The following is a 111,833-nucleotide window of genomic DNA, read 5'->3' on the forward strand; positions in this document are numbered from 1 at the left end:
GCGTGATCGTCCGCTGCATCCTCGCGGCGTCGACGCTGGCGGGCGGCAAGGAAACGGCCCGGAAGGTCATGGCCGCCGTCGCCGCGCATCGCGAGGAATTCGAATTCACGCATCATGCCGGCGGACCCAACATGGACGTCACGCCGAACCAGATCATCGAGCGGCTGGAAGGCTATAGCGGCGTCGCGCTTCAGGAGGCGTTCGCCCTCCACACGCTCGACCGCGAGATCAAGTGGCACTGCAAATATGCCCGCCAGAACGGCATCCATGTCTCGCCGACCTTCATGATCGACGGACTGATCCAGCCCGACCTGAGCAGCGGCGACGAGGTATCGGCCTGGGTGTCGCGCCTGGTACCCGGCTGATCCGCAATCCCGACCCCGGCGTCGCCGGGGTCGGTTTTGAATGGGCTAGAGAACGTCCAGCGAGAGCTCGTCGGAGAGCGCCTCTTCCTTCTGTTCGTCGGTCAGCGTGATCTCTTCGGAGACGCCGGCCTCGTCCTTCACCTCGAAGGTGTCGGGCAGTTCGTCGTTCAGCGACCAGTAGGCGAGCATGGCCGCCTCGGTCCGGTTGCTGGCGATCACGTCCACGGTGATCGTCACCTGGAAATGGTCGCCTTCGAAATCCTCGAACTCCGGGTCGAGTTCGGCTTCGGTCTTATCGGACATCGTTCTTCTCCGCAGATTTCCGGTCAAGGTGGCCCTACTTGCGCGCTGCCTCACAGCCGGTCAAGCCGCAACGCGGCCGCCCGGCTCGATGCGTGGAGATCGTGAGGCACCGGGCTATCGGCCTTTGCAGTCCGCCCGACCTCCGTGCTTCACTGGCAAGGATTCGAAACTCCATAGCAGGAACCACCGTCGTGACCCGTGTCGATCATAGCCCCTACCATACGGCGCTCGAGGAACTTGGCACCGTATTCAGTCGATTGGATGACGGGAAGGTCGATGAACTGATCGATGCCATCGCCAAGGCGAAGAGCACGGTCGTGTTCGGCGGGGGCCGCGAGCGCCTGCAGATCATGGGCTTTGCGATGCGCCTCTACCATATGGGCGTGCCGGTCGCGGTGGAAGGCGACATGACCACGCCGCCGGTCGGCCCCGGCGACCTGTTCCTGGTCACGGTCGGGCCCGGAGAAATCTCCACCGCCCTGGCGCTGATCGGCGTCGCGCGCAGCGCCGGCGCGACCGTCGCGGTGATCACGGCACAGCCGGGCGGCAAGGCGCCCGCCATGGCCGACCTGGTCCTGCACCTGCCGGCTCAGACCATGGCCGACGACCAGGGCGAAGCCCGCAGTTCGATCCTGCCGATGGGCTCGCTGTATGAAGGCGCGCTGTTCGTGCTTTTCGAGGTCATGATCCTGAAGCTGCGCGAGCGCCTGCAGACGACGCCAGAAGCGATGCGGGCACGGCACACCAATCTGGAATAGATCTCCAGACCAGCGATGCCAGCCTTCCGCCTCGACGGCCGAGGGAGGCTGGCATCCCCCAGGACGCGTCCATTCCGCCTAACGAGCCCTCGCCCATGCGGGGCCGGCGCATGTCCGCCGCGCGCTTCCCAAGGCAGCCGGACGCTTTCTCCCTTCTCCCTTCTCCCTTCCCCAATCCACGATCCGGCATGCCTCGACCCGCGGGCGGGACGCTCCCGGCCGCGATGCATCGCGCCAGGCATTCCAGCCGGGCTGCGCGATTTGATCATCCATGCCCTTTCGTTTTGCGCAGGATGCGCATAAATTGACGATGGTGAGCCAATCCCCGGCGCAACACCTGCCCCGTTCTGCGTGAATCGCGCAATGGAGGTCTCGACCTTGCCGCTTTCGACCAAGCCGAATATCCCCCCTTTCCGGGTGCAATCCTTTCGATGACGCGCTGGCTGATCCTCGCCGATGACCTGACGGGCGCGGCCGACAGCGCCATTCCCTTCGCCAGGCGGGGACTTGCCAGCGTGGTCAGTTGGGGCATGACGGCCCCCGGCGCGCCGCGAACGGCCATCGTCTCCTACAATACCGACAGCCGGGGATTGACCGCCGAAGCCGCCGCGAAACGGCAGCATCATGCGCTCGCGACCTTCTCCGAGCCCGGGCGCGACGTCTTCAAGAAGATCGATTCGACCCTGCGGGGCCAGCCGGCCGCCGAGATCGCCGCCACCATGGCCCATATGAAGGGGCGGTTCGGCACGGCTTTCGGCCTGCTGGCGCCAGCCTTCCCGGCGACGGGCCGCACGACGCGCCACGGCCGCGTCCTCGTCAACGGTCAGCCGCTCGAACAGGCCGAAGTCTGGCAGCGCGACCACAGCTACGCCAACGCCGATCTCGCAGATGTTCTTGCCTCGGCCGGCATGGCGGCAGAGGTCGTGCCGCTTTCGACCATCCGCGCGAGCGAGAGCGAACTGCGCGCCGCCTTTGCGTTCCTCGCCGGCCAAGGCGACGTCGTGGCGATCTGCGATGCCGAGACCGAGGACGACCTGCGCCGGATCGCGGCGGCGGGCCTGCCGCTGGCGCCGGGCGCTTTCCTGATCGGCAGCGCCGGCCTCGCTTCGGCCGTGGCGGCGCTCGCGCCATCGACTCCCGCCTCCACGCCCCGCTTCGCGGCCCAGGCGCAGGGCTTCCTCATGGTCGTCGGTTCGCTGGCGGCGGCGTCGCGCCGGGGCGCCGCCAAGCTCGTCGCCAGCGGACAGGTCGTGCATGTGCCGATCTCGCCCGAGACCCTGCTGAGCGATGCTGCCGAAAGCGCCGCGATCGGCCAGGCGGTCGCAGCCCGGCTCGATGCCGGCCAGGATGTGCTGATCGAGATCCAGATGGGTGACCGGCCGGAAATGGCGCTGGGGCCCAGGCTCGCCGAGAGCCTGGCCGACGCGCTCGCGCCCGCCGCCGCCCGCATGGGGGCCTTCGCGGCGACCGGCGGCGAGACCGCGGCGGCGCTGCTCTCCCGCTTCGGAGCCCTGGGCATCCGCCTGATCGACGAGATCGAGCCCGGCGTCGCCCTCGGCCAGGCTCTCGGCGCGCTCTCCTGTCCCGTGGTCACGAAGGCCGGCGCCTTTGGCGACGACGACAGCCTCGGCCGCATCGCCCAACGCCTTCGCGATATCCGCACCCAAGGAAATCCAGCATGACGCCGACCCAGAGTTCACTGCCCACCATCGCCATCACCATGGGGGATCCCTCCGGCGTCGGGCCCGAGATCATCATGAAGGCGCTCGCGCACGATTCGACCCGCCAGCTCTGCAACGCGCTGGTGATCGGCGATGCAGAGCGCCTGCGCCTCGCGGGCCGCCTGGCAGGGGTCGACCTGGAGGTCGCCTCCCTCGACGATCCGGCGGAGGCGGATTTTGCCGCGCCGGCCGTGCAATGCATCGACCTCAAGCTCGTGCCGGCGGATCTCCCCTTCGGCAAGGTCTCGCCGGTTGCCGGCGAGGCCGCCTTCCGCTTCATCGAGAAGGCGGTCCAGATTGCCAGCGCCGGCCTAGCCCAGGCGATCTGCACCGCGCCCCTCAGCAAGGAGGCGCTCCATGCGGCCGGGCACAAATATCCCGGGCATACCGAGTTGCTCGCGGAACTGACCGGCACGCCGGAAGTGTCGATGATGCTGGTCTCGCCCAAGCTGCGCGTGATCCATGTGACGACCCATATCGGGCTGATCGACGCGATCGCGAAGATCGAGCCGGGCCTCGTCGAGCGGGTCATCGCCCGGGGCCATGACGTGCTGACAAAGGCCGGCATCGCCAACCCGAAGATCGGCGTCTGCGCCATCAACCCGCATGCGGGGGAAAACGGGCTGTTCGGCCGCGGCGAGGAGGCCGAGAAGATCACCCCCGCGGTCGAGGCCTGCCGGGCGAAGGGATGGGACGTCCGCGGCCCGCTGCCGGCCGACACCCTGTTCTTCCTCGCCGGGCGCGGCGACTATGACATGGTGGTGGCGATGTATCACGATCAGGGCCATGGCCCGATCAAGGTTCTGGGGCTGGAATCCGGAGTCAACATCACGGTCGGCCTTCCCGTCATCCGCACTTCCGTCGATCACGGCACGGCGTTCGACATCGCCGGCACCGGCGCCGCCGACGAGCGCAGCCTGATCGAAGCGTTGCGTCAGGCTGTGGGACTCGCGCCCCGCCCCGCCGCCGTTTAGCCGACCACCCCTCAGGAAAAGCACGCCCATGCGCAGCACCGAACGCCGCTCGCGCCTTCTCGAAGCCTTGCAGCTTGGCGAAGTCGATGTCGAGGAACTGGCGCGCCGCTTCGCCGTGTCGGAATCGACCGTGCGGCGCGATCTGCAGCGCCTTGCCGCGGACAATGCCGTCCGCCGCACCTATGGCGGCGCCATCCTGCTCGGCCGCGGCCGGGAAACGACGCTTGGCGAAAGACTGGACGAGCGCGGCGCGGAGAAGCGGGCCATCGCGCAGGCGGCGCTCGCGTCGATCGGGGACGGCGACACCCTGCTCCTCGATGCCGGGTCGACGGTCCTCGCGCTCGGGCCGCTGCTGACCGGGCGGCGGCTGCGCATCATCACCAACAACCTGGCCCTGCCGCCCTTGCTGGTCGGCGAGCCCGACATCGAGGTGATCGTGCTGGGCGGCACGCTGCGCGCCAGCAGCATGGGCACCGGCGGCCCGCTTGCGATGGAGACACTGCGGCGGCTTACCGCCGACAAGGCGTTTCTGAGCGCGGACAGCATCGTCGCCGGACGGGGCCTGTGCGAGGCGCATCTCGACCAGGTGGCGCTCAAGAGCCTGATGATGGAACAGGCGCGGGAAACCATCATCCTCGCCGACGCGACGAAGCTGGGCCGGGCGGACCAATCGGCCTGGGCGCCGCTGCCCGCGCACTGGCGCCTGATCACCGACGCGACCGCCACCGACCGCCAACTCGCCGCGATGACCGCCGCCGGCGCGGCCGTAACCATCGCCGGTTAAAAGACAGGCGCCACGTCGTCACCGGCCGGGCCGACCCGCCACAGGCTGAAGCGGCGGTCGAGCGATCCGGCACCGCTGTAAATGTGGGATTTATCCCACATTCCTCTGGAAACACGCTTCGAAGTACGGCTGGGACCGTCCCGATATTGCGTGCATCCAGCGGCGCTTGCTATCGCTGCCCGCAGAATGACGTTTGGTAAGCTGGCGAAGCCGGAGATGAGGTACGAGAGTGGTTGAGGCGACCTATCTGACTGTTGCAGTTCCGAACTGCGTCGCCGACGATTTCGGCGGCGAAATCGTGGCGCTCAACCTGGACACGGGCTTCTATTTCAGCCTGCGCGACCTCGCCGCCGCCGTCTGGCGCGATCTGGCAGCCGGACATTCCGTCGAATCCGTTCTCGGGCCACTCGGCGCACAGGCGCCACACTTGGCGGAGGATGCCACCCGGCTGATCGACCGGATCCAGTCCGAGGGCCTGATGCAACCGGCCGTCGCAGTCGTCCTGGCGGAAGGCGATCCTTCGGTCGCCACTTTCATCGCCGGCGGCATGACGTCGCTGGTCATTGATTCCTATGACGATCTTCGGGATCTGGTGATGACCGACCCGATTCACGAAGTGGTCGAGGAAGTGGGCTGGCCAGTTCGTCGGGAGGACGCCTGATCCATGCCGGCGGGCGTTGTGGCAGGCGCCGCCTCGAGGGTCGACAATGGGAGTCTGGGTGCCTTCTTCGACCGCTTGTTCGAGCGGCTCGACACGACTCCGGATGATCGGTTGCATGTGGCTGACCTGAGTCTGGGCGGCGCCAGCTTCAAGCTGCGCTGCAGCAACCGCGAGGTTCTCAAACAGTATAGCGATCGCCTCGCGCCATCGGGCGCCGCCACCGCGCCGGGCGGCCGGATCGATATCATTGCAGCCGCCGACATGGGATGGACCGCCGGCCAGTGGGCCGAACCCGACTGGAAGATGCATCACTACGATGAATCCGCGGCCCTCGGCGGCTATCTGGCGACCTATCCCTATTTCGACAGGCAATGGATTGTCCGCCAACGGCGGTCCGGCAACGCCGCCTATTTCCTCGACCGCATGGAGGATCTCCTGCCGTGGGACAGCGGCGCTCCCGTGCGGGTTCCCCTGAACTGGGCGCTTCACACGGCGAAGCGCCGCATGGTCCACGCTGGCAGCCTCGGCGTCGACGGCCATGGCGTGCTGATCGCCGGCCCCGGCGGGGCGGGAAAATCGGGAACGACCCTGGCAGGCCTGGCGGGCGGCCTGCAAACCGTGGGCGACGACTATGTGCTGCTCGATCAGCACGAACATCCGACGGTGTCGCCGCTCTATCGCTTGCTGAAACAGGATGCCGCCGGAATCGCTCGCATTCCAGGCCTGGGGGATCGGCTTGGCGCACTCACGCCGAACTGGCAGGGCAAGTTTGAGTTCGATCCCGACATCGCTTTCCCCGGATGCGTCGCCGGGCCACTGCGGCTCGGCGCGATCCTGCTCCCGGCGGTGGCCATGCAGGCCCGATCGACATTGGAGCGGGTGCCGCGCGCCGAAGCCGTCCGCTATCTCGTGGACGCCCTGTTCGGCGAATTCCAGTCCCGATCGGCCGAGGATCTCCTGTTCCTGACCGGGCTGTCGATGCGGTTGCCCATCTATCGGATGCGGCTTTCGGCCGACCCGGCCGAGATCGCGGCGACCGTGCGCACCGTGATCGGAGACCATTCGTCATGACGCTCGTCAGCATCGTCGTGCCCGCCTACGACGCGGAACCCTTCATCGGCGAAGCCCTCGACAGCCTCGCGGCGCAGACCTACCGCGAATTCGAGATCCTTGTCGTCGATGACGGCTCGCGCGACCGGACGGCTCGGCTGGTCACGGAAGAGGCTGAACGGGATTCCCGCATCCGCCTTCTTTCGATCCCGCATTCCGGCGTGGCGGCAGCCCGCAATGCAGGCGTCCGCGCAGCACGCGGCTCCCTGGTGTCGTTTCTGGACGCCGACGATCTTTGGCGGCCCGACAGGCTTGAGCGGCACGTGTCGCTTCTCGGGCGCGAGCCGGCGACCGATCTGATCGTCGGGGAGGTCCTTGTCTTCGAGGCGCTCAGCCCCACCTTCGAACCCGTGCTGGGGTCTGACCACGTCCAGCTCCGCAGCGTCAATCTCGGGGCCGCGACGATCCGCTCGACCGTCTTCGACGCGGTGGGTGTGTTCGACGAAACCATGCGCTTTTCGGAGGATCTCGATTTCCTGCTGCGGGTCCACGAAGCGGGGATGAGCCTTGCTGTGGAAAGCGAGGTGGCACTCCTCTATCGGCGACACGACGCGAACATGACAAATGATGCCGATGCCAACCGCCGTTACATCCTGCGGGCGCTGCACCACTCCCTGGCACGTCGGCGCGATCGAAACTCTCGGCCGCCGGCGATGGCATTCCCGCTACAGACGCGCTTTGACGAACTCACCATGTCGCCAGCGGATGTCGGCAACGCCATCGCGAGCAGAAGGAGGAGCGGATGAACGCACCTCCCGCGCTTTCGGTCATCATCCCCGCGTTCAACGGCATGGCCCTCATCGAGGCAGCGATCGTTTCAGTGCTGGCTCAAGGCGAGGTGAGCAGCGAAATACTCATCATCGACGATGGCTCGCAGGACGAGACTGCCTCCTGTGTCGAGCGCATGGCCCGGAACGACGATCGAATCCGACTATTTCGTGAAATGCATGGTGGCGTCGCTGCGGCACGCAACCGGGGCCTGGCGCGAGCCCGGGCGCCGTTCGTTACCTTCCTGGATCAAGACGATATCAAGCCCGCGGGCGGGCTTACGAGGCATGTCGAGATCCTGACGGGGAATCCGAACCTTGGAGCGGTCGTCGGAGAGAGCGTCATGTTCGATCAGATCAGCGAAAGAGGCGACGTCACATTGGGACGCCACCAGCGCATGCTCGCGACGTTGCTTGGTGCAGGAACCTTTCGACGAGACTTGTTTGCCGACCTCGGCGATTTTGCCTGTGATCTCGAAATGGGCAGCGACTACGACTTTTACCTGCGCATGATCGAGGCGGACATCCCCATTGCCGTCGACGAGGAGGTGGCACTGCTCCACCGGCGACACAGCGGCAATGCCAGCAGCGACCGTCGCACGTTGAGCCGTGAACTCCTGCTCGTCTTTCACCGATCGGTTCAAAGACGCCGGAGGAACGGATATTCGGCCGCGCTGCGGCATCCGCTGCTCGACGCCATGCGAGCCCAGTGGCCAGGAGGGTAGCATGACGATCGATCGTCCCACGGTCAGCATCGTGATGCCCGCCTTCAACCGCGCGGACTATATCGCCGAGGCGCTCCAGTCGCTGCAGGCCGAGCCCGGCATCGACGCGGAGATCCTCGTCGTCGACGACGGCTCCACCGATGGGTGCGACGCGATCGTGGCGTCGATCGCGGCAGCCGACCCGCGCGTCCGGCTGATCCGGCAGGATCATCGCGGCGTTTCCGCGGCGCGCAATACGGGCCTGCGCGCCGCGACAGGCCACTTCCTCACCTTCCTCGACTCCGACGACATCAGCGCGCCCGGAAGGATCCTCAGGCAGGTGACAAAGCTCGCGGCGCGGCCGGACCTCGTCGCGGTGATCGGGCAACGGATCTATTTCAACGCGATGAACCGGGACTTCGAGCCCGAAGCAGGTTCGCTCTGGCAAAGGACCCTCGATATCTGCCTGGCGAGCGCCGTCTTCCGACGCTCGACCTTCGACGTGTTCGGCGGCTTCGACGAGGCGCTCACCTATGGCGAGGATATCGATTTCTATTTCCGGCTGTTCGAGGCCGATTGCCGTTTCCTGATCGAAATCGATACGGCGATCTACTACCGCCGCCATGCCGGCAACATGACCAACGACCGGGACGCCATGCACCGGGCCTGCCTTCGGGCCTACCACAACTCCATGCTGCGCCGCCGGGCGACCGGCCGGACACGCCGGCTGGACCTCTTCTTTTTCCGGCAGTTCGACCAGGAAACGGAATTTGGCGGCGAGCCGGATACGGCACCGCAATCCTCCCCCCTCAATGCCTAGCCGAGAGGACAGGCCGCCATGTCGAGCCGCTATACGGTGATTATTCCGGCCTTTAACGCGACCAGGACGCTCGCCGATGCCATCGCCTCGCTGCGCGGCCAGACTGTTCCGCCGGCGCGTGTTCTTCTGGTCGATGACGGTTCGACGGATGGCACGGGCGATCACGCGCGGGAGCTCGGGATCGACGTCATCCGGCAGGACAATCGGGGTCCCGGCGCCGCCTGCAATCTCGCTCTGCAGACGGTCGACACGCCGATCACCGCCTATCTCGACGCCGACGATCTCTGGCTGCCGAAAAAAGCCGCATGGCAGCTGGCGAGCCTAGACGAAGCGACCGATGTCGACGCGGTGTTCGGCCATCTCCGCATCTTCTTTCATGGCCGTCCCGTCGACCCCGCCGCCAGGACCCAGGAAGGCTGGGGCCGCACGACGATGATGATCCGGACCGACTGCGCCCGTCGGATCGGGCCGATCTACGATCCGCTCGAGGGTGGCCGGGGCGATATGATCGACTGGATTGCCCGGGGGCGCGAAATGGGTCTTCGTTTCCAGATGTCCCCCTCGGTCGTCGCGCTCCGCCGCGTGATTGCTGGCAGCATGAGCTATGGCCGCGACGAACGGGATGTCGGCTATCTGGAGATCGCGCGACGCGCCCTGACCCGCCGGCGCGCCGCCCTCGCCGCCAGCACGGGATCCGGCTCATGAGCTGGCGACGCGAACGCAGTTGGCCGGACGGTCTCGTGCACCTGCTGCTCCAGGCGGCGCTCGGTCCGGATGCCCAGGCCAGGGCGGCCTGGCAGGCTTGGAAGGCGCAACGGAACTTTGACGACGTCACATGGCCGGAGATGCGCCTGTTGGCGCCGCTCTCGCTTCGCCTGCCGCAACTCGATCCGGACACGCCGCTGCGGCCGCGGATCGACGGGCTGACGAAACAGCTCTGGACCAAGACCCAGCTCGGCCTGCGCGAGACGGCGACCGCCTTCGACCGGCTGAGCGCGGACGGCATACCGTTCCTCGTCTTCAAGGGCGGAGCGCAATATGCCGAGGGGCTCGCCGTGACGACGCGCCGGATCATGGGCGATGTCGACATTCTGGTGCGGCCGGCGGACACGGGGCGGGCGCTCGATTCGCTCGCTGCGGACCACTGGACGGCGACGAATGGGGAATCGTTCGAATATCTGCGCCAGCTGGCTAATGTCCGCCTCAGCGGCAATTTCAAGAAGGGCGAGCACGGCGAGATCGACCTGCACAATTCGCCGTTTCACTTCGCTCGGATCCAACCCGCCCTCGACGACGCGCTATGGGACATGGCCCGCGGCGCGAAGCTGGCGTTGCGCCCTATCCTGGTTCCGTCGCCGACCGACGCCACACTGCTTCTCCTTGCCCATTCCGCCACGAGTAACAGCGGCGACTGGGCAATCGATCTTGCCACCCGGATCGAGCGGCAGGCGATCGACTGGGACCGGCTGGCGTCGATGGCGCATCAGCGCGGCCTCGTGCCCGCCTGTCTCGCCGGCCTGCGCTATGTGCGACAGGAACTGGCGCTCGCCGTGCCGGACCACGCTCTCGACGTTATGGCGAGGGCGTCCGTGCCGCTTGGAGAACGGCTGAAATACTGGTCGAATGTACGCGACCGCAGCGACCGCAATCTGGCGGAGAAGGCCGGCAACCGGCTCGCCGACCGGCTGCTTCGGCATCAGGGCTTCTCGCTCATCGTGAAGGATCGCCGCGCCATCACCGTGACGCGGCCGCGCATTCCGCTGCGCTGGCTGCTTGGTCTCTCCAAGCCGGTCGAGAGCTTGCCGCCGGGACGCGAGCTGCTGCACACGATCACGCTGCGCCAGCCGCGCAGGAGCCTGATCCTGAAGATCGCGCTCGACGCCCCGCCGCTGTCGCGACGGCTGTTCTTCGATATCAGCTGCAATGGCGTCGCCATCGCCCGGCTTCGAAGCCGGGCGGGGGGGCGGGGCGCGGGACTAACGGTGTCGCGCACCTTCCATCTGCCGCTGCCCAATGGCGTGGTGGGAGACCTGTCGGTATCCGTCTGCGCGCGACCCGTCCGATTCATCCCGCCAAACGCGACCGAAGCGGAACAGGCCGCCCTCGGCCCGACCCCGTTCTCTCTCGCAGGGGTCTGGACCGCATAGGGGACCGACAGAGGCCGGGCGCTACTTGACCGTGATGGCCAGGCCGCTCAAATCGGCATTGACCTGCAAGCCGACCTGCTTGCCCGAAAGCTCGAGCCGGGCGCCCTTCTCATTGGTCATGACGATGACCTGCGCGCCCCGGCCGATCGCGCCGCCGCCGCCGGCCGCGCCATAGACACCGGTCACGTCGCTCGCCCGGCGGATGTTGCGGACCGTGCCGCGGAAATTGGTCTTGGACGCGCCGAAGGCGATGCCGCCGGAAAGGCCGGCGATGGAGATCGGATAGCGACGGCCGTGGAAGGTCAGCGTGCCATCGCCGCCCGAGCCGCCGACGAAGAAGGCCGCCTTGTAGACGGAGAAGCGGATCGTGCCGCTGTCGGCATGCGCGGCGCTGGAAAGGCTGACAGCGCCGGCCGCGATGGCGGCAACCGCGACGGCGCGAATTCTGGACGAAATCATCATGATCAAGTTTCCTCAAGGGTTGCCGCTTGCCCGGCGGCCGGGCACGTCAGCCTCGTCTCCGAATGACAGAGGAACCCTCTCGTGCCCCATTGGTTCCACCTGCGCGCCGAATTCCGCTGCAGGACGGGCGGAACGGCAGGGCCTGCCCGAACCGCTTCGCGCCGAGGCGGGGGACACGCGTCCGCTTGTCACCCCCGCCCGTGCCTGTCGCGGCGAGCCGTCAGGCGCCGGGTACGGCGTGTCTCGGCGCCGCGCCGTCGTGCCCGGCACGCTCGGCACGCCCGAGGCGCGGCCAGCGGCCGTTCAGGATGAGCGTGGCGGCGAGGCCGATCACGAGCCCCCAGAACGCCCCGCCAATGCCCAGCAGCTGGATGTTGGCGGCGGCGGCGAGGAAGGTGATCAGCGCCGCCTCTCGCGAGCCCGGATCCGCCATCGCCCCGGCAAGGCTGCCGCCGATGGTGCCGAGCAGCGCGAGGCCGGCAAGCGTGGTGATGAAGGTCGCGGGGAAAGCCATGAAGACGGCGGCCAGCGTCACGCCGAACACGCCGACCAGCCCGTAGAAACACCCGGCCGCGATGCCGGCGATCCAGCGCTTCGACGGATCTTCATGCGCGTCCTTTCCCGTGGCGATCGCCGCCGTGATGGCGGCGATGTTGAAGGCATGCGATCCGAACGGGGCCATGAGGAGCGAGCCGAGGCCGGTCAAGGCGACGATCGGATTGGCGCTGGTCTTGAAGCCGTCGTTCCGCAGCACCAGCATTCCCGGCATGTATTGGCCGGTCAGCGTGATCACGAACAGCGGCAGCGCTACCGAAAGCAGGGCGTTCAGCGAAAACTGCGGCATGGTGAAGACCGGGGCCGCGAACTCCAGCTTCAGGCCCGTGAGATCGACCCGGTCCTGAACCAGCAGGAAGGCCAGCCCGATCACCAGGATGCCGACCACGGCGTAACGGGCGGCGAAGCGCTTCAACGCGACATAGGCGACGATCAGCAGCCCGACCAGCAGCGGATCGACGCTCGCCCCGCCAAAGGCGCCGATGCCAAAGGGCAGCAGGATGCCGGCGAGCAGGCCCGAGGCAATGCCCGGCGGGATGAGCCGGATGACCTTCTCGAAACAGCCGGACATGCCAAGCACCACGAAGGCCGCCGCCGAGATCATGTAGGCGCCGACCGCCTCCGCATAGGGCGTCGTCGCCAGCGCGGTAACGAGAAACGCCGCCGCCGGGGTGGACCAGGCGGTGATGATCGGCTCGCGGTAGCGCCAGCTCAGGAACAGCCCCGTCAGGCCAACGCCGATCGAGACCGACCAGACCCAGGACGCGGTGAGGCCGGGATCGAGGCCCGCGACCTTCGCCGCCTGGAAGACGAGAATGAAGGTGCCGCCATAATTGACGAGGACGGAGATCAGGCCCGCGATCACGGGATGCGCGAGATCGCGGGGGCGAATGGAAGCAGGATGAGATGGCATGGTCGTCAGGGAACTCCGGAAAGACTCGGCCGCACGGACGGCGAGCCGGGTTGACAACTAGCCGGTAAATGGACTGATCTTTCCCGCCAATTTTTCCAATGGATCCAGACCATTTGTTCAAGCATTCGCAACTGGAATCGGTGAAGGCATGGATGGCCCTGCCCGCCCATGCGGCCATGCCGCTTCATGCGCGGATCCAGCGGGCGATCCGGCAGCTGATCGTCGATGGCGCGCTCGGACCCGGCAAGCCCCTGCCCGCCTCCCGTGCCCTCGCCACGTCGCTCGGCGTATCGCGCGACACGATCGAAGCCGCCTATGGCCAGCTTCACGCGGAAGGCTTCATCGACCGGCGCGTGGGCAGCGGCAGTTTCGTCGCCGAGATGACGGCGTTCACGCCCGGTCGCCGGCAGACGCCGCCGGATACGCAGGTTCGCAACCTGCCACCGAAGCTCAGCCGGCGCGGCGCCGCCATGTTCGGTGGCGGCGGCGTTCGGGAGAGGCTGGCACCCCGGCCCTTCGCGCCGGGCGTGCCGGAAACCCGCACCTTCCCGCTGCCGCTCTGGGAGCGCCTGGAACGGCAGGTGCGAAAGGAAGTTGGCGCGCAAGCCCTGCTTCACGGCGATCCGCAGGGCGTGGAGCCGCTTCGCCGCGCCATCGCCGACTATGTGAACCTGGAACGGGGCGCGCGCGCCACGGCGGATCGCGTGCTGGTCCTCACCAGTTCGCAGCAGGCCCTGTCGCTCTGCGCCAACATGCTGCTCGATCCCGGCGACCGCATCTTCATCGAGGATCCCGCCTATTACGGGGCGCGGCGCGCCTTCGACGCGGCGGGACTGGACTGCATTCCGGTCCCCGTCGACGGCAATGGCCTCATGGTCGAGACGATCCTGGCGGAGCCGCGCCGGGCCCGGGCGGTCTTTCTCACGCCCTCGCACCAGTTTCCGACCGGCGCGACCCTGGCGCTGGAACGTCGCCTCGCCCTGATCGAATGGGCCGCCCGGCATCAGGCCTGGATCATCGAGGACGACTACGACAGCGAATTCCACTACGCCGGCAAACCGACCGCCTGCGTGCAGGGCCTCGATGCGCATGACCGGACGCTTTACATCGGCACCTTCACCAAATCTCTCTTTCCCGGCGTGCGGATCGGCTATCTCGTCCTGCCGACGCCGCTCGTCATGCCGATGACGGTCGCGCGCACCTTGCAGGACGGTCACACGGCGCCGATGGCGCAGTGGACGCTGGCCCGGTTCATGGAGGGCGGGCATTTCGGCGCGCATGTTCGGAGCATGCGCGCCGTGTATGCGGACCGTCTCGACGTGCTGGCCGGTCTGGTGCGCCGGCATCTTTCGGATTTTGTCGAGCCGCGCATTCCCGCCGGCGGGCTGCAGATGCCGTGCCGGCTGACCGCCGACCTGCCGGAGCGCACCGCGATCGACGCCGCCCAGCATGCCGGCGTCGATCTGCTCGGCTTGTCGGCGCTGCACGCCGAGGGCCGCGGCGAGGCCGGCTTCCTGATGGGCTTCGCCGCTTACACGCCCTACGAGATCGAGCTTGCCGTCCGGAAGCTGGCGACGGCGCTTCGGACCCTGAAGGTCCCCTAGCCGCGCCGCTCAATCCATCGGAAAGGACCGCTCGGCATCCGGACCGAACTGGACCCGCCGCGCCGGATGACACCAGGCGCCCTGCCATGTCGAGGCCGGCCCATCGATGCGCGCTGGATTCACCCTCTGCGGGCCCCGAGCCCGATCCAACGATCCAGCGCCAGCGGACCGCCGCCATAGACGACGAGCGTCAGCGCCATCGCCGCCCAGGGCAGATGGAAATTGGCCCAGCCCTCCGGCACGGTCAGCTGGATCACCGCCGTCATCAGCAGGATGCCAAGCGCCGCGAAACGCGTGCCAAGGCCGAGCCCCAGCAGGATCGGCAACACGATCTCGCCGATGCCGGATAGCGTCGCCATCAGGATCGGCGCCGGATAGGGATACTGATTCCCCAGGATGTGCAGGCTGAATTCCTGCGTGAACAGATAGCGCGCTCCATTCGACAGCGTCAGGAAGCCATCCCATTTCGTCAGCCCCGACTTGAAGAACGGCACCGCCAGCGCGAAACGAAGCGCCAGCAGCGGCAGTGCCTCCGGAATGGCGGCGAGAGCCGCCTCGACGCGCTGCACGATGCGCCAGAGCGAGCGCCCGCGATCGGTCGGCGCCTGATCGATGCCGGTCATGCCGGATCTCCTTGCAAGGGGCTGTCGGCAAAGGCGCCGAGAGAGGCCAGGCCCAGGAGCGCGTGGCCGAAATCAAAGTCGGGGTGCCGCGCGAAGGCGGTCGCAGCCGCCTCCCCGAGCGTTTCGCCCCGCAATACCGAATCGGCGAAGACACCGTCGGCCGGCGGTACGACATGCACGCGAACGTCGAAGGTCGGCCGGGTCACCAGCACGCTCTCGGAAGCCGCCACAATCACAGAGCCGACGACCTCAGCCTGATGCGCCTGCCAGATCGTGCCGATGGCGAAGTCCGAGCGCGCCAGGGCGACCGCCGGGTGGAGCAAAAGCCGAATCCCGGCAAGCCGTTCCGGCGCAATCGCCAGAAGGCGTTCCACCGGAAGCGGCGTGGCGTCGGCGGCGTGATAGGCGCGGGTCCAGTTGGCCTCGAGCCGGGCCGTGTCGGCGAGATAGGGCAGAGCCGCGGCCGGCGCGAAGCCGGCGACAAAATCCGGGAACGTGTCGCCATAGGCAAAGATCAGCGGCGATCGTGGCAGCGACACCGTGAGGAAGGCGCGCGCCATGCCGTTGAAGAATTCGTCGCCGACCAGTCGCCGCACCACCGGAAAGCGCTCGCCAAGCGCCCGCGACAGGCTGGCGACGACATTGTTGCGATAGACGGAAAAGCGGGTGGCGTCGGGCTCGCCCCGGGCGCAGGTCACGCCGGCGGGAAGCGGCAGGGACGGATCGAGCAAGGCGGCGGCAAAGGCGCTCTGGTCCATGATCACGCCCGCCTTGCGAGGCGCGCATCGCGCCAGGACTTGGCCGAGTCCAGCACGGCTTCGGCGCGCGCGGCTTCGGCCAGCAGCACCGGGAAGGCGGGCACGTCATTATCCCACTCGATCAGGGTCGGCAGCGGACCGGCGCGATCGATGGTGTGGCGGTAGAGCGCCGAGACGTCGTCGCTGACCGGGGAACCATGCGCGTCGATCAGCAGCCGGTCGCCGGCGCCGTCCATCGTCTCGTCATAGCCGGCAAGATGGATCTCGCCGACGCGCTCGACCGGAAAGCGGTCGATATAGGCAAACGGATCGGCGCGATGGTTGACGGCCGAGACCATGACATTGTTGACGTCGAGCAACAGACCACAGCCCGTCCGGGCCGCGACGCGCTCCAGAAAGTCGATCTCGTGGATCGTGCTGTCCTCGAACAGGATGTAGGTCGACGGGTTCTCCAAGAGCATCTGCCGGCCGACCGCCTGCTGCACCTGATCGACATTATCGGCGACCCGCCGCAGCGTCGACTCGGTGTAGGGCAGCGGCAGCAGGTCGTTGAGGAAGCCGCTTTCATGCGTCGACCAGGCGAGATGCTCGGAGAAGGACCGCGGCCGGTAGCGGTCGATCAGGGCGCGCAGCCGCGCCAGATGGGCCGTGTCGAGCGGCCGCTCGGCGCCGATCGAAAGGCCGACGCCGTGAAGCGACAGCGGATAGCGGGCCACGATCTCGCCGAGCGCCCGATGGGGCGCGCCGCCATCGCCCATGTAATTCTCGGCATGAACCTCGAAGAAGCCGACATCCGGCTCGGTATCCAGGATCTCGCCGACGTGCTCGGGCTTGAGGCCGAGCCCGGCGCGGGCGGGAAGCAGGGAGGTGGAGGGTGTGATGGCGTTCATGAGGTGGACCCTGGCTTTCGAAGCGACGGAGCCCGGCGCAGCGGGCCCCGTCGCATTGGCGGCGGGAAAAGCGACGTCGCGGCCTCCAGCGAGACCCGCGTCGCGGCTTACATGGGCTTGAGCATGCCCATGTGGCCGTTCACCTCCATCGAGGTGCAGGTGCCGGCCGGAACGGCCTTCCAGGCATTGGCCTGATAGTCCATGGTCGAGGTGCCGGCGCAGGTGGTGCCGGCGCCGGCGGCGCAATCGTTCTGACCCTTCAGGGCGATGCCGTAGCACTTCTCCATGCCGACCATCTTTTCGGCCGGAAGCGGGGCGGCATAGGCAGTGGTCGCGAAAGCCGAGACGAGCGATCCGGCAAGGGCGAGGGCAAGGGTCTGGCGGTTCATGGCGTTCTCCTGTGAAGGTTGGGAGGAGCGCTTTCTGCGCCCCATAGCGTCGACTTCGGGAGGCGAGCATGGTTCGTTACAGCGACTGTCGAACACGGTTTCGTGATGGCGCTTGCCGCCGGTTCCGGGATATTTCGCCAGCGTCGTAACAATTGGCGGACACGGCCGAAGAAGAGGGATGACAGGCTTGACGAGGACGGACGACGCCGAACTCGCGCGGCTTTTCAGGGCGGCCATGGCTGGCGATGAAAGCGCCTATGCCGTCTTTCTCGAACGCGTCGCCCGGCACGTGCGCGGCTTTTGCCGCCGGCGCATCGTTCATGGCGGCGTCGAACCGGAAGATATCGTGCAGGAAACGCTGCTGGCGATCCACCTGAAGCGTCACACCTGGCGTCAGGACGAAGCGGTGATGCCGTGGGTCTATGCCATCGCCCGCTTCAAGCTGATTGATGCGTTCCGCCGGCGCGGCCGTCACGTCGAGGTCGATATCGACGATTTCGCCGAGACGTTGGCCGAGCCGGAGAAGGAGGCGTCGATGACGCGCGACATCGACCGCGCGCTGGGCGGGCTGGCGACCGTGCAGCGCAATGTCGTCGCCTCGATCTCGGTCGAGGGGGCGACGATCGGCGAAACGGCGCATGCGCTGGGCATGACGGAAAGCGCCGTGCGCGTGGCGTTGCATCGCGGCCTGAAGGCGATCGCCCGCCGCTTTGTGCAGGATTGAACGGAACGGACATGAACACCCACGATCTCATCAAGGCGATTGCCCGCGACGCCGCCGCGCCCCGGCCTTCGCTCGGCCTGTTGCTGTTGGGCGCCTGCGGGCTGGCCAGCGTGATCGCCGCGATCGTCTTTTCCACGCTGCTCGGCCCGCGTCCCGATTTCGCGCAGGCCGCGCATACGTCCCGCTTCCTGCTCAAATTCGTCATAACCGCCACGCTCGCCGTGACGGCGCTGTTCCAGGTCGCCGAACTGGCGCGCCCCGTTTCGCGGTCCAGCCATCGCGTCGCGCTGCTCGCCATCGCGCCTGCGATCCTGCTCGCCGCGCTGCTGATGGAGATCGCCACCATTCCGGCCGCCGAATGGGGAGCGCGGCTTGTCGGCACCAACAGCCTGATCTGCCTGACGATGATCCCCCTGATCGGGATGGGACCGCTCGCCGTTTTCCTGGCTGCGCTGCGCTATGGCGCACCGACGCGGCCGGGCCTGGCCGGCGCGGCCTGCGGCCTGCTCGCCGGCGGGCTGGCGGCCACCTTCTATGCCGCCCACTGCTTCGACGATTCGCCGTTTTTCGTGGCCACCTGGTATTCGCTGGCGATCGCCATCCTGACCCTGGCGGGCGCCGCGGCCGGCCGCTTCATCCTGCGCTGGTAGCCGGCCCGGCACTGGACGCGCGACGCCGGAGGCCCAGCCGTCGCGGTCGAAGCGACCCGGTCGAGATGCCGACATCCGCCGAACCCGGCCCCCTCTTCCGGCGCGGCGCCGCGCCGCCACCGCAAAGCCGCCAGCCTCCGGAATTGAGAATATCGGGCCAGTTCTGCCGCCATTCCCCAGCAGATTCAGACGCAGCCGACGTTTATCGAAGGCACATTCTGGCAATATTCGCGTCTACCGTGCTAGCCTAAAACGGAATCAGGAGGGGAACATGTGCAATAATTGCTACGAAGTATCCATGAAGCGCCGCGATATCCTCGGCGGCGGCATCGCTCTCGCAGGTTTGGCGCTATTCGGAAACACGTTACTTTCCGGCAAGGCGGAGGCCCAGTCGGTGCGGGCCGCGGAGACGCCCGACGAAGCGTTGAAGCTTCTGACCGAAGGCAACGAGCGCTACGTTTCGAACACCACGCGCGAGCGCGACTTCAGCGTCAACCGGGCCAATACCGCCGCCGGGCAAGCCCCGTTCGCCTCCGTCCTGGGGTGCGCGGACTCGCGCGTCGCCCCCGAACTCGCCTTCGATCAACGGCCGGGCGATCTCTTTGTCGTCCGCGTCGCTGGCAACTTCGTCACGGATGAGGGATTGGGCAGCCTGGAGTTCGGTTCCGCCGTGCTCGGATCCAAGCTCATCCTGGTGCTCGGCCATACCCGGTGCGGCGCGGTCACCGCCACGATCGAGGCGCTGCAAAAGGGCAACCAGCTTCCCGGGCATATTGCCGGCCTCGTGACCGCCATGAAGCCGGGCATCGAGGCCGCGGTCAGCAAGGGAGGCGACGACCTGGTCGCCGCGGCGACGATCGCGAATGTCCGCTACAATGTCAGCCGGCTGGAGAAGGCAAGTCCGATCCTGACGAATCTGATCGCGAAGAAGCAGCTGCGAATTGTCGGCGGGGTATATGACCTGGCCACCGGCAAGGTCGCGCTCGTCTAGACGCCTCGGGCGTTCCGTTCTCGAGGTTGGGAACGGGACGCCCTCGGATCCGATATCCGAAGGCGCCCCTTGCTCGCGGCAACGCGCCGCGCAGGCCCATCGCCCCATCCGTCCTCGCGCCTCCAGTGCCCACGGCACATTCCGGGGGAGCGCAAAGTCGTGTGGGCTGGCGGCAACGCTATTCTGGCCAGCGATCGTCCGGGCGCCAGAAGCCGAGCTTCGGGGTATTCCAGGCATCGGTCGGCAGGAACAGCGTGTCCTCGGTGCGCAGGTTCTCGCGGATGGCATCCAGATTGATGTCGACGCCAAGTCCCGGCTTCTCCGGCACCCTCACATAGCCATCCGCCATGTAGTCGGGATCGATGCCGGTCACGAGGCCATGCCAGAACGGCAGATCGAGACCGTGATGCTCGCAGGCGACGAGGGCGAGGGGCTGGTCGAGATCTTCCCGAACCGGGGCGTCCGTGTCCGGGCGCTGGATCGCGAGCGGCTGATCCATTCGCATGAGATCGGCGAGGCGCTGGACGCGCTGGACTGGCCCCGCATCGACGCCGCGAACTATGCCTTCCACCGCTTCATCAACATGCATGGCGGCAATGTCGAAGCGGCCGAGATCATCATCCCTCGCTACTACGGCCTCAGTGAGAGCCTTCTCTATAAGCGCGGGCGAACCCAGGCCTATGCCGATGGGTCAGGGCCGAGCATCATGCGCTGCTCGACGCCTTTCGCGATCGCGATCCTTCCCGCGCCCGGGAGATCAGCGGCATGCACGTTCGTGCGACCCTGCAGGATGTGCTGGACGCCTTCGAGGCGACGCAGGCCAAGCCGAGCCCAGGACCGGCCGGCCGATAGGGGGCGGCAGAAGACGGATCGGAGGGCGCTTCCTGCAGCAGGGGATTTCCGGGGACGAGGCGGCGCACCGCGCCGCCCTCCCCGTCCATGACTATCCTTGCCGGTGTCCCGGGCCGCCCAAGGCGCCTCGCCCCCCCGACGCAGGGCCGCGCTATGCGTCTTCCTTCACCCTGAAGTCCGCATTGGCCCGCATCAGTTCCCTGGCGATGCGCGTGATGTCAGCGACGATCGCGGGATCCGAGGCGGACTCGAAGAAGGGGCCGATCGGGCCGGTATCGGCGATGCCGGCCAGGCGGATCGCATCATGCACGACGGGAATGGCGGAATAGGCAGCGCGGGCGGCATCGAAATCCACGAAGACCTGACTGAGGCTGTCGACCGCGGCGCGGTCTCCGCGCTTCACCGCTTCCAGCAGAGCCTGCGAGATATGCGGCGCCAGCAGGCCCGTGCCGGAGGTGTAGCCCTGGATGCCGAACTTCGAGCTTTCGACGATGGTCAGTTCGCCGGCGCCGTCGATCAGTCGGTCGGCCGAGCCGACCAGGTCCAGCAGCGCGGTCAGATGCGGCGACTGGCCGGTTTCGTCCGGGACGATGCCATATTCGACGCCGCAGAGCGCACCATCCTTCAGCAGCGCGGCGACGTCCTGCGGCGTCAGGTAGTCGAGCGCCTTGAAGAACACCATCAGCGGCTTGCCATAGGCATCGGCCAGCTTGCGGATGCCGGTCGCCACGCCCTTCGGCTGCACCAGCCAGAACGGTAGCAGGATCGCGGTCGGGAAATCGCGCTCGCGCAGCATCGCGACCTGGTCGATCGCCTTGCCAAAGTCGCCGCCGATCGCCGGCACCATCCATGCGTCCTCGGACGGCGCCACGGCCTCGATCAGGTCGAGCACCGCGCCATATTCGCTGAGCTTCGCGTTGAACAGGTTGGCGATGCCGCCATACATGAACGAACGGACGCCGGCGGAGGCGAGCCAGTCGACGATCTTGCGGCTCTCGCCGGGATTGATGCCGCCATCCGGATCCCGGGCGATGGGCGGCAGGGCGATGATCGAGGCAACGAGATCGTCGGGCGTGACGGGGGTGGTCTTCATGGCAAACTCCGGGAACGATCGGTGAGGAAGGTCAGGCGCGAAGGACGGCTGGCCGGGGGTGGATGCGGGTGGACATCGGCCACGGCAAGGCGAGCCCCATCGCGCCGCGCATGGCGCGACGGTCTTTGCATGGGGCGCATGCGGCCTGGCTAGTTGGCGTAGGCTTTCAGGACGATGCGTTCGACCAGCCCGATCAACGCGTAGAGAAGAATGGAAAAGGCGGTCGTCAGCGCGACGCGCGCCCAGAGGCCCTCATAGTCCGAGACGGCGGCAGTGGTGACGATCGCATAGCCGAGCCCCTTGCCCGTCGCGAGCCACGCCGCCAGCAGGGCGCCCGTGATGGCGAGCGGCGCGGCGGTGCGCAGCGAGGTGAACAGCGCCGGCAAGGCGCTCGGGATCTGCACGGTCATCAGCGTCCTGAGGCGCGAGGCGCCGAACACCTTCATCAGGTCGCGCGAGCGGGCCGGCGTCTGGGCCAGCGCCAATGTCATGTTCACCAGCGTCGGGAAGAAGGTGACGATCGCGCCGATCATGACGACGGCCAGCATGTTGCGGCCGAACACCAGGGTCACCAGCGGCGCCATGGCGACGAGCGGGATCGAGCGCAGCGCGATCGCCACGCCCATGAAGGCGCGCTCGACCCCGCCCCAGAGATTGAAGGCGACCGCGACCAGGACGGCGGCCACGGTGCCGACGACAAGCCCGGCGGCGCTGTCGCGGATCGTGATGACGGCCTCGCGCATCAACTGCGCGCGGTTCTGCGCGCCCATCAGCGGGTCGACGAGATAGTTCCAGACCTCCACCGGGCCCTTGCCGAAGAAGGGCGGCACGGAAAAGCCGCGCAATATCGCCCACCAGACGAAGAGCACGAGCCCTAGCGAACCGACCGCCGAGGCGATCGCCATCGCCCAGTCGCCCTGGCCGCCGGCCTTCGCATGCAGGCCGCCGCCGATGTCGGTGGAGACTTCCCGCGCCCAGGGCGTCATCAGGCGGGCGACCAGGCTGGTCGCCGCATAGGCGATGGCCGCCAGCACGCTGGCGACGACGGCGATCGCCCAGGTCCGGGGAATCTCCATCGCCTGCTGCGAATTGACCAGCATCAGCCCCAATCCGGTTTCCGTGCCGCCCATATATTCGCCGACGATCGCGCCGAGGATGGCGGCCGGCGCCGCGATGCGCAGCGCGGCGAAGAGGTGCGGCAGGGCCGAGATCAGCCGGACCTTGAACAGCTTGTGCCAGGTGCCGCCGCCAAAGCCGTGCACCAGGTCCAGCATGGTGCGGTCGACATAGCGAAGGCCCGTCACCGTGCCGATCAGCGTTGTGAAGAAAACCGACAGCGCCGCCAGCACCACCTTTGGCGTATCGCCGGAAAACAGGATCATCATCAGCGGCCCGATCGCGACGATCGGCAGGCAATAGGAGACGATGCCGAGCTGCAGGATCGGCCGTTCGAGAAACGGAATGGCGACGGCGACAAGCGCGAGGAGGATCGCGAGACTGTTGCCCCACAGCCAGCCGCGAAACGCCGCCGAGACCGTGTAGGAGGCCGCATCCGCATAGAAGGCGAAGCCGTCGGAGTGCATCTGCCGTGCGATCTGCAGCGGAGACGGGATCGTGCCATTGCCCGACGATACGAAGAGCACCGCGAACTGCCAGAGAAGCACGAGCGCCGCGAGGCCCGCGGTCGCATACAGGATTGCGGACCAGTTGAGGTCGCGCAGCCGGTCGAGGGGCCGAGCCAGGGTCGCCGCGGTCATGAGGTCGGCTCCATGTCGTCGACCTTGGCGCCGAACAGCAATTCGCTGAACCCGTCGCAGAGCCGGTGGAATTCCGGCGTGCGCATCATCTCCGGCGTGCGCGGACGCGGCAGGTCGATCGCCAGCGTCTCGACGATGCGTCCGGGGCGCGCGGTCATGACCGCTACCGTATCGGACAGGAAAACGGCCTCCGAAATCGAATGCGTCACCAGCACGGTGGTCGTGCGGCGCTCCATCCAGATCCGCTGCAGGCCGAGATTGAGCCGCTGGCGCATCATGTCGTCGAGCGCGCCGAACGGCTCGTCCAGCAGCAGCGCCTTCGGCTGGTTGACCAGCGCGCGGGCAATGGCAACGCGCTGGCGCATGCCGCCGGAAAGCTGCGCCGGCCTCGCCTTCTCGAAGCCCTGGAGGCCGACCAGCGCGATCAGGTCGCGGACTACCGCGTCCTGCCCCGTCATGCCGCTGATCTCTAGTGGCAGGCGGATATTGTCCTCGACCGAACGCCAGGCGAGCAGCGAGGCGTCCTGGAACGCGATGCCGATCTCGTGGTTGGCGCGCGATACGCCCGGCGACTTGCCGTGAATCAGCGCGCTGCCATTCGTGGGCACTTCGAGATCCGCCAGGATCCGCAGGATCGTCGACTTGCCGCAGCCCGACGGCCCGAGCAGGGATACGAAGGACCCGGCCGGGGTCCGCAGGTCCGCGTCATGCAGGGCCGTCACCACCCGCCCCTGCAACGAAAAGCTCTTGGAGAGCCCATAGAGCACGATGCCGCTGGCATCCCCGTTTGGACGCGTCGACGGGTTCGCCCTTGGTTTCGTCTCGAACGTCACGTTGGACTGCTCCATCGGATAGATCCCGTTTCGGCCGGCGGGTGGCGCGGCGCAGGATGCAGGCCGCGCCATGCCAGAACGCGCCATGCCAGAATCAGGCCGGCGCCTTGGCGCGGAGCGCGTTCAGGTAGTCGAGATATTTGGTATCGACGCCCTCGAGCATGTTTTCGAGATCGCCGCCGCCGGCGCTCGTCCAGTGCTCCGGGCCGCGGCCGAGCTCGACACCGCGACGGGTGTGATAGTCGACCATGAAATCCTGGATCTCGAACTGGCGCTCGCCGCGCGACGTCACCTCGATCGCCCATTGCGCCAGCTGCGGCGCGGTGCGGTCCTTCTTGTTGGTGACGATGATCCGAACCGCCTGGACGGCATAGATCCAGCGCTCGGTGCGATCGGAATAGCGCTGCCGCTGGGCGTTGAGCGCCTCGATGATGGCCGGCGCCGTCACCAGGCCGAAGCCGACTTCCTCCGTGGCGATGATCTCGATCCGCCGCCAGAGCAGTTCTTCCGTCTCAAGCCCGCTCTGGTGCAGTTCGAACGCGGCCAGGATCGCTTCTTCGAGCCAGCCGCGACGGACCGACTTCTGGAAGACGGACCGGACCTCGTCGACCGGATAGCCGTTGATCGTCTTGGTGCGGGACCAGACATCCGCGCTCTGGTAGTTCTGGGTCATGCTGGATTTCCTGTCGAACGAAAGCCGTCCGTCCCAGGCATGGGAAGCCTGGGGCGTCGGGAATACGGACCGCCGGTCCGCGGCTACGATGGCCTGGGTCGCCGGGCGGCCCGGCAGGCGCGTGAGCCGCCCGGCGAAACCGGCTCAGAGCGTGGTCTTGCCCTGGAAGGCCTCTTCGAGGATCTCGTTGGTGAAGAGGTCCTTCCTGGCGACGATGCCGGCCGTTGCCAGCGTGGCGATGGTCTCGTCGACCGACTTGTCGGTCATCCAGAACAGGCCGTGCTTCTCCGTGTCGGCGGTGACCATCAGCTCGTTGGTCGCGGCGGCGGATTTCTCCTGCGCCGCCCTGTCGAGGCCGTTGCCCTTGCCATAGACATCGACGGTCAGCTGCGCCGACAGCGCCGGGTTCTTGACCGCTTCCTGCCAGCCGCGGATCGCGCCGCGCATGAAGGCCACGACCTGGGCGCGCTTCGCCTTGTCCTTCAAAGTCTCCTCGGTGACGAGATAGTTGCAGTTGAACATCGGGTAGCCGTAATCGGCCATCAGCAGGTAGCTGACGTCCTGGCCCTTCTGGCGCAGCTGCACGACGTCGTCGTTGGAGAAGCCGAAGAAGGCATCGAGTTCCCCGGAGACCAGCGGCGTGAAGTCATGCTGGGCGGGAACGGTGTTGACGCTGGCGGGATCGATGCCGTTGATCTTCAGGAAGGCGTTCCAGACGACCTGGTTGTTGGCCTGGATGCCGACCGTCTTGCCGAGCAGATCCTTGGGGGCCTTGAGCCCGGTCTTGGTCAGCGAGATGATCGAGGACGGCGACTTCTGGTAATTGGTGCCGATGATCTTGAGCGGCGCGCCCTTGGCGACCGCATTGGCCGTGTTGTCGGTGCTGTTCTGCCCGACCAGCGCCTTCCCGGAGATGACGATCGGCTCCGCCGAGACGCTCGGACCGCCCGCCAGGAGATCGACCGCGATGCCCTCCTGCTCGAAATACTTGTTCGCGTCGGCGATGTACTCGCCGGCAAACTGGAAGTTTTTCACCCAGCCAAGCTGGTAGGCGATCTTGCCAAGCTTCGGCGTGTCGGCCAGGGCGCGGGAGGTAACCAGGGCCGGAGCCGCGAGGGCGGCGGCGCTAACCTTGATGAAGGTCCGTCTATCCATATCGATGGGCTCCGAAAGACATTTCTGGGTGTGGCGAGGCGTATTCCAGGCTCGAGAGCGGGAGATCCATCGCCGGAAGCAACCATTTCCGATCCGGCTATGAACATCGCGTTACATAGAGACTGTCACGGCGTTATAATTTGTACAATCGAGGGCGGTGCTGAAATGGTCGCCATGGGGGACGCGGAAAACACCAGCGAAAACAACGTGCCCCGAGGCACTGCCTAGCAGGATAAGGATGGCCTGATCATTCCCGCGTCAGTCCGCGCGCCCATGCGCACGCGCCGATGCCACGCGAAGCCCGCTGGACCGTACGTCCCGGGCAGCCGCGCGCGACTGCCCTGGGCCGGCCATGGCACGCGACATTGGTTCGGTGGCAGAGGAAGAGACACGCGGCTCGCGGGATCCGCTGGCGGACCTACGGGCCGGGGCGTTCGAGCCAGGGCAGCTCGAGCGCCGTATATTGCTCGGCAAGCTCGACGGCCCGCTTGGTGCGGTGGGCGACGGCGGCGACCAGCGCCTCGATCAGCGTGATCGCGCTGGCGTTCGACATCGAGCCGAACTGGCGCTCGGCGCGGCAGAACAGGTTGATGTCGGCAAGCGGCGCAAGCGGCGAATGATGACTGTCCGTGATGGCAAGCACCCTGGTGCCGCGGGCGCGGGCGAGGCTGGCGAGCTGGATCACGTCGCGGATGTAGTTGGGAAAGGCGATGGCGATCGCCAGATCGTCCCGGCCCAGCTCGGTGAACTGTCGCGCGACGCCGATGGCGCCGCCATAATTGGCGATCGAGGTCACGTTGCGGCGCAGGCGCTGCAGCTCGTTGCTCAGGATGGCCGCGCAGCTGGCGCCATTGTCGAGGCCGAAGACGATGATGTTGCGGGCGTTGAGGACCGCATCGACCGCCTGGTTGGCGCGCTCGTCGCTGAGCGCGTCCATCGTGTTCTGCACATTGGCGATATCCTCGTTCATCGAGGCCTTGAACACATCGAGGCTGGTCGAGCTGCGCGATACCTGGACCTGCAGCCGCTTGACCGGATCGAAGGCCGGTTCGAAGCTCCGGATCAGCTCGGTGCGGAATTCGGCATAGCCGGAATAGCCTATCGCCCGCGCGAAGCGATTGGCCGAGGCGACGGAAACGTCGAGATCCTTCACCGCCTCATGGATGCTGATCCGCGCGACCTTCACCGGTTCCGCGAGCACGAAATCGGCGAATTTCTGCAGGGCCCCCGTCATATGCGGGTATTTGGAGTGGATCCGCTCCGCGATTGAAATCAAGTTGGCTCCATCGCCGCCCCGGCGCTGTCCTCCACTGTGGCGACCACCGTGGATTCGGTGCGGGGGAAAAGCCCCGAACCGTTATTCCGTAACCGCTGCCTGGCCAGAATCCAAGCGGCACGGTTCCAACCGCCCCGCCTTGCTTCTACTGTAGTCAATCGCTACAGCCATTCGGGGGATGGAGTGTGGCAATGAAGCCCTCGACGCTGCTGGAAGTCGCTCAACGCGCCGGTGTATCGACGGCGACCGTGGCCCGGGTGCTGAAAGCCAAGGGCTATGTCTCGGAGGTCGCCCGCAGCCGGGTCGAGGCCGCCATCAAGGCGACCGGATACCGGCCCAACGCGGTCGCGCGGGGACTTCGCCAGCAGCGCAGCTTCACGGTCGGGCACATGCTGACCGCGATCACCGCCAATCCCTTCTTCGTCAATGTCGCGCATTGGGCCGAAGAAGAAGCGCTGGTCGAGGGCTACAAGACCTTCCTGTTCAACCACAATGGCAGCGCCGAACGCGAACGCCTCGGCGTCGAGCGCTTCATCGAACGTCGCGTCGATGCGGTGCTGTTCACCAACGCGATCGATCGCCACAATGTGCAGTTGCTGACGGAAGCTGCGATCCCCGTGATCCAGCTGGAGCGGGCGGCTACGGTCGAAGCGCCTTCGATCCGTGTCGACAACCTGACCGGCTCGCTGCAAGCGATCGCCCATCTCGTCCAGTTGGGTCACCGACGCATCGCCTTCATCGGCGGCGATCCCGAGCTGATCAACCGCGGCGACCGGCATTTCGCCAGCGTCGAGGACGAGCGCCTTGCCGGCTACCACGAGGGCCTGCGGCAGGCCGGGATCCCCATCGACGAAAACCTGATCCGGCTCGGGCGCTATTACCATGTCGAAGATGGCGGTTCCGGAATCGAAGGCTATCGTCATGTGAAGGCCCTGCTGGAGCTTCCCGAACGCCCGACGGCGATCTTCGCCACCTGCGATATCCTCGCGGCCGGCGCCCTGCAGGGGATCTATGAAGAAGGCCTCCGCGTGCCTGAGGACCTGTCGATCATCGGTTTCGATGACACGCTGGCGGCGAACCTGGCGCCGCAACTGACGACCGTCGCCCAGCCCATGGAAGATCTCGGCCGGCTCGGCTTTCGCGCTGCACTCGACGCGATCGAGGGCCGGAGCGTCGACATGTCAACGGTTTTGCCGACGCGGCTGGTCGTGCGCCGGTCGACCGCTACCGCACCGCATCCAAAGTCCTGACCGAACGGCGATTGACAATACCCGCGCCAATGCTATCGATTACGCAATGTGTCATCGATAACACATGCGGCAGAGTGTCAAACGCATGCCGGCAATCCCGCGCAAGACGGGGCCAATAAACGAGACTCTGAGGAAACGCCGCCGGCCGCCGCACCAAACACGGCAGAGCCATGATCAGGGAGGGTTACCATGCGCATCACCGCACTATTGGCAGCGACCACCATCGCCGCCGGCTTCTTCACCGCCCCCGCTTCGGCGGAGACGACCGTCACTTTCTGGCAGTTCTCGACCCGCGACGCCGACATCGCCGCCTGGAACGGCGCCATCGCATCTTTCGAGAAGGCCAACCCCGACATCAAGATCAACATGGAGATCGTGCCGTGGTCCGAGCAGCAGCAGCGGCTGGTCAGCGCGCTCTCGGCCGGCGGCCTGCCGGATGTCTCCATGCTCGGCAACAACGTGGTCGCGCAGTTCCAGTCGGCCGGCGCACTCGCCCCGCTCGACGAATACTTTGCCGCCTATGACAAGGAACATGGCACCGATGTCGCCGCCGACGTCTGGCCCGGCGACAAGGGCTACTACAACCTCGCCGGCAAGTGGTGGGCGTCTCCGGTCAATGTCGAGACGCGCGCGCTCTACTACCGCAAGGACCTGTTCAAGGATGCCGGCCTCGATCCGGAGAAGCCGCCGCAGACATGGGCGGATTTCGCGGCCGACGCGACCAAGCTGACCAGGGACGGCACCTACGGCGCGGCGCTCTCGATGAGCCTCGACTATTTCACCGTGCAGAATTTCATGAGCGCCTATCTGGGCTATGGCGCGCGCATGATCGGCGAAGACGGCAAATGCGGCTTCGACACGCCGGAGTTCAAGTCGGCGCTCGATACCTATGTCAGCGTCTACAAGAACAAGGCGACCCATCCCGACGCGCCGAGCATGAGCGGCGACACGTTCCGCAAGGGCTTCCGCGATGGCAAGTTCGCCATGATCCTGTCGGATGCGGGCCTCTACAAGGACCTGCAGAACGACAAGGCCCCCTTCCTCGACCAGGTGGGCATCGCCATGGTGCCGGCAGGCCCGAAGAACCGCTCCGGCTTCCTGGGGGGCTGGCCGCTGGTGCTCTGGGACGCGTCGGAGAACAAGGAAGCCGCCGCCAAGTGGATCCTCTATGCGACCCATGGCGACGCCCTGAAGACGCTCGCGACCGAGGGCGGGTTCATTCCCGGCAGCGTCTCGCTGGCGAAGGGCGAGCCGTGGACGAATTTCCCCTATCCGCTCTTCGTCGAGCAACTGCAGGACGCCCGCGCCTATCAGTATCCGAGCGAGGCGATCCCGCAGATGGGACAGCTTGAGGTCGACACGATCCAGAAGGCGGTGCAGGCCGTCGCCCTCGGGCAGCAGACGACCGACGAGGCGACGGCGCAGCTCTGCACGACGATCAACGAAGTCCTGGCCCGCTAGGCCTTCGAACAGAGCATGGCCATGGCATCGCGCCAGGAAACCGTCACCGGGGCCAGGGCGGCGTCTCGCCCTCCTGGCCGCTCCCTCCTGCCGGATCGCTGGCTGCCCTATGGCATGATCGGTCCGGCCGTCTTCGTGGCCTTTGCCATTGCCATCGTTCCGCTCTGCTACGCTTTCTGGCTGTCGCTGCAGGACTGGTACATGCTGCGGCAGCCCCTTCCCAAATGGGGCGGCCTGATCAACTACCGCGCGCTGCTGCAGGATACCCAGCTCTGGGCATCCTTCGGGCGGACCTGGATCTGGACGCTCGGCACCGTCTTCGTTGAACTTCTGCTCGCCATGCCGATCGCGCTTCTGCTTAACCGGGAAACCGGCATCGCCCGCACGGCCTCTGCGCTGATCCTGCTCCCCTGGGTGACGCCCTTCATCGTGCTCGGCTTCGGCTGGCGCTTCCTGCTCGACAGCGATGTCGGCCCGATCCATTCCTTCCTGCACCTGCTCGGCATTGCCGGCGACAGCTCCGTCCTCAACGATCCCGTCCTGGCCTTTGCGACGATCATCTTCATCTCCGGCTGGAAGGGAACACCCTTCCTGGTAATCGCGCTTCTCGCGGCGCTGAAGTCCATTCCCGACGAGCTCTACGAGGCGGCCGAAGTGGACGGCGCGGGCGCCTGGTCGCGCTTCTGGCACGTCACCGTGCCGTCGATCCAGAACACCGTCGTCACGGTTGGCCTCGTGCTCGGGATCCTCGCCTTCTACTCGTTCGATCTGCCCTGGATCATGACCAAGGGCGGCCCCCAGGATGCGACCACGATCGTCGGCATCGCGATGTACAAGGCGGTCTTCCTCGATCTGCGGCCTGCCTACGCCGCCGCGATCAGCATCGTCATGCTCGTCCTGCTGTTCATCGCCTCGATGTTCGCGCTGCGCGCCCGGAGGATCGACTGATGCGCCGCACGTCACCGCTCCGCGAAGCCGGCCTCGACCTGCTCACGCTCGTGGTCCTGTTCCTGCTGCTGGTTCCCATCCTGTGGGTGTTCGTCGCCTCCGTCAGGCCGGAGACCGATATCACCGGCGGCGGGCTCTGGCCGCAGCGGCTCACTTTCGTGCATTACGAGGCGATCCTCGCCAAGAAGCCATTCCTGATCGCGCTCAAGAACAGCCTGATCGTGGGCATCGTCGTCGCGATCATCACCACGGCCCTGGCGCTGCCGGCGGCCTATGCGCTCAGCCGTTTCCGCTTTCACGGCCGCACCTTCTTCGGCTTGCTGATCCTCGGGACGCAGATGCTGCCCAGCCTCGCCGTGCTGGTGCCGCTGGTCGTCATCGTGCGCCAGCTCGGCCTCACCAACACGCTGACCGCGCTGATCTTCACCCATCTGGCGCTCGGCATGCCGATCGCGGTCTGGATGCTCAAGGGATACATCGACGCCATCCCGAAGGAGCTGGAGGAAGCCGCGATGATCGACGGCTGCTCGCGTGTCGGCGCGCTGACGCGCATCGTCATCCCGCTGATCCGGCCCGCCATCATCGCGGTCGGCACCTTCGCCTTCGTCCTCTCCTGGGGAGAATATCTGATGGCGCTGGCCCTGATCTCGAAGGCCGACGTCAAGACGCTGCCGCTCGCCCTGCAGGGGCTGTTCGATCCCTATTCCTTCTCCTGGGGCCAGGTGATGGCCGGCGGCACGATCATCGCCCTGCCGGCCATCCTGCTCTTCCTGATCTTCCGCAAGCAATTGGTCGGCGGCCTCCTGGCCGGCGGCGTGAAAGGGTAATGCCATGGGCGCCATGACGCGTTCGCTCTATTTCAACGGCCCCCGCAGCCTGACGATCGAGGACGAGCCGCTGCGGGCGGCCGGTCCCGAGGACGTCGTCATCGAGGCACTCGTGTCCGGCATCAGCGCCGGGACCGAACTGAACGTCTTTCGCGGACTGGCGCCGCAATGGCGCCAGCACATGGATCCGGCGACGCGCCTGTTCCTGTCCGACGGCCCCTCCGACTGGAGCTGGCCGGCGCGCTATGGCTACGCCATGGTCGGCAGGATCGTCGAACTGGGTTCGGCGGCCACGGGCGTCAAGCTCGGCGACCTCGTCTATGCCTATGCGCCGCATGGCCGGCACGCCGTACTGAGCGCCAGGGCGGTGATCCCGCTCGGGGATCTCGAAGATGCCGAACTCGGCATCTTCTTCTCCAATCTGAACACGGCCTATAACGGCGTGCTCGACGCCAACCTGCCGCTCGGCGCCGACGTCGTCGTCTCCGGTCTCGGCGTCATCGGGCAGATCGTTGTCCGCCTCCTGAAGCGGGGCGGCGCGCGCACCATCATCGGCGTCGACGGCATCGATTTGCGGCGCGATCTCGCTTTAAAGGGCGGCGCCGATCATGTGTTGCGGCCGGGCGAGGACAAGGTGGCGGAACGGGTACGCGAACTGACCGACGGCCGCGGCGCCGACGCGGTGATCGAGGTTTCGGGCGCCGCCCCCGCCCTCAACGAGGCCATCCGCACGGTCGGCTTCAACGGCCTCGTCGTCGCGATGTCGTGGTATGGCGGCACGTTCGAGAGCCTCAGCCTTTCCGGCGAGTTCCACCACAACCGCCCGCGCATCGTCTCGTCGCAGGTCGGGACAGTGAATCCGTTCCTCGGACCGCTCTGGTCGGTATCGCGCCGGGCGCAGATTGCACGTGGCTTCCTCGATATATACTCGAAGGATCTGAAAGGCTTCGTCACGCATCGCGTCCCCCTGCAGGACGCCGCGCGCGGCTACCAGTTGCTGGACCAGGGCTCGCCCGAGGTCATGCAGGTTGTCATCGACTATCGCTCCTGATCCCGAAGGACCGGACTCCACCATGCAATATTCAGCCTGCCTCGAATGGCTCTTCGCCGCCGAAGCGCCCGATTTCGCCGACCGGATCCGCCTCGCCAAAAAGGCGGGCCTGTCCGCCGTCGAGTTCTGGCTCTTCAGCAACAAGGACATCGACGCCATCGAGGCGGCGCTGAAGGAAACCGGGCTGCCGGTCGCCGGCTTCTGCGCGGAGCCGATGGTGCCGCTGACCGATCCGGCTCAGCACCCGGCGTTCCTCGCCGGCCTGCCGGGCTCGATCGCCGTCGCCAGGCGCCTGGGCGCCAGGGTGCTGATCGTCCAGGCCGGTGCGGACCTTCCCGGCCGCAGCCGCGCCGAGCAGCGCCAGGCGCTGGTCGACGCGCTTACCAAGGCGGCCGATATCCTGGCCGGAACCGGCATCGTGCTCGCCGTCGAGCCGCTCAACACGCGCGTCGATCATGTCGGCTATTTCCTGCCTTCGACCAAGGAAGGGCTCGATATCATCGACGAGGTCGGACGACCCGAGATCAAGATCCTCTACGACATCTATCATTCAGCCGTGATGGACGAGGATATCGCCGAGGTTCTGGCGGGCCGCGTCGACCGCGTCGCGCATGCCCATCTCGCCGACGCACCGGGGCGCCACGAACCCGGCACCGGCACGCTCGACTGGCAAGCGCGTGTCGCCTGGCTGGAGGCGAATGGCTACAAAGGCCTGGTCGGTCTCGAATACAAGCCGACACGCGACACGGTCGGGAGCCTCGCTGCCGTGCTTGTCTGAGCGTCGGCCCGCTCCATCGGGAGCAGCCGCTTCGTGATCCGAGAGGCTCGTCTCGGCCCGGCCCCTCCCCGGCTGAGCCGAGCCTCGCGATCCCGGCAGCGCGATGCTCCCTACTTGCCTGCGAGGGCGCCGCCGATTCCACCGATACTGAAGAACCGGTTGAGCAGCGCGAATATCAGCACCGGCGGCGCCAGCATCACCACGGCGCAGGCCATCACCGGGCCCCAGTCGGTCTGGTTCTGCTGGAAGAAGGTCTGAAGGCCGATCGGCAGCGTGAAGCGGTCGTCGGAGCGGAGGAACACCAGCGCGACGAGGTAGTCGTTCCAGGCGAGCAGGAAGGCGTAGATCGCGGTCGAAAGCACGCCGGGCAGCGAGTTGCGGAGCACGATCCGGACGAAGCCGCCAAAGACGGAGCATCCGTCGATCCAGGCCGCTTCCTCGAGCGTCACCGGGATGGTGTCGAAGTAGGCCGACATCATCCAGCAGGCGACGGCAACCGAGGAGGCGACATAGATGATGGCGACGCCGCTGAGCGAATCCACCAGCCCCACCGAGGCGAACATGATGAAGAGCGGGATGACGAACACGACGACGGGAAAGCTCTGCAGCACGAAGATGAAGAGCGAATAGGCCGAGACGGCGCCGCCGCGCCCGCGCGACAGCACATAGCCTGCGGGCGCGGCGACGATGACCGAAATGAGGGTCGCCAGGATCGAGACCATGGCGCTGTTCTTCAGCCAGAGCAGAATATCCGTCTCGGCGAAGATATAGGCGAAAGTCTCCAGAGTCGGCCCGGTGATTTCCGTATAGAGACGCGGTCGCAGCGCCAGCCAGAAGACGACGAGGATCGGCCCGAGCATCACCAGCGTGACGATAGCCGTCAGGAGCGTGCGGCCGATGCCCGCCCGTCTCGGATCCAGCGCCAGCTTGCGCGGTCGCGACGCGAGGGTGCTCATTGCATGTTTGCCTTGCGCATCTGGCGCAGCAGGATGACCGACATCGTCACCAGTGCGGCTGTCATGAGGAAGGAGATCGCGACGCCGAAGCCGGGCCTGAAATCCTGAAAGACCGAGCGATAGGCGAGAACGATCAGCGAGGTGGTCGAATTGACGGGGCCGCCGCCGGTCAGGAGGAAGATCGTGGCGAAGTCGTTCACCGAGAACATCGCCATCAGGATCCAGCTGATATAGGTCGAGCGAGCGGTCATCGGCAGGACGATGTAGCGGAGCCGTTGCCGCGCATTGGCGCCATCGACGCGGGCGGCCTCGTTGACGTTCGGCTCGATGCCCTCGAGGGCCGCCGACATCATCATCATCATGAATGGGTAGCTGATCCAGATCTTGAATATGCAGACCGTGATCATCGCCATGGTCGGATCGGCGAGGAACATCACCCGGCCGAAGCCGAGATCGGCGGCGAGCGTCGGCAGCAGGCTGCCAGGCGTGGCGGTCAGCCAGTTCCAGCTCATCGAGGACACGACGATCGGCACGATCCACGGCAGGAGCAGCAGGATCTTGAAGAGATTCTTGCCGGGAAAGCTTGGCTTCAGCATCAGGGCCAGCGCGAAGCCGATCATCCACGATCCGAATACGCCGCACAGGCTGAAGATCACCGTGAACCGGGCCGACCGCCAGAACAGCGGATCGGTCAAGGCATCCTGGAAATTGGCGAAACCGACGAAATTTCCCAGGCCGAGCAGGTCGCCGTCATGGACCGCCTGAATGCCCGCGAAGACGACCGGATAGGCGTTGACGACGACCATGAGCACGATCGCCGGCAGGGCCAGTCCTGTCATGGTCAGTGACCGGCCGAGGTCAGGCTTTCGACGGCGTCCCGCAATCGCGGAACGCCCTTCCTGCCGGTGTGCAAGGCTTTCGCTCACCTGCACGCTACTTCACGATCTTCTCGAGAGCCGCCTGGAGGGTCTCGAGGATCTGCTTCGATCCCGTCTTGCCCTCGATGATCTGCTGGATGAAGGCCGCCCCGGCGCCGCCGCCATCAACGGCATTCAGCGCGCCGAACGGATGCGGCGCCTGCGCGCCGATCGTCTTGCCGATCGGCTGCCATTCGGCAATCGACTTCTGCAGATTGGCGTTCTGCTTCAGGATCGGCAGATCCGCGATGCTCTTGCGGACAGGAACGTCGATCGCGACGCCCTTCTCCCAGAATATCTTCATGTTATCGAGATACCAGCCGAGGAAGGCTTCGGACGAAGCCTGTGACGCCGTCGTTTTGAACATCATCAGCGGGTTGATGTAGTAGACCGTGCCGGTGTCGCCGCGCGGCGACTTGATCGGGCTGATGACGGCCAGATCCGGCTGCTGTTCTGCCGGGAAGTTCTTGTCGAGGCCGGTCTGGCCAAAGCCCATGCCGATGCGACCCGACAGCCAGTCGCGTGTCACGTTGTCGGACGTATAGCTCGCCGCATAGGGATCTATGATGCCCTTGCGGACGAGTTCGTTCAGGAAGTCGAGTGTCTCGATGTTCCGGTCATTGACGCAGTCGAGCGTGCCGTCCTTGGCGAAGAGACCGCCGCCATTGTTGATGAGCAGGGCGGAGACGGTGTGCTGGCCGTCCGTTGTCGTGCTGCCGCCCGCCAGTCCCAGGCCGACGACGTCGATCTTCTTGAGGGCTTCCCCCACCTTGATGAAGCTCTGCCAGTCGGTCGGCGCCTCGACGCCGGCTTTCTCGAGCAACGACTTGCGCACCCAGATAACCCGCAAGTCCATCGACCACGGCATTGCCGCATAGCCCAGGTCCGTCTTCATCGCGTCGAGAACGCCCGGCAGGAAGTCATTCGTGCCGGCCTTGTCGATGCTTGCGATCAGATCGTCGGCCGGCGCGATGACGCCCTTCTCGATGAAATAGAACGGCAGGAAAGCTGCGCCGGACGAGACCGCCGGCGTGGTCCGCGAGGCAGCAGCCGACGTGAAGGTCTGGTACCAGTTGGCCCAGGGTATCGACTGGTAGCGTACGCCGAGATTGTCTCCCGCTGGCTGGTAGCTGCCGACCAGTTCCCTTGCCGCGGCGGTGTAGCTGGCGCCCGTTCCCCAGACCATGTCCCAGAACTTGATCTCCTCGGCGGCGAACGCCGCGTTCTGGCCGAGTGCCACCGTCGCTGCGGCTGCAGCCGAGGTGCCGAGAAAGCTGCGCCGCGTCATCTTCAGGCGGCTCGCGATTGTGTCGTCCATTTGGTTTCCTCCCGTTATTGAACGATTCATGCTGCCTTGGCCGCGACCGTCCGAAACTAGTCGGCGAAGGCGGCGACGATCTCGGCGAAGAGCTTCAGGTCTTCTGCCGAATCCTCGAGCGTCGTATCGACCGGCGCGCCGGCCGTGATCGCGTCATGGAAGCAAAGCCACTCGCTTGTGTAGGGGTCGCGATAGCTCGGCCGCTCCACCGCAACCGAGAGATCGTCCCCCTTCGTGGAGGTGACCGTGAGCAGCGTCGGCAAGTGGCGAATGAACGGCGTGTCGTAGTCGATCCGCAGCCTCTCGCCACCGGTGAACACCTCGATGAAGGCGTCGAACCGGCCCACCTGGTCCAGGCCCATCTCGAACGTCGCCATGAAGGTCCCGTAGTCCAGGATCGCCGTGACATAGCGGCCGCCACTCTTCTTGCCGGCGCCGATCACGCGCTTCGGCGCGCCGACGAGCCCGCGCAGGGCCGAGAGATCATGGCTGCCGAGGCCGCAGAGGAGGCGATAGGCGGATACGGCGTCGGGCGAGACCTGGCCGAGCGCCGCCGTCACCTGCGCGCTCGCGCGTTGCTGCCGCTCGGAGACCAACTCCGGCGCAATGTCATCGCCTGTCTCGACCACGGAGGTCTGGTCGATGAAATAGGCATTGGGGCCAATGATGTCCCGGACGGATACATGCAGGATCGAGGGCGCCGCGGCGAGACGCTCGCGCATCGCCGTGAAGGCTCCGGCGTAGCGGCGCATATAGCCGACAAATGCGACCTTGCCGGCGGCGTCGCGCGCGGCGATCACGCGGTCGAGGTCCTCCAGCGACAGGCAGACGGGCTTCTCGATCAGGACATGCGCGCCGGCCTCCAAGGCGTCGATCGCGCAATCGGCATGGTATTCGTCCGAGTTGATGACGGCGACAATATCGAGTCTCTCTGCCGCCAGCATCGCCTTGTGGTCGGTGTAGCGACCCGGAACCTGAAAGGTGTCGGCGACACGATGCGTCAGCTTCGCGGACACGTCGCAGACGGCCACAACCTCGAACTTATCCTTCAACCCGGCAAGAACCGGCAGGTGCACGACCTGCCCGACGGTTCCAAGCCCGATCAAACCAACCTTCAGCTTTTCCACGTTCGCTATCCGATTCATTGATGGCCATGCGGGCTCGGGTCGTCCCGAGCCCCGATCCTGCTTTTGGCTTCGTGGGTCCGGCCTATTTCGTCATGGCGACGAGATAGGCGTGGCTCCGCGCCGCAAATCCGGAGGGATCGCTTGGATTGTCGTGCTCGACGGTCATGATGTTGGCGCCATTTTCCCGCGCGGCGGCGAAGAGGCGCGGCCAGTCGAGGATGCCGGCGCCGACATCGGTCCATCCGTCATCGATCTCGATGCCCGCCGGCGCCTGGTCCTTCACATGCGCCGAAGTCAGGATGGCGCGATAGCGCCGCAGCCATTCGACCGGGTCGACACCACCGCGGGCAAGCCAGGCGATGTCCGCCTGCCAGGAAAGCGGTGATCCCTCCGCTCCGGCGAAGAAGCTCTCGAGCGCCCGGCGACCATCGTCCAGCACCTGAAGTTCCCAGTGGTGGTTGTGGTAGCCAAGGCCGATCGACTGTCCGCTCAGCGTCTCGGCGATACGACCGAGTTCCTCGCCCGCCTTCGACCAGCTGGCCGCGGTAGTGCCGCGCTCTTCGGGCGGATAGGCCGGCATATAGAGCTGGCTGATCCCAACCTGCTGCGCCGCGTCGACGATGCGCGGCAGGTCGGACCGGAGATCGCCGATGCCGATATGGCCCGTCGGGGCGATGAGGCCCCGGCTGTCCAGCGCCGCCCTGAGACCCTTCGGGTCCGCAAGCTGGCTGCCAATCGTCTCGACGAGACGGAAGCCGGCCGCTGCAGCGGCATCGAGCTGGTTCTCGACCGAGCCGAGCTTGCGCAGCGAATAGAGCTGGATCGACAGAATGGGAGTGATGTCCATGGGTTTCATGTCCGTGCATGGGGAAGCGATCGGCGCGCCGTCGGCTCGGCAGGCGGAAGCGGGGTTGGTGTTGGAAGGGGCGCAACAAGACCCGTCGCGCCGGCATGGCGTGCAGGCGTGTTCATCGTCGTCCTCCGGAGCCCGGGCGGCTCCTCCCCCGAGCTAGCTTTGGCGCCGTGACCGGAAACGGTCAGCGCAATCGAATGCGCAATTGGTAGCATGCAATCGATTGCGCGCAAGACGCAATCGATTGTGCGGGGCAACAAATCGTGTCACAGCCTGCGGGAGACCTTGGCTGCCGGAGCCTTCCTGGCCAGCTCGGCTTTCATGCTACCTTGCCGATTGGACAATCGCGGCCGGCGCCGCGAAGATTCCGGGGACGATGGGAATTGGCTGGCGACATGTCCAGGAAACCTGGAAAAGGCACCGCTCCGGTGCGGGAGACGTCACGCCTGCGACCGCCGACGATGGCCGATATCGCGCGGCTTGCCGGCGTGTCGGCGTCGACCGTCAGCCGTTCGCTTGCCGGCCTGCCCCCGATCAGCGAGGAGACACGGATCCGGGTCGAAAATGCTGCACGCCAGGCCGGCTACAAGATCAACCGGCATGCCCGCTCGCTGCGCCTGCAGCGAAGCGCCATCCTGCTGGTTCTCATCCCCGACCTTGCCAACCAGAACTATTCCGACCTGCTGAAGAACCTCGACAAGGCTGCTTTCGAACTCGGCTACGGGCTGATGATCGGCCACACCGGCAACGACCTGGAGCGCCCGGATCGGCTGGCCGACGAGCTCTTCACCGGCGGCATAGACGGTATCCTGCTGACGTCGAGCTATTGTCCGAGCCGGATTTCCGAACGTCTGGAACTTGGCGAGCGGCTGCCCGTCGTCCGGACCCTCAGTCCGACGGAGATTCACAGCGGCATTGCTTCTGTCCAGATCGATGAAACCGCCGCAGCCGCCGATGTGGTTCGACACCTGATTGCCAATGGCCACAGACGCATCGCGCATCTGCAAGGCCCCCCGATCGAGCTGGTATCCCGCCTGCGTCGCGAGGGCTGGCGGCGCGCCATGGCCGAGGCCGGTCTCGTGGCGGAACCGGGATTGCTGCACCCCGGCGGCTTCAAGCTGGAGGATGGCCGCGCCGTTGCCCGCAGCCTGCTCGCCGCAGGACCATTGCCGGACGCCGTTTTCTGCGCCAATGACGAATCCGCATACGGGCTGATGACGGAACTGAAAAGCGCCGGAATTCGCATTCCGCAGGACATCGCCATCGCCGGTTTCGACGACCTCCCCTTCTCGCAGGTCTTTGATCCGCCGTTGACGACGGTCCGCTTGCCGCGTCGCGAGATGGCGGAGGTCTCGATCCTCTATCTCAAGCAGTTGATCGAGGAAGACGCCGAAATCGAGCAAAAGCTCGTTTCGCACCAATTGATTGTCCGAGGCAGTTCTGGGCCGCTCGAGCGCCGGTGAGGCCGCCCACCCGGTTTCGCCGGCCGGGAGATCAGCTCGCTACGCCGTGATCGCGACTCTCGACAATTCCGCGCCGGATCGGATGACGGCAGCGTCTGCGCGGCGCAGACGGTGCTGCGGACCAAACTCGTCGCCGCGATCAATAGGGCGGCGAGTTGACCCAGACGATGCGCGCCACCACCGTGCCGATATTGCTGTAGCTGTGCGGCAGCGACGACTGGAAGAAGAACGAGCTGCCCGCACCGATCACCACCGCATGGCCGTCAACGACCAGCTCGATCGTGCCCTCGACGACATAGCCGACCTCTTCGCCGACATGGCGCAGGATGCCGTTGGAGCCGCCGCCCGGCGGCACCACATGCACATTGGCGTTGAGGGTCCGGCCCTCGGCATAGGGGATCATCCGCTCGAAGCTCGCAAGCGGCGGGCCCGAGCCGCGCCGCTCGAGCGCGAGCACGGGACGTTCGCCGTTCCGATAGACGGTCAACGGCGCCTTGGGCGTGTCGCTGAACAGCGCCTGCACCGGCGTTCCGAGCGCCTCTGCCAGACGGTGCAGCAGATGCAGCGACGGATCGGCACGGTCGTTTTCGACCTTGGAAAGCATGCTTTCCGAGCAGCCGAGCTCGAGCGCGAGGTCCTTCAGGCGCAATCCCTTGAGCCGGCGAAGATGGCGCAGCTGCGCGCCGAGCGACGGCGTCTCCGCCGCGTCCTCGACACCCATGACCTTTTCCAATTCACGCATTGACGAGCTTACATTCTTGGCGGCAGTTGAATGCCCTTGTAGCGCAACCGGCGAGCCGAAAACAGCGCCTGATTGCCTAGAAAGCTGGCTGGGCATGACCGGTATTTGCGCTTGACCCACGAGATGACTTTCCTGACATTCAAGTGTATTCAACTTTTGGTCGACCGTGCCGAGGGGGCGCGGGAGCCAATCCGCGATTGGCATATCGCCGCGCGGACAGTGTTCGATTGCAGGGAGATCGATCCAACATGACACACCATCGGCGCTCGACGGTAAGCCGTCGTTTCATTCTGAAGGCAAGTGTCGCGGCGGCTGCCGTGATGGCGGTCGGCCTGCCGCTCGGCATGGCCCCGGCGTTCGCGGACGAGCCGGTTCGCGGCGGCGTGCTGAAGCTGGCCTTCTCGGCCGATCCGGCCGGCTTCGATCCGGCGCGCGGTCCGAGCGGCATGTCGCATGTGGTGATCGAGCAGGTCTATTCGACGCTGATGTCGCTCGATCCCGACGCGAAGCCCTATCCCGACCTCGCGACCGGCTACGAGGTCTCCGACGATGGCAAGACCTACACCTTCAAGCTGCGCGAGGGGGTCAAGTTCCACAATGGCGACCCCCTCACCGCGGAAGACGTCAAGTTCACCTTCGACCGCCTGCGCGCGCCCGACAGCGGCTATTCCTACGCCTCGCAGGTCGAGACGATCGCCTCGATCGACGTCGTCGATCCGTTGACGGTCCGCTTCAACCTGACCAAGCCGACCGGCCCGTTCCTGATCTACATGGCCTTCCCGGGCTCCTCGATCGTGCCGAAGAAGCTCTCCGAAAGCGGCCATGACCTGAACTCGCAGCCGGTCGGCAGCGGCCCGTTCAAGTTCGTCTCCTACACGCCCCGCTCGATGGTCAATTTCGAGCGCAACGCCGACTTCTACGAAGCGGGCAAGCCGTATTTCGACGCGATCGAGATGCATCTCATCGCCGACGTCACGGCGCTGACCAACGCGCTGATCTCGGGCACGGTGAATTTCTCGAACGAGATCCCGGCCAAGGACTGGGCGACGATTTCGGCGACCCCCGGCCTCACCGGCCAGTCGCTGGAAGGTTCGCGCTACTACTGGCTGCTGCCGAACAACACCACGCCGCCGCTCGACAATCCCAAGGTCCGCCAGGCCATCGCGCATGCGATCGACCGCCAGGCGATCACCGCCGGCACCTTCTTCGGCCAGGCGACGCCGATCCTCGGCGGCGTGATCCCGGCGTGGAACTGGGCCTATGCCGACCTGAAGGAATTCACGCCCGCCGCCAATCCCGAAAAGGCGAAGGCGCTGCTGGCCGAGGCCGGCTTCCCGGACGGCTTCGAGACCTCGCTCACCATGGCCTCGTCCTTCCCGGCCATGGTCGCGATGGCGCCGATCATCCAGGCGAACCTCGCCGCCGTCGGCATCAAGGCCACGATCTCGACCATGGAAATCCCGCGCTACTGGGACGAGGTCTGGGGTCCGAGCAAGTTCGACATGACGGCGATGTACTGGGTCAGCCCGCTGGCTGATCCCGATGACTTCGTCACCAGCAACTATTCGTGCAACACCGGCATCAACGTCCAGAAAAGCTGCTCGGACGCGATGACGAAAATCCTCGACGAGGCGAAGTCCGGCACGACCGTGGAAGCCCGCAAGGCCTCCTACAAGCGCCAGCAGGAGCTGTCGCTCGAGGAAATGCCGATCGTGCCGCTGGTCAATGCCTTGATCCTGACCGCGCATACCGACCAGTTGAAGAACTACAAGCCGATGCGCACCGGCTTCCTCAAGACCATCAAGGACGCCTGGCTGGCGCCCTGATCCTCTGAAGCCCGCCGGTCGGCTCCGATCCGACCGGCGGCCCTCGTCTCTCTTCTCAGGTCGCCCCCTTCCATGATCAGGCTTGTTCTGACCAGGCTCGCCGGCTTCGTGCTGACCCTGTTCGCGGCATCCGTCGTGCTGTTCGTCACGATCAACGTGCTTCCCGGATCCGCCGCGAAGTCCGCGCTGGGCATTCATGCCACCGCGCAGGCGATCCAGCGCTTCGAGGCCCAGCATGGCCTCGACCGGCCGCTGCTCGTCCAATATGCGGAATGGCTCGGCCGCATCCTTCAGGGGGATTTCGGCACCTCGTTCCAGAACGGCGTCGCCGTCGGTCCGGAGCTTCTGAAGCGCCTGCCGGTGACGCTGGAGCTTGCGACCTTCGCCTTCATCATTGCCAATCTCATCGCCATCCCGCTCGGCGCCTGGGCGGCGCGGCGGCACCAGAAGGGCGCCGATCGCTCGATCACCTTCCTCGCGACCATTCTGGGCGCGATCCCGAATTTCTGGCTGGCGACGCTGCTCGTGCTCGTCTTCACGCTGACCCTGCGCTGGCTGCCGCCCGGCGGCTTCACGCCCTTCACCGCCAACCCGATGATGAACCTCAAGCAGATGATCATGCCGGCCCTGTCGCTCGGCGTCGTCTCGTCGGCGCTGCTGATCCGCATCATGCGCGCCTCGATGCTCGAAGTGCTGTCGACCGACTATGTCCGCACCGCCGAGGCCAAGGGCGCCAGCAGCCGGACCATCGTGTTCCGCCATTCGATGCGCAACGCCTTCATCCCCTATCTGAACGTCGCCGCCGTCGAATTCGGCTTCCTGTTTGGCAGCGTCGTGGTCATCGAGGACATCTTCCTGCTGCCGGGCGTCGGTTCCTTCGTGCTGGTCGGCATCATCAACCGCGACTATCCGGTACTGCTCGCCGGCGCGCTCGCCATCACCCTGTTCGTCCTGACGCTGAACCTGGTGGTCGACCTGATCGCCAGCCTGCTCGACCCGCGTCAGGTCAAGGCGAGGAACGCCTGATGGCAACCGCAGCAGGCTTCGATTTCCGCCGCTGGCGGCTGGTGCTTCTCGGCGGGCTTCTGGTCGGGATCGTTCTCTTCGCCGCGATCTTCGCGCCCTGGGTCGCCCCCTATTCGCCGTTCGATCTCGACGTCGCCAAGATGCTGCAGGGGCCGAGCGCCGCCCATTGGCTCGGCACGGACGAGCTTGGCCGCGACGTGCTCTCGCGGGCCATCTACGCCGCCCGCATCTCGATGCAGGTGGCGCTGCTCGCCGTCACCGTCGGCCTGGTCGGAGGCACGCTGATCGGAATGACGGCCGCCTATTTCGGAGGCCTCGTCGAGCAGGCGCTGATGCGGGCGATGGACCTGCTGTTCTCCTTCCCGGCCATCCTGCTCGCCGTCGTGCTGATGGCGAGCCTGGGCACCAGCGTGCTCAACGCGATGATCGCCATCGGCATCGTCTTCATCCCGGGCTTCTCGCGGCTCGCCCGCGCCTCGACGCAGGCCGTGCTGCGCCAGCAATATATCGAGGCGGCGCGCTCGATCGGCATGAGCGATATCCGCATCATCTTCCGCGAGATCCTCCCGAACATCACGGCGCCGCTGATGGTCGAGGCGGCGGTCGCCTTCGCCTATGCGGTGCTGCTCGAATCCGCCCTTTCCTTCCTCGGCCTCGGCGCGCAGCCGCCGGATCCCTCCTGGGGCAACATGCTGAGCACCGGCCGCGGCTTCATGGCCCAGGCGCCGTGGCTCTCGATCGTGCCCGGCATGGCGATGTTCATCTGCGTGCTCGGCTTCAACCTGCTCGGCGACGGCCTGCGCGACGTCACCGATCCGCATATGAGGGAGTGACCGAGATGGACATCCGCTCCCGCGCCCTGCAAGACGGGCGCCCCACCCTTTCGATCCGCGACCTGACGGTCGATTTTCCGAAGCGCGACGGCGCGTTCCGCGCGGTGGACGGCGTCTCGCTCGATGTCTGGCCCGGCGAGATCGTCGGCGTCATCGGTGAATCCGGCTCCGGCAAGACGATGACGGCGCTCTCGACGCTGCGCATGCTGCCAAAGCGCGCCGTCGTCTCCGGTTCGATCGAGCTCGGCCAGCGCCGCATCCTCGACCTGTCGCCAGCCGACATGCGCAAGCTCCGCGGCGACCGCCTGTCGTTCATCCCGCAGGACGCCATGCGGGCGCTGAACCCGACCATGCGCATTGGCCGCCAGGTCGGCGAGCCGCTGGTGCTGCACCGGAACCTGTCCTTCAAGGCAGCCGTTTCCCGCGCGGTGGATCTGCTCAGGGCCGTGCATGTGCGGGAACCGGAACGGCGGGTCGAGGACTATCCGCACGGCTTTTCCGGCGGCATGCAGCAGCGCGCCATGATCGCCATGGGGCTGGCGCTCGAGCCGGAACTGATCATCGCCGACGAGCCGACCACGGCGCTCGACGTGACGGTGCAGGCGCAGGTGCTGAAGCTCCTGAAGGAAATCCGCGACCGCGAGGCGACGTCGATCCTCTTCATCACCCACGATCTCGGCGTCGTCGCCGAGCTCTGCGACTGGGTCTATGTGATGTATCGCGGCAGGATCGTCGAACAGGGCTCGGTCGAGCGCATCTTCATGGATCCACGGGACGACTACACGAAGATGCTGCTGGCCTCGACGCCGACGCTGTTTCCGAGGGAGGCGGCGATATGAGCGACACCGTCATCCAGATCGCCGGCGTGACGAAATCCTTCCTGCGCGGGGTCAACGCGGTCGACGACGTGACGCTGTCGGTGGCGCGCGGCGAAACACTCGGCATCGTCGGCGAATCGGGCTCCGGCAAGTCGACCCTGCTCCGGATGATCCTGCGGCTGATACGTCCGAGCGCCGGCTCCATCACGCTGGACGGGCGCGACGTCTGGGCGGCATCCGGTCGCGATCTCAAGCAGGCGCGCCGCCAGATGCAGGCGGTGTTCCAGGACCCCGCCTCCTCGTTCAACCCGCGCCAGAGCATCGGCGCGATCCTCGCCGCGCCGCTCGAGGTCCACGGCATCGGCGACCGCGCCTCGCGCGCCAGACGGATCGGCGAGACGCTGGAGCGGGTCGGCCTGCCGGCAACGACCGTCTCGCGCTATCCGCATCAGCTTTCCGGCGGCCAGCGCCAGCGGGTCGCCATCGCGCGCGCCGTCATCATGCGGCCCGCCGTCGTGCTCGCCGATGAGCCGACCTCGGCCCTCGACGTCTCGGTGCAGGCGCAGGTCCTGAAGCTCTTCCGCGAGATCAAGGACGAGCTGGGCCTGACCTCCGTCTTCGTCAGCCATAATCTGGCGGTGATCCGCGAGGTCAGCGATCGCGTCGCCGTGATGCGCCATGGCAAGCTGATCGAGATCGGCACGGCCGAGCGCGTCTTCACCGCTCCCGAGAGCGACTATACGAGGGCGCTGATCGACGCCGTCCCCGACCCCTTCCGCCGCTTCCGCGCGCCCGTTGAACTGGAATCCGGATCATGATCGAGCTGAACACCTTCTCCGTCTCCGCCCGCTGCCCGCGCACCGGCATGCTCGGCGTCGCCGTCTCGACGGCGGTGCCGGCGGTCGGCGGCATCTGCATCTTCGCCGATGCCGGCGTCGGCGCCATCGCCACCCAGTCGTGGGTGAACCCCTATCTCGGCATCGACGGGCTGAAGCTGCTGCGCGAAGGCCTGTCGGCGCCGGAAGCGCTCGCCAAGCTGATCGCCGAGGATCCCGGCCAGGCCGATCGCCAGGTCGGCATCGTCGACAATCAGGGCCGCACGGCCGCCCATACCGGTAGTTCCTGCGTCGACTGGGCCGGTCATATCGAGGGCGACGGCTTCACCGTGCAGGGCAACATGCTGGTCGGGGCCGCCACCATCGACGCCATGGCGGAAGCCGCTACCCGCAGCGCCGGTTTCGACCTGCACGAACGGCTGATGCTGGTGCTGGAGGCGGGCCAGGCCGCCGGCGGCGACAAGCGCGGCAAGCAGTCGGCGGCGCTCAAGGTGTTCAAGAAGGAAGCCTTCGCCTGGCTCGACATCCGCGTCGACGAGCACCGCAACCCGGTCGCCGAGCTTCGCCGCGTGTTCGAGGTGGCCAAGCACCAGCTGCTGCCCTTCATCGACGGCATGCCCTCGCGCGAGGACCCGATCGGCGGCATCCCCGCTCCCGTCACCGCCATGCTGATGACGCCGCCGCCCTATCGACCCGGCGGCAGCGGCGGCGCGTGATCATCCGGACGCAGCCTGAACAGTGAAGAGCATGACCAAGACCCAGACCACCCGCGAGATCCTCGCCGATCTCGTCGGCTTCGACACGACCAGCGCCCGCTCCAACCTCGCCTTGATCGAGCATGTCCGGTCCTATCTGGCCGGCCATGGCGTGACCGCCGAGGTCTTCCCGTCGGCGGACGGCGCCAAGGCCAGCCTGTGGGCGACCATCGGCCCGGTCGGCCCCGGCGGCATCATCCTGTCGGGCCATACCGACTGCGTTCCGGTCGAGGGGCAGGCTTGGTCGAGCGATCCCTTCACGCTGACCGAGCGCGAGGGTCGCCTCTATGGCCGCGGCGCCTGCGACATGAAGGGCTTCGACGCCGCCGCCCTGGCGATCGTGCCGGAGCTGGTCGCGGCAAGACCGCAGCGCCCCGTCCACATCGCGCTTTCCTACGACGAGGAGGTCGGCTGCACCGGCGTGCGCGAGATGATCGCCATCCTGAAGGAGCGCGGCGAAGCGCCCGCCGCCTGCCTGGTCGGCGAGCCGACCAACATGCAGGTCGTCATCGGCCACAAGGGGGGGCGCGGCTATCGCTGCCACGTCACCGGCCAGGAGGCGCATTCGAGTCTCGCCCCGCGCGCGGTCAACGCGATCGAATACGCGGCCGAGCTGATCGTCCATATCCGCGGCCTCGCCCGCGAACTGGAAGCCGGCCCGATCGACGCGGAATACGACCTCGTCCACACCACGATCTCGACGGGCCTGATCTCCGGCGGCACCGCCGTCAACATCGTGCCGAACGCCTGCTCGTTCACCTTCGAGTATCGCAACCTGATCGAGGTCGATCCGGACACGATCCTCGCCCGCATCCGGGATTTCGCCGAGACGGACCTGCTGCCGGAAATGCGTGGCCGCGCGCCGCGGGCGGACATCACCTTCGAACAGATCTACGATTATCCCGCCCTGGCGATCGACCCATCGCATCCGCTCGTCACGCGGCTGAAGAATGTCGTCGGCCACAATGGCCACGGCAAGGTCGCCTATGGCACCGAGGCCGGACTGTTCCAGCGCGATCTCGGCGTGCCGACCGTCGTCTGCGGCCCCGGCTCGATCGACATGGCGCACAAGCCGGATGAATATGTCTCGATCGAGCAGCTGGACCGCTGCGACGCGGCGCTTCGCAAGCTGCTGCTGTGATGGAGCGGCGGCGAGGCGCGACCGGCGCGCCGCTCGCGCCTCCAGCCTGAGACCCTGTCGGGGCCACCATGGACCGCTCGTCTGCCCTGACGGCGAGCTGGATGGAAGCAGCGTCGCGAGCCCCCGTCTACCGGCCGCCGTCCAGCCGCGTCCGCGATGATCGGCACAGTGCGTCGGGTGTCGCCCTCGCGGGCCCGGCGTGCCAGGCAAGCAAGAACCACCGCCCAACCCATCGGGTGAGCGACTAAAATCCCAACAATATCATGAAGTCAAATGGCGGAGAGGGGGAGATTCGAACTCCCGATACCCTTGCGAGTATGCCGCATTTCGAGTGCGGTGCAATCGACCACTCTGCCACCTCTCCGCGGTGGCGCTGTCAGCGCGATTGGCCTGATACATGGGTCGGCGGGGGATGACAAGACCCTTCGCCACCTTTCCCACGGCTTGTGGATCATTGCTCCCCTTACACCGCGAGCTGCTTCCGCGCCGGCCGTGCTTTCCTCCCCTCCAGCGCGCCGCCGTCGCAGGGGCGCGAGGCCTTGGCGGGACTGGCTTTTGGGAGTCCGGGCCGGCCGGTTTCGCTTGACAGATGGGGGCTCGTCCCTATAAGTGCGCCCGGAATGGCGGCGTGGCTCTCGGCTGCGCCATTTCCATTTCAATGAACCCTGACTGAAGAAGCGGACCCTTCGAGGTCACGCTGAACAACTGGATAGAACAATGTTCGCAGTCATCAAAACGGGTGGCAAGCAGTACTCGGTTGCCGCCAATGACGAACTGGAAGTCGAGCTGCTCGAAGGAGCGCCCGGCGATATGGTTACCTTCGGCGAGATTCTTCTCGTCGGCGGCGAAGCCGGTGTCACCATCGGTGCCCCCTTCGTCGAAGGCGCCTCGGTCTCGGCCGAGATCATCGACCAGATGCGCACGCGCAAGATCCTGGTCTTCAAGAAGCGCCGCCGTCAGAATTCGAAGCGCAGCCGCGGCCATCGCCAGCACCTGACCATTGTCCGGATCACCGAGATCCTGACCAATGGCGCCAAGGCGTCCGGCAAGAAGGCCCCCAAGGCCAAGGTTGCCAAGGCTGCAGCACCCGCGACCGACACGGCTCCGGCCGCTCTCGTCAGCGGCGGGCTCGACAGCTCCAACCTCTCGCTGATCTCGGGCATCGGCCCGACCATCGAGAAGAAGCTGCGCGCCGCCGGCATCACCTCCTGGGAGCAGATTGCTGCCTGGACCGATGCCGACATCGCCAAGCATGATGAAGAGCTCGCCCTGCGTGGCCGGGTTGTTCGCGAAGAATGGGTCCAGCAGGCCTCTGAGCTTCTCGCCGGCAAGCCGCCGCGCGCCAAGATCGACCAGGCAGAGCTGAAGTCTGGCGAAGATCGCTGAGCCGCGCTTTCCAGCGCGCCCCTAACAACGGATCGGGAGTTCGATCATGGCACACAAAAAGGCAGGCGGTTCCTCGCGCAACGGTCGCGATTCCGCGGGTCGACGCCTCGGCGTCAAGAAGTTCGGCGGCGAAGCCGTCATCTCGGGCAACATCATCCTGCGCCAGCGCGGGACGCAGTGGCATCCGGGCACCGGCGTTGGCCTCGGCAAGGATCACACGATCTTCGCTACCGAGGAGGGATTCGTATCCTTCCGTCGCAAAGCCAATGGCCGCACCTACGTCTCCGTCGTCGCCCCGGCGGCGCTGGAGGCTGCAGAATAACCGGCTTTCATTCGGGAACGCCGGTGTCGCATCGACCCGGCCGACCGTGATGGTCAGAAGACAGGGGAGATGGGACACCATCTCCCCTTTTCTTTTGGCCCGACCGGGAGGCACCAATGCGGGACCAGGATTCGGAAGATACGCTCGACGACGAAGAACGGACCGTCCTGACCGCGCGGCTCGCGCTGCGTCGGCCCAGGACGGAAGATGCGGCGGTTCTCGCCGCGGCGATCGACAACCCGCGCGTGGCGATGAACCTCGTCAGCGTGCCGCATCCCTATCGCCGCGCCGATGCGGAGGCCTGGATCCTGCAGGGCCGCAATTCGGCCTTCGGCCACGCGCATATTGCCGTGTCGCAGGGCGATGGCAGCCTGCTCGGCGCCAGTTTCCACCGCCCGAGCGCGACGCGTCCCGACGGTCATGATCTGTCCTTCTGGGTGGCGGAGCGGTTCTGGGGCCAGGGTTTCGGCACCGAGATCGCGCATGCGACGATCGACCATGCCTTTGGCGCAGGCGGGGTCGAGCGGCTGTGGTGCGCGGTGCGGGTGACGAACGGCCCGGCCCGCCGCGTGGCGGAAAAGTGCGGCTTCCAGTTCCGCGATACCGGCATGGTGCGCTCGCTGTCGGCGCGCGGTTCGGTTCCGGTCGAGCATTTCGTGCTCGAACGCCGCGTGTGGCAGAGCCTGAAGGCCTGGGGTCGACCGACCCGTGGCGACGGCGCCGCGACCTTCCTGTGGCCCCGCCCCTTGCAGGAGGAGGGCGAGCGATGATGACGATACGAGCGATGCTGCCTGAGAAGACGATCCGGACCGCCAACCTGCTGCTGCGCCCGCTGCGGCCCGGCGATGTCGCGGCCATCGTCGCCGGCCTCGACGATTTCGAGGTGACCCGGTGGCTGGCGCGCGTTCCCTATCCCTATACCCAGGAGGAAGCCGAGCGCTTCCTCGCCTGGGAACGGGCGCAGCGTCCGGTCAGCGCCGAACTGGTCTACGCCATCGATCGCGACGGCATGATCGGACTGATCTCGCTGCGCGACGCCGGCCCGGAGCCTGTGCTCGGCTACTGGCTGGCGCAGGCCCATTGGGGCAAGCGCTATATGAGCGAGGCCGTTGCGGCCCTGGTCGACGACACCTTCGCCGATCCCGACGTCACGACGATCCAGTCCGGCGTGTTCGAGGGCAATGAGCGCTCGCTCGCCATCCAGAAGCGGCTCGGTTTCGAGATCGTCGGTCGCTCGATCCAGCATAACCTTGCGCTTGGCCGCGATCTTGCGCATATCGACACAGCCCTGACGCGCGCGCGTCACTACGAGTTGAAAAAATGAAATTTCTCGACGAAGCCAAGGTCTACATCCGCTCCGGCGACGGCGGCGCAGGCTGCGTGTCGTTTCGTCGGGAAAAGTTCATCGAGTTCGGCGGCCCGGATGGCGGCGACGGCGGCCGGGGCGGCGACGTCTGGGCCGAGTGCGTCGATGGTCTCAACACGCTGATCGACTATCGCTACCAGCAGCATTTCAAGGCCAAGGTCGGCGTGCACGGCATGGGCCGCAACCTTGCCGGCGGCAAGGGCGACGACGTCACCCTGAAGCTGCCCGTCGGCACGCAGATCTATGACGAGGATGGTGAAACGCTGATCGCCGACATGACCCATGTCGGCCAGCGCGTGCAGTTGGCCCGGGGCGGCAATGGCGGCTTCGGCAATGCCCATTTCAAGACCTCGACCAACCAGGCGCCCCGCCGCGCCAATCCCGGCCTCGAGGGCCTGGAGCGCTGGATCTGGCTGCGGCTGAAGCTGATCGCCGATGCCGGCCTTGTCGGCCTGCCCAATGCCGGCAAGTCGACCTTCCTGGCCGCCGTCACCGCCGCCAAGCCGAAGATCGCCGATTATCCCTTCACCACGCTGCATCCCAATCTCGGCGTCGTGCGCAGCGACGGCCGCGAATTCGTCATGGCCGACATTCCCGGCCTGATCGAGGGCGCGCATGAGGGTGTCGGCCTCGGCGTCCGTTTCCTTGGCCATGTCGAGCGCTGCCGCGTGCTACTGCATCTCGTCGACGGCTCGCAGGAGGATCCGGCCGAGGCCTATCGCGTCGTGCGCGGCGAACTCGACGCCTATGGCGACGTGCTGGCCGACAAGCGCGAAGTGGTCGCGCTGTCGAAGGCCGACGCCATTCCCGAGGAAGAGCTCGAAAAGCGCAAGAAGCAGCTGGCCAAGGCCTGCGGACATACGCCGCTGGTTCTCTCCGCCGCCACCCGCGTCGGCGTCGAGGCGGCCCTTCGGGCGATCGGCCGCATCATCGACGAAGGCAAGCTGGAAGACCCGAACATGCATCCGAGCGCCAAGGGCGAACCCTGGCGACCGTGAAGCTCATGAGACTATGCCGGCGGACCTCTGCCCGCCGGCCTCCCTCCTGAGCCTTGCAACGGGGCGCCGCCCCATCGGATCGAAGAGCACAGACACCATGAGCCTGATCGTGGAACAGACCGCCGACATCGCGGTGAAGCTCAAGCCGGAGAATTTCCGCCGCATCGTCATCAAGATCGGTTCGGCGCTGCTGGTCGATCGCGCCACAGGCCGTTTGCGCGAGGACTGGCTGGCCGGCCTCGTCGACGACGTGGCGCAGCTCGCCGCCGGCGGCCGCGAGATCCTGCTCGTCTCGTCCGGCGCCATCGCGCTCGGGCGCGGCGTTCTCGGCCTGCCCAAGGGCGCGCTGAAGCTGGAGGAAAGCCAGGCCGCCGCCGCCGTCGGGCAGATCGCGCTGGCGCGCGCCTATTCCGAAATGCTCGGCCGCCATGGCCGCACCGCCGGCCAGATCCTGCTGACGCTGGGCGATACCGAGGAACGGCGGCGCTATCTGAACGCCCGCTCGACCATCGGCACGCTGCTGAAACTCGGCGCCATTCCCGTGATCAACGAGAACGACACGGTGGCCACCAGCGAGATCCGCTATGGCGACAATGACCGCCTCGCCGCCCGCGTCGCCTCGATGATGGGCGCGGACCTGCTGGTGCTGCTCTCCGATATTGACGGGCTCTATACCGCCCCGCCGCATTCCGACCCCGGCGCCACCTTCATTCCCGTGGTCGAGCGCATCACCGCCGAGATCGAGGCGATGGCCGGCGGCGCAGGCTCGGAATTCTCGCGCGGCGGCATGAAGACCAAGGTCGAGGCGGCCAAGATCGCCACCGTCGCGGGCGCCGCCATGCTGATCGCGCTCGGCAAGCCGCAGAACCCGCTGAAGCGGGTTTCGGACGGCGCCAAGGCGACCTGGTTCCTGCCGGAACTGAACCCCGTCACCGCGCGAAAGAAGTGGATCTCGGGCCATCTGGAGACCCGTGGCGTGCTGGTGATCGACGAGGGCGCGGTCAAGGCGCTGCGCTCGGGCAAGAGCCTGCTGCCGGCGGGCGTCCGGCGCATCGAGGGCCGGTTCCAGCGCGGCGACGCGATCATCGTGCAGGGGCCGAATGGCGAGGAGATCGCGCGCGGCCTGGTCGCCTATGACGCGGCCGACGCCGAGCGCATCGCCGGCCGCAACACCAAGGAAATCGAAACGATTCTCGGCTTTGCCGGCCGGGCCGCCATGGTCCATCGCGACGACATGGCGCTTCGCGGCGAATAGGAAGATCATCATGACAAGCTCCCTCCTCCGCGAAACGACGAATGGCAACCAGGCCGAGACGGTTGAAGCCGTGATGCTCGATATTGGCCGCCGCGCCCGCGCCGCCGCCCGGCGCATGGCGCTGGCCTCGACCGACGCCAAGAACGCGGCGCTAAAGGCGATGGCCGCCGCCATCCGCGCTCGTGCGGAAACGATCCTCGAAGCCAATGGCCGCGATGTCGCCGGCATGAAGACGGAAGGCGCCGCGGCGTCCTTCCTCGACAGGCTGACGCTGACCCCTGCCCGCGTCGAGGGCATCGCCGCGGCGATCGACGAGATCGCGACCCTGCCCGATCCGGTCGGCACGGTGATTTCCGCCTGGGACCGGCCGAACGGCCTGCATCTCGAGCGCGTCCGCACGCCGCTCGGCGTCATCGGCGTCATCTATGAGAGCCGTCCCAATGTGACCGCCGATGCCGGCGCGCTCTGCCTCAAGGCCGGCAATGTCGTGATCCTGCGCGGCGGCTCGGACTCGTTCCATTCCTCCGCCGCCATCCATGCGGCGCTGGTCGAGGGCCTGGTCGCGGCCGGCCTCCCGGCCGACGCGATCCAGATCGTGCCGACCCGCGACCGCGCCGCCGTCGGCGCCATGCTGTCCGGCCTCGACGGCGCGATCGACGTGATCGTGCCGCGCGGTGGCAAGAGCCTGGTCGCGCGCGTGCAGGAAGAAGCGCGCGTGCCCGTCTTCGCCCATCTCGAGGCGATCGTGCATGTCTATGTCCACGCCAAGGCCGATCTCGGCATGGCGAAGACGCTGCTGGTCAACGGCAAGATGCGCCGTACCGGCGTCTGCGGCGCGACCGAGACGATGCTGATCGACCGCGCCATCCTCGACACCCATCTGGTGCCGATCCTCGACGCCCTCGTCGCGGCCGGCTGCGCCATCCGGGGCGATGCCGAAGTCTGCGCGCGCTTCCCGGCCGCGACGCCTGCAACCGAGCAGGACTGGTCGACCGAATATCTCGACGCGATTATCTCGGTGAAAGTCGTCGATGGCGTCGACGAGGCGATCGACCATGTCGAGACCTACAGCTCGCACCACACCGACGGCATCATCACCGAGGACGAGGCGGTCGCGGCCCGTTTCCTGGCCGAGGTCGATTCCGCCATTGTCGTGCACAATGCCTCGACCCAGTTCGCCGATGGCGGCGAGTTTGGCTTTGGCGGCGAGATCGGCATCGCCACCGGCCGGATGCATGCGCGCGGGCCTGTCGGGCTCGAGCAGCTGACCTCGTTCAAGTACCGCGTCAACGGCACCGGGCAGACGCGGCCGTGAGCCTCGGCGAGGCCGAGATCCAGACCGTGATGGTGGACCCGGCGCTGCGTTCGGCCCTGAAGCTGCCTTTCGCGGCACCCGGCCAGCGCATCGGTCTGTTCGGCGGCTCGTTCGATCCGCCGCACCAGGGTCACCTGACCGTCAGCGTGATGGCGCTGCGTCGGCTGAAGCTCGACGCCGTCTGGTGGCTGGTGACGCCGGGCAATCCGCTCAAGGACCATGCCCCGGAACAGCTCGGCCGCCGTGTCGCGGCGGCGCGCGCCATGGCGCGCCATCCCCGGATCCACGTCACCGCCATCGAGGCGACGCTGAAGACCCGCTTCACCGCCGACACGCTGGCGATCCTGTCGCGGCGGCTGCCGGGCGTCGAACTGGTCTGGCTGATGGGCGGCGACAATCTGCGCCAGTTCCATCGCTGGCGCGACTGGCGCCGGATCGCCCGGCTGATGCCGATCGCCGTCTATGACCGCCCCGGCAGCACCTTCACCGCCACCGCCGCCCCCGCCGCCTTCGCGCTCCGCCGGCGCCGGCTCCGCGAAATCGACGCGGCCCGGCTGCCGACGCGACCGACGCCGGCCTGGATCTACCTGCACGGGCCCCGAATCGCGCTTTCTTCGACGGAACTGCGCGCCAAACGCATTAAGAGCGCCGCCGCGTCTTGAAAGCGCCACAGCGTCGTGCCTATGTGCTTTTTTGCACGATTTCCATCGCGCGGAGCGTATCGCTCCTGGCCAGAGTGAAGGCCCAGCGCGCCAATGGCGAAAGGACTGACCACTGACGACGGCAATGCAGCCTGAGGACGCCATCCAACGCGCGCCTCACCGAGTGGCCGTTAGCCGGCAGATTGCGGCGGACGAAGCTCTCAAAGCGATCCTCACCACCCTCGAAGATTCGAAGGCTGAGGATATTGTTTCCATCGACATCGCCGGCAAATCCGCCTTGGCCGACTTCATGGTCGTTGCCACGGGCCGGTCTCAGCGCCATGTCAGTTCGATCGCGGAGCATATCAGCCGCGACCTGACCCTGGCCGGCGGACGCGTCGCGCGCGTCGAAGGCGTGCCCCATTGCGATTGGGTTCTGCTGGATGCGGGCGATGTCATCGTCCACATCTTCCGGCCCGAAGTCCGTTCCTTCTACAATCTCGAAAAGATGTGGTCGGCGGACGAGTCGCTTTCGGCGCCGACCCCTGCCCGGGAACAACCCGGCAGCTAAGGCCGTTCGATGCGCATCCTGATCGCCGCCGTGGGTCGGCTGAAAGCCGGCCCCGACCGCGCGCTCATCGAGCGCTATATCGACAGGGCCTCGCAGGCCGGGCGCAGTCTCGGCCTGACCCTTTCCGTCCGCGAATTCGTCGAGAGCCGCGCCCAGCGGCCCGACGAGCGCATGGCCCAGGAAGCGGCGACGCTGCTTTCCGCCCTCCCCGACGGCGCCATTCTGGTCGCGCTCGACGAGCGCGGCGAGACGCCGTCAAGCCCGGCCTTCGCCAAGCGCGTCGGCGACTGGCGCGACCAGGGCATCCGCGACCTCGTCTTCGCCATTGGCGGTCCGGACGGCCATGGCGACGCCATCCGCAAGCGCGCGGACCTCAAGCTCGCCTTCGGCGCCATGACCTGGCCGCACCAGATCGTCCGCCTGCTGTTGGCCGAGCAGGTCTACCGTTCGATGACGATCCTTTCCGGCCACCCCTATCACCGGGAATAGGCGGCCCGATGTGGCCTGGGGCCCGTCGCGCTTCGGCCGCAATCCGCCGTTACGCTCGGGGAGTTGGAGGGTTGACGAGGTGTTAACACTTCGCTGCCAAATCTCGTCGCTGTTAACTCAGCTTTAGCCGTCGGGCGCCTGCACTTGGTTCGCATTCGGGTCTCTTCGCTGCCTCGACAGATGGGTCCCGTCATCAGTCGGGCTGCCCTTGTCGCGGCGCTGGCCGCCGGCACCGCCCTGCCCTCGCATGCCGTCGATTCGCCCCAGCCTACGGCCGAGGCCCAGCCGGCGCCGCAGGGCGACATCAGCGAAACCGAGCAGCAGCGCGCCGCGCGCCGCGCCGAGCTTGACGCCATCACCCGCGACATCGAGGTCACCGCCGAGCGCCAGGCGGCGCTGCGTTCCGAAATGGACCAGCTCGACCAGGACCGCATGACGCTGAACAAGTCCCTGATCGAAACCGGCGAACGGGCCCGCGGACTTGAGCGCCAGATCGACGAGGCCGAACAGCGCATGGGCGGCCTGCTCGACGAAGAGAAGACCGTCCATGCGTCGCTCAGCGCCCGCCGCGGCGTGCTCGCCAACGTGCTGGGCGCACTGCAGCGCATGGGCCGCAAGCCGCCGCCGGCGATCGTGGTCCGCCCCGAGGATGCGCTCGCCTCGGTGCGCAGCGCCATGCTGCTCGGCTCCGTCGTGCCGGAATTGCGCGTGGAGGCGGAGGCCCTGGCGACCGACCTGCAGCACCTCGTGGCGCTCAAATCCGAGCAGTCACGCGAACGTGACCGAATGCGCGCCGACGCCAGCGCGCTCGCCGAAGAGCGCACCCGTATCGAATATCTCGTCGACGACAAGCGCAAGGCGCGCGCCCGCTCCGAGCAGCAGCTTGCCGAGGAGCAGGCGAAGTCGGAGCAGCTCGCCAAGAGCGCAACCAGCCTCAAGGGCCTGATCGCCGATCTCGAAGGCCAGATTTCGGCGGCTGCGGCCGCGGCGGAAGCCGCGAAGCAGTCGGAAGCGGCCAATCAGGCCGCCATGGAAGATGGGCGTGCCTCGCGCCAGCCAGAAAACCTGGGCGCCGCCGACCGCATCGCGCCGGCCGTCGCCTTCGCCTCGACCAAGGGCCTGCTGCCCAAGCCGGTCAACGGCGTGCAGTTGAAGACATTCGGCGACCCCGACGGGCTGGGCGGAACCAGCCAGGGCCTGTCGCTCGCCACCCGGGCCTCGGCGCGGGTTTCCTCCCCGTCGGACGGCTGGGTGGTCTATGCAGGACCGTTCAGATCCTACGGACAACTCTTGATCATCAACGCTGGCGGCGGATATCATATCCTGCTGGCAGGTATGGAACGGATCGACGTCGAATTGGGACAGTTCGTTCTCGCAGGGGAACCTGTGGCGCTGATGGGATCGCGGTTGCTGGCAAGCGGCAGCACCGTGGGCATTGGCGCGACGCAGCCCGTGCTCTATGTCGAATTTCGAAAAGACGGTAACTCGATCGACCCGGCCCCATGGTGGGCCCGATCCAACGACGAAAAGGTTGGCGGATGATACGCAACGCTTCGCTCCTCCTGGCCGGCACCATCATCGGCGCAACGGCCGCTGTGACGCTCACCCAGGTTCCGAGCCTGATTCCGGGCGTCGCGCATGCCGCCGTCTCGGATACCTACCGGCAGCTCAATCTGTTCGGCGACGTGTTCGAGCGGATCCGCTCGGACTATGTCGAGCAGCCGGATGACAGCTCGCTCATCGAGGCGGCGGTCAACGGCATGCTGACCTCGCTCGATCCCCATTCGAGCTACATGAACCCCAAAGACTTCAAGGACATGCAGGTCCAGACCCGCGGCGAGTTCGGCGGGCTTGGCATCGAAGTGACCATGGAGGACGGCGTGGTCAAGGTCGTGTCGCCGATCGACGACACGCCCGCCGCCAAGGCCGGCATCCTGGCCGGCGACCTGATCGTGGCGCTGGACGGCGAAGCCATCCAGAACATGAATCTGAACCAGGCCGTCGACAAGATGCGCGGCGCGGTCAACACGCCGATCACCGTGACCATCCAGCGCAAGGGCACCGAGAAGCCCTTCGACGTGAAGATCGTCCGCGACGTGATCCGCGTCCAGTCGGTCAAGTCCCGCGCTGAAGGCGACATCGGCTACCTGCGCATCTCCTCCTTCAACGAGCAGACCTTCGACGGCCTCAAGGCTGCGATCGACAAGCTCAAGGCGGACATCGGCAAGGACAAGATCAAGGGCTACATCCTCGATCTGCGCAACAATCCGGGCGGTCTGCTCGACCAGGCCGAATATGTCAGCGACGCCTTCCTCGAAAAGGGCGAGATCGTCTCGACGCGCGGCCGCCACGCCGACCAGAACATGCGCTACGACGCCCATCCGGGCGACCTGACGGACGGCAAGCCGGTGATCGTGCTGATCAATGGCGGTTCGGCCTCGGCTTCGGAAATCGTCGCTGGCGCCCTGCAGGACCAGAAGCGCGCCACCATCCTCGGCACGCGGTCCTTCGGCAAGGGCTCGGTGCAGACCATCATCCCGCTCGGCTCGAACGGCGCGATCCGCCTGACCACGGCGCGCTACTACACGCCGTCGGGCAAATCGATCCAGGCCAAGGGCATCGATCCGGACATCCAGGTCGTGCAGGACCTGCCGCCGGAGCTCAAGGACAAGATCACCGACACCAAGGGCGAGGCTTCGCTCAAGGGCCACCTCACCAATGAGGGCGGCGGCGACGAGGGCACGGGCTCGCAGGCCTATGTCCCGCCGGAGGCGAAGGACGACAAGCAGCTGCAGCAGGCGATCGGCCTGCTCGACGGCAAGCAGGCGAATGCGGCCTTCCCGCCGAACGCTGCGGCCGCTGTGCCGAACTGATCCAGAACGGCGCCCCTCGGGGCGCCGTTTTTCTTTGAGCGGCGCCACGGCCTCGAGACCGACGCCAAGGCCGCTCCAGCGCCCTGCAGACGCCCGGGACGGCCGGCACCGTGCAGGGACCCATACCCCCCCCCGGCGAAACGCGGCAGCGGCCCAGGCGCCCGCTCCCCGCCTTCGCACGCCTGGAAGAAGCGGTTGAGCGGGCCTGTGCACAGGCGGCCCTGTCACGCGCGACCCCTTCGAGCCATACTATCGTCGCGCCAACGCAATCCCCGCCCCGCCGCTTCGAGCGGGCAAATCCCGAATGGTCCATCATGTCCGGCAAGAAACCCGTCGATCCCACCTCGCTGCCCTACCGTCCCTGCGTCGGCACCGTCGTCTTCAACAAGGATGGTCTGGTGTTCATCGGCGAACGCTCGCCCAATGCCGAGCTGACGCCCGGCGATCCCGTCTGGCAGCTGCCGCAGGGCGGCATCGACAAGGGCGAGGATCCCCTCCCCGCCGCGCGCCGCGAACTGTTCGAGGAAACGAGCATCCGGACGGTTTCCCTGCTCGCCGAGGCCGAAGGCTGGTTCGACTACGACCTGCCGCCGGATCTGGTCGGCATCGCGCTCAAGGGCAAGTATCGCGGCCAGCGCCAGAAGTGGTTTGCCTTCCGCTTCGAGGGCGACGAGAGCGAGATCAACGTGCTGGAGCCCGGCGACGGCAGCGCCGAAGCGGAGTTCATCTCCTGGCGCTGGGAGCCGCTCGAGCACCTGCCGTCGCTGATCGTCCCGTTCAAGCGCCGCGTCTACGAGCAGGTCGTCTCCGCATTCCGGCACCTGGTACCCTGAGACTCGACGCCCCGCTGCCGGTATCTATGCTTAACATATGATAAGGCAGCCATTCATCCTGGGTTCAGGCGGGGACCGCTACAACCGGGTCACCAACAACGAGGATGACCCGCCGATGAAGAAGATTCTTCTCGCCACCATCGCCCTGTCGATGTTCGCCACGCCCGCCGCCTTTGCGCAGCAATACCGCGGCGACCACGACCAGGGTCGCGGCCATGGCCGCTACGAGCAGCAGCATCGCCAGCCGCAGATGAAGAAGCATGACTACCGCAAGCGGTGGTCGAAGGGCCAGCGCGTGCCGTCCCACGCTCGTGGCAACCGGGTCGACTACAAGCGCCATCATCTGAACGCCCCGCCGCGCGGCTACCAGTGGGTGGAGAATGACGGTCAGTACCTGATGATCGGCATTGCCAGCGGTCTGATCGCGGCGATCGCCAACGCCGGCCGATAGAGACCATCGATCCCGGCGGCGGCCTCCGGGCCGTCGCCTCGCTCGGGCAGCCCGAACAGCAAAAAGCCCGCCATCGACCGGAAGGTCCATGGCGGGCTTTTCTATATCTCGATTTCGCGGCCGGAGCCGCGAAAGATCAGTGTCCGAGGGCTTCGCGAATATCCTGAAGCTGCTGCAGCTTGGTCTGCGCCACCGTGCGTTGGGCGTCGTCGCGGGCATCCGCGACGTCTTCCTCGGCATTGCGGATCTCGAGCGCGAACGCTTCGGGATCGAGGCTTTCCAGCGGAATCGCCTGCTCGGCAAGGATGGTCAGGCCGGCCCCGTTCACGTCGGCGAAGCCGCCGCGCACGAAGAACTTCTGAACACCGCCGCCAACCTGGGTGACGACAACGCAGCCCGGCTTGATGGTCGCCATGAAGGGAGCATGATCCTTGAGGACCGTGAACTCGCCATCAGTGCCCGGGACCACGACCGACACGACCGACTCCGAAAGCAGGAGCCGCTCGGGGGAGACGAGTTCGAACGGGAACGGTTCTGCCATGTTAGGCTCTTTCTCTCGTCAGACGATCAGGCTGCTGCCGCGAGCTTCTTCGCCTTGGCAATCGCTTCCTCGATCGTGCCGACCATGTAGAAGGCAGCCTCGGGGAGATGATCGTAGGCACCCTCGCAGAGGCCCTTGAAGCCCTTGATCGTGTCTTCGATCTTGACCTGGACGCCCGGGGAGCCGGTGAAGGCCTCGGCGACGTCGAAGGGCTGCGACAGGAAACGCTCGATCTTGCGGGCGCGGGCGACGGTGAGCTTGTCCTCTTCGGAAAGCTCGTCCATGCCCAGGATCGCGATGATGTCCTGGAGCGACTTGTAGCGCTGCAGGATCTGCTGCACCTGACGGGCCACCGCGTAATGCTCTTCGCCGACGATCGCCGGGGTCAGCATGCGCGAGGTCGAGTCGAGCGGATCCACGGCCGGGTAAATGCCCTTTTCCGAGATGGCGCGCGACAGAACGGTCGTGGCGTCAAGGTGGGCGAAGGAAGTGGCCGGCGCCGGGTCGGTCAAGTCGTCGGCCGGCACGTAGATGGCCTGCACGGACGTGATCGAGCCCTTATGCGTCGTGGTGATGCGCTCCTGCAGCTGGCCCATGTCGGTCGCCAGCGTGGGCTGGTAGCCCACGGCCGACGGGATACGGCCGAGCAGAGCCGACACTTCCGAACCCGCCTGGGTGAAGCGGAAGATGTTGTCGACGAAGAACAGCACGTCCTGGCCCTGGTCGCGGAAGTTCTCGGCGACCGTCAGGCCGGTCAGCGCGACGCGGGCGCGGGCGCCCGGGGGCTCGTTCATCTGGCCGAACACGAGCGCGCACTTGGACTTGACGGCCGGATCCGGATTATGCGGATCGGCGTTCACCTTGGCGTCGATGAACTCGTGATAGAGGTCGTTGCCCTCGCGGGTACGCTCGCCCACGCCGGCGAACACGGAGTAACCGCCGTGCACCTTCGCGACGTTGTTGATCAGTTCCTGGATCAGAACCGTCTTGCCGACGCCGGCGCCGCCGAACAGGCCGACCTTGCCGCCCTTGGAATACGGTGCCAGCAGGTCGACGACCTTGATGCCGGTGACCAGGATCTCGGCCGAGGTGGCCTGCTCCGAATAGGACGGGGCGGGCGCATGGATCGGACGCAGGCCTTCGGCCTCGACCGGACCGGCTTCGTCGATCGGCTCGCCGATGACGTTCATGATGCGGCCGAGCGTACCGACGCCGACGGGAACCATGATCGGACCGCCGAGGTCCTTGACCCGCTGGCCGCGGACGAGGCCTTCCGACACGTCCATGGCGATGCAGCGCACGGTGGATTCGCCGAGATGCTGGGCGACCTCCAATACGAGGCGGTTGCCGTTGTTGTCGGTTTCGAGCGCGTTCAGAATCGCGGGCAGATGGCCATCGAACTGCACGTCGACGACGGCGCCGATGACCTGGGTGACGCGGCCGGAGCCGGCCTGCTGATTGGTGTTCGCCATGGTGTTCAACCTTCCAAAAATCCGGTCAGAGCGCCTCGGCGCCCGAAATGATCTCGATCAGTTCCTTGGTGATCATCGCCTGGCGCGTCCGGTTGTAGCGGAGCGTGTACTTCTTGATCATCTCGCCTGCGTTGCGCGTGGCGCTATCCATCGCCGACATCTTGGCGCCCATCTCGGACGCCACGTTTTCGAGGAGAGCACCCAGAATCTGGACCGAAATGTTGCGCGGCAGCAGATCTTCGAGGATCGCTGCTTCGTTCGGCTCATATTCGTAGTTCGACGCGACCGCGCCGGCATCGCCGGCCGGGAGCTGCGCCGGAATCACCTGCTGTGCCGTCGGGATCTGCTGAATCACCGAGCGGAACTTGGCGTAGAACAGCGTCGCGACGTCGAACTGGCCGTCTTCATAGAGCTGCAGCAGCTTGCGGCCGATCGCGTCGGCATTGGCGAAGCCGATCTGCTTGACCGTGCGAAGCTCGATCAGCTCGATGATTTCCGTCTGGAACTGGCGGCGAAGGATGTCATAGCCCTTCTTGCCAACGCAGAGGATCTTCACCGTCTTGCCATCGCGCTGCAGGCGCAGGGCGTGATCGCGGGCGAGACGGGCGATCGACGAGTTGAACGCGCCGCACAGGCCACGCTCGGCCGTGCAGACGACGAGAAGATGCGTCTGATCGGAACCGGTGCCGGCCAGGAGCTTCGGACCGTCGTCGGTGTTGACGCCAGCCGCCACGTTGGCGAGCACGGCGTTCATGCGCTCCGCATACGGACGCGCAGCTTCCGCGGCAGCCTGGGCACGACGCAGCTTCGCCGCGGCGACCATCTGCATCGCCTTGGTGATCTTCTGCGTCGCCTTCACCGAGGCGATGCGATTCTTTAGTTCCTTGAGGCTCGGCATGAGCGTCCCTGTCGGTCGGACTGAGATCCGGGTCGCGCGGGGCGACCCGGTTCAGACCTGGATTCAGGCGAAAGACTTGGCGAAGCTGTCCAGCGCGGCCTTGAGCTGCGCACGGAAGTCGTCATTCAGCTCGCGCTTGTCGCGGATGCCATCGAGAAGCGCCTTGTGCTCGGTGCGAAGCGAGGCCAGCAGGCCTGCCTCGAATGCGCCGACCTGGTTGACTTCGATGCGGTCGAGATAGCCGTTCACGCCGGCATAGATCACCGCAACCTGCTCCTCGACCTTCAGCGGCGAGAACTGCTGCTGCTTCAGGAGCTCGGTCAGGCGGGCGCCGCGATTGAGCAGCTTCTGCGTCGTCGCGTCGAGATCGGAGCCGAACTGCGCGAAGGCAGCCATTTCACGATACTGCGACAGCTCGCCCTTGATCGGGCCGGCAACCTGCTTCATCGCCTTGATCTGGGCGGCGGAGCCGACGCGCGACACCGAAAGGCCGACGTTCACGGCCGGGCGGATGCCCTGGTAGAACAGGTCGGTCTCGAGGAAGATCTGGCCGTCGGTGATCGAGATCACGTTGGTCGGGATGTAGGCCGACACGTCGTTGGCCTGCGTCTCGATGATCGGCAGGGCCGTCAGCGAGCCATTGCCATTGTCGTCGTTCAGCTTGGCCGCGCGCTCGAGCAGGCGGGAATGCAGGTAGAAGACGTCGCCCGGATAAGCTTCGCGGCCCGGCGGACGGCGCAGCAGCAGCGACATCTGGCGGTAGGCCACGGCCTGCTTCGACAGATCGTCATAAACGATCAGGGCGTGCATGCCGTTGTCGCGGAAGAACTCGCCCATGGCGCAGCCGGCCATCGGGGCCAGGTACTGCATCGGAGCCGGGTCCGAAGCGGTTGCCGCGATGATAATCGAATATTCGAGCGCGCCGCGCTCCTCGAGCACCTTCACGAACTGCGCGACGGTCGAACGCTTCTGGCCGATGGCGACATAGACGCAATAGAGCTTCTTGCTCTCGTCGCCGCCGTCATTGATCGACTTCTGGTTCAGGATGGCGTCGAGCGCCACGGCGGTCTTGCCGGTCTGGCGATCGCCGATGATCAGCTCGCGCTGGCCGCGGCCGATCGGGATCATGGCGTCGATCGCCTTGAGGCCGGTCTGCATCGGCTCGTGCACCGACTTGCGCGGGATAATGCCCGGCGCCTTGACGTCAACGCGGCGACGCTCGGTGAACTCGATCGGGCCCTTGCCGTCGATCGGATTGCCGAGCGCGTCGACGACGCGGCCGAGCAGACCCTTGCCGACCGGCACGTCCACGATGGCGTTGGTACGCTTGACCGTGTCGCCTTCGGCGATGTCACGGTCGGAGCCGAAGATCACGATACCGACATTGTCGGTCTCGAGGTTCAGGGCCATGCCACGGGTTCCACCGGGGAACTCGACCATCTCGCCGGCCTGGACATTGTCCAGACCGTAGACGCGGGCAATACCGTCACCGACCGACAGAACCTGTCCGACTTCGGAAACCTGAGCCTCGGAGCCGAAATTCTTGATCTGCTCCTTGAGGATTGCGGAGATTTCAGCGGCGCGGATGTCCATCAGCCGACCTCTTTCATAGCGATCTTGAGTGAATTGAGTTTGGTGCGAAGCGACGTATCGATCATGCGGCTACCGACCTTGACGACCAGGCCGCCGATCAATGCCGGATCGACATTCGAAGAAAGCGTGACGTCCTTGCCGATCTGCGCCTTGAGCGCTTCCTTCAGCGCCGCGGTCTGCGGATCGGAAAGTGGCTCGGCGCTGGTCACCTCGGCGGTGACCTCGCCGCGATGCTTGGCGAGAAGCTGGCGGAAGCCAGCGATCATGCCGGGAACGGCGAACAGGCGGCGATTGCTCGCCGCGACCTTGACGAAGTTACCGACCAGGCCGCCGATTTCGGCCTTCGCCAGAACGGCCGAGACAGCACGAAGCTGGTCGTCCGCGGCGAATACCGGGCTCTGGACGAGGCGGACGAGATCGTCGCTCTCGCTCAGCAGGGCCGTGAAACGGGACAGATCGGCATCGACGGCGTCAAGCGCGCCGCTCTCGAGGGCCAGATCAAACAGTGCCGTCGCGTAACGCCCGGCGACCCCTGATACGAGAGTTTTGTCTTCTGCCACCTGATCCTCGCTCTGTGACGCGCCCCCACTTCCGGGTTGGTCCGGATGCTGCACGCAACGCCTTGAACGTATTGAAGATTTTCTCGACGGATGGAAGCCGTCAAAAACAGCATTCCCCGAAGCCGCGCGTTCGTTAGCACAGCATCCGGCGACTCGCAACAAGGCCGGTCGCCGGAATCGACGAGAAAGGCCGGAGAGCGCCGTCCGCGACGGTCAAAGGAAGCTCTGCGGATCGATATCGACCTGGACCCGGAGGCTGCCGCGCACGGGGGGCGCCTCGGCGAGCCATTGGCGCAGGAAGGCCTGCAGATCGACGGATCGAGGCGCCTGCACGAGAAGGCGGAAGCGGTGGCGCCCCCGCAGAACCGCCAGCGGCGCCTCGGAAGGTCCGAGCACCATGACCGGCCCGCTTTCCGGCGCCGCCCGGCGCAGCGCCATGGCATAGCCGTAGGATGTGGCGCGATCGGCCGCCGAGATGATGATCCCGGCCAGCCGTCCGAAGGGCGGCAGCACGGCGATTCGCCGGGCCTCGATCTCGCGGGCGTAGAACGCCTCGCGGTCGCCCGATGCGATCGCCGCGATGACGGGGTGCTCCGGCGCATAGGTCTGCAGCAGCGCCCGGCTTTCGCCGCCAGCGCGGCCGGCACGTCCGGTCACCTGCGCCAGCAGCTGGAACGTCCGCTCGGCCGCCCGGGGGTCACCATGGGCAAGCCCCAGATCGGCGTCGACGACCCCGACCAGCGCCAGCAGCGGAAAATTGTGGCCCTTGGCGACAAGCTGCGTGCCGATGATGATATCGGCGGCGCCCCGGCGGATGGCGTCGAACTCCTCGCGCATCTTTTTCACTCCGCCGAGCAGGTCGCTCGACAGCACGATTCGCCGCGCATCGGGGAAGCGCGTGGCCACCTCCTCCGCCACCCGCTCGACGCCAGGCCCGCAGGCGACAAGGCTATCCTCGGCGTCGCAGACCGGGCACTGGTCCGGCCGGCGTTCGTGGTGGCCGCAATGGTGGCAGACGAGTTGGCCGCGAAAGCGGTGATCGACCAGCCAGGTCGAGCAGTTCGGGCACTGGAAGCGATGGCCGCAGCTGCGGCAGAGCGTCAGCGGGGCATAGCCGCGCCGGTTGAGGAACAGCAGCGCCTGGCCCTTGTTGGCGATGGTCTCCTCGATCGCCTGGATCAGCGATGGCGCCAGGAAATGCCCCCGCTCCGGCGGGTCGATGCGGAGGTCGACCGGCTTGATTTCCGGCAGTTTCGCGGCCGCATAGCGGGCCGAGAGTACGAGGCGCCGATAGCGGCCCTGATCGGCATTGACCCGGCTTTCGATCGAGGGCGTGGCCGAGGCGAGCACGACCGGGAAGCCGCCGATATGTCCGCGCACCACGGCCATGTCGCGGGCGTTGTAGATCACGCCCTCTTCCTGCTTGTAGGCGGTGTCGTGCTCTTCATCGACCACGACGAGGCCGAGCTTCCGGAATGGCAGGAACAGGGCCGAGCGCGCGCCGACGACGGCCTGCACCGCGCCCGTGGCCACGCCGCGCCAGACGCGCTCGCGCATCCGGGGCGGCATTTCGGAATGCCACTCGGCCGGGCGATGGCCGAATCGCCGCGCGAAGCGGTCCAGAAAATCGACCGTCAGCGCGATTTCCGGCAGCAGCACCAGCGCCTGCTTGCCCAGGCGCAGCGTCTCGGCAAGCGCCTCGAAATAGACCTCCGTCTTGCCCGAGCCGGTGACGCCATCGATCAGCGTGACTGAAAAAGCGCCCTCATCGACGCTGGCGCGCAGCAGCCTTGCCGCATCGTCCTGGCCGGGATCGAAGGTCGGCCGCGCGAAATCGGGTTCCGGCGGCAGGGTGAGAGGCGGCGGCGGCAGCATCACCGCCTCAAGCACGCCCTGCTCCACCAAGCCATGGACGACGCTGGAGGATACCGCGGCAAAGCCGGCGACCGCGGTCTTCGGCATCGGTTCGCCGCCGGCCAGCGCGTCAAGGACGCGCTGCCGCGCCGCCGTCATCCTGTCGGGCTGGCTGCCCGCAAGACGCAAGGCCGGCACCGCGCGCTCAGGCTCCAGCGCATCGGGCGCTCGCAGCACCATCCGCAGCACCATGCCGCGCTGACTCAGCGTGTAATTCGCGACCCAGTCGACGAAGCGGCGCAGCGTCTCGTCGAGCGGTGGCGAATCATAGTGATGCAGGATCGCGCGCAACCGATTGTGGCCGACCGAGGGGTCGACCGGATCGTCCCAGACCGCGCCGATCATCTCGCGCGGGCCGAGCGGCACGCGCACGATATCGCCCGGCGACAGCTCCATACCGGCCGGCACTTTGTAGGTGTAGGGTCCATCCACCGCCAATGGCAGGAGGACGGACACGATGCGGCCCAATTCCAAACCGAAATCCCCGGAGCGACGAAGCAGTCGACGTTGCCGCCTTCATGCCCCAGATAATAGCCTTCCCTCAATCAGGCGAGCACCATGATCCTCGAACATGCCCTTCTGACGGTGAAGCCCGGCCATGCATGCGCCTTCGAGGAGGCGATGGGCAAGGCAGCGCCACTGATTGCCGCAAGCCCCGGCTTCCTGGGCCTGGAGGTGCGGCCGTCGATCGAGGCTCCCGGGACCTACCTCCTGCTGGTCCGCTGGGAAAACCTGACCGATCACGATCCGGGTTTCCGCAATTCCGATCGCTACCAGCACTGGAAGGCGCTGCTGCACGACTTCTACGATCCATTTCCGACCGTGACCCACTTTTCCGAGCCCCTGATTCTGTAGGCGGCGACCGGTTGATGGTGGCAGGGAAGACCCTCACCCAACCCTCTCCCCGCCCGGGAGATCGCTCTTTGGCCAGCGCTCGACGCCCGGCGCCAGCGCCCCCTCGCCCGCTCGCCCGCTCGCCGGAGAGGGCTGGCGAGAGGGGCTCGCGCGCCACTTAACCCGATATAAACCCTGTTCGCCGGTAATGGAGCCATGTCCGCGCCACCCCTCGTCATAGCCGCCCGCGACACGCTCGAGCAGATCGAAGCGTGGGGCGAGCATCTGCGCGGCGAACGGCGGCTTTCGCCCAAAACGCTCGAAGCCTATTCGCGCGATCTCGACCAGTTTCTCTCGTTCCTCACCAGCCATATCGGCAATCCGCCGACGCTTGCCGATTTCGCCGCGATCCGCACGGCCGACCTGCGCGGCTTCATGGCAACGCGGCGCTCCTCCGGGGCCGGAGCGCGAACGCTGGCGCGTGGCCTGGCCGGCATCCGCTCGTTCATCGGCTTCCTGGAGCGCGAGGGCCATGCCAATGGCGCCGCCTTCCGGGCCATGCGCGCGCCGCGCCAGCCCAAGACCCTGCCCCGGCCGCTCGCCGCCGCCTCGGCCCTGCGCGTCGTCGAAATGGACGAACAGCTCGACGAGGAGCCCTGGGTGGCGGCGCGCAACGCCGCCGTGCTGGCGCTCTGCTACGGCTCGGGGCTGCGTATCTCGGAAGCGCTCGGCATTCGTCGCGCCGACGCACCGCTCGATCCCGGCGCGACGCTGCGGGTGACGGGCAAGGGCGGCAAGGTCCGGCTGGTGCCGGTGCTGCCGGTCGTAGCCGAAGCGGTCGCGGAATATCTGCGCCTCGCGCCAACGCAGTCGAAGCCCGAGGGACCGCTGTTTCTCGGCGTCCGGGGCGGGCCGCTCAAGGCGCGCATCATCCAGCTCGCCATGGCGAAGCTTCGCGGCGCGCTCGGCCTCGCCGATAGCGCCACGCCGCATGCGCTGCGGCACTCCTTCGCGACGCATCTGCTCGCCAATGGCGGCGATCTCCGCGCGATCCAGGAATTGCTGGGCCACGCCAGCCTGTCGACGACGCAGGTCTATACCGCGATCGACACGGAGCGCCTCCTCGCCGTGTTCGAGAAGGCGCATCCGCGCGCCGGCAGCAACAGACCGGCCTGAGCTGCGAGACCAAAGCAAGACCCTCACCCCACCCTCTCCCGCGACGGGAGAGGGCTTTCTGGCGGGCGATCTTCATCGACTGTGAGTCTCAACAAGCTCGACCGCCCCCTCGCCCGCCTGCGGGAGAGGGATGGAGTGCGGGTCTTCTGGCGGCTACACCGCGACGAGTTCGAACACCGCCTGGTCGATCGTGAACGAGCCATCGGGCTCGATGGCGAAATGCTGACGCACCGGCTCCGACATCGCCGCCTGCAGGGCGCGAATCGCCGCGACCTGAACCTCCGGCGTCCGCATCCGCCCAACCCAGGCCTCGAAATTGAGCGGCAGGCGGCGGCGCGTCACGCCGACGACGGCAAAGCCCGCCCGCGCCGCGATCTCCGTCCATTCGGCCACGGAATAATTGCGCACATGCGAGGGATCGCGCAGCATCTCGAAGGTCTGCAGGAAGGTATCGCTGACCGGCACTTCCGGCGCGATGACATCGGAAATCACCGCCGTGCCGCCCGCTTTCAGCACGCGCCGCGCCTCGCGGACCCCCTGGCGAACGTTTTGCCAGTGATGCGCCGAATAGCGCGACAGCACGAGGTCGAATTCGCCATCGGAAAAGGGCAGCTTTTCCGCCGCGCCCTGCCGGGTGGTCAGGTTGTCGAAGCCGCGCTTGGCCGCCTCGGCCGCAACGGCCTCCAGCATGCCGGCCGACAGGTCATAGGCCACCACCGAGGCGACGACCGGCGCGACGCCATAGGTCACATGGCCGCCGCCGCAGCCGAGGTCGATGGCGCGGGCGTCGGGCGCGCGGGCCGCGATCTCGACCATCTGCTGGAGGTCGGCGCCGTGGGCGTGGACGATGCTGGAGACATAGGCCGAGGCCTGGGAGCCGAACTGCTGCACGACCAGGCCGTCATGGCTCTGGCGCGGGGCGGCGTCGTCTTGCGTCGAGTGGGTCATGGTTTTCTTTTCCGCGCGGTCGATCCTGTCGGTGGTGATCATCGACCGTCGACGCAGGATGTGCCAGCCGCCGTAAACCCGTACCAGATCCTGTTTTATCCTGGTATAAGCGGTGACATGATCCCGGAAACCGACACAGTCCGCCGTCGCGAGCTCGGCGAATTCATCCGCGCCCAGCGCGAGCGGCTGCAGCCGGCCATGTTCGGCCTCGATCCCGGCACGCGGCGACGCACGCCGGGGCTGCGCCGCGAGGAACTGGCGCAGCTCTCCGGCGTCAGCTCGACATGGCTGAGCTGGATCGAACAGGGCCGGCAGATCTCGGTCTCGGCGACGGCGCTGGGACGTCTTGCGCGGGTGATGCGGCTGACGCCGGCCGAGCGCGCCTATCTGTTCGATCTGGGCGGCCGGCGCGACCCGCAGGCGGGCGAAGACAACAGCGCCGATGCCCTGCCACCCGGCCTCGCCGACACCCTGCTGGCGCTGCCGACGCCGGCCTATGTGCTCGACCGGTCCTGGACGGCGATTGCCTGGAACGCCGCGGCGGCGCATCTCTTTGTCGGCTGGCTCGACGGCAAACCGCCCGCCGACGGTGTTTCATGTGAAATGAACCTGCTGCGCTACCTCTTCACCTCGCCGGCGGCCCGCAGCCTGATCGAGGACTGGGACAGCCGGGCGCGGCGCATCGCGGCGGAATTCCGCGCCGATTACAGCCGGCATCTGGAAGCCCCGGAAATGCGGGCCCTGGTCGAGGAACTGACGCGCAAGAGCCCGTTCTTCGCGGAAGCCTGGGAGGCCCATGCGGTGGTCGACCGCGAAGGCGGCCTGCGCACCTTTACCCATCCGGAGGACGGCTTCCTGCGCTACGAGCAGATCACTTTCCTGCTGGCGCGCCATCCCGACACCAAGCTGGTCATGCTGGCGCCGATAGGGACCAGATAGAAGGCTCGCCTCCCCCTCTCCGCCTTCTGCCCCTCAGCCTTCTCGCCGTCTCTCTGAAACGGCGCGGACACGAAAAATCAGGCGGCGACGACGCCGTAGCGGGTGGCGGCCTCGATGGTGAGGCCGGTGCCGACCGAGCCGAAGGTGTCGCCGTCGACGACGCGCGCCTGCGGCACGGTGCCGAGGATCGCTGCATGCACATGGGCCAGCCGCGTCGAGCCGCCGGTCAGGAACACGGCGTCGATCGCGTCGGCGCCAAGGCCCGCATCGCGCAGGCAATCCTGGATCCGCGCCGCGATCTTGTCGGCGAGGCCGCGCGTCTTGTCGACCAGCACGGCCCGATCGACCGTCATGGCCAGGCCGCGCTCGATCCAGTCGAGCAGCACCTGAACCTGCGGCTCGTCGGAAAGCGCGATCTTGGCCGCCTCGACGTCGATGGCGAGCCGGTGGCCGCCATGTTCCTCGACGACATGGATCAGCCGCTCGATCAATTCGGGATGCTGCGCCTCACGGCGCACCTCGTGCAGTTGCTGCATGACGCCGCGCTCATAGAGGCGGTTGATCGAGGACCAGGTGGCGAGGTCGTGGTAATAGCCCCCGGGAACCGGCAGGCCGGCGCGCTTCATGCCCGTGCCGAAGCCGAGCAGCGGCATCGCCGTACCGATCGAGAGATAGTGGTCGAAATTCGTGCCGCCGATGCGGATGCCGTCATTGGCCAGGATGTCGTCGATCCGGTCGGCTCTGTGCCGGCGCTCCGGGCCAAGGCGGACGATCGAGAAGTCGGAGGTGCCGCCGCCAATATCGGCGATCAGCGCCACTTCCTCGTGGTTGACCTGCCGCTCGTAGTCGAGCGCGGCGGCGATCGGTTCGTACTGGAAAGAGATGTGCTTGAAGCCGACCTCCTTGGCGATCGCCTCCAGCGCCTCCTCGGCCTTGCGGTCGCCATCGGAATCGCTGTCGACGAAATGCACCGGCCGGCCATGCACGACCGCGTCGATCGCCGCGCCGGAGACTCCCTCGGCCCGGCTCTTCACGATGCCGACATATTGCGAGATCACGTCGCGAAACGAGACGCGGCCGCGGCCGATGGCGGTCGATTCATGGATCAGCGAACTGCCGAGCACGGATTTCAGGCTGCGCATCAGCCGGCCATTGGTGCCGTCGACATAGGCGCGGATGGCGGCGCGGCCAACGGCCGGCGGCGCGCCATTCGGCGTGTAGAAGATCGCGCTGGGTATGGTGACGCTCGCGCCTTCGAGCGCGACCAGGGCCGGGCCGTCGGCGGTGGAAACCCCGAGCGTCGTGTTGGACGTGCCAAAGTCGAGGCCGCAGGCTACCATGATCGAGAACTCCGTGAAGGGCCGGTCTGGTTAAGGGGTCGAGGCGACCGGATCAAGGCCCGCGGAGGGAAATATCGCCGCATTGCAGCATAGTTCTTTCAGCATGAAACCAATGTTGATTTGGTCTCATCGAAGGCATGTCGGATGGACGCACGTCTGGGAGGTGCCGATTCGCGGCGCCGGGGATAGGGGAAGAAGACGATGCGAACCGTGACAATCGACGAGGCGTTGAACGCCGCCGGAACCGGGGCGTTCCAGCGCCGCCTGTTCCTGATCTTCGGCCTCGTCTGGACGGCCGATGCCATGCAGGTGCTGTCGATCGGCTTCACCGCGCCCTCGATCGCCAAGTCTTTCGGCCTGACCCTGCCCGTGGCGCTGCAGACCGGCACGATCTTCTTCGTCGGCATGCTGATCGGCGCGGCCCTTTTCGGCCGTCTCGCCGACCGCATCGGCCGCCGCAACCTACTGATCGTCACCGTGCTGCTCGACGCCTTGTTCGGCCTCGCCTCGGCCTTCGCCTCCGATTTCACCATGCTGCTGGTGTTCCGCTTCATCACCGGCCTCGCCGTCGGCGGTACGCTGCCGGTCGATTATGCGATGATGGCCGAATTCCTGCCGGCCAACCGGCGCGGACGCTGGCTCGTCGGCCTCGAGGGCTTCTGGGCCGTCGGCACGGTGATCGTGGCGCTCGCCGCCTGGTATGCGGCGGCCCAGGGCATGGTCGATGGCTGGCGTTTCATCTTCGTCATCACCGCGCTGCCGGCGCTGATCGGCCTCGCATTGCGCTTCTGGGTGCCGGAATCGCCCTTCTACCTGCTGCGGAACGGCAAGCCGTCCGAAGCCAAGGCCGTGCTCGACCAGATCGCCACGACCAACGGCAAGCCCGTGCTGGGCGGCAATCTGGTCGACAAGCCGGAACCGCGCCTGCCGCTCTCCGCGCTGTTCTCGGGAACCTACGCCCGGCGCTCCTACCTGATCCTCGCGGCCTGGCTTCTGGTGTCGATTTCCTATTACGGCATCTTCGTCTGGCTGCCGGGCAAGCTGGTCTCGGCCGGCGAGCATTACGGCTTCCTGCGCGGCTACGGCTTCCTCGTGCTGCTGGCGCTGGCGCAGATCCCCGGCTATGCGCTGGCCGCCTATGGCGTCGAGCGCTGGGGCCGCAAGCCAACCCTGATCGCTTTCCTGCTGCTCTCGGCCGTGGGCTGCTTCCTCTATGCCATCCTCACCGATCCGACGGCGGTCGGCGCCGCGATGATGCTGATGAGCTTCGCGCTGCTCGGCACCTGGGGCGCGCTCTACGCCTTTACGCCGGAGCTCTACCCCACCTCGCTTCGCGCCAGCGGAATGGGCCTGGCGGGCGCCATGGCGCGTCTGGGAGGGCTCCTTGCCCCAACCGTCGTCGGCGCCGTCGTGACCTATTCGTTCAATATCGCGCTTGGCCTGTTCGCCGCGATCCTGTTGCTCGGCGCCCTCGCCACGGCGGCAATCGACGTCGAGACCAAGCAGAAGCCGCTAACGTAGGGCGGCTGGGGGCGCAGGTAGACCCTCCCCCTCCCTCTCCCGCAAGCGGGCGAGGGAGCTCGCCTGTGTTTGTTGAAGCGCCGGGCCATTGAAGAGCGCCGGCCGAAGAGCCCTCGCCCGCTTGCGGGAGATGGCTGGGTGAGGGGCCAGCTTGCTGCCAAAAACGAAAAAGCCGGCGCCCTTCCGAAGAGGGGCGCCGGCTTTTTGTCGTCTGCCAAATCGCCGGACAATGCCCGGCGACAGCCAAAGAATCCTACATGTGGATCGGCTTGAACCAGGCGGCGAGCGCCGCTTCCTTGATCGATTCCGACATCGTCGGATGGGCATGCGTCGAGCGGCCGAGATCCTCGGCCGAGCCGGCGAATTCCATCAGCACCACGGCCTCATGGATCATCTCGCCGGCGCCCTTGCCGACGATATGTGCGCCGAGCAGGCGGTCGGTCGTCGCATCCGCCAGGATCTTGACGAAACCGTCCGTGGCCAGCATTGCCCGAGCGCGGCCATTGGCCGAGAACGGGAACTTGCCGACCTTGTAGGCGATGCCAGCGGCCTTCAGTTCTTCTTCGGTGGCGCCGACGGTCGCGACTTCCGGGCTCGTGTAGACGACGCTCGGGATCGCGCCGTAGTTCACGTGCCCCGCCTGGCCCGCCAGGATCTCGGCGACGGCGACGCCTTCGTCCTCGGCCTTGTGGGCCAGCATCGGGCCGGCGATGACGTCGCCGATCGCGTAGATGCCGGGGACATTGGTCTGGTAATGGCCATCGACCTTGACGCGCTTGCGCTCGTCCAGCTCGACGCCGACGCCTTCGAGGCCCAGGCCTTCCGTGAACGGACGGCGACCGATCGCGACCAGCACGACATCGGCTTCCAGCGTCTCGGCGGCGGCCTCACCGGCCTGGGCCGGCTCGACGGTGACCTTCAGCGTCTTGCCGCTGGTGTCGACGGCAGTAACCTTGGTGCCGAGCTTGAAGGCGAAGCCCTGCTTCTCCAACAGGCGCTGGAACTGCTTGGCCACTTCGCCGTCCATGCCGGGAAGCACGCGGTCGAGATATTCGACGACGGTCACTTCCGCGCCGAGGCGACGCCAGACCGAGCCAAGCTCGAGGCCGATGACGCCGGCGCCGACGACCAGAAGCTTGCCCGGAACCTTGGTGAGCTCCAGCGCGCCGGTCGAGGTGACCACGCGCTGCTCGTCGATCGCGACGCCGGGAAGCGGCGCGGAGTCGGAGCCCGTGGCGATGACGATCGCCTTGGTCTCCAGCGTCTCGGAGGTGCCGTCTTCCTTGGTCACGACGACCTTGCCGGGCGCGGCGATCGAGCCGGTGCCGATATGGCCGTCGATCTTGTTCTTCTTGAACAGGTAGGCGACGCCATCGACGTTCGACTTCACCGTCGCGCTCTTGTGCGCGAGCATGACCGGCAGGTCCAGCTTGGGCTTGGCGACCTTGATGCCGAGCGCGTCGAGATGGCCGACCTCGTCGAACATCTCGGAAGCGTGCAGCAGGGCCTTGGACGGAATGCAGCCGATGTTGAGGCAAGTACCGCCATAGGTCGCGCGCTTCTCGACGACAGCGACCTTCAGGCCGAGCTGTGCTGCCTTGATGGCGCAGACATAGCCACCCGGACCGGAACCGATGACGATGAGATCGTAGGACATGGGGTCTCCCGGACGATTTTGGCGTTAGCCAGCGGCGCTTTCAGCGCAAAAACAAATGGCCGGACGCAGGACGGGGTGCGCGAGGCGCCTATCCGCTGCTCCGGCCGGCTTGATGGAAAGGCGCGCCCGTAATGGGCGCGCGGTCTTCATGGGTCTTCGCCCCCGCCACCAGAAGGCAGCCCGAAACGCGGGAGCGCGCCGGGACTGCCTGAGGTTGGGGGACGAAAGCCATATCGGTTCCGTCCGCTCGATCAGAGATCGAGGACCATGCGCTGCGGATCCTCGAGGTTCTCCTTGACGCGCACCAGGAACGTCACGGCTTCCTTGCCGTCGACGATGCGGTGATCGTAGGAGAGCGCCAGATACATCATCGGGCGGATCTCGATCTTGCCGCCGACGACCATCGGCCGCTCCTGGATCTTGTGCATGCCGAGAATGCCCGACTGCGGCGCGTTCAGGATCGGCGTCGACATCAGCGAACCGTAGATGCCGCCATTGGTGATCGTGAAGGTGCCGCCCTGCATCTCGTCGATCTTGAGCTGGCCGTCGCGAGCACGCTTGCCGAGGCCGGCGATCGTCTTCTCGATGCCGGCGAGCGACAGCTGGTCGGCGTCACGCAGCACAGGAACGACGAGGCCCTTATCGGTGCCCACCGCGATGCCGATATTGTAGTAGTTCTTGTAGATCAGGTCGGTGCCGTCGATCTCCGCGTTGACCGCCGGGATTTCCTTCAGCGCCTGGATCACGGCCTTGGTGAAGAAGCTCATGAAGCCGAGCTTCACGCCATGCTTCTTCTCGAACAGATCCTTGTACTGGCCGCGAAGCGCCATCACCGCGCCCATGTCGACCTCGTTGAAGGTCGTCAGCATGGCAGCGGTGTTCTGCGCATCCTTGAGGCGGCGCGCGATGGTCTGGCGCAGCTTGGTCATGCGGACGCGCTCTTCGCGCGCGGCGTCATCGGCCGGAACCGGCGCGCGAACGGCGACCGGGGCAGCCGGTGCCGGGGCGGTGGCACCGCCGGCGATGGCACCGAGCAGGTCGCCCTTGGTGACGCGGCCATCCTTGCCGGAGCCGGCCACGGCCGAGGGATCGACGCCGCTCTCGGCGGCAAGCTTGGCCACGGCCGGGCCATTCGAGCCGGCAGCGACGGTCTTGGCCGGGGCCGCAGCCGGGGCGGAAGCGGCGGGGGCAGCCGGAGCGGCCTTCGGCGCTTCCGTCTTGGCAGGCGCGGGGGCCGCGCCGGCACCGGCGGCGGCAATCGTGCCGAGCAGCGCGCCGACGCCGACCGTGTCGCCATCCTTGGCAGCCACGGCCTCGATCACGCCGGCGACGGGCGAGGGAACCTCGATGGTGACCTTGTCGGTCTCGAGTTCGACCACCGGCTCGTCGACCGCAACGGCCTCGCCGACTTTCTTGAACCACCGCCCAATCGTCGCCTCAGTCACGGACTCGCCGAGGGTCGGGACGCGGATTTCGGTTGCCATGGCTTGGGTCTCTTACCGTTCGAACTTGGTGGACGTTCAGGATGATACGAAGTTTTCGGCGGCGCAGCGAGGCGCCGCCGTCTTGTCAGGGTCTTGTCAGGCGAGAGCGTCTTCGAGGAAGGCGTTCAGCTGGGCCAGGTGCTTCGACATCAGGCCCGTCGCCGTCGCCGCCGAAGCCGCACGGCCGACATAACGAGCGCGACTCGACTTGCCGCCGACCTGGCCGAGCACCCATTCCAGATAAGGCTCGACATGCGCCCACGAGCCCTGGTTCTTCGGCTCTTCCTGGCACCAGACGATCTCGGCGTTCTTGAAGCGGGCGAGTTCCTGGACCAGAGCCTTGAGCGGGAACGGATAGAGCTGCTCGACGCGCAGAAGATAGACGTCGTTGATGCCGCGCTTCTCGCGCTCCTCATACAGGTCGTAATAGACCTTGCCCGCGGTCAGGACCACGCGACGGATGCGCTCGTCCGGAACCAGCTGGATCGGCTCGTCCTTGAGGAATTCCGCATCGTCCCACAGCAGGCGGTGGAAAGAGGAGTCCGGACCCAGCTGGTCGAGCGTCGACACGGCGCGCTTGTGGCGCAGCAGCGACTTCGGCGTCATCAGGATCAACGGCTTGCGGATGTCGCGCTTCAGCTGCCGGCGCAGAATATGGTAATAGTTCGCCGGCGTCGTGACGTTGGCGACCTGCATGTTGTCTTCCGCGCACATCTGCAGGAAGCGCTCGAGACGGGCGGAGGAATGCTCCGGACCCTGGCCCTCATAGCCATGCGGCAGCAGGCAGACGAGGCCCGACATACGCAGCCACTTGCGCTCACCCGACGAGATGAACTGATCGAACACCACCTGGGCGCCGTTGGCGAAGTCGCCGAACTGGGCTTCCCACAGCGTCAGCGCATTCGGCTCCGACAGCGAATAACCGTATTCGAAACCCAGCACCGCTTCTTCCGAGAGCATCGAGTTGATGACCTCGTAGCGCGCCTGGCCCTCGCGGAGATTGTTGAGCGGGATGAAACGCTCCTCGGTCTCCTGGTCGTAGAGCACGGAATGGCGCTGCGAGAAGGTGCCGCGCTCGACGTCCTGGCCGGACAGGCGGATCGGATTACCGTCATTGGCGAGCGTCGCGAAGGCGAGCGCCTCGGCGGTGGCCCAGTCGATGCCGACGCCGGTCTCGATCGCCTTCTTGCGGTTGTCGAGGAAGCGCTGGACGGTGCGGTGGACATGGAAGTCCGCCGGAACGTCGGTCAGCTTGGCGCCCAGCGCCTTCAGCGTGTCGATCTCGACGCCGGTCTTGCCGCGGCGCGGCTCGTCGTCGGCAGCGGCGGCCTTGAGGCCCGCCCAAGCGCCGTCGAGCCAGTCGGCCTTGTTCGGCTTGTAGGACTGGCCCGCCTCGAACTCGACCTCGAGCCGCGAACGCCAGGCAGCCTTGGCGGCCTCGACTTCCTCGGAGGTGACCAGGCCCTCGGCGATCAGCTTCGACGAATAGATCTCGACGATCGCCGGATGGCTGCGGATGTTCTTGTACATCAGCGGCTGGGTGAAGCCCGGCTCGTCGCCTTCGTTATGACCGAAGCGGCGATAGCAGAACATGTCGATGACGACGGGCTTGTGGAACTTCTGCCGGAACTCGATCGCGATCTTGGCGGCGAAGACGACCGCTTCCGGATCATCACCGTTCACGTGGAAGATCGGCGCCTCGATCATCTTGGCGACGTCGGAGGGATAGGGCGACGAACGCGAGAAACGCGGATTCGTCGTGAAGCCGATCTGGTTGTTGACAATGAAGTGGATCGACCCGCCGGTGCGGTGTCCCTTCAGGCCCGACAGGCCGAAGCACTCGGCCACGACGCCCTGGCCGGCAAAGGCCGCATCGCCATGGAGCAGCAGCGGCAGCGTGCCGGTGCGGACGTAATCCTTGTGCAGGTCCTGCTTGGCGCGCGCCTTGCCCAGCACGACGGGATCGACGATCTCGAGGTGCGAGGGGTTGGCGGTCAGCGACAGGTGGACCTTGTTGCCGTCGAACTCGCGGTCCGAGGAAGCACCCAGATGGTACTTCACGTCGCCCGAGCCCTCGACGTCGTCGGGCGCGTAGGAGCCGCCCTTGAACTCATGGAACAGCGCGCGGTGCGGCTTGGCCATCACCTGCGTCAGCACGTTCAAGCGGCCGCGATGGGCCATGCCGACGACGATCTCGTGCACGCCGAGCGTGCCGCCGCGCTTGATGATCTGCTCGAGCGCCGGGATCAGGCCCTCGGCGCCGTCGAGACCGAAGCGCTTGGTGCCGGTGAACTTGACGTCGAGGAACTTCTCGAAGCCCTCGGCCTCGATCAGTTTGTTCAGGATCGCCTTCTTGCCTTCCGGCGTGAAGGTGATTGCCTTGTCCGGCCCCTCGATGCGCTCCTGGATCCAGGCCTTCTCGACCGGGTCGGAGATGTGCATGAACTCGACGCCGAGCGTCGAGCAATAGGTACGCTTCAGGATCTCCAGCATCTCGGGGATGGTGGCGAATTCGAGCCCGAGAACGTTGTCGATGAAGATCTTGCGGCTGTAGTCAGCCTCGGTGAAGCCATAGGTGGAGGGGTGAAGCTCCTCATGGTCGCCGGCAATGGCGATATGCAGCGGATCGAGGTCCGCATGCAGATGGCCGCGCATGCGATAGGCGCGGATCATCATGATCGCACGCACGCTGTCGCGCGCCGCCTGCTGGATCGCCGCCTCGGTGAGGGCCGGCGCCGCCGCCTGGCCGTTCGGCGCCGGCGCCGTCTGGGCCGCCTTCGCCTTCAGCTTGTCGGCGACGTTCTTTTCGATCTGGCCCCAGTTGCCATCCATGGCCGAGACGAGCTCGCCATTGGCATGAAGCGGCCAGTCGGCGCGCTTCCAGGGCGCGCCGCGCGCCTCGGCCACGACAGCCTTCGGATCATCCCTCAACGCCGAGAAGAACGACTGCCACTCCGGGTCGACCGAAGCGGGATCGTTCTGATAGCGCGCATAAAGATCCTCGATATAGGTGGCGTTGCCACCATAGAGGAAGGAAGAGGTCGCAAAGGCCGCGTTGGCTTGCTCGCGTGACATGTGCTGGCTGAGGAGCGCCACGCCCCTCTCTCCTTGATCGCGCGGCCACGCGCCGCGCTCTTGTTGAAAAACCGACATTCCGGCACTCGGAATGTCGGTCTTGTCGCTTAGCCCTTCAAGACCTCAACCAAGGTCTTTCCAAGGCGCGCCGGCGACGGCGACACCCGGATACCCGCAGCTTCCATCGCCGCGATCTTGTCTTCCGCGCCGCCCTTGCCGCCGGAGATGATCGCACCGGCATGGCCCATGCGACGTCCCGGAGGCGCCGTGCGGCCGGCGATGAAGCCGACCATCGGCTTCTTGCGGCCGCGCTTGGCCTCGTCGGCCAGGAACTGCGCTGCATCTTCCTCGGCAGAGCCGCCGATCTCGCCGATCATGACGATCGACGTGGTCTCATCATCGGCCAAGAACATTTCCAAAATGTCGATGAACTCGGTGCCCTTGACCGGATCGCCGCCAATGCCCACGGCCGTGGTCTGGCCGAGGCCTTCCTGGGTCGTCTGGAACACGGCTTCATAGGTCAGCGTGCCGGAGCGCGAGACGATGCCGACCGAGCCCTTCTTGAAGATGTTGGCCGGCATGATGCCGATCTTCGAGGCGTCGGCGGTGACGATGCCGGGGCAGTTCGGGCCGATCAGGCGCGACTTGGAGCCGGACAGCGAGCGCTTGACGCGCACCATGTCGAGCACCGGGATGCCTTCGGTGATGCAGACGATCAGCGGGATCTCGGCGTCGATCGCCTCGCAGATCGCGTCGGCGGCGCCCGGCGGCGGCACGTAGATGACCGATGCGTCGGCGCCGGTCGCGTGCTTGGCTTCGGCGACGGTGTCGAACACCGGCAGGCCGAGATGGGTCTGACCACCCTTGCCGGGCGACGTTCCGCCAACGACCTGCGTGCCATAGGCGAGCGCCTGCTCGGAATGGAAGGTGCCGTTCTTGCCGGTGAAGCCCTGGGTGATGAGCTTGGTATTCTTGTCGATCAGGATGGACATCAGACGGCTTCCTTCACGGCCTTGACGATCTTCTGCGCGGCATCGTCGAGGTCATCGGCCGGGATCACGTTCAGGCCGCTGTCGCGGATGATCTGCTTGCCGAGTTCGACATTGGTGCCTTCGAGGCGCACGACCAGCGGAACCTGGAGGCCGACCGTCTTCACCGCGGCGATGACGCCGCGCGCGATGACGTCGCACTTCATGATGCCGCCGAAGATGTTGACGAGAATGCCCTTCACCTTCGGATCGGAGGTGATGATCTTGAAGGCTGCCGTCACCTTCTCTTCCGAAGCGCCGCCGCCGACATCCAGGAAGTTCGCCGGGCTTTCGCCGTAAAGCTGGATGATGTCGAGCGTCGCCATGGCGAGGCCGGCGCCATTGACCATGCAGCCGATCGAGCCGTCGAGCGCGATATAGGCGAGGTCATACTTGGAGGCCTCGATCTCCTTGGCGTCTTCCTCGGTCTCGTCGCGCAGCGCCAGCATGGCCGGCTGCCGGTAGAGCGAGTTGGAGTCGAACGACACCTTGGCGTCGAGGACCTTGAGGTTGCCGTCGGTGGTGACGATCAGAGGATTGACCTCGAGCATCTCCATGTCCTTGGCGACGAAGGCCGTGTAGAGCTTGGTCACGACATCGTTCGCCTGCTTGGCGAGCGGACCGCTGAGGCCGAGCGCCTTGGCGACGGTCAGGCCGTGATGCGGCATGATGCCGGTCGCGGGATCGACGGAGAAGGACTGGATCTTCTCGGGCGTCGAATGGGCGACTTCCTCGATGTCCATGCCGCCTTCGGTCGAGACGACGAAGGAGATGCGCGAGGTCTCGCGGTCGACGAGGATCGAGAGGTAGAATTCCTTCTCGATGTCCGAGCCGTCCTCGATGTAGAGGCGGTTGACCTGCTTGCCGTCCGGGCCGGTCTGGATGGTGACCAGCGTGTTGCCGAGCATCTGCTCGGCGAACGCCTTCACTTCCTCGATCGACTTGGCGAGGCGGACACCGCCCTTTTCGCCGGCCGCGGCTTCCTTGAACTTGCCCTTGCCGCGACCGCCGGCATGGATCTGCGACTTGACGACCCAAAGCGGACCGCCGAGTTCCTTGGCTGCCGCCTCGGCCTCGGCCGGGGTGAAGATGGCAATGCCGCGCGAAACCGGGGCGCCGAATTCCTTCAGCACCGCCTTCGCCTGATACTCATGAATATTCATCGATGACGTTCCGCCTTTGGGGATCGTTGTCTTGGTGCGGGTCTCGGGCGATCAGGCGCCGAGAGCCGGGGCAATCTTGACGCAAGCTTCGACGAGGCCCTCGACCGAGGCGACCGACTTGTCGAGCATCGCCTGCTCGGCCTTGTTCAGTTCGATCTCGATGATGCGCTCGACGCCGTTGGCGCCGATGACGATCGGGACGCCGATATAGCGGCCCTTGATGCCATACTGGCCATCCAGCAGCGCCGCTGCCGGCAGCACGCGCTTCTTGTCCTTGAGGTAGCTCTCGGCCATGACGATCGCCGAGGCGGCCGGGGCATAGAAGGCCGAGCCGGTCTTCAGCAGGTTCACGACTTCGGCGCCGCCGTCACGGGTGCGCTGGACGATCTCTTCCAGGCGCGCCTTCTCGATCCAGCCAAGCTTGACCAGGTCGGTGAGCGGGATGCCGGCAACCGTCGAATAGCGGGTCAGCGGCACCATGGTGTCGCCGTGGCCGCCGAGAACGAAGGCCGTCACGTCTTCGACGGAGACCTTGAATTCCTCGGCGAGGAAATAGCGGAAGCGGGCCGAGTCGAGCACGCCGGCCATGCCGACGACCTTGTTCGCCGGCAGGCCGGAGAACTTCTGCAGCGCCCACACCATCGCGTCGAGCGGGTTGGTGATGCAGATGACGAAGGCGTTCGGCGCATACTTCTTCAGTCCGGCGCCGACCTGCTCCATGACCTGGAGGTTGATGCCGAGGAGATCGTCGCGGCTCATGCCCGGCTTGCGCGGGACGCCGGCGGTGACGATGACGACGTCGGCATCCTGGATGGCGGCGTAGGAGGATGCGCCCGACAGGCTGGCATCAAAACCCTCGACCGGAGCGGCCTCGGCGATATCGAGCGCCTTGCCCTGGGGAACGCCGTCGGCGATGTCGAAGAGGACGATATCGCCCAGTTCCTTGATGCCGGCGAGAAGGGCGAGCGTGCCGCCGATCTGACCGGAACCGATCAAAGCAATCTTGGCTCGAGCCATGTACAGGTCTCCCGATGGAGGTTTACCTAAGCGTCATGTGGCAGATGTGCGTCTGCCGGAACGCGCGTGGTCTAACGCCATTGCGTGACGGGTGCAAGTCGGTCGAGCGCCTTACGTGGCGGCAATCCGCCAAATATCGCAGCAGTTTACGTTAACGTCATGTCTCGACGATGAAGCCGCGGTGCACTTGTTGCAGATATTCCTCGGACCGCATTTCCGTCAGGCGCGACGCCGTGCGGGCAAATTCGAACGCCTCGGTCCCGGTTTCGGCGGTGTAGAGATGGTCCGGCTCCGCCGCCGCCGAAACGATGATGCGGACATGTCCATCATACAGCGCATCGATCAGGGTGATGAAGCGCTTGGCTTCGTTGCGCCGCGCGTCGTCCATGACGGGAATGTGATCGATCAGCACGGTATGAAATGCATGCGCGACAGCAAGGAAGTCGCTGGCACCGAGCGGCTTGCCGCAAAGATCGGAGAAATCGAATCGCGCGACACTATCCACCGCCTGCGGAACCACTACGTCTCTGCCCAGCACCGCGAGGGTGGAAGGCTCGCCGTGTGACGTTTTCGTCAACTGGAGCCAGGCGGCATCGAGCGCCGCGTCGGCGTCCGGTCCGAGCGGCGTCAGATAGACCGGCGCCTTGCCGACCTTTTCCTGGCGGTAGTCGGTTCGGGACGCGAGCCGCACCACCTCGACCCGCTCCTTCAGCAGGGCAATGAAAGGCAGGAAGTGATTCCGGTTGAGGCCGCCACGATAGAGATCGTCGGGATCGACATTGGAGGTCGCCACCAGCACGACGCCGCGCGAGAACAGCTGCGTGAACAGCCGCCCCAGGATCATCGCGTCGGCGATGTCGGTGACGGTAAACTCGTCGAAACAGAGGAGCTGCGTCTCGGCCGCGATCTCTTCGGCCACAGGCAGGATAGGATCCTCGCCGGAAACCGTGCCGGCCTTGATCGCCTCGCGCATGCGGAAGACGCGGGCGTGCACGTCGGCCATGAAGTCGTTGAAATGCGCCCGGCGCTTGCGCTGCGGTGCCGCGCGCTCGAAGAACAGATCCATCAGCATGGTCTTGCCGCGACCGACATCACCATGGATGTACAGGCCGCGCACGAGCGGAGTCGCGGCCTCGCGCTTGCCAAACAGCCAGCCCAGCGCGCTCGACTTGCGGGCGAGACGACGTTCCGCAAGCCGCGCGTTGAGGGCATCGAACTTGGCAACGAGAGCGCGCTGCGCCGGATCTTCCTCGAGTTCGCCCTTGGCGACGAGCTCGCGATAGGCGTCTGCGACGCGCGAAACGACCGGCAGGCCCTGGCTCACCCGAATTCCCCTACACGGCCCTCATGGGAGGGCCGGCCTGTTCAGCGATAGAACGAAACCGCCGCGCCGCTCGTGGTCTGGCCATTGAACTGGGTCTTGCCGGTCGAATTCAGGCTGGCGACCGAAACGCCATTGGCGCCGGCCAGCACCACCTGCGAGCCGGACAGACTCCAGGCGGAGATCGACTTCAAGGTCGGCGACTGGCAGCCGCGCGTCGAAGCGCGGTACCCGCCGGTCCAGCTCGTCAGCGTCATGAACAGCTGGCAGCTTTCGCCGCCCGACTGCAGCGTCCAGCCGCCCAGCAGGTCCGTGCGGCCGATCTCGCCACCGGAGGCGGTCGAAACCGGCGGCGGCGCCGTTGCTGCGGATCCCAAGGGGGTTGCACCGGGAAGCGTGCCCTGATCCATCGGCGCGGGGGTCTGGGCATTCGGATCCATCGGCGGCGGCGGCAGCGTATTGCGCGTCACGGGCGCCGAGGCGACCGGCGGCAGCGTATCGCTTTCGACCGGCTTGGCCGAACGCTCCATCGGGCCGAGGCCAATGGCCCCGAACGAGCCGCAACCGCTCAAGGCGGCCGCCATCATGGCGACCAGGCCGATCGGCGCGAGACGTCGGGACATGAGCTTCTCCATCATCGAAATCCTCGGTGCCGCAATAGTGTACGGGCACAATCGAGCCGCTTTGAGGCAGGCGGAAAAACGCGGAGCCACTCGTCAAGCGGATCGACGGCCGCGCTGGAAGCACGCACCAGTCGATCGGGACGAGAGGAATGATGGGAGATCACTCGAAATTCCGCAGCCTATCGTGCTTGGCGCAATACGGCATTCCGCCGGCGACGACAAGCCTCGTTCAGACACGGTTAACCAAGAAAGCGAACCGTGTGGCACGTCTGCTATTCCGGTCGATGACAGACGGCCTCGATGTTGTGGCCGTCGGGATCGAGCACGAAGGCGGCGTAATAGTTGGGATGGTAGTGCTCCCGGATACCGGGCGGGCCATTGTCGGTTCCGCCCGCACCCATCGCGGCGTTATAGAACGCATCGACGGCAGCGCGGCTTCCCGCGACGAGAGCAATATGGACATGGGGCTGGGTACGCGCGCCTCCGCTCAGCCAGATCTCCGGCTTGCCTGCGGCGCCATAGCCCACGACGTCGCCAGATCCGGTCAACTCCCCAGGCACGCGCATCTGCTCGCTAGCACCGAGCGGCGCCAGGGCCGCCACGTAGAAATCGATCGAACGGCCGAGGTCGCTGACCGTGATGCCGATATGATCCAGAACGCTCATGCTTTCCCCGTATCCCTGCCAGATCGATGCCTGGCAGGGGAACCGAACGGCGGCGCGGCGTCAAGCCCACCGCCCTGCCCGGATGACAGGAAATTGCCTAGGGCGTCATCGGCTCGATTTCGAGCGAAAGACCGAGTTCGGCCGCCTTCTGCCGGATTTCCGCTTCGGGACGGTGCATCGCCGTGGCGATGATATCGGCGGGGACATGCTCCACCGCCAGTTCGCGCAGACGATCGATCGCCTCGATCGTCCAGGTAGGTTCGAGATCCTGCTTGATGGTCATGATCGCCTCCTTCCGAAAAACCGATCGGTTCAGGAAAACGCAAACGGCGCGGAAAGGTTCCGCGCCGTTCGCTAAAAAAATCTGCTCGATGGCGATCAGACGCGGCGCTCGACCATCATCTTCTTGATTTCCGCGATGGCCTTGGCCGGGTTCAGACCCTTCGGGCAGGTCTGGGCGCAGTTCATGATGGTGTGGCAGCGATACAGCCGGAAGGGATCTTCCAGATTGTCCAGGCGCTCGCCGGTCGCCTCGTCGCGGCTGTCGATCAGCCAGCGATAGGCCTGCAGCAGCACGGCGGGGCCGAGATAGCGGTCGCCATTCCACCAGTAGCTCGGGCACGAGGTCGAGCAGCAGGCGCAGAGGATGCACTCATAGAGCCCATCGAGTTTCTCGCGATCGGCATGGCTCTGCAGCCATTCCTTCTGCGGCTCGGGCGTCGCCGTCTTCAGCCAGGGCTCGATGGAGCGATGCTGGGCGTAGAAGTTGGTCAGATCCGGAACCAGGTCCTTGACCACTTCCATATGCGGCAGCGGGTAGATCGCGACCGGCCCCTTCACGTCGTCGATGCCCTTGGTGCAGGCGAGCGTGTTCGAGCCGTCAATGTTCATCGCGCAGGAACCGCAGATGCCTTCGCGGCAGGAGCGGCGGAAGGAGAGCGTCGGATCGATCTCGTTCTTGATCTTGATCAGCGCGTCCAGGACCATCGGACCGCAATCATCGAGATCGATGAAATAGGTGTCGACATGCGGGTTCTTGTCGTCGTCCGGGCTCCAGCGATAGACGCGGAACTCCCGGACATTGTTGGCCCCAGCCGGCCGGTCCCAGACCTTGCCTTCGGTAAGCTTCGAGTTCTTCGGGAGGGTCAGCTGGACCATAGTGAGCGTCCTCGGGCGTAATATTCGTTCAGCGACGGTCCTTGCGGACCATGAGTTTCAAACCGGACCAGGTCGCGTCGATCGCCGCGACCTTGATGTCGACGAGATCGAGCCGGAGCGCCGCATCGCGCACCACATCCTCGGTCACGTCGGTGGCAACCTTCGAGGCCTTCTTCGGCCACGACACCCAGATCATGCCATCGCGCCGGATGGCATCCTGCAACCGCGACAGGTCGCGCTCGACCTCGGCGCGGCTCGTCGCGAACGCATGCACGGCGTCCAGCGATCGATCCGGCCCCAGTGGGGCGGCCCACCCGTCGGTCCGCACGACCTGGCCGAACCCGGCGCTGTCGGCCAGGGCTTCCAGCTCCGGCGGCAGGGAAACGAAGGCCACCGCCATGCCCTCCCTGAATCCGAGCTTCTCGGCGAGCGAACGCCCGGAGGAGCCGGCAGGAAGCAGAGCGGCGGCCATCATCCGCCCTCAGTAAACGCGAGCCTTGGGCTCGATATAGGCGATGTCGTTCGACATCGTGTAGGTGTGCACCGGCCGGTCGTCGAGCCGGATCGTCTTCTGCTCGGCGTCGATGAAGGCGAGCGAATGCTTCATCCAGTTGACGTCGTCGCGGTTCGAATAGTCCTCGCGGGCATGGGCGCCGCGCGATTCCTTGCGGTTCTGCGCGGAGTCCATGGTGACAACGGCCTGGACGATGAGGTTCTCGAATTCGAGCGTCTCGACCAGGTCGGAGTTCCAGATCAGCGAACGGTCGGTGACCTTGATGTTGTCCGAGCCCTTCCAGACCTGGTGGATCAGTTCATGGCCCTCGTCGAGCACCTCGCCGGTGCGGAATACGGCGCAGTTCGACTGCATGACCTTCTGCATGTTGAGCCGCATCTCGGCCGTCGAGGTCGAGCCATTGGCATACCGCAGCCGGTCGAGGCGGGCGATCGAATCCTCGCCGGCATTCTTGGCGAGTTCCTTCTGCGGCTGGCTCGGCTGCACCGTCTCGATGCAGCGCAGGGCCGCCGCGCGGCCGAACACGACCAGGTCGGTCAGCGAGTTCGAGCCCAGACGGTTGGCGCCATGCACGGAGACGCAGGCGGCCTCGCCCACGGCCATCAGGCCGGGAACGATGGTGTCCGGGTCGCCGCCGACCTTGTTCAGCACTTCGCCATGATAGTTCGTCGGGATGCCGCCCATGTTGTAGTGGACCGTCGGCAGGACCGGGATCGGCTCCTTGGTCAGGTCGACGCCGGCGAAGATCTTGGCGCTCTCGGAAATGCCCGGCAGCCGCTCATGCAGCAGCGCGGGATCGAGATGGTCGAGGTGAAGGTGGATATGGTCCTTCGCCTTGCCGACGCCGCGGCCCTCGCGGATTTCCATGGTCATGGCGCGCGAAACGACGTCGCGCGAGGCCAGGTCCTTGGCCGAGGGGGCATAGCGCTCCATGAAGCGCTCGCCCTCGGAATTGGTGAGATAGCCGCCCTCGCCCCGCGCGCCCTCGGTGATCAGGCAGCCCGCGCCATAGATGCCGGTCGGATGGAACTGCACGAATTCCATGTCCTGCAGCGGCAGGCCGGCGCGCAGCACCATGCCGCCGCCGTCGCCGGTGCAGGTATGGGCCGAGGTGGCGGAGAAATAGGCGCGGCCATAGCCGCCGGTGGCGAGGATCGTCTTGCTCGACCGGAAGCGATGCAGCGTCCCGTCCTCGAGGCAGAGCGCCACGACGCCACGGCATTCGCCCTCTTCCATGATCAGGTCGATGGCGAAATATTCGATGAAGAACTCGGCCGAATGGCGCAGCGACTGGCCATAAAGCGTGTGCAGGATGGCATGGCCGGTGCGATCGGCGGCGGCACAGGTGCGCTGCGCGATGCCCTTGCCGAAATTCGTCGTCATGCCGCCGAACGGACGCTGGTAGATCTTGCCTTCTTCGGTGCGCGAGAACGGCACGCCGAAATGCTCGAGCTCATAGACGGCGGCCGGCGCGTTGCGCACGAGATATTCGATCGCGTCCTGGTCGCCCAGCCAGTCCGACCCCTTGACGGTGTCGTACATGTGGAAGCGCCAGTCGTCCTCGCCCATGTTGCCGAGCGCCGCCGAAATGCCGCCCTGGGCGGCAACCGTGTGGGAACGGGTTGGAAACACCTTGGTAATGCAGGCGGTCTTCAGGCCGGCCTCGCTGGCGCCCAGCGTGGCGCGCAGACCCGCGCCGCCGGCGCCGACGACGACGACGTCGAAGGTGTGGTCGATGAAGGGGTAGGCGCGGCCGTTGATGGACGCGCTGGCGTTGGCTTCAGCCATGGCTTCAGCCTCCGAAGCTGATCTTGAGGAAGGCAAGGATGGTCGCCACACCGACGGCGACCGCGAAGAACATGTTGGCGGCCAGCGCGACGATCTTCAGGCCACCATGCAGATAGTCTTCGATGATGATCTGCATGCCGAGCTTCATGTGCCAGACGCCGGTGCCGATCATCAGCACCATCAGCAGGGCCACGAACGGATTGGCCAGGGTCGCGACGACTTCCGGATAGGGTTTGCCGGCAAGCACGATGACCAGGATGACGAACAGGATGGCGAGGACGGCGAGGGCGGCGCCGGTGAGACGCTGGTGCCAGAAATGGCCCGTGCCTTCCTTGGCCGAGCCGAGCCCGCGAACGCGGCCGAGCGGTGTACGCATGGAATTGCCCCTCAGCGGATGGCGAGCGCCACGACCCAGATCAGGATCGTCAGCACGGCGGAACCGATAATATTGGCCCAGGCGAGATTGTCGCGCGCCGGCTTGGAGAAGCCCGCGCCGAAATCCCAGACGAAATGGCGGATGCCGCCGAGCAGGTGCTGCATCAGCGCCCAGCTATAGCCGAACAGCACGAGCTGGCCGATCCAGGAGCCGAACACCCACGAGACCCAGGAGAAGGGACCCGGCCCCGCCGCCGCCGCGATCGCCCACCAGGCGAGGAGCAGCGTCCCGAAGTAGAGCGCTCCCCCGGTGACGCGCTGCAGGATCGACACCGTCATGGTGATCGGCCAGCGATAGACCTGAAGGTGCGGAGAGAGCGGTCGGCCCTTCTTCGCCTCGGCATTCGACATCGTGTTCATCCTCAACCGCTTACGTAAACGTAAGCATTTAGGGTAGTGAATTTGGACTGGTTCTAACCCCATTGCGCGACGCGGTCAAAACGGTCTTTTGCATGACGCAGCGTGAGCCAGGGCGCTTTTTTCGCGACTCGCCCTCGCCGGTTGCCATCATGCCCCTTTTTAACAATCGTACGAAAGCCTCGCCTCGCCATCCGCCTGCACCCGGCAGACCCGGCGAGGCCGCCATCCCCGCCCAAGCACGAAGGAGATCCCCATGTCGCGCCGCCTCATCTCGACCGGATCGCCGTTTGAAAAGGCGGCCGGCTATTCCCGCGCCGTGGCGCAGGGGCCCTGGTGCTTCGTCGCCGGCACGACGGGCTACGACTATGCCACGATGACCATGCCCGACAGCGTCGCCGAACAGACCGAAAACGCCATGGCGACCATCGCCGCCGCCCTGGAGCAGGCGGGCTTCGCGATGACCGACGTCGTGCGCGTGCATTATCATGTCACCGACGCCGCCTTCGCCGATGCGGTCTTCCTTGTCGTCGGCGCGCATTTTCGCAACATCCGGCCCGCCGCGACGATGACGGTCTCCGGCCTGATCCGGCCCGAGATGAAGATCGAGATCGAAGTGACGGCGCTGAAAGCCTGACCCTGCGGCCACGCTCTGCTCGGTTCGGCTTGCATCGCGGCTTTCGCGCGGCTATCGCTGCCCGCACATCCACCCGCCCGCAGACCCGCTCGACAAGAGAACCCGCGAAATGACCACCTACAAGCTCCTTCTCCTTCCCGGTGACGGTATCGGCACCGAAATCATGGCCGAAGTGAAGACGGTCATCGACTGGTTCGGCAAGCGCGGCGTGGCGTCGTTCGAGAGCGAGCAGGATCTGGCCGGCGGCGCGGCCTATGACGCCCACGGCAAGGCGATCTCCGAAGCGACGATGAAGCTGGCGCAGGAATCCGACGCCGTGATCTTCGGCGCGGTCGGCGGCCCGAAGTGGGACAGCGTTCCCTATGACGTGCGGCCGGAAGCAGCCCTGCTGCGCCTGCGCAAGGATCTGGAGCTGTTCGCCAATCTGCGTCCGGCTATCTGCTATCCGGCGCTCGCGGATGCCTCGTCGCTGAAGCGCGAACTGGTCGAGGGCCTCGACATCCTGATCGTGCGCGAATTGACCGGCGGCGTCTATTTCGGATCGCCGAAGGAGATCGTCACGCTGGAAAACGGAGAGAAGCGCGCCGTCGATACGCAGCTCTACACCACCTCCGAGATCGAACGCATCGCACGCGTCGCCTTCGACCTCGCCAAGACCCGCTCCAGCCGCGTCGCCTCGGCAGAGAAGCGCAACGTGATGAAGTCGGGCGTCCTGTGGAACCAGGTCGTCACCAAGGTCGGCAAGGAAGAATATGCCGACGTCGCGCTCGAGCATGTGCTCGCCGACAATTGCGCCATGCAGCTCGTCCGCCGGCCGAAGCAGTATGACGTCATCGTCTGCGACAACCTGTTCGGCGATATCCTGTCCGACGTGGCGGCGATGCTGACCGGTTCGCTCGGCATGCTGCCGTCGGCCGCCCTCGGCGCCCCCGATGCGACCACCGGCCGCCGCAAGTCCATGTACGAGCCCGTGCACGGCTCGGCGCCGGACATTGCCGGCAAGGGCATCTCCAACCCGATCGCCATGATCGCGTCCTTCGCGATGGCGCTGCGCTATTCCTTTGGCCTGGTCGCCGAGGCCGACCTGCTCGACCGCGCCATTTCCAGCGTGCTGAGCCAGGGCCTGCGCACGGGCGACATCTATACCGAAGGCACGACCAAGGTCGGCACCAAGGAGATGGGCGCTGCCATTCTCAAGCAGCTCGACGTTCTGTCGGCCTGAGAATAGCGAGTCTTTTCGCGAACTTTGCGGCCGAATCTTTTTGCCGGGCACCGACTGGTCAAGCTTGGGCAATCTCTGTATAAGGCCGCATTCAGATTGTACTGCTATGCCCTTGCCGGGCGGCGCGCCGCCGGTTCGACGGCATATGACGAAGGAAAATTGAAATGGCAGTTCCGAAGCGAAAGACGTCGCCGTCGAAGCGCAACATGCGCCGTTCGCACGACGCCCTGACGCAGCCGGTCTACACCGAGGACAAGAATTCGGGCGAGCTCCGCCGCCCGCATCACATTGACCTCAAGACCGGCATGTATCGCGGCCGTCAGATCCTGACGCCGAAGAACGAAGGCTAATCCTGCCGGGGCGCGCATAGCGCCCGGCAGGCCGGTTGGCCATCGGCTAAAAGTTCAAGGGCTGGCGCCACGCCGGCCCTTTTCTTTTGGATAAATTGCTGCTGTTGTCGCCGCGATACCAAATGGCATTTCGCGGCTCGGGCGGGTCAAGACGCTCCACGAGAGTCGGATCCGTCCTGCGGTAATCGCGTCTCGTGCAAAGGAATGCCAGCAGTGCGCAATGCGGTGAGCGTCGGCTTGTCGACACAGTGGCCGGTTCACACGGCCGCCATCCTCTCCACAGTTGGCGAAATCGTCTATCGCTGGACGCTGGACGATGACCGCATGGAATGGGGCGGCGACGCGGCTGCCCTGTTCGGTCTCGCCACGCCCGAAGCGCTCAACACCGGTGCCGCCTTTGCCGAAATGGTGGAGGAACCCAGTCCGTTCGCGCGCCAGGAGGCGCTGCTGAGCGGGATCGACACCGGCAACGGCGTCCCCTACCAGCTCGAATACGCGCTGCGCCCGGCTGGACCGAGCGGCCCGACGCTGTGGATCGAGGATACCGGCCGCTGGTATGCCGACGACCGCAAGAACGCCGTGCGCGCCGAGGGGGTCCTGCGCATCATCAACGAACGCCATGCCCGCGAACAGCGCCTGTCCTTCCTGTCGCGCCATGACGACGTCACCGGATTGTTCAACCGCTCCTACCTGCTCGATCTGCTGGACCAGGCGATCGCCAGTTCACAGCGCTCCGGCACCTCGGCCGCCTTCCTCGTCATCGCCATCGATGATTTCCACCTGATCAACGATGCCTATGGCTATCGTGCCGGCGACCGGGTTCTGGCCGCGGTGGCGCGTCGCATCAAGGGTCGCCTGCGCGACAGCGACGCCATCGGCCGCTTTTCGGGCCACAAGCTCGGCCTCATTCTAATGAACTGCGACGAGCACGAAATGCCGTTCGCGGCCGAGCGCTTCCTGTCCGCCATCCGCGATGACGTGATCGCGACGCCCGACGGCGCCGTTTCGGTGACGATCTCGGTCGGCGGCGTCTCGGTTCCCCGCCATGCGCAGAATCGCGACGAGGCGATGGAGCGGGTGCAGGAGAGCCTGGGCTTTGCCCGCGACACCGGTCGGGGCCGCTTCATTGCCTTTGCGCCTTCGACCGAGCGCGAGGCCGAGCGCCAGTCCAACATAGCCCTGTCGCAACAGTTGATCGGCGCGCTATCGGAACAGCGGCTGCGGCTCGCCTTCCAGCCGATCGTCGACATCCGCACGCGCGAGGTGGCGTTCCACGAGGCCCTCCTGCGGCTGGCCCAGCCAGACGGCACGATCGTCTCGGCGGGGCATGTGGTGCCGCTTGCCGAGCGCCTCGGCCTGTCGCGGCTGTTCGACCTCGCCGTGCTCGATCGCGCGCTGGAAACGCTGGTCCACCACCCCGAGGCGCATATCTCGCTGAACGTATCGCCGGAAACCGCGGCCGGGCCGGACTGGCTGTCTCGATTTGCCGACACGCTCGGCCAGCGACCCGATCTCGGCAAGCGGCTGATCGTCGAAATCACCGAAACCAGCGCGATCCGCAGCCTCGACGAGACGGCCTATTTCATCTCGACGATCCATGATCTCGGCGCCCGTCTGGCGATCGACGATTTCGGCGCCGGCTTCACCTCGTTCCGCAATCTGCGGGCGCTCAAGGTCGACATCGTCAAGATCGACGGCAGCTTCATCGCCACCTTGCCCAAGAGCCGCGACGACCAGATCTTCGTGCGCCGCCTGGTCGAGCTGGCGCATGATCTCGGCATCGAGACCGTTGCCGAATGGGTCCAGGACGAGGAAACGGCGGAGATGCTGGCCGGCTGGGGCGTCAGCCGGATCCAGGGCCACCTCTGCGGCGCCGCAAGCCTCGATCTGCCGTGGAAGTGAGTGGCTCTGAGTAATAAGGCCAAGTAAGGCCCTCACCCCACCCTCTCCCGCAAGCGGACGAGGGCCTTTCCTAGGGAGCAGCTCTTCCGACAGTCCAGTCACGACGCGCCCCCTCTACCGCTTGCGGGAGAGGGTTGGGGTGAGGGTCTTGCGGTCCCTACCCTGCGAAGCGGTTCATGCCCTCGGCGAGCCGGATGTCGAACGCGGTCACGCCGTCGACGACATGCGTCGCCAGGGTCACCGTGACGGTGCCGTAGACATTGCTCCATTCGGGATGGTGGTTCATCCGCTCGGCCAGGAGTGCCGAGCGCGTCATGAACGCGAAAGCCTCCTGGAAATCGTCGAATTTGAAGACCTTGGTGATGGCGTCGCGGCCCTCGACCGAGCTCCAGCCTTCGAGTTTTGCCAGCGCCTCCGCGCGCTCGGCGGCTTCCAGCTTCTGGATCATGGCCGCGCCTCCACGAACTCAGCCAGCGGATAGCTCTCCTCGATCACATAGGGTCCGCCGCCGGTCGACGCTTTGGAGGAGAACAGCACGAAACGTGTCACGTGAAACGCCGCCGCGAAAAGGCCGCCGCCACGCACGGCGAGATAGGCGGCGACGTCGCGATGCGGCGTGTTGCGCAGTCGGGCCAGCGTCACATGCGGCGTGTATTTGCGCCCTTCGGGCGGCAGGCCGATCCGCTGCAGGATCCGCTCGTGCTCGGCCTGCAACTCGCTGAGCGCGCGAGACGCCGCGATCCGCGCCACGACCGAATGCGGCTTGGCGGTGCCGAACGAATCGAGCGCGGAAAATTGCAGGTCGAATTCGCGCCGCCGCACCCGCGACAGCGCGTCGGCAACTTCATCGGCGGTGCGATCGTCGATATCGCCGATGAAGCGAAGCGTGACGTGGAAGTTCTCCGCGTCGATCCAGCGCGCGCCGGGAATGCCGCCGCGCAGGAGCGAAAGCCGTTGGGCGAGGTCGGCCGGGATCTCGAGACCGGTGAACAGGCGCGGCATGATCGCCCTCCTCTATCGGTAGGACGGAAGATCAGGTTCGCGGTTTGCCGCCCGGCTGTAAAGCCCTTTCCCCGGGCAGCGTCCGCCTGTCTCAGGGGCATGGATTGCCGCGCCACTGATGGACCGCGTCGATCTTCGCCTCCAGTTCCGGACTGATGGCGACATCGGCCGCCGCGATATCCACCTTGAGTTGCTCCATCGTCGTGGCGCCGATGATGTTCGAGGTGACGAAACAGCGGGTGGTGGCGAAGGCGATGGCGAGCGTGGCGGGATCCATGCCGGCTTCGCGCGCGATGGCGAGATAGGCATCGATCGCCTCTTCCGCGCCGGGCGTTTCATAGCGATCGCCGCGCTTGAACAGCGTGGTGCGGGCCCCGGCCGGGCGCGCGCCCTTCTGGTACTTGCCGGTCAGGTAGCCCTGCGCCAGCGGCGAATAGACCAGCAGGCCGACCTGCTCGCGCATCGCCACCTCGGCCAGGTTCACCTCGAAGGTGCGGTTCAGCAGGTTGTAGGCGTTCTGGATCGAGACGACGCGCGGGCCCTTGCCGGCCTCGGCGGCTGCGACAAAACGCGTCGTGCCCCAGGCGGTCTCGTTCGACAGGCCGACATGGCGAACCTTGCCCTCCTGCACCAGCTCCTGCAGCGCGCCGAGCGTCTCCTCGATCGGCACCTCGTCGGGAGCCGGCTCGGGATGGCGGTAGATGGTCGGATTGGAGCCCCACAGCGGCACGTGCCGGTCGGGCGAATGCAGCTGGTAGAGATCGATATAATCGGTCTGCAGCCGCTTCAGGCTCTTCTCGATCGCCTCGCGGATATGGGCGCGCGACAGCGTCGGTGTCGCACCGCTGTCGCGGAACCAGGTGAAGCCGTTGCGGCCGCATACCTTGGAGGCGAGGATGACCTTGTCGCGATTGCCCCGCGCCTTCATCCAGTTGCCGATGATCCGCTCGGTCGAGCCCTGCGTCTCCGGCTTGGGCGGGATCGAGTAGAGCTCGGCGGTATCGAGGAAGTTCACGCCCTGCTCGAAGGCGTAATCCATCTGCTCGTGGCCTTCGGCCTCGGTATTCTGCTGGCCCCAGGTCATGGTGCCGAGGCAGATGGAGGAGACGCGCAGATCGGTGCGTCCGAGCGAACGATATTCCATGACGAGAGCTCCGAGAGATTGGGCACGGCAAGCCGGATGGGCAGGCGCCGGAAGCGGGAAGGCGAAGACGGGCGTGCGGAGGGCCGGTCAGCGCTTGGCTTGCGCGACCAGATCCTCCACGGCGGGAAGGATTTTCTCGACGATGACAGCGATGCCGCTGGCGTTGGGATGCATCCCGTCCTCCAGCAGCAGGCCGGGATCGGCGACGACCCCATCGAGGAAGAACGGATATAGCATCGCGCCGTGCTTGGCGGCCAGATCCGGATAGAGGCTGTCGAAGCGCTGGGCGTAGTCGGGTCCCAGATTGGGCGCGGCACGCATGCCGGCGAGCAGCACCGGCAGCTTGCGCTCGCCGAGCCGCGTCAGGATGCTGTCGAGCGCCTGCCGCGGCACCGCGGGATCGAGCCCGCGCAACATGTCGTTGGCGCCGAGCTCGACGATCACCGCCTGCGCATCGGGGCCGACCGACCAGTCGAGCCGGGCGAGGCCGCCGCCGGCCGTGTCGCCGGACACCCCGGCATTGACGACTGCGACATCCAGTCCCTTCGCGGTCAGCGCCTTCTGCAACTGGTCGGTAAAACCCTCGCCGGGGCCAAGCCCATAGCCGGCGGAAAGGCTGTCGCCGAGCACCACCAGACGGATCGGATCGGCCAGCGCCGGCCCCAGGAAAAGCATGAGGAGCGAGATTGCCAGCGCCAGGGTCTTTTTCATCGGTACTTTGCCACCATATTGAGCCGAACGCGCCGCGATCGGCAGGACGCCGGCGTTCTCGGCTTCCTCCGTACGACGAGCCTGCCCGTCGCACGATATAGGGTCTGCGCGCGTGAATGATACCGTCCCGAACCATTCCGATGCCGTCATTCGGCTTTCTTCCGTCGAACTGGCGCTCGGAGCGGGGGCGGCGCGCGTGCATATTCTCCGCAACGTATCGCTGACGATCGAGGCCGGCGAAAGCGCCGCGCTGGTCGGCCCCTCCGGTTCCGGCAAATCGACGCTGCTGATGACCATGGCCGGGCTGGAGCGCGTCGACCGGGGCAGCGTGCGGGTCGCCGGCACCGACCTCGCCGCCCTCAACGAAGACGGGCTGGCGCGGTTCCGCGGCCAGAACGTGGGCATCATCTTCCAGTCCTTCCACCTGATCCCCAACATGACGGCGCTGGAAAATGTCGCCGTGCCGCTGGAACTGGCTGGCCGCCGCGACGCCTTCGAACGCGCCGCCGAGGAATTGAAGCTGGTCGGGCTCGACCACCGCATGAACCACTACCCGTCCGCGCTTTCCGGCGGCGAGCAGCAGCGCGTGGCGATCGCCCGCGCCCTGGTCGCCCGCCCCGCCATCCTGTTCGCCGACGAGCCGACCGGCAATCTCGACGAGGCGACGGGCCGCGAGATCGCCGACCTCCTGTTCAACACCTGCGCCGAGCGCGGCACGACGCTGGTGCTGGTCACGCACGACAATGCGCTGGCCGGCCGCTGCGACCGCATGATCCGCATCCATTCCGGCGTCATCGATCCGCGCCAGGTGAATGCCGACGCGGTTCGGAGCGCGGCGGAATGACGACCTCCACCTTGCCGCTGCCGCTTCGTTTCGCGCTGCGCGAGTTGCGCGGCGGCCTCAGCGGTTTCCTCGTCTTCCTGGCCTGCATCGCGCTCGGTGTCGCGGCGATCGCCGCCGTCGGCTCGGTGTCGCGCGCCATGACCGACGGCCTCGCCCGACAGGGCCAGGCCATCCTCGGCGGCGACGTCGCCTTCACGCTCGTGCAGCGCCAGGCGTCGCCGGAAGAGCGGGGCTTCCTGGAAAAGCATGGCACGGTTTCCGAGATCGGCTCGCTGCGCGGCATGGCGCGCCTGGCGGACGGATCGGACCAGACCCTGGTGGAGATCAAGGCCGTCGACAGCGCCTATCCGCTCTATGGTACGCTCAAGGCCGGCGAGGCCGTCGATGCGACGGCGGCGCTGAATGCCGGCAGTGCATTGGCGGATCCGGAGCTGTTCACCCGGCTCGGCGTCAAGATCGGCGACGTCGTGCAGGTCGGCACGGCCCGGCTGACGCTGGCCGGCGAGATCGCCGACGAGCCCGACAAGCTCGCCACCGGCCTCGGCTTCGGCCCGCGCCTGCTGATCTCGAAACCCACGCTCGACAGCACCGGCCTCGTCCAGCCGGGCAGCCTCGTGCAGTGGACCTACCGGCTGCGCATGCCGGACGGCACCCCCGACAGCGCCGTGGTCGATCTCGTCGAGGCCGCGAACAAGGCCCTGCCCAAGGCGGGCTGGCAGGTGCGCAGCCGCGACGACGCCTCGCCCGGCCTCAAGCGCAACATCAGCCAGTTCGCGCAATACCTGACCCTGGTCGGCCTCGCCGCCCTGATCGTCGGCGGCGTCGGCGTCGCCAATGCGGTCGGCGCCTTCATGGAGTTGAAACGGCCGGTGATCGCCACCCTGCGCTCGCTCGGCGCGGCCGGCGGCCTGGTGACGCGGCTCTATCTGATCCAGATCCTGCTGATCGCGCTGCTCGGCGTCGTCATCGGCCTCGCGATCGGTGCGCTGGTGCCGGTGGTGGCGCTGCAATTCTTGGCCGACGTGCTGCCGGTCGGCGCAGAAACCGGCTTCTATCCGACCGCGCTCGGCTATGCCGCGCTCTATGGCCTGCTGACGGCGCTGACCTTCGCGCTGGTGCCGCTCGGCCGCGCCGGCGACATCGCGCCGACCGCGCTGTTCCGAGACGGCGCCGCCTTCGGCAAGATGCGGCCCCGCCTCGCCTTCCTGATCGCCGCCATCGTCTCCGCGGCGGTGCTGGCGGGGCTCGCCATCCTGCTTGCCTATGATCGCCGCATCGCCCTCTATTTCGTCATCGGCGTCGCGGCTTCCTTCCTGCTGCTGCGGCTCGTCGCCTGGGCGGTGACGGCGCTGGCGCGTCGCGCGCCGCGCTTCGCCTCGACCGAATGGCGGCTCGCCGTCGGCAACATCCACCGCCCCGGCGCGCTGACCGGCTCGGTCGTTCTGTCGCTCGGGCTCGGCCTGACCGTGCTGGTGACGATCGCGCTGATCGACGGCAATCTGCATCGCCAGCTGACGCAGTCCCTGCCCGACCGCGCGCCAAGCTTCTTCTTCCTCGACGTGCAGAATGCCGAGGCACCGGCCTTCATGGACTTCCTCAGGAAGGAGATCCCGGATGCGACGGTCGAGAGCGTGCCGATGCTGCGCGGCCGCATCGTCGCCCTGAACAAGACGCCGGCCGACCAGGCGACGCCGACGCCCGAGGTTGCCTGGGTGCTGAAGGGCGATCGCGGCGTGACCTTTGCCGCCACCGTCCCGAAGAATTCGCGGCTCTCCGAAGGCGAATGGTGGGCGGCCGATTATGCCGGCCCGCCGCTCGTCTCGATGGAAGCGGGCGTCGCGCGGGGCCTCGGCCTCAAGACCGGCGACACCGTCACCGTCAACGTGCTCGGACGGGAGATCACGGCGACGATCGCCAATCTGCGCGAGGTCGAGTGGGAGAGCCTGGCGATCAACTTCGTCCTGGTGTTCTCGCCCTCGGCCTTCACCGGCGCGCCCTACTCCGTGCTCGCGACCCTCGCCCATCCGGGCGTCGCCGATCCGGCGGCGGAGGCAAGGCTGATGCGCGATGCCGGCACGGAATTTCCGTCCGTCACGGCGATCCGGGTGCGCGAAGCGCTCGACCGCATCTCGTCGATCCTGGATCAGCTGATGCTGGCGATCCGCGTCGCCTCGTCGATCGCGCTGGCCGCGTCGGTGCTGGTGCTGGCAGGGGCGCTTGCCGCCGGTCACCGGCAGCGGCTCTATGATGCGGTGATCCTGAAGACCCTCGGCGCGACGCGCGGCCAGTTGCTGAAGGCGTTCGGACTGGAATATGGGCTGCTTGGGCTGGCCACCGCGGTGTTCGCCGTGCTGGCCGGCTCGCTCGCCGCCTGGGGCGTCGTCGCCGGCGTGATGGGCCAGCCCTTCACCGTCTTTCCGGTGACGGCGCTCGCCGCCGCCCTGATCGCCGTGGCGCTCACCATAGGGCTCGGCCTTGCCGGAACGTGGCGATTGCTCGGCCAGAAGGCGGCGCCGGTACTCAGAAACCTGTAGTCGCACCCGTCCGCATCGCGTACGATTATACCACTTGGGCCGTGCCGGATCTCTTGCACGGATCGATCGGGGTGCCCATATCGCATGGGACCCCGAGGGCTTGCCGCCCGGCGGAACCGAAGAGGTTGGGACGCTCGGTGGCGGAAACGGGGGTTTCGCGGCGAAGCAGCCGCGGATTTTTTATTTCGGAGAGGACTTCGATGGCAGATTTCGACAATCGCGTCTCACCGTTTGGCGCAGCGCGTGCCGAAACCGGTGTTATCGATCAGGGCCTGCGCACGCATATGCTGCAGGTCTACAACTACATGGCGATCGGCCTGATGATCACCGGCGCAGCCGCGCTTGGCATCTTCAAGCTTGCCGTGACCAGTGACCCGTCCCAGGCTGTCGCGCAGATGCAGAATGGCCTTCTGCTGACCAGCCTCGGCAAGACCATCTACACCGGTCCGCTGATGTGGGTGCTGATGCTGGCCCCCGTGGGCCTCGTGTTCTGGCTCTCCTTCGGCATCCACAAGATGTCGACGGCAAAGGCGCAGGCCGTGTTCTGGGGCTATTCGGCCCTGATGGGCGTCTCGCTGTCCTCGATCTTCGCCGTCTATACGGCGCAGTCGATCACGCAGGTGTTCTTCATCAGCGCGGCGACCTTCGGCGCGATGAGCCTGTATGGCTACACGACGAAGCGCGATCTGACCGGAATGGGCTCGTTCCTGTTCATGGGCCTGATCGGCATCATCATCGCCTCGATCGTCAACATTTTCATCGGATCGTCGGCCCTCGGCTTCGCGATCTCGGTCCTCGGCGTGCTGATCTTCGTGGGCCTCACCGCCTATGACACGCAGAAGATCAAGGAAATGTACTATGTCGGCGACGATGGCACGGTTGCCGGCCGCAAGGCGATCATGGGCGCGCTGACGCTCTATCTCGACTTCATCAACCTGTTCCTGATGATGCTCCGCCTGTTCGGCGACCGCCGCTAAGGCGATATCGGGACCCGATCGAAGGGCGCGGCCAAGGCCGCGCCCTTTTTTGTGGCTTCTTCCATTTTCGCGAGCGCGGCGACGTCTTGGCCACGCCGGGCTCGCAGCATTCGAGTGCCTCGCCAATGTCTCCCCTTCCCGACGATCTCTACATCCGCCCGGCCTGCGTCAACGATCTGAAAGCGATCACCGGGATCTACTCGCACTGGGTGCGGTTCGGCACGGCGAGCTTCGAGATCGAGCCGCCAGACGAAACGGAGATGCGCCGCCGCCACGAGGCGCTGGTGGATGGCGGCCATCCCTATCTGGTGGCGGAGGGCTCCGGGGAGATCCTCGGCTACGCCTATGCGGGCCCCTATCGGCCGCGGCCTGCCTATCGCTTCACCGTCGAGGACTCGATCTATCTGGAGCCCAAGGCGCAGGGGCTCGGCGTCGGCAAGCGGCTGCTGGCGGAACTGATCGCGGCGGCGACCGCCTCCGGCTTCCGCCAGATGATCGGCGTGATCGGCGATTCCACCCACCAGGCGTCGATCCGGCTGCATGCGGCGCAGGGGTTCCGGCTGGTCGGCGTCTTCGAGAATGTCGGCTGCAAGCATGGCCGCTGGCTGGACAGCGTGCTGATGCAGCGCGCACTCGGCGACGGCAGTGACGAACCACCGACCTTCTGATCGATGCGCTAGCTCTGGACGACCTTGAGCTTGGTATCCAGCACCGCCAGAACCTGCCGCAGATCGTGGCCGCGCTTCATGATGTAGCCGCCGGTGGCGATCACGGCATAGGCGCCCTGGCGGTTGCGCAACTCGGGATCCTTGACGACCTTGTAGAGCGGCATCTCGGACGAACGGCGAAAGATCGAGAACACCGCCTTGTCGCGCAGATGATCGATCGCGTAGTCACGCCACTCGCCGGCCGCCACCATGCGCCCGTAGACACGCAGGATTTCGTTCAGCTCGAGTCGATTGAAAGCAATCAGGGGAACGGACTTCCCCGTCTCCGGTGGGATCAGCGACACCAGCGTGGCGCTGCCACCGGATCCCGCCTTGTCTTCACCTTCGCTCAATGGCGCCTCCTGCAGCGAGCCGCATTGTCATCGAGCGGTCATGATCGCTCCGTTCGGCCAAGCTGGCAAGGCGCGGGTTTCCGGCCGGCCGATCGAAAGACGCCCCCTGCCCCTTCGAGCGGACGCGCCCGGAATTCACGCAGCCGTGAAGCGGGGGTATGAAATTCCTTGATTCCGCCCTTTTTCGGCCCGGCACCGGCCGCATTGGCCCGGCAATATCCCACCATCGCTTCGAACGGTCCGGCTTGGCCAAGGCTTCGGAATTTCTCAGCCCCCCAGCCCCCCGGGGTCCTCAGTTGAGCCGGACCACCTTCGAAGTCAGTCGTCGAATTGCATTCCCCTCCCAAAAGGTTCCTGAGGTCGGCTCCGCCGGCCTTTTTCTTTGCCTGGACGCCAGGCAGAAGCCTCCGGCCTTGAAACTCGGTCCCCGACCGGCGATATCAGCGCCGCCCGCGTAAGCGACGATGCCGACGGCGCCCGGCGCCCAGACATCGACCCCGCGCCGGGACGCCGAAAATACCGGAGAGAAAAGCGTGTCTGAAACCAAGCCCGCCGCCGAGACCCGCACGTTTGAGGCCGAGGTCTCGCGCCTGCTGCACATGATGGTGCATTCGGTCTATTCCAATCGCGACGTCTTCCTGCGCGAACTGATCTCCAATGCCGCCGACGCCTGCGAGAAGCTGCGTACGCTCTCCCTGTCCGAGCCGGCGCTGATCGAGGGCGGCGATGCCTTCCAGATCGTCATCGAGACCGACAAGGCAGCGCCAAGCCTGGTCATCGCCGACAACGGCATCGGCATGGACCGGCAGGAACTGATCGACAATCTCGGCACCATCGCCCAGTCGGGCACCCGCGCCTTCCTCGAAAAGGCCGGCGACGGCGCCAAGGGATCGGCGCTGATCGGCCAGTTCGGTGTCGGCTTCTATTCCGCCTTCATGGTCGCCGACAAGGTTTCCGTCGTCTCGCGCAAGGCGGGCTCGGACGAGGCCTGGCGCTGGAGCTCGGATGGCAAGGGCGCCTACGAGATCGAGCCGGCGGATCTCGCCGACGCGCCGGCCCGCGGCACGCGCATCCTGCTGCATCTCAATCCCGACAATGCCAGCTATGCCGAAACCGATACGATCGAGCGCATCGTCACCGCCTATTCGGCGCATGTGCCGGTGCCGATCGTGCTCAAGCTCGCCGACGGCACCGAGGAGTCGCTCGCCGATGGCAGCGCGCTCTGGCGCAAGCCGAAATCCGCCGTCACGGAAGACGAGTACAAGGAATTCTACGGCCATGTCGGCGGCCGCTTCGACGAACCGGCCGTCACCATCCACTACCGCGCCGAGGGGCGGACGGAATATTCCGTGCTGCTGTTCGTGCCGTCCTCGCGGCCGTTCGATCTGTTCGAGCCGGAGCGCCAGGGCAAGGTGAAGCTCTATGTCCGCCGCGTCTTCATCACCGACGAGGCCGAGATCCTGCCGCCCTGGCTGCGCTTCGTGCGCGGCGTGATCGATTCGGAAGACCTGCCGCTCAACCTGTCGCGCGAGATGCTGCAGAAGAATCCGGTGATCGAGGCGATCGGCAAGGGCGTCACCAACCGTGTCCTGACCGATCTCGACAAGCTGGCGACCGACGATCCCGAGCGCTTCGTCAAGGTCTGGGAAGCCTTTGGCGCCGTGCTCAAGGAAGGTCTCTACGAGGCGCCCGACCGCCGCGACGCGCTGTTCAAGCTGGCCCGCTTCAAGACGACGACCGGCGGCGACAGCTGGCGCAGCCTGGCCGACGTCGTCGCCGCCTTCCGGCCGAACCAGACGGCAATCTACTACGCGCTCGGCGACGACGCGGCGACGATCGCTGCCTCGCCGCATCTCGAGGGCTTCGCCAAGCGCGGCGTCGAGGTGCTGATCCTCGCCGACGCGGTCGACGCGTTCTGGGTGCGAACCGCGCTGGGCTTCGACGGCAAGCCGTTCCAGTCGGTAACGCAGGGCGCGGCGACGCTCGACCTGATTCCCGTGCTGGAAGCGGAAGCCGCCCGCGACGAGGCCAAGGAAGAGAAGCCCGCCTCCGACGAGGCGCTCGCCGCGCTGACGCTCCGCCTGAAGCAGGCGCTGGGCGACAAGGTGGTCGAGGTGCGCGGATCGAACCGCCTGGCGACGAGCCCCGCCTGCCTGGTGTCGCCCGAATTCGGCCCAGACCGGCAGTTGGAGAAGATCCTGGCGAGCCGCGACGGCGCCGGCGGCCGCTCGGCGCAGATCCTGGAGCTCAATCCGGCCCATCCGCTGGTGGCCGGCCTCGCCGCCCAGGCGGCGGCTGGCGGTGCCGCGGCCGAACGCGTCGACGCCGCCGCGCCGCTGCTCTTCGGTCTGGCCCGCATCCTCGACGGCGAAGCGCCGGACGAGCCGGCCGCCTTCGCCAGGGCGCTGGCGGGGCTGATGGAAAAGACGGTAGCCTGACGGCGACGCAAGTCGGGAAAGACGAAAAGCGCGGGCAGGTCCCGCGCTTTTTTCATGGAGATCGACGAAGGCTTGGCCCTATCGGGCCCGATCCGTCACCATTCCGCGCCCCTCTCGGCAAACGCGGCGCCGAGGATTTCGCCGGGCTCGCCATTCGCGGTCTCGGCCTGCAGCAGGATTGCGCAGCCATCGGCATTGGCCTGATGGTACTCGCTCATCGGCAGGTCGACATCGATGGGCTCGCCGCGCCACATCGCGATCGGTCGCAGCCTCGTGACGACGTTATAATAGCTTAGCGTCCGGTCCTGGTTCTCGCCCTTGCGGATCGGCACCGCGACCTGCCGCTTGTAGAGCGCCAGCCAGATCGTCGCCTTGCGCTCGCGCGGGATGGTGCTGTCGGCCGTCTCGCCGATCTTCACCCGGATCGCATCGCCCACCATGTCCATGCTAACCGGAACGGCGAGTGGCGGCTTGGTCCTGAGCGCGGCATCGATCGCCGCCCGGTCGCTGCCGACCACATGGGTGGTGCCGTTGACGATCATCTGCGGCGTATAGATCTGCCGGTCCCCGCGGGCATTGGCATAGGCCTTCTGCCGGTCGGTGAATTCATGGCTGGCGAGCGTGTCCTTCCAGCCGAGATAGTCCCAGTAATCCACCGGCAGCGACAGCGCGACGATGTCTTCGCGCTTGGCAAGGTCTTCGAGCAACTCGTCTGCGGGGGGGCAGGAAGCGCATCCCTGGCTCGTGAAGAGTTCCAGAACCGCTGAAACTTTGGTGGGCTCCTGGGCCGTGGCCGCAAGCGCCGGGACCACAAGCAGGCACAAGGCCGCCAGGATCCAGCTGGTTTTGAGATGGCACATGCCTGCAACTTATCCTGATCGCCGAGATCTGCCACTCGCGGTGGGTGTCAGTCAAAAATAGTTCGGGGATCAATCGTAAGCCATTCAATTAAGGGTGACTGGTCGTGAGGGAACGATCCGCGATCACCCGGTCACCTGGCTTAAGCCCGTGTGGCGGTTCAGAAAACCGCCACACGGGGAATCACGAAATCGCTAAAAGCGCGATACGATATTGGTTCAGGCAACCAAGTTCCGCAGCACGTATTGCAGGATACCGCCGTTGCGGAAGTAGTCGAGTTCATCGAGCGTATCGATTCGGCAGAGCAGCGGCACGACCTTCTGGCTGCCATCGGCGAAGGTGATCTCCGCATCCAGCATCTGGCGCGGCTTCAGATCGCCGGCGATGCCCTTGATCGTGACGATCTCGTCGCCCTTGAGGCCGAGCGTCTGCCAGGACGTGCCTTCCTCGAACACCAGCGGCACGATGCCCATGCCGACCAGGTTCGAGCGATGGATGCGCTCGAAGGACTGGGCGATGACGGCGCGGATGCCGAGCAGCTTGGTGCCCTTAGCCGCCCAGTCGCGCGACGAGCCGGTGCCATATTCCTTGCCGGCGAACACCACCAGCGGAACGCCCTCGGCCTTGTACTTCATCGCCGCATCGTAGATCGGCATTTCGGTGCCGTCCGGCCAATGCTTGGTGAAGCCGCCTTCCTTGCCGCCCAGCATCTGGTTCTTGATGCGGATGTTGGCGAAGGTGCCGCGCATCATGACTTCATGATTGCCGCGACGCGTGCCGTACTGGTTGAAGTCCGCCGGACGGACCTGGTGGTCGCGCAGATACGAACCGGCCGGGCTGGTTTCCTTGATCGAGCCGGCCGGCGAGATGTGGTCGGTCGTGATTGAATCGAGGAACAGGCCCATGACGCGGGCGCCGAGGATGTCCGTGACGGCCTCGGGCTCGCGCTGCATGCCCACGAAATAGGGCGGGTTCTGCACATAGGTCGACTGGCTATCCCAGGCGTAGGTCTCGCCCTGCGGCACCGAGATCTTCTGCCAGTTCTCGTCGCCCTTGAAGACGTCGGCGTACTTGGTCTGGAACATCTTCTTGGTGACGTTCTCGCGGATGAACTTGGCGATCTCGCGGTTCGAAGGCCAGATGTCCTTGAGATAGACGGGCTGGCCGTCCGACCCCGTGCCGAGCGGCTCGGTCGTCAGGTCGATCTGCAGCGAGCCCGCCAGTGCATAGGCGACGACCAGCGGCGGCGAGGCGAGATAGTTCGCCTTGACGTCCGGATTGACGCGGCCCTCGAAGTTGCGGTTGCCCGACAGCACAGCGGCGGCGACCAGGTCGCCCTGGTTGATGGCGGCCGAGATGTTTTCCGGCAGCGGTCCCGAATTGCCGATGCAGGTGGTGCAGCCGAAGCCGACCAGGTTGAAGCCGAGCGCGTCGAGGTCCTTCTGCAGGTCGGCGGAGGCGAGATATTCCTCCACGACCTGCGATCCCGGCGCGAGCGAGGTCTTCACCCACGGCTTCGACTTCAGGCCCTTGGCGACCGCGTTGCGGGCGAGCAGGCCGGCGGCGATCAGCACGCTCGGATTTGAGGTGTTGGTGCACGACGTGATGGCGGCGATCGTCACGTCGCCATGGCCGACCGTGTAGTCGGTGCCCTCGACGGCGAAGCGCTTGTCGGCCTCGCCCGGCTTCTTGAACTCTCCCTCGAGCGAGGTGAGGAAGCCCGTCTTGGCGTCGGAGAGCAGCACGCGATCCTGCGGGCGCTTCGGACCTGCCAGCGACGGCAGCACGGTGGTGATGTCGAGTTCGAGCACGTCGGTGAAGACGGGATCGGCCAGGCCGGGCTCGCGCCACATGCCCTGCGCCTTCGAATAGGCCTCGACCAGCGCGATGCGCTCGGGCTTGCGGCCCGTCTCGTCGAGATAGGCGATCGTCTCGTCGTCGACCGGGAAGAAGCCGCAGGTGGCGCCATATTCCGGCGCCATGTTGCCGATGGTGGCGCGGTCGGCGAGCGACAGGTGATCGAGGCCGGGGCCGAAGAACTCGACGAACTTGCCGACGACGCCCTTCTTGCGCAGCATCTGCGTCACGGTGAGCACGAGATCGGTGGCGGTGATGCCCTCGTTCAGCTTGCCGGTCAGCTTGAAGCCGACGACTTCCGGGATCAGCATCGAAACCGGCTGGCCGAGCATGGCCGCTTCCGCCTCGATGCCGCCAACGCCCCAGCCGAGCACGCCGAGGCCGTTCACCATGGTGGTGTGGCTGTCGGTGCCGACGCAGGTATCGGGATAGGCGACGGTCTGGCCGTTCTCGGTTCTGGTCCAGACGGTCTGGGCCAGATATTCGAGATTGACCTGGTGGCAGATGCCGGTGCCCGGCGGCACGACGCGGAAATTGTCGAAGGCCGACTGGCCCCACTTCAGGAAGCGGTAGCGTTCCTGGTTCTGCTTGTATTCCTCTTCGACATTCTTGCCGAAGGCCTGGGCATTGCCGAAGAAGTTGACGATGACCGAGTGGTCGATGACCAGATCGACCGGGACCAGCGGGTTGATGCGCTTCGGGTCGCCGCCGAGATTGACCATCGCGTCGCGCATGGCGGCGAGGTCGACCACGGCCGGAACGCCGGTGAAGTCCTGCATCAGCACACGGGCCGGACGATAGGCGATCTCGCGCTCGTCCTTGCCGCGCGACACGAGCCAGTCCTTGACGGCGAGGATGTCGTTCTTGGTGACGGTGCGGCCGTCTTCGTTGCGGAGCAGGTTCTCGAGCAAAACCTTCAGCGAAAAGGGCAGCGTGGAGATGCCGGGAAGCCCGTTCTGCTCCGCGTCCTTCAGGCTGAAATAGACATAGCTTTCCGCGCCGACCTGAAGCGTCTTGCGGGATTTAAAGCTGTCGGGATGCTCGGTGCTCACGATACGGATCGTCCTCGTTTCTGTCGCGGAAACGCATGGCCGAAGTCGATGCACGAAGCGTGCCCGACGCGGTCAGGCGCACCCAAGATGGCGGCGGAGTTTGGCTCGGCACGCGGTCCATCCCTGGGGTGGTGACGCAGGTCTTGACCGCGGCGCAACCGGCGCGCCGGGTTGCAGGCCTTATAATGAATTTCGTAAGGAGAAGCCAGATCAACGAAAGTCGCCGCGCTTGGAATCTTTCAAAGCTGCTCAAAGGCAAGAAGACCCGGCGTCACCTTCTGGCGGGATCGGCGCATGAACAAGCGACAAACCCGCCTGTCGGCCGAGACGATTGCCGTAAGCCGCGGCGGCCGCACCATTTTCGAGCAGGTTTCGTTCACGCTCGGCGCCGGCCAGATGCTCGCGGTCACCGGCGCCAACGGATCCGGCAAGTCGACCCTGTTGCGCGCCGTCGCCTCCCTGCTGCCGCTTGCCGAGGGCACCATCCGCTTCGAACATCCCGCCAGGGACGATGCGACGATCGCCGAAAACGTCCATTATTTCGGCCATCTCGACGGTCTGAAGCCGGGCCTCAGCGTGCGTGACAACCTGGCGCTGTGGGCGAAGTTTGCCGGCCGCGCCGGGCTGCCGGCGATCGAAGCGCTCGAACAGGTGGAACTCGATCACCTCGACGACCTGCCGGCTGGCTATCTCTCGGCGGGGCAGAAGCGGCGCGCCAGCCTCGCCCGCCTGCTGGTCGTGCAGCGCCCGATCTGGCTGCTCGACGAACCGACCTCGGCGCTCGACAGCCGCTCGGAGGCGATTTTCGGCGACTTGCTGGCACAGCATCTGGGCGAAGGCGGGCTCGCCCTGGCCGCGACACATCGTCCGCTGCCCGTCGCAAGCCACGCGACCCTCGCGCTCGGTGCCGCATGACCAACTTCTTCTTCGCGCTGGTCGGACGGACGGTGCGGCTGTCGCTGGGCGCCGGCGGCGGCGCCTTTGTCGGGCTGATCTTCTTCCTGTCGGTGGTCGCCGTGGTGCCGTTCGGCGTCGGGCCGGACATGAAGCTCCTCGCCCGGATCGGGCCGGCCATGCTCTGGATCGCGGCGCTGCTCGCCACCCTGCTCGGCCTCGACCGGCTGTTCCAGGATGACCGCGATGACGGCAGCCTCGACCAGTTCATGCTGTCCGGCCTGCCGCTGGAGCTGGTCGTGCTCGCCAAGGCCATCGGCCACTGGCTGGCGACCGGACTGCCGCTCGTTCTGGGCGCCCCGGTGTTCGGGCTCATTCTCGGCATGGAGGCGCAGGCGATCGGGCTGGTGACGCTGACGCTGCTGATCGGCACGCCGGCGCTGATCTTCATCGGCACGATCGGCGCGGCGCTGATCACGGCGCTGCGCCGCGGCGGATTGCTGGTCGCGATCCTGGTGCTGCCCTTCACGATCCCCGTGCTGATCTTCGGCGTCAGCACGATCACGGCGGCCACCACCACCGGCATGCCGGTGATGAACCCGATGCTGATTCTCGTCGCCCTGACCATGGCGAGTGCCGTGATCGGCCCGGTGGCCGGCGCGGCGGCGCTGCGCGCCGGAATGGACTAAGGGGAAAGCCCCTCACCTCTCCCTCAGGCAGAGGTGAAGAACGGAGCTCGACTGCGTCCCAAAAAAAACGCGGCCCGGAGGCCGCGCTTCTATCTCGTGGCAGACCAAGCCGCTCAGTGGCGGAAGTGGCGCATGCCGGTGAAGACCATGGCAAGGCCGGCCTCGTCGGCGGCGGCGATCACCTCGTCGTCGCGCATCGAACCGCCTGGCTGGATGATCGCGGTCGCACCCGCTTCGGCCGCGGCCAGCAGGCCGTCAGCGAAGGGGAAGAACGCGTCGGAGGCGACGACAGACCCCTTGGCCAGCGTCTCCGGCAGACCGGCGGTGCGGGCGGCATCCGCCGCCTTCTTGGCGGCGATGGTCGAGCTGTCGACGCGGCTCATCTGGCCCGCACCGACGCCGACGGTGGCGCCGTCCTTCACATAGACGATGGCGTTCGACTTGACGTGCTTGGCGACGCGGAAGGCGAAGAGCAGGTCGTCGAGCTCGGCGTCGGTCGGCACCCGCTTGGTGACGACCTTCAGATCCGACTTCTGCACGCGCCCTGCGTCGCGATCCTGCACCAGCAGGCCGCCCGCCACGGTCTTGACCGTCAGGCCCTTGGCGGACGCATCCGGCAGGCCGCCAGTGACCAGCAGGCGAAGGTTCTTCTTGGCCGCGACGATGGCGATCGCCTCCTCGGTCGCGTCCGGGGCGATGATGACCTCGGTGAAGATCTCGACGATCTTCTTTGCGGCATCCGCGTCCAGCGTCCGGTTCAGCGCGACGATGCCGCCAAAGGCGGAGACCGGGTCGCAGCGCAGCGCCTTGTCATAGGCCTCGGCAAGCGACGCGCCGGTGGCGACGCCGCAGGGATTAGCGTGCTTGATGATCGCGACGGCCGCCGTCTCGGCCGGGTCGAAC

At 66.3% G+C, this 111,833-nt stretch carries 110 protein-coding genes, 1 tRNA gene and 1 pseudogene (2 of these 112 running past the window's edge); 60 read left to right on the forward strand and 52 right to left on the reverse strand.

Features of this window, described 5'->3' with window-relative positions:
• A protein-coding gene (locus tag OSH10_RS10115) for a DsbA family protein (protein WP_266331551.1) crosses the window boundary here: on the forward strand, positions 1 to 365 show its 3' portion. 196 nt of this gene lie to the left of the window's left edge; only the last 365 of its 561 coding nucleotides appear in the window; its start codon lies off the left edge, out of view; it ends in the stop codon at positions 363 to 365.
• Positions 366 to 410: 45 nt separating this feature from the next.
• Here the strand turns inward: OSH10_RS10115 and OSH10_RS10120 are convergent, their stop codons facing one another.
• Complete coding sequence (locus tag OSH10_RS10120) at positions 411 to 668, reverse strand: hypothetical protein (RefSeq protein WP_266331552.1); 258 nt, start codon at positions 666 to 668, stop codon at positions 411 to 413.
• A 191-nt stretch (positions 669 to 859) separates the two neighbouring features.
• Between OSH10_RS10120 and OSH10_RS10125 the strand changes: the two genes are divergently transcribed.
• From OSH10_RS10125 to OSH10_RS10175, 11 genes are all read left to right on the forward strand, one after another.
• Positions 860 to 1,426 (forward strand): SIS domain-containing protein, encoded by a 567-nt coding sequence (locus tag OSH10_RS10125; protein WP_266331553.1) that lies wholly within the window; start codon positions 860 to 862, stop codon positions 1,424 to 1,426.
• A 431-nt stretch (positions 1,427 to 1,857) separates the two neighbouring features.
• Entirely contained in the window at positions 1,858 to 3,108 is a 1,251-nt protein-coding gene (locus OSH10_RS10130; protein WP_266331554.1) for a four-carbon acid sugar kinase family protein, read from the forward strand.
• Positions 3,105 to 4,121, forward strand: coding sequence for a 4-hydroxythreonine-4-phosphate dehydrogenase PdxA (pdxA, locus tag OSH10_RS10135; RefSeq protein WP_266331555.1), 1,017 nt, complete (start codon positions 3,105 to 3,107; stop codon positions 4,119 to 4,121). Before OSH10_RS10130 ends, pdxA begins: the two co-directional genes overlap by 4 nt.
• Positions 4,122 to 4,149: 28 nt before the next feature.
• On the forward strand, positions 4,150 to 4,905 hold the full coding sequence (locus OSH10_RS10140; RefSeq protein ID WP_266331557.1) for a DeoR/GlpR family DNA-binding transcription regulator: 756 nt from the start codon (positions 4,150 to 4,152) through the stop codon (positions 4,903 to 4,905).
• Between the two features lie 229 nt (positions 4,906 to 5,134).
• Positions 5,135 to 5,566 carry a PqqD family protein gene (locus OSH10_RS10145; RefSeq protein ID WP_266331559.1) on the forward strand — a complete coding sequence of 144 codons (432 nt, stop codon included), beginning with the start codon at positions 5,135 to 5,137 and terminating at the stop codon, positions 5,564 to 5,566.
• 3 nt (positions 5,567 to 5,569) lie between these two features.
• Entirely contained in the window at positions 5,570 to 6,637 is a 1,068-nt protein-coding gene (locus tag OSH10_RS10150) for a phosphoenolpyruvate carboxykinase (ATP) (protein WP_266331560.1), read from the forward strand.
• Positions 6,634 to 7,422, forward strand: a complete 789-nt coding sequence (locus OSH10_RS10155) for a glycosyltransferase family 2 protein (protein ID WP_266331561.1) — start codon at positions 6,634 to 6,636, stop codon at positions 7,420 to 7,422. Before OSH10_RS10150 ends, OSH10_RS10155 begins: the two co-directional genes overlap by 4 nt.
• A complete protein-coding gene (locus OSH10_RS10160) occupies positions 7,419 to 8,168 on the forward strand; it encodes a glycosyltransferase family 2 protein (RefSeq protein ID WP_266331563.1) in 750 nt (249 codons plus the stop codon). Before OSH10_RS10155 ends, OSH10_RS10160 begins: the two co-directional genes overlap by 4 nt.
• A gap of 1 nt (position 8,169) precedes the next feature.
• Positions 8,170 to 8,967 carry a glycosyltransferase family 2 protein gene (locus OSH10_RS10165; RefSeq protein WP_266331565.1) on the forward strand — a complete coding sequence of 266 codons (798 nt, stop codon included), beginning with the start codon at positions 8,170 to 8,172 and terminating at the stop codon, positions 8,965 to 8,967.
• Between the two features lie 18 nt (positions 8,968 to 8,985).
• Positions 8,986 to 9,672, forward strand: coding sequence for a glycosyltransferase family A protein (locus OSH10_RS10170; protein WP_266331567.1), 687 nt, complete (start codon positions 8,986 to 8,988; stop codon positions 9,670 to 9,672).
• Complete coding sequence (locus OSH10_RS10175) at positions 9,669 to 11,114, forward strand: nucleotidyltransferase family protein (RefSeq protein ID WP_266331569.1); 1,446 nt, start codon at positions 9,669 to 9,671, stop codon at positions 11,112 to 11,114. Before OSH10_RS10170 ends, OSH10_RS10175 begins: the two co-directional genes overlap by 4 nt.
• A 21-nt stretch (positions 11,115 to 11,135) precedes the next feature.
• On the opposite strand, the gene OSH10_RS10180 is transcribed toward OSH10_RS10175, so the two are convergent.
• Positions 11,136 to 11,576: a lipid-binding SYLF domain-containing protein gene (locus tag OSH10_RS10180; protein WP_266331571.1), complete on the reverse strand. Its 441-nt coding sequence runs from the start codon at positions 11,574 to 11,576 to the stop codon at positions 11,136 to 11,138.
• A 220-nt stretch (positions 11,577 to 11,796) separates the two neighbouring features.
• Positions 11,797 to 13,044, reverse strand: coding sequence for a benzoate/H(+) symporter BenE family transporter (locus OSH10_RS10185; protein ID WP_266331573.1), 1,248 nt, complete (start codon positions 13,042 to 13,044; stop codon positions 11,797 to 11,799).
• A 113-nt stretch (positions 13,045 to 13,157) separates the two neighbouring features.
• Between OSH10_RS10185 and pdxR the strand changes: the two genes are divergently transcribed.
• A complete protein-coding gene (gene pdxR, locus OSH10_RS10190) occupies positions 13,158 to 14,648 on the forward strand; it encodes a MocR-like pyridoxine biosynthesis transcription factor PdxR (RefSeq protein WP_456077683.1) in 1,491 nt (496 codons plus the stop codon).
• A gap of 119 nt (positions 14,649 to 14,767) precedes the next feature.
• On the opposite strand, the gene OSH10_RS10195 is transcribed toward pdxR, so the two are convergent.
• The 4 genes from OSH10_RS10195 to OSH10_RS10210 all read right to left on the reverse strand — a co-directional run bounded on the left by OSH10_RS10195 (position 14,768) and on the right by OSH10_RS10210 (position 17,308).
• Complete coding sequence (locus OSH10_RS10195; protein WP_266331577.1) at positions 14,768 to 15,271, reverse strand: DoxX family protein; 504 nt, start codon at positions 15,269 to 15,271, stop codon at positions 14,768 to 14,770.
• Positions 15,268 to 16,029, reverse strand: a complete 762-nt coding sequence (locus OSH10_RS10200) for an HvfC/BufC N-terminal domain-containing protein (protein ID WP_266331586.1) — start codon at positions 16,027 to 16,029, stop codon at positions 15,268 to 15,270. The genes OSH10_RS10195 and OSH10_RS10200 overlap by 4 nt, the downstream gene beginning before the upstream one ends.
• A 2-nt stretch (positions 16,030 to 16,031) precedes the next feature.
• A complete protein-coding gene (gene bufB, locus OSH10_RS10205; protein WP_266331587.1) occupies positions 16,032 to 16,919 on the reverse strand; it encodes an MNIO family bufferin maturase in 888 nt (295 codons plus the stop codon).
• 107 nt (positions 16,920 to 17,026) lie between these two features.
• The gene (locus tag OSH10_RS10210) at positions 17,027 to 17,308 is read right to left on the reverse strand and encodes a BufA1 family periplasmic bufferin-type metallophore (protein WP_266331588.1); all 282 of its coding nucleotides are present in this window, start codon (positions 17,306 to 17,308) and stop codon (positions 17,027 to 17,029) included.
• Positions 17,309 to 17,486: 178 nt separating this feature from the next.
• Here OSH10_RS10210 and OSH10_RS10215 point away from each other — a divergent pair, with 178 nt between their 5' ends.
• From OSH10_RS10215 to OSH10_RS10225, 3 genes are all read left to right on the forward strand, one after another.
• Positions 17,487 to 18,032: a sigma-70 family RNA polymerase sigma factor gene (locus OSH10_RS10215; RefSeq protein WP_407660694.1), complete on the forward strand. Its 546-nt coding sequence runs from the start codon at positions 17,487 to 17,489 to the stop codon at positions 18,030 to 18,032.
• Positions 18,033 to 18,043: 11 nt separating this feature from the next.
• The gene (locus OSH10_RS10220; RefSeq protein WP_266331591.1) at positions 18,044 to 18,682 is read left to right on the forward strand and encodes an NrsF family protein; all 639 of its coding nucleotides are present in this window, start codon (positions 18,044 to 18,046) and stop codon (positions 18,680 to 18,682) included.
• A 271-nt stretch (positions 18,683 to 18,953) separates the two neighbouring features.
• Positions 18,954 to 19,673 (forward strand): carbonic anhydrase, encoded by a 720-nt coding sequence (locus OSH10_RS10225; protein ID WP_407660695.1) that lies wholly within the window; start codon positions 18,954 to 18,956, stop codon positions 19,671 to 19,673.
• 178 nt (positions 19,674 to 19,851) lie between these two features.
• Here OSH10_RS10225 and OSH10_RS10230 read toward each other — a convergent pair whose 3' ends face one another.
• Positions 19,852 to 20,262: a hypothetical protein gene (locus OSH10_RS10230; RefSeq protein WP_266331593.1), complete on the reverse strand. Its 411-nt coding sequence runs from the start codon at positions 20,260 to 20,262 to the stop codon at positions 19,852 to 19,854.
• An 89-nt stretch (positions 20,263 to 20,351) separates the two neighbouring features.
• Between OSH10_RS10230 and OSH10_RS22955 the strand changes: the two are divergent.
• Positions 20,352 to 20,525 (forward strand): annotated as a pseudogene (locus OSH10_RS22955) (hypothetical protein); the annotation flags it as partial.
• A gap of 151 nt (positions 20,526 to 20,676) precedes the next feature.
• Here the strand turns inward: OSH10_RS22955 and OSH10_RS10235 are convergent.
• From OSH10_RS10235 to OSH10_RS10260, 6 genes are all read right to left on the reverse strand, one after another.
• Entirely contained in the window at positions 20,677 to 21,618 is a 942-nt protein-coding gene (locus OSH10_RS10235) for a beta/alpha barrel domain-containing protein (RefSeq protein ID WP_266331595.1), read from the reverse strand.
• Between the two features lie 149 nt (positions 21,619 to 21,767).
• Complete coding sequence (locus OSH10_RS10240) at positions 21,768 to 23,375, reverse strand: ABC transporter permease (protein WP_266331596.1); 1,608 nt, start codon at positions 23,373 to 23,375, stop codon at positions 21,768 to 21,770.
• Positions 23,372 to 24,223, reverse strand: a complete 852-nt coding sequence (locus tag OSH10_RS10245; RefSeq protein ID WP_266331597.1) for an ABC transporter ATP-binding protein — start codon at positions 24,221 to 24,223, stop codon at positions 23,372 to 23,374. The genes OSH10_RS10240 and OSH10_RS10245 overlap by 4 nt, the downstream gene beginning before the upstream one ends.
• A 79-nt stretch (positions 24,224 to 24,302) precedes the next feature.
• Positions 24,303 to 24,881, reverse strand: coding sequence for a hypothetical protein (locus OSH10_RS10250; protein ID WP_266331598.1), 579 nt, complete (start codon positions 24,879 to 24,881; stop codon positions 24,303 to 24,305).
• A gap of 144 nt (positions 24,882 to 25,025) precedes the next feature.
• On the reverse strand, positions 25,026 to 26,036 hold the full coding sequence (locus tag OSH10_RS10255) for an ABC transporter substrate-binding protein (RefSeq protein ID WP_266331599.1): 1,011 nt from the start codon (positions 26,034 to 26,036) through the stop codon (positions 25,026 to 25,028).
• Positions 26,037 to 26,454: 418 nt separating this feature from the next.
• Positions 26,455 to 27,312: a MurR/RpiR family transcriptional regulator gene (locus OSH10_RS10260; RefSeq protein ID WP_266331601.1), complete on the reverse strand. Its 858-nt coding sequence runs from the start codon at positions 27,310 to 27,312 to the stop codon at positions 26,455 to 26,457.
• 191 nt (positions 27,313 to 27,503) lie between these two features.
• Between OSH10_RS10260 and OSH10_RS10265 the strand changes: the two genes are divergently transcribed.
• From OSH10_RS10265 to OSH10_RS10290, 6 genes are all read left to right on the forward strand, one after another.
• Positions 27,504 to 28,562, forward strand: coding sequence for a LacI family DNA-binding transcriptional regulator (locus OSH10_RS10265; protein WP_266331602.1), 1,059 nt, complete (start codon positions 27,504 to 27,506; stop codon positions 28,560 to 28,562).
• Positions 28,563 to 28,751: 189 nt separating this feature from the next.
• The gene (locus OSH10_RS10270) at positions 28,752 to 30,023 is read left to right on the forward strand and encodes an ABC transporter substrate-binding protein (RefSeq protein ID WP_266331603.1); all 1,272 of its coding nucleotides are present in this window, start codon (positions 28,752 to 28,754) and stop codon (positions 30,021 to 30,023) included.
• 15 nt (positions 30,024 to 30,038) lie between these two features.
• Positions 30,039 to 30,971: a carbohydrate ABC transporter permease gene (locus OSH10_RS10275; RefSeq protein ID WP_266331604.1), complete on the forward strand. Its 933-nt coding sequence runs from the start codon at positions 30,039 to 30,041 to the stop codon at positions 30,969 to 30,971.
• Positions 30,971 to 31,798, forward strand: coding sequence for a carbohydrate ABC transporter permease (locus OSH10_RS10280; RefSeq protein WP_266331605.1), 828 nt, complete (start codon positions 30,971 to 30,973; stop codon positions 31,796 to 31,798). Before OSH10_RS10275 ends, OSH10_RS10280 begins: the two co-directional genes overlap by 1 nt.
• 4 nt (positions 31,799 to 31,802) lie before the next feature.
• Positions 31,803 to 32,849, forward strand: coding sequence for a zinc-dependent alcohol dehydrogenase (locus tag OSH10_RS10285; RefSeq protein ID WP_266331606.1), 1,047 nt, complete (start codon positions 31,803 to 31,805; stop codon positions 32,847 to 32,849).
• A 22-nt stretch (positions 32,850 to 32,871) separates the two neighbouring features.
• Entirely contained in the window at positions 32,872 to 33,627 is a 756-nt protein-coding gene (locus OSH10_RS10290; RefSeq protein WP_266331607.1) for a hydroxypyruvate isomerase family protein, read from the forward strand.
• Between the two features lie 110 nt (positions 33,628 to 33,737).
• Here OSH10_RS10290 and OSH10_RS10295 read toward each other — a convergent pair whose 3' ends face one another.
• The 5 genes from OSH10_RS10295 to OSH10_RS10315 form a co-directional block, all read right to left on the reverse strand.
• Positions 33,738 to 34,583, reverse strand: coding sequence for a carbohydrate ABC transporter permease (locus tag OSH10_RS10295; RefSeq protein ID WP_266331608.1), 846 nt, complete (start codon positions 34,581 to 34,583; stop codon positions 33,738 to 33,740).
• A complete protein-coding gene (locus OSH10_RS10300; protein WP_266331609.1) occupies positions 34,580 to 35,422 on the reverse strand; it encodes a carbohydrate ABC transporter permease in 843 nt (280 codons plus the stop codon). The genes OSH10_RS10295 and OSH10_RS10300 overlap by 4 nt, the downstream gene beginning before the upstream one ends.
• Positions 35,423 to 35,516: 94 nt before the next feature.
• Entirely contained in the window at positions 35,517 to 36,818 is a 1,302-nt protein-coding gene (locus OSH10_RS10305; RefSeq protein WP_266331610.1) for an ABC transporter substrate-binding protein, read from the reverse strand.
• 56 nt (positions 36,819 to 36,874) lie between these two features.
• On the reverse strand, positions 36,875 to 37,945 hold the full coding sequence (locus tag OSH10_RS10310; RefSeq protein WP_266331611.1) for a Gfo/Idh/MocA family protein: 1,071 nt from the start codon (positions 37,943 to 37,945) through the stop codon (positions 36,875 to 36,877).
• An 82-nt stretch (positions 37,946 to 38,027) separates the two neighbouring features.
• Positions 38,028 to 38,792, reverse strand: a complete 765-nt coding sequence (locus tag OSH10_RS10315; RefSeq protein WP_266331612.1) for a sugar phosphate isomerase/epimerase family protein — start codon at positions 38,790 to 38,792, stop codon at positions 38,028 to 38,030.
• Between the two features lie 467 nt (positions 38,793 to 39,259).
• Between OSH10_RS10315 and OSH10_RS10320 the strand changes: the two genes are divergently transcribed.
• On the forward strand, positions 39,260 to 40,261 hold the full coding sequence (locus tag OSH10_RS10320; RefSeq protein ID WP_266331613.1) for a LacI family DNA-binding transcriptional regulator: 1,002 nt from the start codon (positions 39,260 to 39,262) through the stop codon (positions 40,259 to 40,261).
• A gap of 139 nt (positions 40,262 to 40,400) precedes the next feature.
• On the opposite strand, the gene OSH10_RS10325 is transcribed toward OSH10_RS10320, so the two are convergent.
• Complete coding sequence (locus OSH10_RS10325; RefSeq protein ID WP_266331614.1) at positions 40,401 to 41,003, reverse strand: helix-turn-helix domain-containing protein; 603 nt, start codon at positions 41,001 to 41,003, stop codon at positions 40,401 to 40,403.
• A gap of 248 nt (positions 41,004 to 41,251) precedes the next feature.
• Between OSH10_RS10325 and OSH10_RS10330 the strand changes: the two genes are divergently transcribed.
• From OSH10_RS10330 to argE, 7 genes are all read left to right on the forward strand, one after another.
• Positions 41,252 to 42,829 (forward strand): ABC transporter substrate-binding protein, encoded by a 1,578-nt coding sequence (locus tag OSH10_RS10330; protein WP_266331615.1) that lies wholly within the window; start codon positions 41,252 to 41,254, stop codon positions 42,827 to 42,829.
• 72 nt (positions 42,830 to 42,901) lie between these two features.
• On the forward strand, positions 42,902 to 43,855 hold the full coding sequence (locus OSH10_RS10335) for an ABC transporter permease (RefSeq protein ID WP_266331616.1): 954 nt from the start codon (positions 42,902 to 42,904) through the stop codon (positions 43,853 to 43,855).
• A complete protein-coding gene (locus tag OSH10_RS10340; RefSeq protein ID WP_266331617.1) occupies positions 43,855 to 44,688 on the forward strand; it encodes an ABC transporter permease in 834 nt (277 codons plus the stop codon). Before OSH10_RS10335 ends, OSH10_RS10340 begins: the two co-directional genes overlap by 1 nt.
• A 5-nt stretch (positions 44,689 to 44,693) precedes the next feature.
• Positions 44,694 to 45,527 (forward strand): ABC transporter ATP-binding protein, encoded by an 834-nt coding sequence (locus tag OSH10_RS10345; RefSeq protein WP_266331618.1) that lies wholly within the window; start codon positions 44,694 to 44,696, stop codon positions 45,525 to 45,527.
• Complete coding sequence (locus tag OSH10_RS10350) at positions 45,524 to 46,324, forward strand: ATP-binding cassette domain-containing protein (protein ID WP_266331620.1); 801 nt, start codon at positions 45,524 to 45,526, stop codon at positions 46,322 to 46,324. Before OSH10_RS10345 ends, OSH10_RS10350 begins: the two co-directional genes overlap by 4 nt.
• The gene (locus OSH10_RS10355) at positions 46,321 to 47,058 is read left to right on the forward strand and encodes a DUF1028 domain-containing protein (protein WP_266331622.1); all 738 of its coding nucleotides are present in this window, start codon (positions 46,321 to 46,323) and stop codon (positions 47,056 to 47,058) included. Before OSH10_RS10350 ends, OSH10_RS10355 begins: the two co-directional genes overlap by 4 nt.
• Positions 47,059 to 47,089: 31 nt before the next feature.
• Complete coding sequence (gene argE / locus OSH10_RS10360; protein ID WP_266331623.1) at positions 47,090 to 48,238, forward strand: acetylornithine deacetylase; 1,149 nt, start codon at positions 47,090 to 47,092, stop codon at positions 48,236 to 48,238.
• A 274-nt stretch (positions 48,239 to 48,512) separates the two neighbouring features.
• On the opposite strand, the gene OSH10_RS10365 is transcribed toward argE, so the two are convergent.
• Positions 48,513 to 48,602, reverse strand: a tRNA-Ser gene (locus OSH10_RS10365).
• Positions 48,603 to 48,955: 353 nt separating this feature from the next.
• On the opposite strand from OSH10_RS10365, the gene OSH10_RS10370 reads away from it, so the two are divergent.
• The 14 genes from OSH10_RS10370 to OSH10_RS10435 all read left to right on the forward strand — a co-directional run bounded on the left by OSH10_RS10370 (position 48,956) and on the right by OSH10_RS10435 (position 60,738).
• Positions 48,956 to 49,624, forward strand: a complete 669-nt coding sequence (locus OSH10_RS10370; protein ID WP_266331624.1) for a 50S ribosomal protein L21 — start codon at positions 48,956 to 48,958, stop codon at positions 49,622 to 49,624.
• Positions 49,625 to 49,670: 46 nt separating this feature from the next.
• Positions 49,671 to 49,946 carry a 50S ribosomal protein L27 gene (gene rpmA / locus OSH10_RS10375; RefSeq protein WP_266331625.1) on the forward strand — a complete coding sequence of 92 codons (276 nt, stop codon included), beginning with the start codon at positions 49,671 to 49,673 and terminating at the stop codon, positions 49,944 to 49,946.
• Positions 49,947 to 50,062: 116 nt separating this feature from the next.
• A complete protein-coding gene (locus OSH10_RS10380; protein WP_266331626.1) occupies positions 50,063 to 50,716 on the forward strand; it encodes a GNAT family N-acetyltransferase in 654 nt (217 codons plus the stop codon).
• The gene (locus OSH10_RS10385; protein WP_266331627.1) at positions 50,713 to 51,270 is read left to right on the forward strand and encodes a GNAT family N-acetyltransferase; all 558 of its coding nucleotides are present in this window, start codon (positions 50,713 to 50,715) and stop codon (positions 51,268 to 51,270) included. Before OSH10_RS10380 ends, OSH10_RS10385 begins: the two co-directional genes overlap by 4 nt.
• The gene (gene obgE, locus OSH10_RS10390) at positions 51,267 to 52,310 is read left to right on the forward strand and encodes a GTPase ObgE (protein WP_266331628.1); all 1,044 of its coding nucleotides are present in this window, start codon (positions 51,267 to 51,269) and stop codon (positions 52,308 to 52,310) included. Before OSH10_RS10385 ends, obgE begins: the two co-directional genes overlap by 4 nt.
• 97 nt (positions 52,311 to 52,407) lie before the next feature.
• Positions 52,408 to 53,565 (forward strand): glutamate 5-kinase, encoded by a 1,158-nt coding sequence (gene proB / locus OSH10_RS10395; protein ID WP_266331630.1) that lies wholly within the window; start codon positions 52,408 to 52,410, stop codon positions 53,563 to 53,565.
• Positions 53,566 to 53,575: 10 nt separating this feature from the next.
• Entirely contained in the window at positions 53,576 to 54,880 is a 1,305-nt protein-coding gene (locus OSH10_RS10400; RefSeq protein WP_266331632.1) for a glutamate-5-semialdehyde dehydrogenase, read from the forward strand.
• 29 nt (positions 54,881 to 54,909) lie between these two features.
• A complete protein-coding gene (locus OSH10_RS10405; protein WP_407660705.1) occupies positions 54,910 to 55,542 on the forward strand; it encodes a nicotinate-nucleotide adenylyltransferase in 633 nt (210 codons plus the stop codon).
• Between the two features lie 124 nt (positions 55,543 to 55,666).
• Positions 55,667 to 56,092, forward strand: coding sequence for a ribosome silencing factor (rsfS, locus tag OSH10_RS10410; protein WP_266331634.1), 426 nt, complete (start codon positions 55,667 to 55,669; stop codon positions 56,090 to 56,092).
• 9 nt (positions 56,093 to 56,101) lie between these two features.
• Complete coding sequence (gene rlmH, locus OSH10_RS10415; RefSeq protein ID WP_266331636.1) at positions 56,102 to 56,581, forward strand: 23S rRNA (pseudouridine(1915)-N(3))-methyltransferase RlmH; 480 nt, start codon at positions 56,102 to 56,104, stop codon at positions 56,579 to 56,581.
• A 180-nt stretch (positions 56,582 to 56,761) separates the two neighbouring features.
• On the forward strand, positions 56,762 to 58,123 hold the full coding sequence (locus OSH10_RS10420; protein WP_266331637.1) for a murein hydrolase activator EnvC family protein: 1,362 nt from the start codon (positions 56,762 to 56,764) through the stop codon (positions 58,121 to 58,123).
• On the forward strand, positions 58,120 to 59,454 hold the full coding sequence (locus OSH10_RS10425) for a S41 family peptidase (protein WP_266331638.1): 1,335 nt from the start codon (positions 58,120 to 58,122) through the stop codon (positions 59,452 to 59,454). The genes OSH10_RS10420 and OSH10_RS10425 overlap by 4 nt, the downstream gene beginning before the upstream one ends.
• A gap of 311 nt (positions 59,455 to 59,765) precedes the next feature.
• On the forward strand, positions 59,766 to 60,287 hold the full coding sequence (locus tag OSH10_RS10430) for an RNA pyrophosphohydrolase (protein ID WP_266331782.1): 522 nt from the start codon (positions 59,766 to 59,768) through the stop codon (positions 60,285 to 60,287).
• 115 nt (positions 60,288 to 60,402) lie between these two features.
• Positions 60,403 to 60,738 carry an RcnB family protein gene (locus tag OSH10_RS10435; protein ID WP_266331639.1) on the forward strand — a complete coding sequence of 112 codons (336 nt, stop codon included), beginning with the start codon at positions 60,403 to 60,405 and terminating at the stop codon, positions 60,736 to 60,738.
• 136 nt (positions 60,739 to 60,874) lie between these two features.
• Here OSH10_RS10435 and OSH10_RS10440 read toward each other — a convergent pair whose 3' ends face one another.
• The 6 genes from OSH10_RS10440 to OSH10_RS10465 form a co-directional block, all read right to left on the reverse strand.
• On the reverse strand, positions 60,875 to 61,279 hold the full coding sequence (locus OSH10_RS10440) for a F0F1 ATP synthase subunit epsilon (protein ID WP_266331640.1): 405 nt from the start codon (positions 61,277 to 61,279) through the stop codon (positions 60,875 to 60,877).
• Positions 61,280 to 61,305: 26 nt separating this feature from the next.
• Positions 61,306 to 62,751: a F0F1 ATP synthase subunit beta gene (atpD, locus tag OSH10_RS10445; protein WP_266331641.1), complete on the reverse strand. Its 1,446-nt coding sequence runs from the start codon at positions 62,749 to 62,751 to the stop codon at positions 61,306 to 61,308.
• Positions 62,752 to 62,776: 25 nt separating this feature from the next.
• Entirely contained in the window at positions 62,777 to 63,649 is an 873-nt protein-coding gene (locus OSH10_RS10450; RefSeq protein WP_266331642.1) for a F0F1 ATP synthase subunit gamma, read from the reverse strand.
• 63 nt (positions 63,650 to 63,712) lie between these two features.
• Positions 63,713 to 65,242: a F0F1 ATP synthase subunit alpha gene (gene atpA / locus OSH10_RS10455; protein ID WP_266331643.1), complete on the reverse strand. Its 1,530-nt coding sequence runs from the start codon at positions 65,240 to 65,242 to the stop codon at positions 63,713 to 63,715.
• Complete coding sequence (locus OSH10_RS10460) at positions 65,242 to 65,802, reverse strand: F0F1 ATP synthase subunit delta (RefSeq protein ID WP_266331783.1); 561 nt, start codon at positions 65,800 to 65,802, stop codon at positions 65,242 to 65,244. Before OSH10_RS10460 ends, atpA begins: the two co-directional genes overlap by 1 nt.
• A gap of 213 nt (positions 65,803 to 66,015) precedes the next feature.
• The gene (locus tag OSH10_RS10465) at positions 66,016 to 68,172 is read right to left on the reverse strand and encodes a primosomal protein N' (RefSeq protein WP_266331644.1); all 2,157 of its coding nucleotides are present in this window, start codon (positions 68,170 to 68,172) and stop codon (positions 66,016 to 66,018) included.
• A 102-nt stretch (positions 68,173 to 68,274) separates the two neighbouring features.
• Between OSH10_RS10465 and OSH10_RS10470 the strand changes: the two genes are divergently transcribed.
• Both OSH10_RS10470 and OSH10_RS10475 read left to right on the forward strand, forming a co-directional pair.
• Positions 68,275 to 68,571, forward strand: coding sequence for an antibiotic biosynthesis monooxygenase family protein (locus tag OSH10_RS10470; RefSeq protein WP_266331645.1), 297 nt, complete (start codon positions 68,275 to 68,277; stop codon positions 68,569 to 68,571).
• 195 nt (positions 68,572 to 68,766) lie between these two features.
• Positions 68,767 to 69,726, forward strand: coding sequence for a tyrosine recombinase XerC (locus OSH10_RS10475; RefSeq protein ID WP_266331646.1), 960 nt, complete (start codon positions 68,767 to 68,769; stop codon positions 69,724 to 69,726).
• A gap of 153 nt (positions 69,727 to 69,879) precedes the next feature.
• Here OSH10_RS10475 and OSH10_RS10480 read toward each other — a convergent pair whose 3' ends face one another.
• Complete coding sequence (locus OSH10_RS10480; RefSeq protein WP_266331648.1) at positions 69,880 to 70,674, reverse strand: class I SAM-dependent methyltransferase; 795 nt, start codon at positions 70,672 to 70,674, stop codon at positions 69,880 to 69,882.
• A 117-nt stretch (positions 70,675 to 70,791) separates the two neighbouring features.
• On the opposite strand from OSH10_RS10480, the gene OSH10_RS10485 reads away from it, so the two are divergent.
• Positions 70,792 to 71,613, forward strand: a complete 822-nt coding sequence (locus OSH10_RS10485; RefSeq protein ID WP_266331649.1) for a helix-turn-helix transcriptional regulator — start codon at positions 70,792 to 70,794, stop codon at positions 71,611 to 71,613.
• 77 nt (positions 71,614 to 71,690) lie between these two features.
• Here the strand turns inward: OSH10_RS10485 and OSH10_RS10490 are convergent, their stop codons facing one another.
• Positions 71,691 to 72,953: an Hsp70 family protein gene (locus tag OSH10_RS10490; protein ID WP_266331650.1), complete on the reverse strand. Its 1,263-nt coding sequence runs from the start codon at positions 72,951 to 72,953 to the stop codon at positions 71,691 to 71,693.
• A 201-nt stretch (positions 72,954 to 73,154) separates the two neighbouring features.
• Between OSH10_RS10490 and OSH10_RS10495 the strand changes: the two genes are divergently transcribed.
• Positions 73,155 to 74,474 carry an MFS transporter gene (locus OSH10_RS10495; protein ID WP_266331651.1) on the forward strand — a complete coding sequence of 440 codons (1,320 nt, stop codon included), beginning with the start codon at positions 73,155 to 73,157 and terminating at the stop codon, positions 74,472 to 74,474.
• A gap of 253 nt (positions 74,475 to 74,727) precedes the next feature.
• Here the strand turns inward: OSH10_RS10495 and lpdA are convergent, their stop codons facing one another.
• The 15 genes from lpdA to sdhC form a co-directional block, all read right to left on the reverse strand.
• Positions 74,728 to 76,131, reverse strand: a complete 1,404-nt coding sequence (gene lpdA, locus OSH10_RS10500) for a dihydrolipoyl dehydrogenase (protein ID WP_266331652.1) — start codon at positions 76,129 to 76,131, stop codon at positions 74,728 to 74,730.
• A gap of 251 nt (positions 76,132 to 76,382) precedes the next feature.
• Positions 76,383 to 77,615 carry a 2-oxoglutarate dehydrogenase complex dihydrolipoyllysine-residue succinyltransferase gene (gene odhB / locus OSH10_RS10505; protein WP_266331653.1) on the reverse strand — a complete coding sequence of 411 codons (1,233 nt, stop codon included), beginning with the start codon at positions 77,613 to 77,615 and terminating at the stop codon, positions 76,383 to 76,385.
• A 96-nt stretch (positions 77,616 to 77,711) separates the two neighbouring features.
• Positions 77,712 to 80,690, reverse strand: coding sequence for a 2-oxoglutarate dehydrogenase E1 component (locus OSH10_RS10510; RefSeq protein WP_266331784.1), 2,979 nt, complete (start codon positions 80,688 to 80,690; stop codon positions 77,712 to 77,714).
• 107 nt (positions 80,691 to 80,797) lie between these two features.
• Entirely contained in the window at positions 80,798 to 81,682 is an 885-nt protein-coding gene (gene sucD, locus OSH10_RS10515; RefSeq protein ID WP_266331654.1) for a succinate--CoA ligase subunit alpha, read from the reverse strand.
• Positions 81,682 to 82,881 (reverse strand): ADP-forming succinate--CoA ligase subunit beta, encoded by a 1,200-nt coding sequence (gene sucC, locus OSH10_RS10520; RefSeq protein WP_266331655.1) that lies wholly within the window; start codon positions 82,879 to 82,881, stop codon positions 81,682 to 81,684. The genes sucD and sucC overlap by 1 nt, the downstream gene beginning before the upstream one ends.
• 51 nt (positions 82,882 to 82,932) lie before the next feature.
• On the reverse strand, positions 82,933 to 83,898 hold the full coding sequence (mdh, locus tag OSH10_RS10525; protein WP_266331656.1) for a malate dehydrogenase: 966 nt from the start codon (positions 83,896 to 83,898) through the stop codon (positions 82,933 to 82,935).
• A 157-nt stretch (positions 83,899 to 84,055) separates the two neighbouring features.
• A complete protein-coding gene (gene zapE, locus OSH10_RS10530) occupies positions 84,056 to 85,222 on the reverse strand; it encodes a cell division protein ZapE (RefSeq protein ID WP_266331657.1) in 1,167 nt (388 codons plus the stop codon).
• A 41-nt stretch (positions 85,223 to 85,263) separates the two neighbouring features.
• Positions 85,264 to 85,842 (reverse strand): AprI/Inh family metalloprotease inhibitor, encoded by a 579-nt coding sequence (locus tag OSH10_RS10535; RefSeq protein WP_266331658.1) that lies wholly within the window; start codon positions 85,840 to 85,842, stop codon positions 85,264 to 85,266.
• Positions 85,843 to 86,114: 272 nt separating this feature from the next.
• Positions 86,115 to 86,507 carry a VOC family protein gene (locus OSH10_RS10540; protein WP_266331659.1) on the reverse strand — a complete coding sequence of 131 codons (393 nt, stop codon included), beginning with the start codon at positions 86,505 to 86,507 and terminating at the stop codon, positions 86,115 to 86,117.
• Between the two features lie 97 nt (positions 86,508 to 86,604).
• Positions 86,605 to 86,790, reverse strand: a complete 186-nt coding sequence (locus OSH10_RS10545) for a hypothetical protein (protein WP_266331660.1) — start codon at positions 86,788 to 86,790, stop codon at positions 86,605 to 86,607.
• Positions 86,791 to 86,885: 95 nt separating this feature from the next.
• Positions 86,886 to 87,665 (reverse strand): succinate dehydrogenase iron-sulfur subunit, encoded by a 780-nt coding sequence (locus tag OSH10_RS10550; protein WP_266331661.1) that lies wholly within the window; start codon positions 87,663 to 87,665, stop codon positions 86,886 to 86,888.
• Between the two features lie 28 nt (positions 87,666 to 87,693).
• Positions 87,694 to 88,140, reverse strand: coding sequence for a DUF3052 domain-containing protein (locus OSH10_RS10555; protein ID WP_266331662.1), 447 nt, complete (start codon positions 88,138 to 88,140; stop codon positions 87,694 to 87,696).
• A 6-nt stretch (positions 88,141 to 88,146) separates the two neighbouring features.
• Positions 88,147 to 89,967: a succinate dehydrogenase flavoprotein subunit gene (sdhA, locus tag OSH10_RS10560; protein ID WP_266331663.1), complete on the reverse strand. Its 1,821-nt coding sequence runs from the start codon at positions 89,965 to 89,967 to the stop codon at positions 88,147 to 88,149.
• Positions 89,968 to 89,971: 4 nt separating this feature from the next.
• Positions 89,972 to 90,343, reverse strand: a complete 372-nt coding sequence (sdhD, locus tag OSH10_RS10565; RefSeq protein WP_266331665.1) for a succinate dehydrogenase, hydrophobic membrane anchor protein — start codon at positions 90,341 to 90,343, stop codon at positions 89,972 to 89,974.
• An 11-nt stretch (positions 90,344 to 90,354) separates the two neighbouring features.
• Complete coding sequence (gene sdhC / locus OSH10_RS10570) at positions 90,355 to 90,753, reverse strand: succinate dehydrogenase, cytochrome b556 subunit (protein WP_266331666.1); 399 nt, start codon at positions 90,751 to 90,753, stop codon at positions 90,355 to 90,357.
• A gap of 262 nt (positions 90,754 to 91,015) precedes the next feature.
• Here sdhC and OSH10_RS10575 point away from each other — a divergent pair, with 262 nt between their 5' ends.
• The 4 genes from OSH10_RS10575 to OSH10_RS10590 all read left to right on the forward strand — a co-directional run bounded on the left by OSH10_RS10575 (position 91,016) and on the right by OSH10_RS10590 (position 94,870).
• Entirely contained in the window at positions 91,016 to 91,396 is a 381-nt protein-coding gene (locus OSH10_RS10575; protein WP_266331667.1) for a RidA family protein, read from the forward strand.
• A 109-nt stretch (positions 91,397 to 91,505) separates the two neighbouring features.
• Positions 91,506 to 92,618: a 3-isopropylmalate dehydrogenase gene (leuB, locus tag OSH10_RS10580; RefSeq protein WP_266331668.1), complete on the forward strand. Its 1,113-nt coding sequence runs from the start codon at positions 91,506 to 91,508 to the stop codon at positions 92,616 to 92,618.
• Positions 92,619 to 92,782: 164 nt separating this feature from the next.
• A complete protein-coding gene (gene rpmF, locus OSH10_RS10585) occupies positions 92,783 to 92,968 on the forward strand; it encodes a 50S ribosomal protein L32 (RefSeq protein ID WP_266331670.1) in 186 nt (61 codons plus the stop codon).
• A gap of 213 nt (positions 92,969 to 93,181) precedes the next feature.
• Positions 93,182 to 94,870, forward strand: coding sequence for a putative bifunctional diguanylate cyclase/phosphodiesterase (locus OSH10_RS10590; RefSeq protein ID WP_266331671.1), 1,689 nt, complete (start codon positions 93,182 to 93,184; stop codon positions 94,868 to 94,870).
• A 157-nt stretch (positions 94,871 to 95,027) separates the two neighbouring features.
• Here OSH10_RS10590 and OSH10_RS10595 read toward each other — a convergent pair whose 3' ends face one another.
• The 4 genes from OSH10_RS10595 to OSH10_RS10610 all read right to left on the reverse strand — a co-directional run bounded on the left by OSH10_RS10595 (position 95,028) and on the right by OSH10_RS10610 (position 97,727).
• Positions 95,028 to 95,318, reverse strand: coding sequence for a 4a-hydroxytetrahydrobiopterin dehydratase (locus OSH10_RS10595; RefSeq protein WP_266331672.1), 291 nt, complete (start codon positions 95,316 to 95,318; stop codon positions 95,028 to 95,030).
• Positions 95,315 to 95,872, reverse strand: coding sequence for an RNA 2',3'-cyclic phosphodiesterase (gene thpR, locus OSH10_RS10600; RefSeq protein WP_266331673.1), 558 nt, complete (start codon positions 95,870 to 95,872; stop codon positions 95,315 to 95,317). The genes OSH10_RS10595 and thpR overlap by 4 nt, the downstream gene beginning before the upstream one ends.
• Positions 95,873 to 95,963: 91 nt before the next feature.
• The gene (locus OSH10_RS10605) at positions 95,964 to 97,016 is read right to left on the reverse strand and encodes an aldo/keto reductase (RefSeq protein ID WP_266331674.1); all 1,053 of its coding nucleotides are present in this window, start codon (positions 97,014 to 97,016) and stop codon (positions 95,964 to 95,966) included.
• 87 nt (positions 97,017 to 97,103) lie between these two features.
• The gene (locus OSH10_RS10610; protein WP_266331675.1) at positions 97,104 to 97,727 is read right to left on the reverse strand and encodes an arylesterase; all 624 of its coding nucleotides are present in this window, start codon (positions 97,725 to 97,727) and stop codon (positions 97,104 to 97,106) included.
• Between the two features lie 112 nt (positions 97,728 to 97,839).
• Between OSH10_RS10610 and OSH10_RS10615 the strand changes: the two genes are divergently transcribed.
• The 4 genes from OSH10_RS10615 (at position 97,840) to OSH10_RS10630 (ending at position 102,750) form a co-directional block, all read left to right on the forward strand.
• The gene (locus OSH10_RS10615) at positions 97,840 to 98,571 is read left to right on the forward strand and encodes an ABC transporter ATP-binding protein (protein WP_266331676.1); all 732 of its coding nucleotides are present in this window, start codon (positions 97,840 to 97,842) and stop codon (positions 98,569 to 98,571) included.
• Entirely contained in the window at positions 98,568 to 101,105 is a 2,538-nt protein-coding gene (locus tag OSH10_RS10620) for an ABC transporter permease (protein WP_266331677.1), read from the forward strand. The genes OSH10_RS10615 and OSH10_RS10620 overlap by 4 nt, the downstream gene beginning before the upstream one ends.
• A gap of 200 nt (positions 101,106 to 101,305) precedes the next feature.
• Entirely contained in the window at positions 101,306 to 102,082 is a 777-nt protein-coding gene (locus tag OSH10_RS10625) for a Bax inhibitor-1/YccA family protein (protein WP_266331678.1), read from the forward strand.
• A gap of 125 nt (positions 102,083 to 102,207) precedes the next feature.
• Positions 102,208 to 102,750 carry a GNAT family N-acetyltransferase gene (locus OSH10_RS10630; protein ID WP_266331679.1) on the forward strand — a complete coding sequence of 181 codons (543 nt, stop codon included), beginning with the start codon at positions 102,208 to 102,210 and terminating at the stop codon, positions 102,748 to 102,750.
• Positions 102,751 to 102,758: 8 nt separating this feature from the next.
• Here the strand turns inward: OSH10_RS10630 and OSH10_RS10635 are convergent, their stop codons facing one another.
• Positions 102,759 to 103,142, reverse strand: a complete 384-nt coding sequence (locus OSH10_RS10635; RefSeq protein ID WP_407660696.1) for a DUF2794 domain-containing protein — start codon at positions 103,140 to 103,142, stop codon at positions 102,759 to 102,761.
• A gap of 533 nt (positions 103,143 to 103,675) precedes the next feature.
• On the opposite strand from OSH10_RS10635, the gene htpG reads away from it, so the two are divergent.
• Positions 103,676 to 105,580 (forward strand): molecular chaperone HtpG, encoded by a 1,905-nt coding sequence (gene htpG / locus OSH10_RS10640; protein WP_266331680.1) that lies wholly within the window; start codon positions 103,676 to 103,678, stop codon positions 105,578 to 105,580.
• 95 nt (positions 105,581 to 105,675) lie between these two features.
• Here the strand turns inward: htpG and OSH10_RS10645 are convergent, their stop codons facing one another.
• Both OSH10_RS10645 and acnA read right to left on the reverse strand, forming a co-directional pair.
• Complete coding sequence (locus OSH10_RS10645; protein ID WP_266331681.1) at positions 105,676 to 106,440, reverse strand: DUF1223 domain-containing protein; 765 nt, start codon at positions 106,438 to 106,440, stop codon at positions 105,676 to 105,678.
• Positions 106,441 to 106,656: 216 nt separating this feature from the next.
• The gene (gene acnA, locus OSH10_RS10650; RefSeq protein ID WP_266331682.1) at positions 106,657 to 109,347 is read right to left on the reverse strand and encodes an aconitate hydratase AcnA; all 2,691 of its coding nucleotides are present in this window, start codon (positions 109,345 to 109,347) and stop codon (positions 106,657 to 106,659) included.
• Positions 109,348 to 109,641: 294 nt separating this feature from the next.
• On the opposite strand from acnA, the gene ccmA reads away from it, so the two are divergent.
• Positions 109,642 to 110,262, forward strand: a complete 621-nt coding sequence (ccmA, locus tag OSH10_RS10655) for a heme ABC exporter ATP-binding protein CcmA (protein WP_266331683.1) — start codon at positions 109,642 to 109,644, stop codon at positions 110,260 to 110,262.
• A complete protein-coding gene (gene ccmB / locus OSH10_RS10660) occupies positions 110,259 to 110,930 on the forward strand; it encodes a heme exporter protein CcmB (RefSeq protein WP_266331684.1) in 672 nt (223 codons plus the stop codon). The genes ccmA and ccmB overlap by 4 nt, the downstream gene beginning before the upstream one ends.
• Positions 110,931 to 111,043: 113 nt before the next feature.
• Here ccmB and purH read toward each other — a convergent pair whose 3' ends face one another.
• A protein-coding gene (gene purH / locus OSH10_RS10665) for a bifunctional phosphoribosylaminoimidazolecarboxamide formyltransferase/IMP cyclohydrolase (RefSeq protein ID WP_266331685.1) crosses the window boundary here: on the reverse strand, positions 111,044 to 111,833 show its 3' portion. Its footprint extends 827 nt past the window's final position; 790 of the gene's 1,617 nt are visible here — the last part of the coding sequence; the start codon falls outside the window, past its right edge; it ends in the stop codon at positions 111,044 to 111,046.

The organism is Kaistia defluvii (assembly GCF_026343955.1).
Classification (GTDB): Bacteria; Pseudomonadota; Alphaproteobacteria; order Rhizobiales; family Kaistiaceae; genus Kaistia; species Kaistia defluvii.

Coding starts and splice junctions, on each gene's coding strand:
- OSH10_RS10120 (WP_266331552.1), bottom strand. CDS start 668: ATGTCCGATAAGACCGAAGCCGAACTCGACCCGGAGTTCGAGGATTTC.
- OSH10_RS10130 (WP_266331554.1), top strand. CDS start 1,858: ATGACGCGCTGGCTGATCCTCGCCGATGACCTGACGGGCGCGGCCGAC.
- pdxA (WP_266331555.1), top strand. CDS start 3,105: ATGACGCCGACCCAGAGTTCACTGCCCACCATCGCCATCACCATGGGG.
- OSH10_RS10140 (WP_266331557.1), top strand. CDS start 4,150: ATGCGCAGCACCGAACGCCGCTCGCGCCTTCTCGAAGCCTTGCAGCTT.
- OSH10_RS10150 (WP_266331560.1), top strand. CDS start 5,570: ATGCCGGCGGGCGTTGTGGCAGGCGCCGCCTCGAGGGTCGACAATGGG.
- OSH10_RS10155 (WP_266331561.1), top strand. CDS start 6,634: ATGACGCTCGTCAGCATCGTCGTGCCCGCCTACGACGCGGAACCCTTC.
- OSH10_RS10160 (WP_266331563.1), top strand. CDS start 7,419: ATGAACGCACCTCCCGCGCTTTCGGTCATCATCCCCGCGTTCAACGGC.
- OSH10_RS10165 (WP_266331565.1), top strand. CDS start 8,170: ATGACGATCGATCGTCCCACGGTCAGCATCGTGATGCCCGCCTTCAAC.
- OSH10_RS10170 (WP_266331567.1), top strand. CDS start 8,986: ATGTCGAGCCGCTATACGGTGATTATTCCGGCCTTTAACGCGACCAGG.
- OSH10_RS10175 (WP_266331569.1), top strand. CDS start 9,669: ATGAGCTGGCGACGCGAACGCAGTTGGCCGGACGGTCTCGTGCACCTG.
- OSH10_RS10180 (WP_266331571.1), bottom strand. CDS start 11,576: ATGATGATTTCGTCCAGAATTCGCGCCGTCGCGGTTGCCGCCATCGCG.
- OSH10_RS10185 (WP_266331573.1), bottom strand. CDS start 13,044: ATGCCATCTCATCCTGCTTCCATTCGCCCCCGCGATCTCGCGCATCCC.
- OSH10_RS10195 (WP_266331577.1), bottom strand. CDS start 15,271: ATGACCGGCATCGATCAGGCGCCGACCGATCGCGGGCGCTCGCTCTGG.
- OSH10_RS10200 (WP_266331586.1), bottom strand. CDS start 16,029: ATGGACCAGAGCGCCTTTGCCGCCGCCTTGCTCGATCCGTCCCTGCCG.
- bufB (WP_266331587.1), bottom strand. CDS start 16,919: ATGAACGCCATCACACCCTCCACCTCCCTGCTTCCCGCCCGCGCCGGG.
- OSH10_RS10210 (WP_266331588.1), bottom strand. CDS start 17,308: ATGAACCGCCAGACCCTTGCCCTCGCCCTTGCCGGATCGCTCGTCTCG.
- OSH10_RS10215 (WP_407660694.1), top strand. CDS start 17,487: ATGACAGGCTTGACGAGGACGGACGACGCCGAACTCGCGCGGCTTTTC.
- OSH10_RS10220 (WP_266331591.1), top strand. CDS start 18,044: ATGAACACCCACGATCTCATCAAGGCGATTGCCCGCGACGCCGCCGCG.
- OSH10_RS10225 (WP_407660695.1), top strand. CDS start 18,954: ATGTGCAATAATTGCTACGAAGTATCCATGAAGCGCCGCGATATCCTC.
- OSH10_RS10230 (WP_266331593.1), bottom strand. CDS start 20,262: ATGCATGTTGATGAAGCGGTGGAAGGCATAGTTCGCGGCGTCGATGCG.
- OSH10_RS10235 (WP_266331595.1), bottom strand. CDS start 21,618: ATGAAGACCACCCCCGTCACGCCCGACGATCTCGTTGCCTCGATCATC.
- OSH10_RS10240 (WP_266331596.1), bottom strand. CDS start 23,375: ATGACCGCGGCGACCCTGGCTCGGCCCCTCGACCGGCTGCGCGACCTC.
- OSH10_RS10245 (WP_266331597.1), bottom strand. CDS start 24,223: ATGGAGCAGTCCAACGTGACGTTCGAGACGAAACCAAGGGCGAACCCG.
- OSH10_RS10250 (WP_266331598.1), bottom strand. CDS start 24,881: ATGACCCAGAACTACCAGAGCGCGGATGTCTGGTCCCGCACCAAGACG.
- OSH10_RS10255 (WP_266331599.1), bottom strand. CDS start 26,036: ATGGATAGACGGACCTTCATCAAGGTTAGCGCCGCCGCCCTCGCGGCT.
- OSH10_RS10265 (WP_266331602.1), top strand. CDS start 27,504: ATGAAGCCCTCGACGCTGCTGGAAGTCGCTCAACGCGCCGGTGTATCG.
- OSH10_RS10270 (WP_266331603.1), top strand. CDS start 28,752: ATGCGCATCACCGCACTATTGGCAGCGACCACCATCGCCGCCGGCTTC.
- OSH10_RS10275 (WP_266331604.1), top strand. CDS start 30,039: ATGGCCATGGCATCGCGCCAGGAAACCGTCACCGGGGCCAGGGCGGCG.
- OSH10_RS10280 (WP_266331605.1), top strand. CDS start 30,971: ATGCGCCGCACGTCACCGCTCCGCGAAGCCGGCCTCGACCTGCTCACG.
- OSH10_RS10285 (WP_266331606.1), top strand. CDS start 31,803: ATGGGCGCCATGACGCGTTCGCTCTATTTCAACGGCCCCCGCAGCCTG.
- OSH10_RS10290 (WP_266331607.1), top strand. CDS start 32,872: ATGCAATATTCAGCCTGCCTCGAATGGCTCTTCGCCGCCGAAGCGCCC.
- OSH10_RS10295 (WP_266331608.1), bottom strand. CDS start 34,583: ATGAGCACCCTCGCGTCGCGACCGCGCAAGCTGGCGCTGGATCCGAGA.
- OSH10_RS10300 (WP_266331609.1), bottom strand. CDS start 35,422: ATGACAGGACTGGCCCTGCCGGCGATCGTGCTCATGGTCGTCGTCAAC.
- OSH10_RS10305 (WP_266331610.1), bottom strand. CDS start 36,818: ATGGACGACACAATCGCGAGCCGCCTGAAGATGACGCGGCGCAGCTTT.
- OSH10_RS10315 (WP_266331612.1), bottom strand. CDS start 38,792: ATGGACATCACTCCCATTCTGTCGATCCAGCTCTATTCGCTGCGCAAG.
- OSH10_RS10320 (WP_266331613.1), top strand. CDS start 39,260: ATGGCCGATATCGCGCGGCTTGCCGGCGTGTCGGCGTCGACCGTCAGC.
- OSH10_RS10325 (WP_266331614.1), bottom strand. CDS start 41,003: ATGCGTGAATTGGAAAAGGTCATGGGTGTCGAGGACGCGGCGGAGACG.
- OSH10_RS10330 (WP_266331615.1), top strand. CDS start 41,252: ATGACACACCATCGGCGCTCGACGGTAAGCCGTCGTTTCATTCTGAAG.
- OSH10_RS10335 (WP_266331616.1), top strand. CDS start 42,902: ATGATCAGGCTTGTTCTGACCAGGCTCGCCGGCTTCGTGCTGACCCTG.
- OSH10_RS10340 (WP_266331617.1), top strand. CDS start 43,855: ATGGCAACCGCAGCAGGCTTCGATTTCCGCCGCTGGCGGCTGGTGCTT.
- OSH10_RS10345 (WP_266331618.1), top strand. CDS start 44,694: ATGGACATCCGCTCCCGCGCCCTGCAAGACGGGCGCCCCACCCTTTCG.
- OSH10_RS10350 (WP_266331620.1), top strand. CDS start 45,524: ATGAGCGACACCGTCATCCAGATCGCCGGCGTGACGAAATCCTTCCTG.
- OSH10_RS10355 (WP_266331622.1), top strand. CDS start 46,321: ATGATCGAGCTGAACACCTTCTCCGTCTCCGCCCGCTGCCCGCGCACC.
- argE (WP_266331623.1), top strand. CDS start 47,090: ATGACCAAGACCCAGACCACCCGCGAGATCCTCGCCGATCTCGTCGGC.
- OSH10_RS10370 (WP_266331624.1), top strand. CDS start 48,956: ATGTTCGCAGTCATCAAAACGGGTGGCAAGCAGTACTCGGTTGCCGCC.
- rpmA (WP_266331625.1), top strand. CDS start 49,671: ATGGCACACAAAAAGGCAGGCGGTTCCTCGCGCAACGGTCGCGATTCC.
- OSH10_RS10380 (WP_266331626.1), top strand. CDS start 50,063: ATGCGGGACCAGGATTCGGAAGATACGCTCGACGACGAAGAACGGACC.
- OSH10_RS10385 (WP_266331627.1), top strand. CDS start 50,713: ATGATGACGATACGAGCGATGCTGCCTGAGAAGACGATCCGGACCGCC.
- obgE (WP_266331628.1), top strand. CDS start 51,267: ATGAAATTTCTCGACGAAGCCAAGGTCTACATCCGCTCCGGCGACGGC.
- proB (WP_266331630.1), top strand. CDS start 52,408: ATGAGCCTGATCGTGGAACAGACCGCCGACATCGCGGTGAAGCTCAAG.
- OSH10_RS10400 (WP_266331632.1), top strand. CDS start 53,576: ATGACAAGCTCCCTCCTCCGCGAAACGACGAATGGCAACCAGGCCGAG.
- OSH10_RS10405 (WP_407660705.1), top strand. CDS start 54,910: ATGGTGGACCCGGCGCTGCGTTCGGCCCTGAAGCTGCCTTTCGCGGCA.
- rsfS (WP_266331634.1), top strand. CDS start 55,667: ATGCAGCCTGAGGACGCCATCCAACGCGCGCCTCACCGAGTGGCCGTT.
- rlmH (WP_266331636.1), top strand. CDS start 56,102: ATGCGCATCCTGATCGCCGCCGTGGGTCGGCTGAAAGCCGGCCCCGAC.
- OSH10_RS10420 (WP_266331637.1), top strand. CDS start 56,762: ATGGGTCCCGTCATCAGTCGGGCTGCCCTTGTCGCGGCGCTGGCCGCC.
- OSH10_RS10425 (WP_266331638.1), top strand. CDS start 58,120: ATGATACGCAACGCTTCGCTCCTCCTGGCCGGCACCATCATCGGCGCA.
- OSH10_RS10435 (WP_266331639.1), top strand. CDS start 60,403: ATGAAGAAGATTCTTCTCGCCACCATCGCCCTGTCGATGTTCGCCACG.
- OSH10_RS10440 (WP_266331640.1), bottom strand. CDS start 61,279: ATGGCAGAACCGTTCCCGTTCGAACTCGTCTCCCCCGAGCGGCTCCTG.
- atpD (WP_266331641.1), bottom strand. CDS start 62,751: ATGGCGAACACCAATCAGCAGGCCGGCTCCGGCCGCGTCACCCAGGTC.
- OSH10_RS10450 (WP_266331642.1), bottom strand. CDS start 63,649: ATGCCGAGCCTCAAGGAACTAAAGAATCGCATCGCCTCGGTGAAGGCG.
- atpA (WP_266331643.1), bottom strand. CDS start 65,242: ATGGACATCCGCGCCGCTGAAATCTCCGCAATCCTCAAGGAGCAGATC.
- OSH10_RS10470 (WP_266331645.1), top strand. CDS start 68,275: ATGATCCTCGAACATGCCCTTCTGACGGTGAAGCCCGGCCATGCATGC.
- OSH10_RS10475 (WP_266331646.1), top strand. CDS start 68,767: ATGTCCGCGCCACCCCTCGTCATAGCCGCCCGCGACACGCTCGAGCAG.
- OSH10_RS10480 (WP_266331648.1), bottom strand. CDS start 70,674: ATGACCCACTCGACGCAAGACGACGCCGCCCCGCGCCAGAGCCATGAC.
- OSH10_RS10485 (WP_266331649.1), top strand. CDS start 70,792: ATGATCCCGGAAACCGACACAGTCCGCCGTCGCGAGCTCGGCGAATTC.
- OSH10_RS10490 (WP_266331650.1), bottom strand. CDS start 72,953: ATGGTAGCCTGCGGCCTCGACTTTGGCACGTCCAACACGACGCTCGGG.
- OSH10_RS10495 (WP_266331651.1), top strand. CDS start 73,155: ATGCGAACCGTGACAATCGACGAGGCGTTGAACGCCGCCGGAACCGGG.
- lpdA (WP_266331652.1), bottom strand. CDS start 76,131: ATGTCCTACGATCTCATCGTCATCGGTTCCGGTCCGGGTGGCTATGTC.
- odhB (WP_266331653.1), bottom strand. CDS start 77,615: ATGGCAACCGAAATCCGCGTCCCGACCCTCGGCGAGTCCGTGACTGAG.
- OSH10_RS10510 (WP_266331784.1), bottom strand. CDS start 80,690: ATGTCACGCGAGCAAGCCAACGCGGCCTTTGCGACCTCTTCCTTCCTC.
- sucD (WP_266331654.1), bottom strand. CDS start 81,682: ATGTCCATCCTGATCGACAAGAATACCAAGCTCATCACCCAGGGCTTC.
- sucC (WP_266331655.1), bottom strand. CDS start 82,881: ATGAATATTCATGAGTATCAGGCGAAGGCGGTGCTGAAGGAATTCGGC.
- mdh (WP_266331656.1), bottom strand. CDS start 83,898: ATGGCTCGAGCCAAGATTGCTTTGATCGGTTCCGGTCAGATCGGCGGC.
- OSH10_RS10535 (WP_266331658.1), bottom strand. CDS start 85,842: ATGTCCCGACGTCTCGCGCCGATCGGCCTGGTCGCCATGATGGCGGCC.
- OSH10_RS10540 (WP_266331659.1), bottom strand. CDS start 86,507: ATGAGCGTTCTGGATCATATCGGCATCACGGTCAGCGACCTCGGCCGT.
- OSH10_RS10545 (WP_266331660.1), bottom strand. CDS start 86,790: ATGACCATCAAGCAGGATCTCGAACCTACCTGGACGATCGAGGCGATC.
- OSH10_RS10550 (WP_266331661.1), bottom strand. CDS start 87,665: ATGGTCCAGCTGACCCTCCCGAAGAACTCGAAGCTTACCGAAGGCAAG.
- OSH10_RS10555 (WP_266331662.1), bottom strand. CDS start 88,140: ATGATGGCCGCCGCTCTGCTTCCTGCCGGCTCCTCCGGGCGTTCGCTC.
- sdhA (WP_266331663.1), bottom strand. CDS start 89,967: ATGGCTGAAGCCAACGCCAGCGCGTCCATCAACGGCCGCGCCTACCCC.
- sdhD (WP_266331665.1), bottom strand. CDS start 90,343: ATGCGTACACCGCTCGGCCGCGTTCGCGGGCTCGGCTCGGCCAAGGAA.
- sdhC (WP_266331666.1), bottom strand. CDS start 90,753: ATGTCGAATGCCGAGGCGAAGAAGGGCCGACCGCTCTCTCCGCACCTT.
- OSH10_RS10575 (WP_266331667.1), top strand. CDS start 91,016: ATGTCGCGCCGCCTCATCTCGACCGGATCGCCGTTTGAAAAGGCGGCC.
- leuB (WP_266331668.1), top strand. CDS start 91,506: ATGACCACCTACAAGCTCCTTCTCCTTCCCGGTGACGGTATCGGCACC.
- rpmF (WP_266331670.1), top strand. CDS start 92,783: ATGGCAGTTCCGAAGCGAAAGACGTCGCCGTCGAAGCGCAACATGCGC.
- OSH10_RS10595 (WP_266331672.1), bottom strand. CDS start 95,318: ATGATCCAGAAGCTGGAAGCCGCCGAGCGCGCGGAGGCGCTGGCAAAA.
- thpR (WP_266331673.1), bottom strand. CDS start 95,872: ATGCCGCGCCTGTTCACCGGTCTCGAGATCCCGGCCGACCTCGCCCAA.
- OSH10_RS10605 (WP_266331674.1), bottom strand. CDS start 97,016: ATGGAATATCGTTCGCTCGGACGCACCGATCTGCGCGTCTCCTCCATC.
- OSH10_RS10610 (WP_266331675.1), bottom strand. CDS start 97,727: ATGAAAAAGACCCTGGCGCTGGCAATCTCGCTCCTCATGCTTTTCCTG.
- OSH10_RS10620 (WP_266331677.1), top strand. CDS start 98,568: ATGACGACCTCCACCTTGCCGCTGCCGCTTCGTTTCGCGCTGCGCGAG.
- OSH10_RS10625 (WP_266331678.1), top strand. CDS start 101,306: ATGGCAGATTTCGACAATCGCGTCTCACCGTTTGGCGCAGCGCGTGCC.
- OSH10_RS10630 (WP_266331679.1), top strand. CDS start 102,208: ATGTCTCCCCTTCCCGACGATCTCTACATCCGCCCGGCCTGCGTCAAC.
- OSH10_RS10645 (WP_266331681.1), bottom strand. CDS start 106,440: ATGTGCCATCTCAAAACCAGCTGGATCCTGGCGGCCTTGTGCCTGCTT.
- ccmA (WP_266331683.1), top strand. CDS start 109,642: ATGAACAAGCGACAAACCCGCCTGTCGGCCGAGACGATTGCCGTAAGC.
- ccmB (WP_266331684.1), top strand. CDS start 110,259: ATGACCAACTTCTTCTTCGCGCTGGTCGGACGGACGGTGCGGCTGTCG.